The following is a 115343-nucleotide window of genomic DNA, read 5'->3' as shown; positions in this document are numbered from 1 at the left end:
GCCCCTTTGATTTTTATGAAATCGAGCATTTCTCACCTCATCAAGAAAAACCCCCCAAGCTCTGGGGGGCATCTTTTGGAGCGGGCGACGGGTTTCGAACCCGCGACCTTCTGCTTGGCAAGCAGACGCTCTACCGCTGAGCTACGCCCGCAATCTGGTGCGAGAGGTGGGACTTGAACCCACACGAACTCATCGTCCACTGGATTCTAAGTCCAGCGCGTCTGCCAGTTCCGCCACTCTCGCTCTGGTGACCCGCCCGGGACTCGAACCCGGGACCCCCTGATTAAAAGTCAGGTGCTCTTCCGGCTGAGCTAGCGGGTCGTCCAAGCGACAGTGCATTTTGATGATATCATACCGCTTTATATTTTTCAAGTACCAAATCGATGTCTGGGAAGTTTTAACAGTTTCATAAACTCTTCTTCCATTTTCTGTGAATCCAAAAGCAGTTTTTCTCTGATATCTATTGGCTTTTCAATCAATTTTGAGATCGCTATGATTATACTGCCTGTCTCTTCACTGACATACCCTTCGTACTTGGGCAGGTACTTTCTCATGAATCTTGTTGCCTTTGAATTGTTCATGGCAATGAACGGCACTCCAAAATACGCCGAGATAAGACAGCCATGCATTCTTTGAGAAATCACCATCGAAGAAGAAGCTATGGTGCCAATTGGGTCATTGGACAGTTCAAGTTCTGGATATTTTTTCAAAAGATCAATGGAAAGCTTTTCATCCTGCGGACTGAGCGGTGCCAGAACGAATTTTTCAATTCCCATGTATTTGAGAAAATTCAGTATTTCAGAAAGCTCTATTGATGATTTCAAGCAGAAAGCCACCTGGCGTTTTTTCTCAAAACCATTTGGGATCTTTTCAAGCGCCATAACAGCCAGATCTGTCCCCTCGTAGACGTTTTTGCTGAACCTTCTGGCATACCTTGCGCTGACGCCGTCCCTCGGTATGAAAAAAACCTTCCTATGAGAAAGCATGTGCCTGAGGATCTTACTTGAAAACTTTCGCTTGATTGGACCTATGCTGTTAGCAAGCAGTATCACTGGTTTACCGAGCAGTGTCGAGAGTATCACTATCGAAGAATAATAAACAAAACTCCTCAGACTTGTTTGATCCTGAAATATGCCTCCTCCACCGCATATCACATAATCAGAGTGCAGTATGGCATTAAGAATACTTATAGGATCAAACCTGTTGACAGGATGAACATATTTTTGTTTGTAGTCTTTTATTCTGTGTTTTGGGACAAGAAGATACACTCTGTCAAAGCGAGCTTTTCTGAGTAAATCAATGGTTGCCTGGCAGAGCAGTTCATCTCCAAGGTTATCGTATCCGTAGTATCCAAAAACTAAAGCGCTTTTCAAGGAAAAACATCCCTCTCCGAAGAATGATACATTGAGATTATACCAAATGGGAGGATTTTGATGATTCAAAAGATCAATGAAAGGGTTTTTGTTATAGGTGCGGAAGGATCTGCAAATGTCGTTGTGGTTGTACAGCCAAAAGGCGCAATCATTGTAGATACATCGTTGTTCGCAGAAAAATCTCAGAAGATTCGTGAGTTTGTTGAGAACTTGCTCAAGAAAGATATTCTCTTTTTGGTGAACACACATTATCATCCCGATCACACCTTCGGCAATCTTGTTTTCCAGGACAAACAAATAATTTCTTCAAGCCTGACGCGCGAAAAAATGATGCTCATGGACGAACAGTACCTGAAAGACCTACCTTTGTCCGGCAAACTTGTACCGGCTTCAGTCACATTCGAAGACGAATACAGGCAGGATCAGGTACTGATCAAAAGAGTGGGTGGGCATACGCCAGATTCTTCGATAGTGTTCTTCGAACAGGAGAGAATCTTAATAACCGGTGATCTTGTCTTCAACGGTTTTCATGCTGAAATTGTACAGGACAGCGATCTGGAACTGTGGTTGAATGCCCTTGAAGAGCTGAAAAAATACAGGGCTGATCTGATCATACCCGGTCATGGAAATTTCTCCGACAAAAGCTGTTTAGATCTGATGATAAAGTATCTCACAAAAATTCAGCGCCTTGTTGAAGGAACTATTACCTACGCAGAGATATTATCCGACCAGAATTTCTCAAAAAGGGGGTTCCCGGAACTGTTTTCCTGGGGGCTTGAGAATCTGATGGTTCAGCGTGCAAAGTAAAAGTACTTATCAACATCAGCATTTAAAGACATTTTGTTGATCTTCACCTTTATGTATTCGCTTTCATCCTTACTGGTTATCATTAGTTCCTGAATAAAGCCATTTTTTATTTTCATTTTGAAAACAACAGGGTCCTTGGATTTTCCAGCAACAAGAGCAGTCGGGCTTACTGTTACGGTATCACCATCGAAACTGGTTACTACGACCGGCGTTTGTATTATTTTCAAAATATTCTGAAAAAACTCTATGAAATTGGTTATGGGTACCTCTATATTTTCCATGTCCAGATATCCGGGAAATGCGGAATAGAGTCGTTTGGTTCTGGAGATGTATGCAAAAGACAGCTGAGAAATGACAGATGGTTCTTTTATCAATAAATAAAAGTCTTCAAGGTTTCTTATGGCAAGATCGCCGCTGATAGAAGATTCCTGAAACTTTTCCTGGTTTTTTACACGCATCAACAGTTCAAATTCAACGAAAATATCTCTAACACCGGCTATGTTCTCAACAAGATCCAGAACGGGATTTGCGATAACTGTCAGTGCGAAAAACGATATTACAAATACCACTGTTTTTCTCATCAGACGCCGTTCGTCTCCCTTATAGAATATATCCTCTGTTTTGGACTGACTATCTCTGTTATTCTAACACCAAAATTCTCATCGATTACAACAACCTCTCCTCTTGCTATGAGCCTGCCGTTGACCAGTATATCGACCGGTTCGCCGGTGAGCTTGTCAAGTTCTATTAAAGAACCAATATTCATCTCAAGAACCTGTTTTAGAGTCATCTTAGCGCGTCCAAGTTCGACCACAACCTTTAAAGGTACATCTAAGAGCAACTCCAATTTACCTGAAAGCTCCGATGATGGTGTAACTGTGCTCTGCTGCTGACTGAGCTCCTGAAACTGAACTGGCTGTACCTTAACCTTCGCCTCTTCTTTCTTTGGCTTAGCCGGCTCACTTTTTTGAATTTGAGGATGGATGGTTTCGTAGATATCCTTGAAAAACGACAGCGTTGATAGTAAAAACATCGTTGAAGATTTGCCATTTTCAATTTCAACATCATAAGTGACACATGTTAATATCTGCGCCGGGTTGAAAACCAGCTGTGGTTCGGAGCCTTTTTTCAAAAGATTGACCTTCATGTTTGCAATTGATACTTTTTTCTTTGTCTTCTCTGAGAGTGAAGTAGTTGCAGCACCCATCATTTGATTCATAGTCTCTGTTATCGCACTGATTCTCACTTCATCCAGTTCAAAGCTCTCTGGCTCACCTGAACCACCCATCATCATATCGGCTATGCGAGCACCAAGGGACTGTGGGAACAGAAATAGAAGATCACCTTTTACTCCATCGGCAAATTCTATTTCAGCGCTGACCATGTCTTCCTGAATAGATTCGAGCAGATCTTTCAACGCTTTGCTTGATATCTCTTTTAGGGAAAATTTCACTTCTCTGCCAATTACAATTCCAAGCGCCACAACAGACGAATTCATTATCGTATCACATATCTCAATTACTTTCTTTTTATCATCTTCGCTGAGATCCTCACTCAGGTTCTTTAAAAGTTCGTTCAGCTCATCCTGCGTGAGAAAGTCACTGTTCATCTTCTTCCACCTCCGGCTTTAGAATTTTGGTTACTTTCACAGCTCTGTGTCCCTTGAAAGTTCCCGGTTGAGCCATGAACTTTGCCTTTTGCTGTACTTCAACCACTATCTGGTCATCTTTATGCGTTTTCAATCTTATTACATCGCCCACTTCAAGATCCAGTATCTCTTTTACGGTCAACGTGGTTTCACCCAGGATCGCCGACAGAGTCACATTCATTGTTTTGATATTTTGCTTTAAATCCTCAATCATTTTCTCGGAGATTTGTTCGCGTTTTGTGGTAAACCAGCTTCTTGAGGTCAACCTATCCATGAAAGGTTCTGTCAGTGAAGAGGGCCAGCACACGTTCAGAAACCCCTCTGTTTTGCCTATGGTAACAAATAAAGACACCAGGAGTACCATTTCGTTTGGAGGAGCGATCTGCACAAACTGGGGATTGTTTTCAATACTCTCAATACTCGGGACAAAGTGGTAAACTTCACTCCAGGCTTGAGCGAGATTGGTCAGTATGTTGATGATCTCTTTTCTCATTATGGATGTCTCTATATCCGACGGTGTGCGTTTCACGTGCGGAATACCTGGACCACCCAGAATCAGATCCAGTATTGTGTAGAAAACCTCAAGATTCATCTCCATAATTGCATTTCCGACAAATTCAGGTGCAGTGAACACCACTATGAAAGATGGTGTTGGTAGAGACCTTATGAATTCTTCGTATGATATTTGATCTATACTTGCAAGATTGATATTTGTGAAAGTTCGAACTCTTCCGGAAAGATATGTAGAAACAGATCTTGCGAAGTTTTCATGGATCATATCAAAGACTCTGATGTGCTCTTTGGAAAACTTGCTTGGTCTTCTAAAATCGTATGGTTTTACCTTTTTTTCCTCTTCTTTTTTGATCTCTTCTATCGATACTTCACCGGAACTGACTGCCTGCAAAAGCCTATCTATTTCTTCTTGGCTCAGAACATCTGTCACGCCATCACCCCTCATTCAACAGAACTGATGGCTTTGATATAAAGGTAAACTCCAACCACGCCAAGTCTTTCCTTGTCTCCGGTAAAACCTGTAATTTCATTCACCATCGCTCTGATTTGCTTTTTAAGAAGTTCGATGCCGGCGGCTGTGTTCAGTTCAGATTTTTCCTTACTGAGAAAAATGAGCATCAAGCCGTCCATAATTTGATCATTCTTGTTTGCAATTTCTGCCCTGCAGGCATCGCTTGCCACCGTGAAGGTCAGCGAATCGATCACCACTACATCCTTACCACCTTTTAGCATAAAGGTTGTGTAGGTTCCAGGTTGTATGAGAACAGCCTTTATTTCAACAGGAGTTGTTGCCGTTGCGGTTTGGTCTTTTTTTGGAGTCAAATTCGTGCCAAGAATCATTACAGTCGCTATCGTCGCCCCAACAGCGACGACGGCTGGAATGAGAATCATCATCAACAAACCACCAAGATTTCTTTTTTTCTTTTCTTCTTCTTCTGCCATATAATCACCTACTTTGCCTTTTCTCTTTTTATAAGTATATCAATCCTTCTATACTCATTTCTCAACTGCACCAATCGCTTTGAGTACTGACTGCTCAAATCAGCCAGAGTCTGATCGTATGTTTTCTGATCGATTTGACCCTGTTGATACTTCATTGCGGCAAGTTGTTTTTCACTGTCTATATAATTTTGCAGTGCTTCTATCTCTTTTTTTATCGGCCATTCTCCCATACCTATTGGATAGAATCTTTGCTGGTCGTAGAAATACTCTGGATCAAACCTGCCCGATCTGATATCTGCCAATCTTTCTATGGACCTGCGCTTTTTCAGCTCTTCTGTGAAAAACTGTACAACACTCGATGCCCTTGCCGTGCTCAAATGCCAGTTGGATGCGTAGATAGAATCTTCTAAAACAGGTTGATCATCAGTATAGCCATAAATCTGAAGAACATTAGTTGTGTGCTCTATCACAATTGAACCAATTCGCCCCAACAATTCTTTCGCTTCTGTGGTCAATTTCGCCGTACCTGGTGCGAAAAATGCCATGTCCTGCATGATTATAACTGTTCCTTCATCCCTTTCCTGAATGGTTATCTTGCCTTTGTACTCTTCGGCAATCCTTATCAGTTCCTGATACACTCCCCTCTGGGAAGTTATCAGTGGCTCTTCTGAAAGACTTTTTCCACCTGTTAAAACACTTGGAGGCATACCTGTCAAAGCCGATCTTATTCCAACCGCCACCTGTTGAAACTTCCCGGGACTTATGGTAGCCATTGAAAACAGCAAAACGAAAAAAGTCAAAAGCAGGGTCACCATATCGCCGTATGTTGTGAGCCAGCTACCTTTTGGCGCCTCAGGTTGTTTTTTTCTTCTTGGCATTAAGCGGTTGCCTCCCCAGTAGCCGCTTCATAAGCTGCCTTTTCCTGAATGCTCAAGAACGATTTGAGTTTTTCTTCCAGGACTCTTGGGTTTTCTCCTGCTTGAATTGAAAGAACACCCTCTAAAATCATCTGTTTTTGTCTCAAAATTTTGGTGGCTCTGCGTCCTATTTTTTCTCCCATCGGCAAAAATATACTGTTTGAAAGAATGGAGCCATAAAAAGTCGTTATCAATGCAACAGACATACCAGGTCCAAGTGTTTCAGGGTTGTTCAAGGTCTTGAGCATGGCTATCAAACCTATGAGTGTTCCGATCATTCCATAAGCCGGTGCAAAAGCTCCGGCAGAATCCATCAGGGCTTTTTCCGCCGCAAAATCTTCCTCAATCAAATCCATCTCTGTTTCCATCATACTTCTCAAAAGATCTGGATCTGTTCCATCGATCACAAGCTGGACTGCTTTTTTCATGAACGGATCATCTATCTCGTTCAGGTTTTCTTCTAAGGACAGCAACCCTTCACGCCGTGCCTTTTCTGAAAAAGACACGAGTGTTCTGACAAGTCCTATGTTGTCGACCTTTGGTTCCTTAACAGTTGACAGCATGACCTGAATGATCTTAAAACTCTTCTCTTTTGGATGTGAAGCGATGGTGGAAGCCAGTGCTCCACCAACTGTTATGAAAAGCGATGGCAAATTGTAGTAGGTCATCAAAGAAGACTGGTTTGAGATAATTCCAAAAGCGATCATTCCAAATGCCAGACCAATTCCAAGTATTGTCGAAATATCCATCTAATCACCTACCTGCTGATGAGGTAAGTATTTTAGAAGATCAAGCACAGGATATGCCTGCTTTTTGTATTCTATCACCTTTGAAATAACTTCTTCGACTCTTTCCTGAACTATGTACTTTCTGCCGTTGAACAGCGTGATAGTCGTGTCTGGCAATGCTTCAATCGATTCGATCATCTCGGCGTTCAAAACAAATTGCCTACCACGTAAGTGCGTGAGCCATATCATTCAATATCACCTTATCTTCTCAACGCGACAAGTTCACCCAGGATCGTATCTGCCGTTGTTATCACCCTTGCATTCGCCTGAAAGCCACGCTGGGCTATGATCATCTTTGTGAATTCTTCTGCAAGATCAACATTTGACATTTCAAGAGCACCCGGTATCAGTGTACCTCTTCCTCCGCTTCCAGCAGTTCCAATCTGTGCAAGACCGCTGTTTGAAGATACAGTGTACAGAGAATTACCTATGTCTGTAAGACCTGCCGGGTTGTTGAAAACTGCAAGAGCTATCTGACCAAGAATATCTGTCAAGCCGTTACTGAATGTTCCTATGATTTCACCATTTTCGTTTATTGCAAAAGACTGAAGTGTTCCAAGCGCGTTGCCATTTTGATAAGTAAAAGCAGCAGAATTACTTCCAGAAAACTGAGTCAGTGAAGAAAAATCAATTGTCGCAGTAACATTGCTATCACCGCGGTGAGATGCAGAAAAACTGATCGTTCTAAGTTCGGTATTACCAACTGTAAGGCTATTGCCATCCCATGTAATTCCATACATGCCGCTGATTCTTCCAGATTCGTTGAAGTTGATAATTCCACCAACATAATCGTTTGTTCCATCACCGCTCTGGCTGTTTGCATCAAGATATGTTATTGGCTCACCGCTTGCCGTATAAGCTCTCCACACCCAGGCGTTTTTCATATCACCAAATTCACCTATTCTTGTGAACTCCAGATAGACTGAATAGGGATTACCAAGTGAGTCATACATCTGAACTGCTGTTACGTACTTTGGACTTGAATAAGAAAGCACGTTGTAATTTGATGGATTGTCTGATTCATAAAACCTCGCTTCACCGGCTGTTGGAATTGAGATATTTGCACCATCAGCAACGGTGAATTCATCACCAGCTGAAAAAATTATAGTATATTCCTTATCCTTAACAATATCACTATCGCTTATTGTGAAATTTCCACCAGTTACTTGTACACTGCCACTGTAAATCACTTTGCCATTTTCGTCAAGCACAACTGTATAATAATCTCCATCATTTGGAACAGTACCTGATTGTATATCACCTTGCGTGAGCTGACCATCTGCAGTAGCTGTGGCATTTAATGATCTGTAAACTCCAGATTCATCTACATTACCGTACTGGTTCATGACTATGTATCCTATGGCTAAAACATTGTTGTTCTTATCATAAGCTGTCCATGTGTAGCTCTGTTTGGTTGAAAATGGATCTGTCTGTCTGACGAAATCACCGTCGGTTTTTGAAAAGACAAATCTCACAGAATGTTCATTTCCATCTTTATCGGTAACTGTCATTGAGAATGGTGTTGGTCCAACAGAAGAACTGAGATTTCCTCCCATTGCCGCGTTGGTCGTCGCATTTGCGGGCATTGTCATTCCGGCGCTTATTATGATATCTCCAATTGGTCTGTTGGTGTCGACATATCTTGTACCGGTGGCTGGATCCTGTATTGCTCTCCAGCCCTGAACTTTAAAGCCGGTGGAACTCTGTATAAGTGTACCATTTGAGTCAACGGTCAGCGATCCAGCTCGAGTGTAATAGTACTGAGAGCCGTTGCTCAAAACGAAAAACCCATCACCCTGAATGGCAAGATCTGTTTTATTTCCGGTGTTTTCGAAAGAGCCCTGAGACATTATTTTATCAATCGTGGCAAGCTGTGATCCCAGACCAATTTGAATTGCATTCGTACCGCCTATGTTGTTCTGAGGACTTCTCGCGGCTTTTAGAGTTTGAGAAAGCGCCGTTTGAAAGGTGACACGGGACCCTTTAAAACCCACTGTGTTCACATTTGCTATGTTGTTGCCGACAACATCGATCTCGTACTGGAAATTTTTCATTCCAGCAACACCGCTGAACATAGATCGCATCATGTGTTATCACCCTCCTGTAAAATTTCAACGATTGAAGCAAGCGGATATTCTTTGGAGTTTATGTACACATAGATCTGGTTGTTTTTGAATTTCACCGACTCTATCTTTCCGCTTTCCACTCCACCTATCTCTGTTTCACTGCCGTCCGGGTTGATTTTTGAAACAGTATAGCTGTAAGTACCATCCGGCACAGGCAAGCCGCTGTTGTCTCTTGCATCCCATACGTATGCATGTGCTCCCGCATCAAGAGAACCTGAAGTGGCTTCTTTCACCAGATTCCCGTTTGAATCGTAGATACGTACAACCACAGGTGCGGCTTGGTCCAATTCAAAGACTATGCTCTCTGCCGAACCGTTTTTCACGGCTATCTGGTTTGTCTGGACAACGGCGTATTTTCCTATCAACGATGCGGACTGAGCCTGAAGCGCTCCCTTCTGAAGTGCCAGAAAATCCTGTATGGATTGTGTCATGTTCGTTATCTGTTCCAGCGTAGAAAATTGTGTGAGCTGAGCGATGAAATCTTTGTTATCCATCGGATCAAGCGGGTTCTGGTTTTTCAGCTCGGTGATCAACAAAAGCAGAAAAGCCTGTTTGTCCAGTTTATTGCTTGCCGTTCTTTGAGTTGTTGTGTAATTTGAATAAGAATAATCAATCGCGTTGATCATCTTCATTCACCTCCTTTTGCTGTTGCTTTTTCTGTCTTTTTTCATGCTGACTATCCTGTTGTTGATCTTTGCTCAATTGATCTTCTTGTGTTTTCTGCGATATCTTCACTTCTACCTGCTCAACTTTGAAACCAAGTGTGTTCAACCTTGAGATGAGGTCTTTGGAGCTCTTCTCGAGCATTTCTCTGGTTTCATCTGTTGCAACTTTCAGGGTGATCAACAGTTTATCCTGCTGTTTAACAATTTCAATCTCAACCTTTCCAAGATTTGGCGGTGTCAGATCCACTGTTGCCTTCTGCGTTAAGCCATCCTGCATCTGTTTTATCGTTTCAGCGATGGTCTGGATATTGGAACTCTTTTGTTCCTGTTCCACACGCACTATTACAGAATCGATGCTTTTGTCCAGTTGCTGATGGTTCTGCGGTATCTTTTCATTTTCATTTTCGTATGTCTTATGGGCAAGTTTTGTATTCAAAAGCTCTTTAACCTGTTCAGTTTGCTCTAATTTTTCCATCTGCGGCTGCTGAATGATCTGAGCTGTTTCTTTTTTCAGATCTCTTGCTATCTCGAGTTTGAAGTTCTCTATCTTTATCGGCTGAGATGTCTTGAGTTGATCTGGCAGTTCCCTTTTGATCTGCCTGAACTGCGTGAATTCACTGGTGCTGTCTCTAATCTGAACAATCGCATTTTTAACGATGAGCTGAGCTTGCCTGACTGTCACAGACGTCTGAGGCTGGATTGATCGATCTGACTTTTTACTCGATACTACATTTTCAGCAAGTACACCGTGCGAAATGTTCTGTGTTGAAAGGTTTTTCAGTTTCTGGGTGCTTTCAGCCGCTGTCTGAACATTTGAAACAGGATAATCAATGACGCTTTTTATCCCAAGTTGATCGTGAGTTTCAACAGATTTTGTTTGCCCTGATCCTTTATTTTTTTGCTCCTGAACGGGTTTTACATCAACCTGCAAAACGATCTTATCCCATTTGCCATCCACGTTCTTTGCCTGGTTTTCCTGCTGTGTATCGGTTTTTTGCACAGCAGGTTTCACAGGCACATCCTGCACAGATGTGTGCACTTTGTCCTGCAAAAATGCAGTTTCATTCACCTGTTTCTGTGTACTCACAGTTTTTTGTTCTGTGTTTATGGTATTTTGAAAATTCTGGTCAGTCTGGAAATTTTTTTGATTTTTTGCATTTGTGGCCTTTTGTTCTGTGTTCAGGGTATTTTGAAAGTTTTCAATTTGAGTTTTTTGGCTTTGTGTACTGGCAGCTTTTTGTTCTGCTGGTTTTACAATGCCTTTTTGAATATCTTGGGTTTGAACTTTTTGATCCTGCGTGCTCGCAGTCTTTTTTTCTGTCAGTTTTACGGTACTTTGAATATCCTCGTTAGCCTGAGTTTTCTGGTTTTGTGTGTTTATAGTTTTTTGTTCTGTGCTTATGGTATTTTGAAGATTCTGGTCAGTCTGGAAATTTTTTTGATTTTTTGCATTTGTGGTCTTTTGTTCTGTGTTTATGGTATTTTGAAAGTTTTCAACTTGAGTTTTTTGGTTTTGTGTGCTGGCAGCTTTTTGTTCTGCTGGTTTTACAATACCTTTTTGAATATCTTGGGTTTGAACTTTTTGATCCTGCGTGCTCGCAGTCTTTTTTTCTGTCAGTTTTATAGTACTTTGAATATTCTCGTTAGCTTGAATTTTCTGGTTTTGCGTGTTTATGGTCTTTTGTTGTGTGTTTATGGTATTTTGAAGATCCTGGCTGGTTTGAGCGGTGTGTTCAACGACTTTTTTGAGAGTCTGAAAATCTTTTTGATTTTGCATGTTTAGAGAAGGTTTGTCGTTCATTTGATCTGACTTTGTAAGGCTTTGTTGATCTGATTTGACCGTTTGATTTTCCAACAGCTCTTTCTTATCAGAGGTCTGCCTGCTTTCAAAAAGCGACTGAACAGGCAGCTCGAGTTTTTGCGGGTTATTTTTCTGATCTGGCAACTGTACCTTGGCTGAAGTTGGCTGAACGGTGGATTTAGAATCCTTACTGGCTGTCTGGCTGGAATCGTTCACTTTGACAAAATCTGTTATGTTTCCCTGCTGCATCCTGGTCTTGACCAACTGCAGGATGGTCGCAAAAGACACCAAATTTGATGATTTTACCGGCTTTTGTTCTGTGAATTCATCATTGGAGGCTGGTCGAATTGTTATAGGTTCACCCCCTTTAACACCAATTTTTGAAACAGTTCTGGCTTTTGATCTTTCAACTTTTTCAGCAGTTCTTTTGATCTTTCTTCTTTGAGAGCTGAGAGTATCACCATCAAGGAATTTTCATCCAGTGTGAGCGAATCTATCATCTGCAGTATTTGTTCATCCGTGAACTGGTTTAAGAATTCCACTGAAAGGTCTTTGATGATTTTTGCATCGATCAGTGAAGACATCTCGCTTATTAACTGTTTTTGTCTTTCATCCAGTTGTTTTTGTTTTTCTTGCAGATTCTTGATAATTTCCTCAACAGAGGCTATTTTACTCATGACCTGCGCCGCCTTTGCCGGGTTTATCTTTCCAAGCTCAGCCAAAACATCCGCTCTCAGATCAGATGAGAGGTTTGTCAGAGCCGCGGCTATGGAATCAACCGTGTACGCATCGTTAGCCAGAACAGGGGCAATTGCCGCTGGATCAGCACTGGAAATCGTCTCGCTTATTTTTTTGATATCCTCGGGGTTTTGCAACCTCTTCAAATCCATTTCAACCTGAAGCAGTTTATCTTCCCAGCTTTTTCTCATCTGCAAAATCACTTTTCTCTGTTCCTGGAGTAATTTCATCTGTTCATCGGTCTGTGATTTTGCTTTTTTGGCTTCTTCGAGTATTTGCTGTGCTCTCAAAGAAGCTGTTTTTGATATGTCCTGAAAGTACTCCCAGGGTGAGAGTATCTCAAGTGGTTCGTACTTCACGTATTTGTTCACATAAGGAATCCTGGAAAGGAGAAAAGCAAAATAACTTTTCCAATCTTCAATTGGATTTGTGGCAAGACCTTTTATTCTATTGTATTCAAAAACAAAGTAGCCGTACACGAGTACCGTGAAGCTCACGAAAATAGCTATGATAATGACTTTCAAAAAGGCTTTCATTCTGCCTTTCTTTTTTTGCTTTTCCGCCAAATATTACCCTCCTGAGAAAATCTTTCTGCATATCGAGTGAGTACTCCTAAAATGGAAATGGTATAATTACTCAAACGGGGTTGAGTTACTCAAAGGGGGTTGAGTTATGTACTTTTCATTGACGCCAAAGAGCTGTAGGGAAAATCTTTATGATCGTGAAAAAGAACTGTCCAGACTCGTTGAGTACTCAAAAACAGGCAGAATAATTCTCATAACCGGTGTAAGAAGAATAGGTAAGACATCTGTGCTGAAAGTCTTTCTCAACCAGATGAAAGATCAGGGAAACTCAGCAGTTTTCATAGATTGCAGAATCTATGAAAAGATAAACAAATTCGACAGGATTTCTTTTGAGAAAAAACTCATGTCTGAGCTTGAGAATATTCTCCAAAAAAACAAATCGATCTTCAAAGTGCTCACAAAAATAAATCTGAGCGGTGTTGAGCTCAACTTCGAAAAACTCCAGAAAGATCTTTGTTTATCTGATTATCTTGAGCTGATAAACCAGGCAATGAAAAAGAAGAATTCAAAACTGTTCATCGCTTTTGATGAAGCTCAGGTGCTGAGATTTTACGGCAGAGGTGGAAAAGACCTGCTCAATCTAATGGCACACATATACGACAATCTCGAGAATATAATCGTTGTACTGACAGGTTCGGAAGTTGGTGTGTTGCACGATTTTTTGAACTTACAGGATGCGAATTCACCGCTTTTTGGAAGATACGTCCACGAAGTATCACTTGAAAGATTTGAAAGATTTCAATCCATACAGTTTCTTGTTGAAGGATTCAAACAAGTTGGCATAGAACCAGTGATTGAAAAGATCGAAAAAGCTGTTGATTTGCTGGATGGAATCACAGGCTATCTTTCAATGTATGGACATGTAGTCTATACAACCAGAAATTGGGAAAATGCCCTGAGAGAAACGGAGAAATCAGCCATAGAGATGGTTAAAAAAGAGCTTGATTCACTCAGGCTGAGATCTGAAAACTACATATTTGTACTGAAAGCCGTTTGCTCCGGTGCGGAAACTTTCAGTCAGATAAAGGATGTCATCACAGCCCGATTTGGTTCCATAACAGATCAAACGCTCAGCAACATTCTCACTTCGCTTCAAAAAATGGAATTTTTACAGATCAGCTATCAAGAAGGGAAAAAACTCTACAGCATAAGTGATCCGATGATTCAAAGAGCGCTCTTAGATCGGCATTAATTTAAATTTTAAAAGCACCGGTCAAAAACATGTACAGAAGTTTTATACCGCTTTCTGTGTACTCTGGAATTTTTGATGCAAACGACGAATAATAAATCCAGGCAGTCGAAAAGACAAAGCTTATTATGAAAGCAACGACTATGTTAGAAGCACGCGGTTTTTCTCTCAGTGAATTTATGGAATTTGCACCAGAAAACGCACTTATGAGCAGTGCACTTGAAAACAGTGCCGTTGCAATCGATATTCCAAGCACAAACCTTGAAAAAAACGCGATCAGTGAGAACGGAAAGATATACACAAGCCCATTCTCCAAGGCTTTTTTGACAGCCTTTTTCCCGTACTTTTCCTTCAGATCTCTGTTGAATGGCTTCAAAAACCAGATCAAAAACAGCCTGTACGCACCTCCAAAGAAAATGCCCATCGCTGTGCTGAACAGTGCGTTCAGAGCCGTCACATCTTTCAACGGTTTTGAGAAAACCACAAAACCAATCAAGCCAAAACCGACTATTCTGAAAAAAGCCTTCAAAGCTGAAAATTTCAGAATATTCTCGTTCAACAAAACCATCTCCTCAATCCTGCTGAGCTGTCAGCTCTGGACAGCCAAGAGCCCAGACAATCTCGTCTATCTGCTGTCTTGATGTGATTGTGGAAAGATCTGTACCTTTATTTAAAAGCTGAATTCTGAGCACATCATGAACGCCCGCATTGAGAAAAATCGTCGAAGAAACAGCCATCGTGCCGTTTTTCAGGTTGAAAACCTCAAGAAGAGAAACAGAATGAACCAAAAGGAAGTTTTTCGCAAAAATCATCGGTTCAAAATTGAAACTCAACTCTTCACTATCAAGCAGAACAGATTTTTTCACAAGTTCAGAAACCGTCGCTTTTAAATCAAAAGTCTTTGAAAAGTTGCTGAAGTTGTTCTGCAAAAAACTCATAAAACCATTTTTCATCGGTTTTTGGATATACTGCTCAAGTTCCTGAAATGAAAAAGAGTCTTTTGGCTGACCTATAGAAAGATAGCTCAACAGCTCCTGTTTTCTGTAAAGGTCAACCAGAGCCGCAAAAGTCATCAGTTCATCTGTGGACATCTGAAAAGATACAGTTGTTGTTTTCAGATCTGAGCCGCCGTAAAGGTCTATCAACTGACCCCTGACAGCTCTCAGATCGCTGTCTATGGAAAAGACAAAAACACCTTCGCTGTTCTGTGCAAGCACCGTCCTGCCGTCTTTCCAGTAACTGTATTTTTCAACCACCATGTAACCGACCTGCGCCACAAATCTGCAGACTCTTTCGGGCACGGAAATTATTCTCAAAAATTCGTCCATTCCAATGACAAAGCCTTTCTCATCAAGAACACCTTTTTTGATCAGAGATTTTTCTTCATCTCCCTTTAATGGAACATTGATATTTGAAAAAAGTCCTATCTCGTTCTTTTCTTTGAGCATCTTTCCAAGATAGCTGATCTCTTCTAAAGTGAGCCTCATCGAAAACTCCCCTTTCAATCGCCGCTTATCCAGGGTTTTACGTACATTTCAGAAGTGAATGCGGCTGCCGTTTTTGTCCCCTGTAGTTTGATCTCTCTGACTATTTTGCCGCTGACCAATCCAGAAATATCTTTACCAGAAGACGATGTCAGCAAACCAACGTTCTTGCTCGATCCAGTAGGAATCATCAGATTTGACATCTCAGGGTTCCACCATTTGGATTTAAAACTGCTCACATCATCGCCATAGCCTTTTCCACCTATGGTCTTTGCAAAGGCTTCAAAAGAGTTGCTTACACCTGATTCAACGAGCTTTTTGCCAAATCCTTTCCAGCCTTCATCCACTCCGCCGCCGATCGCGGCACCTGCCGTTTTGAACGCCGCTTCTTTCCATGGAGAAGAAAATGGTATGAAATCACTTGCTATATCAGCTCCTGTCTCAATGGCTTTGCCGAATGTTATACCTTTTCCATCTTCGTCCGGCACGAACGCCTTGGCTGCCTTGTAAACAGCTCTCACAGATTTTCCGTATACACCTGTGCAGGCAGCAAGACCGTCGATTGCGTTGTCTGCAATTATCTGAGTACCTTTTGCAACTTTGTACGCACTGTCATACCAGTCAGCGTTATTTTTGAATTTCTGGAAGGCTCCCAGATTTTCATCTATATCTTTTGATATATGCTCTCTTAGATTTTGTCTACTCACACCGTATTTTTTCTCAAGATTTTGTATGTATTTTTCCTTCTCGCTTGGCTCTGATTCTATCCTGGTTGGTTCCATCATCTTTTCTCTTTGTTTTTCTATCCATGCTCTGTCTTTTTCCAGATTTGGAAGAACGATTTTCTCATAAACTTCCCAGTTGAACAGGTTCCCGTCCTCTGTTATCCACTGATCTGTTTCTGGATCGTACGTTACCTCTTTGGTTCTTCCTGTGTGATCAGCAACCACGGTGAGAGTGACCGGTGCAGGCTGTTTTGTCTGTTCCTGTGGCTGTTCCTGCCTGGGTTCAGAAGTTTCTTTTTGAACTTCCTGTTGAGCTTCTTCATAGGTTTGTTCAGGTTCTTGCTGTTCTTCTTCAAATTCCTCTTCTTCAAATTCTTCTTCAACAGGTTCAGAAGCTTCCTGCGAGACAGAAGACGAATCTTTAGCTGCTTCTCTTGCTGCCGCCCTGCGTGCTGCTCCTCTTGCCGCGCGCGTGTAGTCAGCAAACACCTGTGAAACTCCACCCGGTTTTGGTTTTAAAAGCTCCTGCAGTGCATAGCCAATGGCTGCTATCAATGGTGGGAAAAGCAAACCTGTTGCAGCTTGCTCTGCAGAGCCCGGTCCTGGTATGTTTCCAGCGCTTGCAAAATTTTTGCTCATCGCGTTGATGACAAAAGCCGGTAGTTTTTCCAATACTCTGTACCCATCACCGCTGATTACATAGTCATTAATATCAGTTCCAAGGTGCGGATCATATGTCCTCAAATATTTCGCACTGCCTGATATAGTCACACCGGGTGCGAGCCCCGGACGGGTGCTGAAGGTCATCACCACAAGCGCGTTTGCCTCCCCGAATATGAATCTGTTCACGATAGGCATGTTTGTGAAGTTAAACCGCAAAGAAAACCTGCATTTCACAGATTCTTTTGATCTTTCAACTATCTCACATGCCTGAGAAAATGGAAAGACCTGTCCTTCATAGCTCGCACTGATCTTTCTTCCTGTCTGTTCCTGCAAGATGTTCACAACCTCTGCAAGATCTATCTTTCCAACCAGCTCGATGAAATCACCGTGATCTATCAATCCAACTTCAAACAGTTTCACATCGAGTGTTGTCTTTTCAGACGCACCCTTCAGAGTTCTCACCCTTGTGACCTTGAAATTCATCTTGTAAGTCCCCGTGAAATCAAAATACTCGAACGACTTCAGTGCGTATATGGGTCTGCCGTCTCTGTCGTAGTTGATCGCAGATTCATCTGACATTCTCACCGTGTAGGTATCTGGCTTTAAAGCAACCATAGGCTCAAAGAAGATGATCATGTTTTCATCATCCAGCTCTTTGACATAATAAGGACCATAGGATCTGTTGCTCTTATCGTAAATGACGATGAAAGTTTTCGGCAGATCAACTGGCTTTGAGATCAGATCTATCGCCATCTGCTCGATCAGGATACCCTCTTCTATGGTGAACTGTATGGGTTTTTTCTGGCTCTGCGGTATGGTACCAAGTTTTTGAGCTGGTTTATTTTCTAAAAGCGTGCTTTGACCAGCCACGATCGATTCTTCTTCGTCGTTTTGCTTCAAAGAAGATTTGTAAAGCTCAGCATCGATCCCCGTTACAACCACGGCTGGACCAGTGATGGGATCGTGAATCAGAATCGATGGATCTGAAAATTTGATCACATAACTGCCTTTTTTCAAAACGATTTCTGTGTCAGGCTCGAAAATGTATTCACCGCCCTCCATCCTGGCAGTCTGATAAGGTCCAAAGGTTTTTCCTTGACCCTCTATGGTTATTTTCTGGCTCTTTGCATCCTCACATGCAAGGTAGACAGACCTCAGGACAATGTCAGAATCGATGCTGAAACTCACAGAATCCTTTCGCTGTTCAGGTATGACGCGCAGTAAATCGATACCGCCCTCGTGCCTGATCACAAGAATCTGTTTTCCTTCAAAATCCTGCTGGTCTATCAACCAGCTACCGCTTTTGAAGATGACTTTTTCGTACACCTGATTTGCGAAAAAACTGACAGTGATTGTAAAAAAAAGTAATGTGAGTAATTTTTTCAGAAAAATCACCCCTCAGATGTTTCCCACATAATACCAACTGAACAAAACGATCGTTCCAAACACGGTGGAAAGAAAAATCGAAAGACCGGTTTTGCCACCGCTCAACTGTTTGATCGTCCCAATCAGCGCACCTATGGACCACACAGCACCGGTTGCTCCAAAAGCCATCGAAGTTCTCCAGTTGAATAAAAACGAGAAGATCAAGCCAAAGATCGAATAAATGAAAAGACCGCTGTAAGAAAGACAGACCGCACAGATAGTCTGTTTGAAAGTGGATTTTGATCTTGCGATCTTCAGAAAAATCCACAGCAGCACCCCAAAGAACGGTATTATCAATGCTCCATACAAAAACCCCACACCGCCGATCGTGTATGCGAAGTTAAGCGGTTTCTGACCGGTTTTATAAAGATCAAAACCCGTTTGCAAAAAGAACAATCCAAAGCCAAGCCCGCTTATGAGCATCGAGAAAATCAGATTCATTCTGTCAAAATAGTTCTGTAAGAAAGCCGCCGGGTTGAACATCATCGGCAGGATCGAACCAAAAGAGATCTTCTTTTCCATCAAATCACCTACTTCAAAAGCGGTACTTTGCAGTGTTTGCAAAAATCGTCGTGGATATCGTTGAAAGTCCCGCAGGCTACACACAAAATCTGTGAGTCTTTCGATTTGTCGTATTTCTCATAAAGATACAATCCCCTGTGGTGTTTAACAGCATCTCCTATCTGATAATAGTCAAACACGGTGGAATTGTCCCTGAATTTGTGCGTGTAAACCTTTCCATCCTGACGCATCACCTTCAGAACGTACAGGGTGTAGCGATATGTTTTCCTTATTCCTCCGACATTTCGTACCTCCGTCTTCTGATAGGTCTTTTTGTCTATTACCTTTCCTTCCCACGTGGTATCTTTTCTTCTTTTCAGATCCTGCAGTGTTGCTATCATCACAAACATTCCGCCTATCGCAACACCGTAGAGAAGTGAGTATGGAAAGTCTATGGTTTTTGAGACAGATCCATAGACCGAAAAAGCGACCACGGCAACGATCGCCAGTATCAAGGAAAAGATGTAAGACCATTTTCTTGAAGATTTTCTGTACCTGTCGTAAGCCTGATCGCCGATCTTTTCTGAAAAACCAACCATGTTCTGAGTCATTCAGATCCCCCCTTGGTATATGTGAGCGAGTTTTTCTTTAAAGACATCCTTCAAAATCGACAGAGCATGGTTTGAAGTTCTTGTAGATTTGAAATTTCCAATGATGATACTGTTTTTTGTCCTTATCTCTATCTCTCTTATGGGATTACCATAGACATAAACACCGTCTATGTCATCCAGTTCAACAGAAAAGCTCTTGGATTTTTGTTCCAGATTTGTGAACACCACGCTCTTTTCCTTAAAAGATATTCTGTGCAGTTCATTTTTGAAAAAACTCACTTTGAGCATTATGTTAAAACTTTTCGGCATAGTCCCTGTCCTTTCACCCTGTGGTTTTACTGTATACCCGATCGAGCAAAAAAATTCACCTTGATCGAACTGTGTCATTGACAATTTTTGTCATGTCACCGTGACAGAAAATCAAATTTGTGCTATAAAGGTATTGAAGGGGGGGTTAGATGGATTTTGCCAGAAGATTGAGCTTGTTGATGAATGTTCTCAACATCACAAACAACGCGCTCGCAAAGGCACTCTCGGTCGATCCCTCGCTGGTGAGCCGGTGGAGATCAGGCTCAAGAACACCGGCAAAGGACAGTCATTATATAGAGATGATAGCCTCTTACGTGGTTGATCATGCCAAGATGGAACATCAAAAATTGGCTATATGTGAGATCACCGGCTGTGCGCCGCAGTCTCTTGAAAGAGAAGAACTGGTACAGATAGTGACAGGATGGTTATTAGACACGGCGATACCAGACACAAAACTGATCGGAGGATTTTTGAACAAAATATCCCTTTTCAAAACCCTGCCGGGTATGGGCGAGTTAAACGTGCCGATTGAAGGTCAAAAGGTTGATTTTGAGATCTTCTATGCAAACAAAGGAAAACAAATAGGCGTCATGAAATTTCTGTCATTCGCCATGCAATCGAGCAAAATAAGTACACTGCTTTTGTACAGTGATGAAAGTGTAGACTGGTTTCTTTCTGATAGAAACTACGCGCTTCAGCTTGGTGGAACTTTGATTGAGCTCACCAAAAAAGGCTGGAAAATAAACATGGTGCACACGATGAGCAGAGACATCTCTGAAATGCTCGCCGCGATAGATTTCTGGTTGCCGCTGTACATGACCGGTTCTGTCACACCGTACTACAATCCAAAGTACCGCGAGCATTATTTCAGAAGAACACTGTTTGTTATACCACAAACTGCGGCTTTTTTCTGCTCGACTCTGGAGAACTTTCAGCAGACGGTGAATTTCCTTGTAACAGCACAGAATATAGTGGAACTGCTTGAAGAAGAGTACAAACAGTTTCTGGGCACATGCCGTCCCCTGATGAAGATACCGCAGGTTGGTTCACAGGAAATGTTTACGCTCCTTGAAGATTTCGAAGAACAGTCTGCGCCATCTTTTATGATGACAGACGGGCTTCCTTTTGCCACTATGCCCGAAGAAGTTCTTGAAAAGATCTTAACGCGCAACCAAATTCAGTCCGATCAACAAATCATCTCTCACTGGAGAAAAAGATCTGCGTTCTTTCAGAAAAATCTCAAAGAAAATGTGTGTGTTCATATACTTGCATTAACGGATGCTGAACACATCAAAGCCGGGAAGGTGTCCGTTGAAATGCCCGCATCCGATAGAGAATTGTTTTATTCAACAAAAGAGTACATCGAGCATCTTGAATATCTGCTCTATCTCACTGAAAAATACAACAATTACCATCTATGCATCTGCTCAAAAAACATAAACACCAACGTGCATGTTTCTGTGAAAGATCAGATCGGTGTCACTGTTTTCAAAAAAGATCCGCCCGTCAGACTTTTTGCAATCAATCACCCGGATATGACAAATGCCTTTTATTGCTATGCCGAAGATTTTCTGAACAGATTGCCTTGGCAGAACAAAGACAGAGAATTTGTCAAAAGAACGCTCGAAAAACTGATAAAAGAATTGAAAGAGTGATGAAGATGGTTGCTGTTCTTGATCTTGGTTCGAATTCATTTATCGTTCTTGTATACGACAAAGGCAAAACGCTCCTAGAGAAAGTTTATGAAGTAGGCCTCAGATCAATTAAAGATGATGATCAGGCATTTTCCATTGCCGCACATTTTCTTGAAAAGATCAAAAAAGAAATCGACAGTATAGAGACGTACGCCTTTGGTACGGCGGTCTTTCGCCGAAGACCCGAACTGTTTGAAAAACTCATGAACCGTTTTGGATTTAAAGGAAAGATCCTTTCAGAAAAAGAAGAAGCGTATTACACCTATCTGTGCATAGGTCCACAAAAGAGTGAAGATATAACTGTCTTTGATCTTGGCGGTGGAAGTCTGGAAGTTGTAAGAAAAGACTGGTTTGTGAGCCTTGAACTGGGAACACATGTCCTCAATTCCATCTTTGATCTATCTTTACCCAAAGCAAAAGATTTTCAAAAAGCCGTGGAATTTGTGAGTGAAAAATTGCCAGATTTTAAAAACCCGGTGGGAGTAGGTGGTTCTTTTGTGGCTATCGCCGCGTTGAAAGCCGGAAAATGGGACCTTGATCTTTTAGACAACTTCATTTTGAAACTGGAAGATATCAAAATGATCTTTGAAAAAATCAGGATGATGACGGCTGCTCAGTTAGAGAATTTGAAAATCATACCATCTGGAAGGGAAAAAACGATCATCGCAGGTTGTGCTGTGGCAATGTCAATAGCAAAAAAAGGCGATATAAGAGTTTCAACAAAAGGCTTCAGATACACCCTGGCAAGATTGATAGATGAAGGTAAATGGCTCACCTCTGGCGTGCCCGGGGAGATTTGAACTCCCGGCCTCCAGATCCGCAGTCTGGCGCTCTATCCAGCTGAGCTACGGGCACAACCTGGCGGAGAGGGAGGGATTCGAACCCTCGGTGGAGGTAACCCTCCACACTTGCTTAGCAGGCAAGCGCCTTCGACCACTCGGCCACCTCTCCAAACTAATTCTCATTATAATACAACTTGCCCAAAATTCAAGTTTGGTTTTTCAGTTAAAAGAAAATGAAGACCCATCCGCAATTCATTTTAAATGAAGATCCTTTGTGGAATGTACATCAAATCTATGGCTCACAAAAAATAATCCCCGAAGGGCTATTCCTTCGGGGATAGTACGTGAAATTTCTATTTACTCTTAAGGTAAAGATAATATTAATGGTTTAGGATACACTCTAACTTCTGTGGCACTGCCTGTAGTTTTCAAATACACCGCAAAGAAATAACCTTCGTTGTTGATTACCAAAAACGGCAGTGAAAAAGATGTCGGGGTGCTATCTTCAGTCTCACCCTGTGCCACCACCATATAAGTTTTTTGTACAAAATCTGGTTTATTTGTCCAGTTATAGCTAAAATATCTGCTGTTAATTTCACTCAATCCTTTGAGTTCTACACTGGTGAGAGTAGAAGGCCAGATAAAGTTAAAACCAACGCAAAATTCAGCTAAAAAACCTGCTTCGTCAATCACATCAGTATCTGAAGCATCTTCGTCGGGAATGTAGACAAATTGCCTGATCAATTGCACAAGATCTGCTGGAGTTGAAGCTTCACCAGATTCGATGACTTCTAAAACCCGGTTCAGTAAATTTCTTGCCAACTGATCATCGCTTGGTTGAAAGAGCATACAACCTGACAGAGCAAGCAATCCAGCCACCACAAAAACCAAAAGCAATCTCTTCACAGTATCACCCCCTTGTGTTTGAAATATGCTATCACAACTTAAGAAAAATGTCAATTTACCCCTCTGTCATTGTGCCAAACAGTTTGAAAAACATCCGTGGCATAATAGAAAAGGGTGGGATAATGAAAAAACTTCCTGTAGGCATAAACGACTTTAAACAGATCATAGAAGGCAATTACATATACGTAGACAAGACAGAATATCTTTATGAAATGACAACAACAGGCATGTACTATTTTCTATCTCGACCACGAAGATTTGGAAAGAGTCTTACAGTAAGCACTCTGTATTATCTATTTTCAGGACAAAAAGAACTGTTCAAAGACACATGGATATACGACAAATGGGACTGGGAGAAAGAAAAACATCCTGTTATCGTGCTGGATATGAACAGATTGAACACACAGGATATAGAAAGCATGAGAAAAAGACTTGAGATGATTTTGCAGGAACATGCCAGATTCTATGAGGTACAATTACAGGACGACACGATAGATGGCAAATTCGAGCAGTTGATAAAAAAAACCTATGAAAAGACAAACAGAACAGTGGTTTTACTGATAGACGAATACGAAAAGCCGATATTAGATCACATAACAAACAAAAGAAAGATAGAAGAGATGAGAGACGAACTGAGACAGTTTTATGGGAAGATAAAAAGTCTTGGCAGTTGTCTGAGATTTGTATTCATAACAGGCATAACCAAATTCACAAAAATGGGTGTATTCAGCGCTTTGAACAACCTCAGAGACATCTCATTCAGCACCGCTTATTCTCAAATGCTTGGATACACCAACCAGGAAATAGAAAAATACTTCACCGAACACATCGATTCATACCTCAAACAAAACTATTTCACAAAAGAAGAGTTCTTTGAAAAACTCGAAGACTACTACGACGGCTTTTGCTTTGACGGCAAACACAAAGTGTACAACCCATTTGCTGTACTGCTGTTTTTTTCAGAAGGAAGGTTCAAAGAATACTGGAGTGAATCAGGTGCGCCACAGTTTCTGTACGAATATTTCATAGACAAGAAGGTGAAGATACACGAACTGTTATTGGAAAACAGGGTGACAGAACTTGAACTAAGCTCAAGAGAGATAGAAGACACAACACCCAAAGTATTCTTGGTACAGGCTGGATACCTGACTTTCAACAAAGAGATCAAACCCGGTGAATACGAAATAGGCTTTCCAAACATAGACGTATCCAAATCCATAAGCAGGATGGCACTTGAAGTGGAATACCAGATTGAGCAAAGCAGGATAACACAGATATCTCACAGGATAGACGAGCACATAAAAAACCACGACATAGAAGGGCTGATGAGATTACTTCAGAGTGTAATAGGGGGCATAAGCTATCGGACACATGAAAGTATAGAAAAACATCAGGCAGACAGACTGACAATTCTTGAGGCATACTACCAGAGTTTGATATACGCTTTTTTGAGTGCAAGCGGGTATGATGTACAGATAGAACAGGAAGTATCCAGCGGCAGGATAGATCTTGTACTCAAGACAAACGGTACGGTATACATATTCGAATTGAAAGTAGATCAACCTGCAGACAAAGCGATAGAACAGATAAAAGCCAAAAGATATCACCAATCATACAGATACAAAAAATGCTATTTGGTAGGTATAAGCATCTCAAGCAAAGAAAGAAACATAAAAGAATGGAAAGTAGAAGGTGTGTGAAATGAAAAAACTTCCTGTAGGCATAAACGACTTTAAACAGATCATAGAAGGCAATTACATATACGTAGACAAGACAGAGTATCTTTATGAAATGACAACAACAGGCATGTACTATTTTCTATCTCGACCAAGAAGATTTGGAAAGAGTCTTACAGTAAGCACTCTGTATTATCTATTTTCAGGGCAAAAAGAACTGTTCAAAGACACATGGATATACGACAGATGGAATTGGGAGAAAGAAAAACATCCTGTTATCGTGCTGGATATGAACAAAGTAGACAGCACAGATCTTGAGACACTCAGAGAGAGCATACACATGATGTTGTTAGAATACTCTGAAAGATACGGCATAGAATTTCGAACCAGTACGATATCGAACAGGATACAGGAATTGGTGAACGGTATATACTCAAAGGTTTCAAAACCAGTGGTTTTGTTGATAGACGAATACGAAAAGCCGATATTAGATCACATAACAAACAAAAGAAAGATAGAAGAGATGAGAAACGAACTGAGACAGTTTTATGGAAAGATAAAAAGCCTTGGTAGTTGCCTGAGATTTGTGTTCATAACAGGCATAACCAAATTCACAAAAATGGGTGTATTCAGCGCTTTGAACAACCTGGAAGATATCTCTTATTATGAACAATTCTCTCAAATGCTCGGATATACTCAACAAGAAATTGAAAAATACTTCCACCAATACACACAAAATTACCTGAAACAAACCAACATGACAAAAGAAGAATTCTTCGAGAAACTGAAAGACTACTACGACGGCTTTTGCTTTGACGGCAAACACAAAGTGTACAATCCATTTGCTGTACTTTTATTCTACAAAAGCGGAGAATTTGCAGAGCACTGGCATGAAAGTGGAGCACCGCAGTTTCTGTATGACTACTTCATAAACAAAAAAATAGATTTGAACGAAATATTGAAAGATGGGCAGGTAGAAAAAAGCGAACTATCCAAAAGGGAGATAGAAGATACGACAGCAAAGGTTTTTTTAATACAAACTGGATATCTGACCTTTGAAGAAACCATAGAACCAGGCAGGTACAAAATAGATTTTCCGAACATAGATGTGAAAAAATCCATAGGCAGCATGTTGTTAGAGATAAACTACCAGATAAACGAAGAGAAAAAAAGGCAGATAGCATTTGAAGTAGAAAAAGCGATAAAAGAGCAAGACATAGAGAAATTGATAGAGACATTCAAAGCGGTGATATCAGGATTGAGCTACAGAATAACCAATGGGATAGAAAAGAGAGTGAAAGAAGAAAAGATAAAACACTTAGAGATGTACTATCAATCGTTGATATACTGCATACTTGCAGCATTGGGATACAACGTACAGACAGAAGTAGAAGTAGGTGGTGGGAGAATAGACATAATACTTATAACAAACGGTACGGTATACATATTCGAATTGAAAGTAGACCAACCTGCAGACAAAGCGATAGAACAGATAAAAGCCAAAAGATATCACCAATCATACAAATACAAAAAATGCTATTTGGTAGGTATAAGCATCTCAAGCAAAGAAAGAAACATAAAAGAATGGAAATACGAGCAAATTTGAAAAAAGCCTGCTTTTGTACTGCAGCAGCACATTTCGTTTTTTACTTCAATCACATCATCTGTGAACTTTGCCCACAAGGTTGATAAAAACAATTATGAGTGTTATACTCATTAATGCATCATTCCACTTGGGGGCTTTTAATGAAAACGATAATTCTGGCTGGGGGAAGCGGGGAAAGGTTTTGGCCCCTTTCCACACCTCAGACACCAAAACAGTTTTTAAAACTTTTTGGTGAAAAGACATTATTAAGGCAAACCTTTGAAAGGCTCCTGTACAGAGCCCGTCCTGATGATATATACATTGTCACAAATAAGATCTACGAACAGCCTACTTCTTCTGAAGTACCAGAACTTTGTAGAGAAAACATCCTGCTTGAACCGTTAAAGAAAAACACCGCGCCTGCGTGCACTTTTGCAACTCTGCATTTTGATGAAAACGAAACCATCTTCATAGTCCCGGCAGATCATTATATACCGGATGTGGAAACATTCTGGCAGTGCGTTGAACTTGCTCAAAAATTCGTCGAAACGCATGAAGGCATAGTCACCTTTGGAATAGTTCCATCAAGGCCGGAAACAGGCTATGGCTACATAGAAATAGATAAACAGGTGCACGAAAATATCTTTTCTGTGAAAATGTTTCGAGAAAAACCAAATTACGAAACTGCTGTGGAATATGTAAATTCGGGCAAATTCTTCTGGAACAGCGGCATGTTCATGTGGAAAAAAGATTACTTTGTGGCACAGATGAAAAAACACGCACCAGAGATAATCGAGCCATTTTTACAGGAAAAAGACACAGAAACCATCTACCATAAAGTTCCATCCATAAGCATCGATTATGCACTGATGGAAAAAGCAGACAGGATATACACGGTAAAAAGCGACTTCATCTGGTCTGATGTGGGAAACTTCAGATCGCTGAAAGAACTTGGAATAGAAAATTCACCCGGTGCAGTGCTTATAGACAGCAACGCATTTGTACGGACAACAAAACCAACAGTGGTGATTGGACTAAAAGACATAGTCGTTGTGGAATCACAAAATGGAATACTGGTTGCAGACGAAAAACAGCTTGAAAGAATAAAAGAAGGCATGGGAAAGATCAAGTAAAATGGGGGCTGTGCTGTGAAATATCTTGCTGTTTTGGATCTTACAGCAATTTTAATACTCAATCTTTCTTTTTTCAAATGGCATACAGCCGCTGTGTTCACAGCATGCCTTTTTTTATCTTTTTTCGCATTCAGGCTTTACGAAACAGAAAATCTTCAAAGCTACAATGAACAGCTCATAAGAACAACGGTAGGAGCGCTTTTTTCTTTTATATTGGCTCTCATCTTTTATCCTGTATTTGAATTTGATCGCCATAGCTTCATATACAACTTTTTGCTGTGCGTCATTGTGATACCACCCCTCAACACCGTGCTTGGGAAACTAATCATCAAAAAACAGCCCACAAAGACCTTTCTTGTCGTCGGAAGAAAAGAAGAAATAGGACACATTTTAAAAGAAATAGAAGAAAAAACCATGGGAAAATACCGGTTTGTGGAATACATAAACCCATCCATCGAGACGCTGAAGGTGAAAACAAAACAATACAACCACGTTCTTCTTGCAGATCCAAAGCTTCAAGACATTTTAAAAAAAGCAAACATCAGGCAAGTGGAATATTTACCAAACCTTGTGGAAAAAACACTTAAAAGAATTCCCATCGAAGTGATGGAAAAATTTGAAGAATACTACAAAATTGCCTTCAGCCAGATAAACGACGACTCACCCGCAAAAAGAATCGTCGATATAACAGTTTCACTGATTGCCCTTGTAGTTTTTTCTCCAATCATGCTGCTGGTTAGTATAATGATATATCTGGAAGATGGAAGACCCGTGGTGTTCAAACAAAAAAGGGTGGGAAAAGACGGGAAAACATTCACAATGCTGAAATTCAGAAGCATGAGAAAAGCCGACAAAAAAACGCCAAAATTCGCAGACCAGGAGAAAGACAGAATATTGAAAATCGGCAAACTCATAAGACCGTTCAGAATAGACGAAACACTGCAGTTTGTGAATGTTCTAAAAGGCGATATGAGCGTTGTTGGCTCAAGACCAGAGCAGGAAGAGTTCGTCAAAATGTTCAGCGAACAGATACCGTTTTATCATATGAGACACATGGTAAAACCCGGTATCACCGGCTGGGCTCAGCTCATGTACAAGTACTCTTCCACACTGGAAGAAGTGAAGAAAAAACTCAGCTACGATCTGTGGTACGTGAAAAACAGAAACATCTTTCTTGATCTTCGAATCATACTTCAAACACTGGAGGCTGTGTTATGGAGAAGAGGGGCGAAGTGAATATTCTTATTTTGAATAAAATGTACTACCCTGAAATAGGAGGAGTAGAGATCGTAGCAAAAATCATGTCTGAAACGATGGCTTCATTTGAAAAGGTAACAGTGCTAACATTTAATAACAGACGAACACGCGAAACTCACCAAATAAATGGTGTTGAGGTCATTCGACTTCCTATTAGATTTATGAAAAACTCAATAAGACTTTCTGATTACTACAAAAACGAATTCACAAAACAGTCCAAAAATGCGGATGTTATAGTGTTTCATTTCCCCTCAGGCCAGCCAGAACTCTATTTCAACCTTTACAAAAAAACTAAAGCCAAGAAAATATGTTTCTATCACGCTGATGTCGTAGGTTATGGGTTTATCGGATGGTTTTATAACAATTTCATTGTAAAGCGTTTTTTAAATGTCATGGATGAAATAATAGTTACTTCACCCAACATATCTAAAACTTCGAAGATCTTGAAAAGGTATGCGAATAAAATAAAAGTCATTCCTCTTTTTGTTGATACTTCACACTTCTATCCGAGAAATCCAAACAAAAGGGATTACCTTCTTTCATTCTTCAAGGTAAAGGTAAATAAAATTGTGATGTACGTAGGAAGACTTGCTCAATATAAAGGACTAGAATATCTCATCAAAGCAATGAAATCGCTGGACAATTCATACGGTCTGGTACTGATTGGAGAGGGACCTAAAAAAAAGAGACTTGAAAAACTTATTGGAAAACTTGGTTTAGAAGATCGAGTACTTTTCCATAAGCATGTGTCATATGAAGAACTACCAGAATTCTATTCCTCAGCGGATGTTTTTGTCTTACCTTCAATCAGCAGAGCAGAAGCATTCGGCTTGGTAGCCCTGGAAGCGATGGCATGTGGTACACCAATCGTAACAACAGAACTTGGTACAGGGACAAGTTACTACAATATTCATGGAGAAACCGGTATGATTGTTTCACCGAAAGATGAGAAAGCTTTAGCTAGAAGTATAAAAGAGATTTGCTTAAGCAATTGGAAAGAACGAGAAAACTTAATTGTTGAGAGAGCAAAAAAATTCTCAATAGAAAATTTTACAAAATCTATTCGAGAAATATTACGAGGTGATTCATGATGAAAATTCTTCATATAACTTCTAGGATTTCCATGGGTGGGGGATATAAATTTATAAAACTGGTAAAGGAAAAACTACCACACTATCAACATATTTTGGTTGGAAGACCAGGAGAATTGGTCAGTGATGCTCGCAGTTTTTTTGGAGATAAGGCTATTTTCATCCTGCCTGGTTTCTTTTTAGCAGATGCAATTGTAATAAGAAAGATTCTGAAAAAAATTGAGCCAAGCGTCATACACCTCCACGGTAGAGGCGCTGGTTTATATGGAAGATTGCTTTTACCAAAAAAATACTGGAGTAGGACTATTTATACATTACATGGATTCAATACAGAACTTCTTCCCAAAATTATAAGAGCAATATACCTAAATTGGGAAAGATCCGCAATTAAGAAAACGAAAATGTATCATTTTGTTTCTGAAAGTGAAAGAGAATTCTTTCTTAGATTTGTTCAAATAGATAAAAACAAAACAAAAATTATCTACAATTGCATTGAAATGGAAGGCAAAATTGAAAATGATTCTCAAAAACTGCACATAGAAGAAAAAGATGTTGTAAAATTATTATTTGTTGGGAGACTTTCCAAGCAAAAAGGATTGGATATACTATTAAAATCACTTAAAAATATTAGTTATAATTTCATACTTGATATTTACGGAGATGGAAAAGAAAGAAATAATTTAAGAAGAATGGTAAGCGTGTTAAATCTAAATGACAAAGTATGCTTTAAAGGATCGAAAAACTTTTCTGAAATAAATGTAAATAATTATGATGCTTTGGTGGTCCCGTCTCGATTTGAGGGTATGCCTTTTGTGGTTTTAGAAGGGATAAAATATGGGCTACCAATAATCGCTACACCTGCGAGAGGGATAATAGACATTATACCGGATAATTCTTATGGATATCTCTCAAGTTCGTTTACTCCGGAAAGCTTTTTGCATTCCTTGTTGAATTTCTTTGATGATCTTCACAAAAATCCTGAGAAAGTAAATAAAAAACGTTTAAGGGCATATAATCATCTGAAAAGGTTGTTCAATTGTTGTGAAACAGTAAAGCTTATTGATGAAATGTATTCCAAGGTAATACTAGGTGACAAAAGATGAATCTTATTTTATTACTTCCGAAAATTCCCATCTCAGGAAATCAAGGAATTCTAATAGGAGAGATTCTTTTGGCTCTATATATATTGACCCTATTGATTAAAAAAAATGAGGTCATCTTTATTTCCTCTGAGATTGTCATCCTCTTTGTTTTCGTAACATACAATATCCTTATAAGTTCTATGGTTTCTGGATTAGCTGAAAGCGTTTTTCCTGTAAGTGCAATGCTATATTATTTGAGAACTATTCTCTATTTTGTATTAATTGTATGTGCTCAAAGATTCACCAAAGATGATATCAATTTCTTCAAATATTATTTTCTCACTCCGTTTTTCATAGGCAGCTTTGCATCTTTATCCATTATGATCACTAGGTACATCATAGATCCACCGTCAATATCAGAAATATTGTGGGGTTATTCCACTGGATTGAGAAATATACCTATTTGCGGTTATGCACTGTCATTGAATTCTTTCTTATTTTTAAAACCGATTGGTGGTGGAAGTGGAAATTTATTGTGCTCATGGAGTATAGCTGTCTTTATACTCACTCATAATCTCACTTTCAATTCTAATATTAAGAACCTTCGTAAAATTTATCTAGGAGTTTTTGTGGTCTCGCTTATAAATATTATCACATCTTTTTCGAGGGGAGGCACTTTAACGTTTTTAATAACATTACTGTATTATGTTTTAAAGGATTTCCTCATCAAAAAAAAAGGAATCAAATTTTCTATAAAAATATCCTTGATATCAATACTCATAGTTGTATTTATCATAATATTAATGCCAGCAACTGTTTTCGATAGATTATTGAATACTTTTGAGGGAAATTCGCTGGATCCATCCTCCTATGGAAGATTGGTGAACTATAAAACTTTATTCCTAAATATTAAGCCATCGAATCTATTTTTTGGAGTAGGTTTTGATGAGAATATTTCATATAGATTAATTAAAATGGGATTTTCTGAATCCCTATATTTGGATATTTTAAGATCTGCTGGAATAACAGGTCTGCTTTTTTTTATGGTGTTTCTCATCTTAATACTTAAAAATTCTTCACATGACAAATTCAAGAAAAGTTTAGCTGAGTTTTTAATTTTACAGAGTATCATAATGTGGTCTGTAACAGGCGGGGATTTTTTCTCGGCACCTGTGCTTTACTTCGTTTTTTTAACACTTGGGCGTAGTTTGAGAATACATAAGATTAAAGTGGGTGATAAAAGTTGATTATCTACATCTCCACAATTGAGGATCTGCGTAAATCCATAGGTGTTTGCAAAAAAATCTATTCACAAATAAAATGCTTCTCACACTACACCTCTGAAAATGTGAGTCTAATAGCAACTAAAGATGGGAAAATAGTTTGTGAAATTTTAACGAAAGATGGAAATATTTTAAAATCAACTACACTTTGGAGTCTCAACAACATCTTTGAAAAAGCTTTCTATTATAAAAAACTCGTTGATATTTTCCCGAAAATTTGCTTTGGAATTGACAGCAAAGCCAATATTGCCTATCTAAGACAAGGTTTATACGATAAATATTCTCTTAAGTTACTCCAAATTCTCAAGCAAAAGAATTTTAAAATCATCTTGGAAATACCTACATCAACTTTTTTGAAAGAATACATCAGCGATTTTCCCAAAGGGTGGTACAAATTCTTCTTTTTTCAGCTATACCACAAAAAAGTTTATCAGCTTACTGATTTAATAGTCTCTATTGGTGAAATGTCACCTGTTTTGAAAGGGTACGAAAATAAAGTCCTAGTGATAAGTAACGGTATAGACCTATCGCAAGTACCAATGTTAGAGCCTCGAACATTAAATAACACGTTAAATCTAATAAGTGTTGCCAACGTTGCCTACTGGCATGGGTATGATCGAGTAATAAAAGGGCTCGGTGAGTATTACAGGAAAAAACCCGAAAGAAAGGTCTACTTCCAAGTCGTAGGAGATGGACGAGAACTTCCAAAATTGAAAAAACTCGCAGAAAGATTAAGAATAGAAGATTATGTTATATTTCATGGAACAAAGAATGGAGAAGAACTTAACGAATTGTTTGAAAAATCCCATATAGGAATTAGTTCACTTGGAAATCATAGGAAGGGAATGTTCAAGACTTCTGAACTGAAAATCAGAGAGTACTGTGCACGTGGGATTCCCTTCATTTGTTCGAGCCGTGATCCGGACTTTCCAGAAGACTTCGAATACATGTTCAAAATACCTGAAAATGAATCCCCTGTCGATATAGAAGCTGTTTTAAAATGGTACAACAAACTCGTGGCTAAACAACCAGATTATCCTCAAAAGATGAGAAAATATGCAGAAGAATATCTCACATGGGAGATAAAACTAAAGCCATTGATAGAAAGGATAGAAAACAGTTCGTGAATGAGAAAAAATCTAAAAATCACAGAATTCTACGTGGATCTTTCATCTGAAAGAGAAAATAATGTTTTTTGTAATTGGTTTTTATACATTTGCCAACAAGGATTATTTCACCCCCATTGACTTTCTTCAGAAGGTTTGAAAAAAGTTCTGCCTGATTTTTGCTGAATTAGTATTTATCAAGGATAAAGCAAGAAGACTCCATCTTCTACAAGATGGAGATGAATTGCTAACAGTATGGTACAATACTTTCAAGGTGAATAAAAGTAACAGAAAACACAGAGGGCTATATGTATGCAAGAACTATGGGCATGTAATGAATGCAGATATCAACGGAGCAATAAACATACTTGCAAAGGTAGCTGGTGAGTCTGTGGCAAAGCAGATAACCAGTAGTGGGTGTGTGAACCACCCTGTGAGAATAAGGGCAGCTAAATTACTGCCAAACTTCTCACAAAGCCTCTACCTTTTAGGTGGATGGTAGTTCACATCGGCCATGGTGATACCAAAAACCAAAGCCCCCTTAAAAGGGGGCTTTATTCATATTCATTCATATTCACATAGATAATGTTCCAGTTCATCTTCCTCCAAAAGATAGAGCTGAATTTTTCTGTCTTTCAAAAATGTGAATGGGCTTTGCTTGCTCAAAGGTGCGTACTCTCCTTTGAGCATGGACTTCAATTTGTATCTAATTACCCTTTGTAGATGAGCTTCAAAAGAACCTTTTTCAGGCTGCCAGATGTCGTATGCATAGATGAATAAATACTGTATCGTCTGGTATAAATCATTCCACGAATCGATCCTGTAACAGTACTTTTCCCAGAACTCTTTGCAGATCTTTTTCAACAAAGGCTGGTATTTTTCAAAATACTCTTCAAAACAGGAGGGATGACCCTCCCTCCTGTTCAAGCTGCCTGCTTTTTCCATAAAGTCTGGTTTAAGAAATCCACCAGGTTGTCTATCATGAAATCAAGTACATAATTCAGGATGATATCTGGTATAGGCAGCCTTATGTTGAAATCGTTCAGAAAATCAAAAACCATTTTCTTGACTTCTTCCTTCTTCTTTGCTCCATCTTTTGGCCTTTCTACAATAAACACTCCCAAAGACACTATCCTTCCTATGATCTGAAAAGTCTCAAACAGATTCATTCAACCACTTCCTTAAAGTAGATTGAAAAATTCATTGGAATTTGTTTCCACTATTGCAGCTCTGTCTTTTACATAGGTATTTGGCAGTGCTCCAAGGCTTATTAACATATCCATTGCTTCTGAAACCTGCTGACTTGTGAGATCTTCTTTTGGTGATTGAATCGTTATCCTTCTTCTTTTACCTTCAACTTGATCTACAAAATCCAAAAACAACCTTTTCATTTTTCACACCTCCTTACATAACCTGTGTGGTGAGTATCAAATACACTTCCTGAACTGTGTAGTTTGTCAGACTGTCAATGATCTGAGCTATCTGCAATGCCTTTGAAGAATCCACTGTTTCTTCCACATCGATGTTGTTTCTTCGCACGATAGGACGACCTGTCTGTGACAGTTCACCTGTGTTGTAAACAATCCTGAGCTGTTTCACCATAACACCTCCTTGTATTTTTTGGGTACACCCGGGTGTTGATCCCAATATATAGTATACGAACGTATATATCACACGAAAAACCATACCTTTGAACTTCAAAGGGAAAAAACCACTTTTTCAAAATAAACACTTTATTCAAGCCGATCTTGGAACTTAGTTGAATCTAATTAGATGCCATGGCATGATTTTTCTTTATCCATCGCTATTCTGGTGATTGTACCAGTTCAGTTAAAATAAAATGTCGTTGAAAGCAACACCAGAAAGATTGTTTTATCTTGCATTCATGATAGAATCGTGATAGATTGCATTTGATCTGTGGAGGGTGAAAATGAAGGTTTTAATCATCACAAACCTTTTTCCGTTGAAAAAAAATCCATTGTCGGGCGTTTTTGTGGTGAGAAGACTTGAACAGTACCAAAAGTTTGGTGTCGAATACCTTGCCTTATCACCGGGATTTTTGGACAATCTTACCGTGAGATTTATAAAAAGGCTTTTGAAAAGAGAGTTTTCAGAACCGCTGAAAAAATTTCAAAATGTTCAGTTCGAGCTTGTTTTGATCCGCCAAGGTCTTATGAGAACGATTTTTGGCAAACTGTTCGATGGTAGAGGTTACACGAAAGAGTATCTTCACTTAATAGAGAACAGCATTGATGTCTTGCAATTTGATTTGATACACGCTCATGGTATGTACCATATTCCAGCAGGGGAAATAGCATGTCTTTTAGCAGAAAAGTACCACAAACCTTTTGTAGTAACTTTGCATGGCAGTGACGTGAATGTGGTTATGCCAAAAAGAAAGAAAAGATACATCCAGACTCTTGAAAAAGCTTCAAAATGCATTTTTGTGAGCAAAGCCCTTCTTGAAAAAGCAAAGTCTTTTGGATATTCTGGAAAAAACGCGGTTGTGATACCCAACGGGTACGACCCAGACATATTCAAGCCGATGGATAAGGAAGAAGCAAGAAAAAAACTTGGAATATACAAAGAAGGATACAAATACGTTGGCTTTGTTGGAAACTTGATACCAATAAAAAGATCAGACAAACTTTCAGAGATATTCAACTTTATTCATACAGAACTTTCAAAAACATTCTTCATAGTTGTAGGAGATGGACACTTGAGGAAAAAGATAGAAGAAGAAACAAAAGGGCTCGACATAATATTCACAGGAAGGGTGCCGCAGGAAAAGGTGGCTGAGTACATGAACGCAATGGATGTGATGATACTTCCAAGCAGGAAAGAAGGATTTGGAGCTGTTGTAATAGAAGCTCAAGCCTGTGGTACGTGTGTGATTGGAAGCAGTAACGGTGGAATTCCAGAGGCAATTGGTTTTGATGAGTACGTGGTGGAAGAAGGGGAAAACTTTGAAGAAAGGTTTGCAAAAAGAGTGATCGATGTTTTGAAGAATGGCTATGATAGAAACAGATTGATAGAAAGAGCAAAGAATTTCACATGGGAAGAGGTTGTGAAAAGGGAAATAGAAATTTACGGTCAGGTGGGTTGAAATGTGAAACAATACATAAAAGGTTTTCTCTCATTTTCCGCTGGTACATGGATCCGTGCGGTTGTTAGCTTCTTCTCCACGCCTGTAATAAGCTACTTGATCGTTCCAGAAGAATTCGGTAGAGCGGCGATTTTCACTCTTTTTTATAACATCGCTCTGCTTGTCTCTCTAATGGGACTCGATCAAAGTTACGTGAGGTATTATTACCAGGAAGAGAAAAAAAGTGAATTGTTCTGGAGTTGTATGTTTTTACCTTTTGTCCTTGGTGTTTCTGTGTCTTTCATCTTTATTTTCTTTGAATCACCTTTTAATATAGTTCTGTATGGCAAAAACTATCAAGGCATAGGATTTCTTTTTTCCATCTCCTTGATGACAGGTATTCTTCAGCGATTCAATCAGCTCTCTATAAGGATGCAAAAAAGAGGACTTCTTTACTCCCTTCTTGATATTGCAAATTCTCTTGGAAACGTGGGAGGTTCCATTGTCTTTGCTGTGGTAGTATCAAGGAATTTTTATGCTATCGTTTTTGGGCAGGTTACTGGAAACATACTGGCTTTGAGTTTAGGTTTCATTATAGACAGAGAATCGCGAAAACTTTCAAAAGTGAATTTCAAAAACATAGGAGAGCTTCTAAAATATGGTTTTCCTCTTCTTCCAACTTCTCTACTTTTCTGGCTTTTTTCTTCAATAGACAGGATCTCTTTAAGGCAATATTCGAACTTCACAGAAATAGGACTTTACAGTGCGGCTTTTAAGATAGTGTCTGTGATGCAACTTTTTCAGACAGGATTCACTACTTTTTGGGTACCACTCGCTTACGAAAAATTTGAGTCTCAGACGAATTCTAAGGAATTCTTCAAAAAAGCCAATCGAGCAGTAAGTTTTGCTATCTTTGTATTTGGTTTCTTGGTTCTTGCTTTCAAAGATGTGATTTTTCTGCTTTTTGAAAAAAGTTACAGAGACGCTTCTTTCATAGCACCTTTCTTAATTCTTCAACCAGTCATGTACGTTATATCAGAAACTACAGTTCTTGGCATCAACTTCACCAAAAAGACGTACTGGCATATTGTTGTAACCGGCATATCTGCATTTGCCAACTTTGCTGGAAACCAGCTTCTTGTTCCATACTTTGGTGCAAAAGGTGCCGCTGTATCTACAGGACTTTCCTACATTGTGTTTTTCACATTAAGAACATCCATAGCCGAAAAACTCTATCCGGTTGGTTTTGATCTGAAAAAGATCTACATTGGAACTTTGGTGATTTCCACAGTGGCCTTTTTTGGAACTTTTTTGAAAAACATCCCGGTCTTTCTTTCTGTGTGCACCACAGGGATTTTTCTTGTTTTACTCCTCTATAGATCTGAAATAACCCTGTTGAAAAATCAGCTCAAAAGCTTCAAGTGATGAAAGATTCATTTTGAAAACAGTTACCAGGTTATCAAATTTGTCTATTTGCAATCTCTTGAGGGTATCATACACATCTTAAGGCATACTGGAAAAATCGTGGTGTCATCATCGACAGGTTTTGATACCACTAATAGCAGAGATATAATAAATAAGGCTCTGGTGAAAAATTCAATTGGGAGCGTTAGATATGAAGATCCTGGTTATTGGATATATGCATTCAAAACACGATAAAAGAGTTTTCAGAACAGTTCAGGCTTTTTCAAAATGCCATGATGTGCTTTACCAATATCTGGCAAACGAAAAGGAAGATAATTACAAAGATGGTAATATATCATACATTCCCGTTCAGTATGGAAAGATATCCGAAAAAAAGAGCATGTGGGAGTATTTGAAAGAAGCGCTTAGAAGGGTGAATTTTGACAGAAAAATATTACATTTAATTGAGTCTGTCGATTGCGATGTCGTGTATTTCCATCATTTTTTGCCAACTATGCCTGTGAAGGCTTTCAGGTTGGCAAAAAAGCTTCAAAGAACTGTGATATACGATGTTCATGAGTATCATCCTCAGAATTTTCTAAGTTTTTTACCCGGCACGCTGAAAAAACTCAAAGAATACGCTGCGTAGAAGATTTTCAAAAAGCAGATTGAGCTGTCAGATAAGGTGATTTTTGTATCTGAGGAAACAAAAGACGATGTTTTCAGCAAGCTTGGAATTTCAAGACCATCGCTGGTTGTTCCCAACTATGCGAGTTTAAGTGTTTCTTCAAGAGTGAAAAATAAAGAGATAGTACTTGTTGGAAAAACTGTAAGAGGTATATCAAAAGAAAAAGAAATCCTGAGCAAGCTTGCGAACAATGGAATAAAGTTCAGAATAATAGGTATGGATTGTGAAGTGTTCAAAGACATTCCGCATGAATACACAAGTTTTCTGCCGTATGAAAAGATGATGGAAGAACTTTCGAAAGCTTCATTCAGCTTGATATCTTTCAGCACTGTGAATGATGAATCATACAAGAACGATATTTTTTCACTGCCACATAAATACTATGATTCGATCGCTGCTGGAACACCGGTGATAGTGAAGAATACATTTGTTTCAATGGTGAAAGAAGTTCAAAAGTACGGCATTGGAGTGGTGATTGAACCAGACGACGTAGATGGCTCTGTGAAAAAGATACTGGAAGCATTTGAGAACTACGAATATTACCGGCACAATATTGAAAAGTACAAAGAAGATTTCGTCTGGGACAGGAAGAAAGAAGATGTCTTTCTGAATTTCGTTCTTGGAAAGTAGAAAATCTATAAATGATATCTGCATTCTATTTCAGCAGCCACAAAAAAGTCAATTACCTGCCACCATGTCAAAAGTTACAGTAATATTGTCAAAAAGGCAAATTTGACCCTCTGACATATTAGTCGCGGGCTGATCGGTGCGGTTCGCGGCGGGATGGCGACAAATCAATCATTCTACCTCGAAGGTTTTCTACTCTGTATCTTTTCTATAACCTCGACGATCTTTTCGGAGGCGTTTCCGTCTCCGTACACGCCGCAGGGTATTTCAAAGGAGCTTTCTTCCATCACGATTTTGTAAAGGTTGTTTTCATCTGCAAGTCTGTTCCATCCAGCTTCAACGAGTTCTCTCCAACCTGTGTCCGGCATTAAAACGACTGCCCTTTTTCCGGCAAAGTACGCTTCTTTTTGAAGTCCGCCGCTGTCTGTTATGACCTTGTGGCAATTTTTAACAAGACCCATTAAATTCAAATAATCTACTGGCTCGGTTATCACGGCATTTTCTAAATATTCCCACAGTTTGAATTCTTCTATTCTTTTTTTCGTTCTTGGATGTACTGGAAACACTATTTTTATCTGTTCAGATATTTTTTTGAGCTGTTGAAGGATTTTTTCCAGCTTTTCTTTGATGTCAACATTGAAATCCCTGTGCAGAGTGACAAGGATATATTCGCCTTCTTTGAGTTTGAGAGTTTTGTATACATCATATCTGAAAATTTCTTCCATCTGAAGATATAGATCGTACATCACATCACCGACAAAGAAAACACCTTCTGTGATGCCCTCTTTTTGTAAATTTTTTACCGCAAGCTGACTAGGGCAAAAGAGAAGTGGCTGGCTGAGCCAACGTTGAGGTTATAATCTGGTTTTCTTATACCAAGCACTTCGAAAAACACGTCTGACATGTTATAATCATAATGCTGTCCTGAATGGACTAGTATTTCTTCTATGTTATCTTCTTTCAATCTTCTGTGGATTATTGCTTCTTTTATGATCTGCGGTCTTGCACCGACTAATGAAAGTACTCTCAATCCAATCAAGCCTCCTTTTTGTCGTTCTCAACAACTATATTAGCAAATCAATCAAAAACTGATGTGTTGAAAAATCAATGCTCTGTGGTCAAAACAAAAGATCAAAGGGTAGAAAACAGCTCGTGAATCTGCTAAGGTGAAGATAAACATTAATGAGTGTGTGAACCATTCTTTGAAAATAAGGGTAGCATAAGCTACCCGATTTTTCAGCAAATTTGTACCTTTTTAATAGATAATAGTTCACTATTTTGTGTTGTGTTCTATAGATCAAGTTTTTTCAAGCAGTTTTCTTGTGTATTCTATGATGATGTTTATTTTTGATGGGTTTTTACCGCCAGCCTGGGCAAAGTCTGGTCTTCCTCCTCCTCCACCTTCCAGAATCTGAGCGGCGTATTTTGCTATATCCGCTGCTTTGATCTTTTTTGCAATGTCCTGGGTGACGCGCACTATCAAATTGACTTTGTCTTTGTTCACAGAGAACAAAAGTGCTACAAGAGATTTTTCACCAGACACGGCTATGTCTGAAAGATTTCGCAATTCATCAGACCCAACGTCATTAAAGACCGTGTGCAGTAACCTGATATCTTTTATCGTTTCGCTGGGGGCCTGCCTGAGTTGAGAGACGAGTAACTTTGATCTGATCTGTTCCAGTTCTTTTTGCAAATTGTGATTTTTCTCAATAAGAATCTCAATTCTTGAGAGAATTTCATCCTGAGAGGTATCGAGTTTTTCACACAGATTTTTTATCAACTGATCTTTTGCTCTCAGATAATGCAGTGCGTTAAATCCAGTTACAGCTTCTATACGTCTTGTGCCGGCAGAGATCGCGGATTCAGAGATTATTTTGAACAGACCTATGTTTCCGGTATTTTTAACGTGGGTTCCACCACACAATTCTTCACTGAAGCCCGGAACTTTTACGACCCTGACCACATCACCGTATTTCTCGTTGAACAGTGCTATTGCACCTTCAGCCACAGCTTCTTTATAGGATTTTTCCTGTATGACAACGGGAATTGCTTGAAAAATCACGTTGTTGACGAGGTCTTCTATCTTCTCAATTTCATCGTATGTGAGCGGTTGATAATGGGTGAAATCAAATCTGAGCCTGTCTGGGGCTACAAGTGAACCTGATTGTTTTACGTGGTCTCCAAGCACCTTTCTCAAAGCCGAGTGTAATAGATGGGTCGCAGTGTGGTTTCTCGCCGTGGCTTGCCTTTTTTCTCTATCCACTTCAAGTTTAACCTTCACACCCTGATCGAGCTCTCCGCTTTCCGGTCTGATCACATGAGCGATGATCCCTTCGACCGGTATATAAACACCCTCCACAACAGCAGAACCGTTTTCCCAGATAACCCTGCCCGTATCGGCTACCTGTCCGCCTCTTTCAGCGTAAAAGCAGGTTTTGTCAAAAACAACTTCTAATCTGCCGTTTTGTTTTTTTGTATAGACGACGGTGGCTTTGCATTCTAAAGTTTCATATCCAACGAAAGTTGTCTTGATAGTCTTTGACAGTTTTTCATAATCTTCTGAAGATCTGGCAAATTCCACTTCGATTCTCGCACTTCTTGCTTTTTCTCTTTGTAGTTCCATGAGCCTTTCAAATTCTTTCAGATCAACTTCAAGACCGTGTTCTTTTGCAACATCGACTACTATATCTGGTGGAAAACCGTATGTATCGTACAGCTTGAAAACATCTTCTCCCTTAATCGTTCTGTGAGATTTTGCGATGATATCACTGAGCATTTCATTACCCTGAACTATGGTTTTGAAAAATCTTTCTTCTTCAGCCTGTGTGACTTCTAAAATCAACTTTTTTCTTTCGACAATCTCTGGATAAACCTTTCCCATTCTCTCTATGACAGCTTCGTTGATCAAATGAAGGAATGGTTTTTTGGCACCGAGTAATACACCGTGCCTGACAGCCCTTCGAAGTATTCTTCTGAGCACATAACCACGTTCTTCGTTGGATGGAAAAACACCGTCGGCTATCAGGAAAGTGACGGCTCTTGAATGATCAGCAATAACCCTGATAGAGATATCTTTTGAGTTGCTTTCCCTGTATTTCACGTTCAGAACTTCTTCTATGCGTTTTATTATGGGTGTGAACAGATCTGTTTCAAAATTTCCACTCACTTTTTGAACCACAGAAGCGATTCTTTCCAAGCCAGCACCGGTGTCTATGTTCTTTTTTGGAAGGGGGTTGAGATTTCCATTTTCATCCTGGTTGAATTCTGTGAAAACCAGATTCCATATCTCTAAAAAACGCCTGTCAGAGTTGGCTGGTGTACATTCCTGGTCCTGCGGACAGTCGTCCATAACTCCCGTGTCGTAGTGGATCTCTGAACACGGTCCACACGGACCTGTTGGACCTGCAGGCCCCCAAAAGTTTGTATCTTTTCCCATGCGCACTATTTTCTTTTCCGGAACTCCAACCAGATCTTTCCATATTTTAAAAGCTTCCTCATCGTCTTTGTATATAGTCACCCACAGCTTTTCCTCGGGAAGTTTGAGTACCTTTGTAACAAACTCCCATGCCCAGGTGATCGCTTCTTTTTTGAAATAATCCCCAAAAGAGAAATTCCCGAGCATCTCGAAAAAGGTCTGATGTCTTGGTGTTCTTCCAACGTTGTCTATATCATTTGTTCTCAGACACTTCTGGCATGTGGCAACTCGTGTGTAAACTGGTTCGACCTTTCCCCAGAAGATGGGTTTGAAAGGCACCATACCGGCAACGGTGAACAAAAGCTGCGGGTCATTGGGTATTAATGAAGCGCTGGGCAAAACTTTGTGTCCCTTGGACTGGAAAAATTTCAGAAATTCCTGTCTGAGTTCATCGCCAGTCATCCTTCAACCTCCTTAAAGAATACCTGCTGAAAGAAGAAAATAAGTCACTGGAGTTACAAACAAAAGCCCGTCTATTCTATCCAGCATACCACCATGTCCCGGGAGAACATTCCCAGAATCTTTCAAGCTAAAATGCCTTTTCAGCGCAGATTCGAACAGATCTCCAAATGTGTCAAAGACAGCTATGATTAGAGAAAAAATAACAAGAGATCTGAAAGACATCACAGATGCTCCAAAAAGCCGTTCGAAAATTATTTTGTAGACAAAACAAAAAACCATGGATGCTGCAAAACCACCAGCAACGCCTTCAAGACTTTTTGAAGGACTTATACGTTTTGCAATCTTTGTTTTTCCATATTTTATGCCAACAAAATAAGCTCCTGTGTCGTACAGCCACACCGCTGTGAGATTTAACAGGGCATTGGCAGCTCCATATTCAAGGTAGATTGGAAAGAAAAAGGAAAGGCAACCAGCGATGTACAAAAGTGATAAAGCAGAGGCAAGTACGGTGTTGAACACAGTGGAAGTTTCTTTGAGCGTTATGATAAAAACAACTGCGTTGATAACAAAAGCGAGACTGAGTAAAAGAATCCCGTTGCTGGCTTTCATTATTCCGTAAATTATCGTAAATCCAACGCTCAGCGCCACACCAAAATACAAAAAGATCCTCTGCTGGTAATTTTTCACAGTCATGTTCAAAAGTTCATACGATGCGAGTAAAACAACCGCGGCAACCAGTCCAATCAGACTTTTGTAGTTTATGAAACACAGAACGACAAAAGGTGCAACTATCAGAGCGGTTATAACTCTTGTTTTAGTTTCTGACATCACAATCCCCCAAATCTTCGATGACGATTTTCAAAATTTCTGACGGCTTTCAAAAGATCTTCCTTTGAAAAATCTGGCCAGAGAACGTCTGTGAAATACAGCTCACTGTAAGCGATCTGCCACAGCAAAAAGTTACTTATTCTCACCTCTCCAGATGTCCTTATGACAAGGTCTGGATCAGGGACATCAGGAAGATAAAGATAACTTCTTAGTACATTTTCATCGAACTGTTTTACACCGTTTTGAACGGCTCTGTTAACGGCATCGATTATCTCACGACGCCCGCCGTAATTCAACGCCAGTATTGCCTGAATTTTTTGGTTGTCTTTCGTTTTATTTTCAAAATCCCTGCAGACATTCACTATCTGCTCGGGTAGCTGCTCAACAAGTCCGCAGAATCTGATTCTCACTCCCTGCTCCATCATTCTGGTAAATTTCTTGTTGAGCATCTCAACAAGCAGAGAGAACAAATAATTCACTTCTTCCTGCGGTCTTTTCCAGTTTTCTGTTGAAAAAGTATAGAGTGTGACATACTTTATACCGAGTTCGGCACACCATTCTATAATCTTTTCAGCCTTCTGGGCACCTTTTCTATGCCCCTGGACTCTGGGAAGGCCTCTTTTCTGAGCCCACCTTCCATTACCATCCATTATGACCGCAAGGTGTGTCAGGTTCAAACTTCCATTATCTCCTTTTCTTTCTTTTCAAAGAGTTTATCCATCTCCTGTATCTTTTTGTCTGTCAGATCCTGAATCTCTTTTTCAAGTCTCTTTTCATCGTCTTCGGAAATCTTACCATCTTTTTGCATATCTTTGAGATCTTTGAGAACATCCCTTCTGACATTTCTTATTGCTACCTTACCCTGTTCAATGATTTCCTTTGCTTTTTTAACCCACTTCTGTTTTTGCTCGGTGGTCGGAGTTGGGAAAATAAGTCTAATGATATTACCATCGTTCTGTGGAGTCAAGCCTATATCAGAAGTGAAGATTGCCTTTTCAATGGCAGGAAGAACTGATTTGTCCCATGGTTTTATTATCAAAGATCTGTCTTCGGAAATACTCACAGTTGCAAGTTGATTGATCGGTGTTGGGGCACCGTAGTAGTCAACTTTTATTTCCTCAAGAATGGCAGGCGAAGGTCTACCCGTTCTCATCCTTCTGAGTTCTTCACTTATTTTCTCAATAGCCTTGTTCATTCTATCTTCTGCATTTTTCACAAGAGGATGCTTCATCTGGCTCCCTCCCCAGCGAGTTTTTTCATACGTTGTTGATTATATCATGTTTAGTACAGGCGGTATAAGACATGAAAATCTTCTCAAAATTAACCAGCTCCTTTTCTATGCTCTCTATCTCAATCTGGTTCAGCTTGAAATCTTCAATGATTTTGTACAGTTCCTTTGCCGAGGAAAGATTCAGATGAATTTCGATAACATTGCCATCTTTGCTCCATTCTGATAAACCCATTTTTGTGAGCTTTTCCTCGCTCGCTCCATTTGAAAGAATTCTTATCTTATAACCGCGCGCCGTGAAGAGGTCCATCAATTTTCTTTTTTCCTCACAGACGACGATCTTGCCGTTGTTCATTATCGCAACTCTATCGGCTACTGCTTCAACCAGATTCATGTCGTGTGTTGAAAGAAGGATGGTCTTACCCTGATTCTTTAAATCTTTCAAGATCGTGCGAAATTCCACGGCTGAGTTCACATCCAAACCCAGCGTCGGTTCATCCAAAAGAAGTATGTCTGTACCTGCTGCAAGACAGACTGCTATTGCCGCTTTTTGCTGCATACCTCGCGATAATTTGTGCACGATCTCATCTTTCTTTTCACGCAAACCGAGTCTTTCGAGTATTTCGATCGCCTCACTTTTTCTCAATTTCTTTCCTCTGATGCCGGAAAAGTACATCATGTTCTCAACCGGTGTCATTCTCCAGTAGAGATTTCTGTTTCCTTCAAGTACGACGCTGATGTTTTCAAGAGCTTTAGAGCGGTTTTTGAAAACACTGATACCTTTGATCTTTATTTCACCTGAATCGGGGATTATCAATCCACAGATCGATTTTATAATGGTCGTTTTTCCAGCACCGTTTGGACCAAGAAGGGAAAAGATTTCACCAGCTTTGAGCTCGAAAGATACATCATCCACGGCTTTGAATTTTTCTTTTGAACCTCTTTTTGGATAGGTTTTAACCAGGTTTTTGACCGTAATCATCCTATCACCTCAATACTGGCCAAGTGTACCGGCTATCATTGCCCGTTTTTCAAAACCGCGAAAGACCAGTACACCTGCCATCAGATAAATGAAGGCCACCAGCCACAAAACCACATGATCAGAAAGTTGAAACTGGTAAAACCTTATACCCTCTACTGCGAGTTTTTTCATCAAATAGGCTGCCTGTGACATGGGAAGGAACCTGTACCAGAGTTTGGAAAGATCGAACATGGTGAAAGCAAGAGAGCCAAAGGTGACTATTTGAATGAAAGAAGAGATCCTTTTAAAAACAAGCGCAATGCCACCGAGCATCATTCCGATACCAAGAGCACAAACTGTACCGGTGATGAGAAGGTACAGAAGGGTTAAAAAGTCAAAATTCAATCTCCTGCCGGTTGTGTACGCAACAAGGTACATCAAAGGCACGGCAAACAAAACATTGAAAACAAAATCACTTATCATTCGAAAGAGCATCTGGTATTCAAAAGAAATCGGAGAGACAAAGACCTGTTCCAAGGTACCTCTTTGAGCCTCATCGATGATACCCCACGCAACACCCTGAAAAGAAAAGATGAACATCAACCACATGAAATAGCCAACTGTGATCCCTTCGATGGTATTACCGAAATCCACGGTGGAACCACCAATCGCTTTCGCTCCAAAAAAGATCAGGTAAAAAAAGATCAGCACAGTTGCCAGTCCGGAGATGGTGTTGAAGTAGTACCTTTTAAATTCTATCCACGATTTTTTAAAATTTGCAATAAAAGCATTAAACATATTGACACCTCCCACATGTTTTGAAAATATTTTAGAGCTAACTTTAGAAATTGTCAAGTATAAATTACAAAAATTGAGGAAGGTGTCAAAACACGTTACACCGGTCTGGGATCTACGAAAATCGTTTCGTAGTTTGTGTACAGTACAAAGCCGGGAGGGGAACCTTTTGGTTTGTGAACGTTTTTGATAAGTGTGTAATCAACAGGCACTTTTGAGGAGAAACGGGCTTTAGAATGATAAGCAGCCAGGGCTGCGGCATACTTGAGAACATCTTCTGAAACAGGCTTACCCTGGGTTTTTATCACAACATGCGCTCCTGGTATCTGGTGTGCGTGCAACCACAGGTCTTTATCATTTGCCTGCCTTACGAGTCTTTCGTTCTGCCTGTTGTTTTTCCCGATCATTATAACAAAACCCTGATATTCCACCTTTTTGAAATCACTTTCTTTTGGAATCTGCTGTTTTTGCTTTCTTATCATGCCCTGCTGAGCCATTTCCTGTCTGATCTCATCGAGTGTCTCAAGATCATCCGCAGATTCTATTGTGTGCAACAGTTGCTCAAGGTACATTAAAAACTCTCTTGACCGCTCAATTCTTGTTTGCAAAACCCGACCTTTTTCTTTCAATTTTTTGTAAAGATCAAAATAGTGCTGGGAACTCTGCCTGATATTTTTTCCACTTATCAGGGGCACGGAAAAAACCTTTCCTGTACTGTAGTCGAATACGTTTACCACATCGCCTGTCTGGTTCTGATCTGGTGCGTATTTGAGCAGCTCACCGTACTGTAAAAACATATCTGCCTTTTCACACTCTTTCAGTTCGCTTTCTATCGCATCAAGTGTTTTATTCTCTTTTCTCATATATTCTTGAACGATCTTTGCAAGTTCTGTCTTGGTTTGTTTCAAAATCTGGCGCTCAAACAGCTTACTGTAAGCATACTCAACGGCTTTTGAAGCTGATTCAAAAACAACAGCGCTCTGCGAAAAATGCATCAGAGGTATTGCACTCAGTTTATCATCATAAACATAGGTGCGGTTCTTTTGAAAATCGTTGATGATTGAAAAGAAAGCGTGTTTGAGTGAATTTCTTTCAGAAGAGTTCAGATCGCAAACAACTTTATCGTCCAGTTTTGCTCTGAAAAGCAGTTCATTTACCAACAATTTTGAGAAGCCTGCAATTGTTTTTGACACAAATTGGGATATAAGTTGTTTTTCATTGCACGAGTTGAAAAACTCATAAGAGATCTCAAATGGGTCGAGTTTTTGAGCTAAAAGTTCATAAATATGACCTTTTTCAATGGTACGCAAGGCAGTTGAAGAGTATTTAAATGCATCAACCACAGTCTGGTTCTCAACCAGGATCATATTACAGTGTGTGCCGAGAAACTCAACGTACAGTCTGTACAGATGCCTGTCACCGGTTTCATCGATTTTGTCAAATTCAAAAAATACTATTCTGTCAAATCCAACCTGCTCAATTCTTTTGAGCCTGGCATTTCTCAATCTTGCGCGCATCAGCATGACAAAAGTGGATGGATGATGATCTGAAAAGTCCTCTTTTTCGGCTGTGCAGATGTGTGCAAGAGCCGGGTCCAGGCATATTCTCACGACGTGGTTTTGAAAATACAGATAAACCGTCGATCTGCCAAACTGGTATATCTGTCTCAAACTGCTGTCTTTCAGAATCTGTAATTCCTGAACGATCCTTTTTAGAACAAAGCTATCTACCAGCATCACACCAGCCCAATTAGAGATTTCACATGTGCTATTTCCTTGGCGTAAAGATCATCCTGATCCGGGGTCTCTAAAACCCACGGTATGTTCTGTATCTGAGAAAAACTCAGAAAATTGCTAAAGCCCTCGTCTTTGATGAAACCTTTACCGATATTTTCATGCCTGTCAAGTGGTTTACCAAGGGGTGATTTTGAATCATTCAGGTGAATCATTTTTATTCTGAAAATTCCAAAAAGGTCTTCAACTTCATCGAGCAGTTTCTGCACTCCTTCTTTGGTGGTTATATCATAACCGGCATCAAAACCGTGGCATGTGTCATAAGTGACACCTATTCGTTCTGGCTGGGAAACCAGTTCTATTATCTTTGCAAGTTGCTGCATCTTATAACCTATGTTTCCTCCCTTGGGTGAGACATTTTCAAGTAAAAGCGTGACATCTGAAACTGCCTTGAGAAATTCATCGATTGCCCTCACGATTCTGTCTATTCCTTCTTTTTCACCTGCGCCGAGGTGGCTACCCGGATGAATATTCAAATAAGGTATGCCAAGCAACTGGCATATTTTCCCTTCGACGATCAAAAGCTCCACCGATTTTTTCCAGACATCATCCTTGGGGCTTGCGGGATTGATCAGATACCCGCAGTGACAGAAAGCCGCTTCAAGCGGAATCTGATATTTTTTCATCTGAATCTGGAATTCTTCAGCAACTTTTTTCGATGGTAGTGACGCCTTCCATGTCCTTGGACTGTGAGGAAAGATCTGAAAAGTGTTTCCACCAGAATCAACAGTCATCTGTGGGACTTTTTCAAAACCGTATGAAATTGGCATATGCGCACCTATTCTTATCATCTATATCACCAGAAAGATGATAACATATCAGGGGGGAACTGTGATTGCTGTACATTGGTACCAGCGGTTATTACTTTTCTGACTGGATCGGCACTGTATATCCGCAGGGTTTGTCAAAAAGCCAGCTTTTAAAATACTACGCGTCTGTCTGGCAGTTCAATGCGGTCGAGCTGAATTTCACGTATTATACTGTTCCAAATTACAGAACAATAGTGTCGATGCTCAGAAAAACACCGCAGACATTTGTTTTCTGTGTGAAGATACCCGGTTCTGTAACCCATGAAGGATGGAAGAACAACACCATTTTTGAAGAAGATATACAAAAAACACTTTCTGCATTAGAACCGATGATTTCAGAAGGCAGACTCAAAATGCTGCTTGCGCAATTTCCATATACCTTTCAATACTCAAAAGAGAAATTGCAGTACATACAGGAACTGAGAAACAGGATCGATCAGCCAGTGGCAATTGAGTTCAGACACCGCTCCTGGGACAGAGAAGAGGTTTATGACTTTTTGAAAGTTCACGACCTGTCGCTTGTAATAACAGATGAACCTCAGATAAAAGAGCTCTTTCCATACAAACCTATTATGACATCGCAGATTTCCTATTTCAGATTGCACGGTAGAAGTGAAAAATGGTTTTCCTCTGGAGCCGAAAGGTATAACTACGAATATTCCCATGAACAGCTCAAGCAATTTGCAATAGATATCGCTCAATTGATGCAAAAATCAAAGGATTTATTCGTTTTTTTCAACAATTGTTACCAGGGTAAAGCCGTGCAAAATGCCCTGACTCTGCGATCTATCCTTGAAAGCACTTTTTTGAGAACCTGATTTTGCAGATAAAAACATCATCGGCGTGTGTAAAAATACAATACACTCGATTTTTGTTTGAGCTTATTTTTCACATGAATACAAAGAAAGAAAGAAAAATATCAATTTGACATAACTAACTTTGATCTGTATAATTTTTGCAGATTATTTTTCAAAGGAGGTAATCGGATGGACAGAAATGCAGTTTCACAAAAAGTTATCAAAATCGTATCTGAAAAACTTGGAATCGACGAAAAGCAGGTAACCGAATCAAGTAAACTCGTCGATGATCTGAACGCTGATTCGCTGGATCTTGTGGATCTTGTCATGGCTGTGGAAGAAGAGTTTGGTGTAAAGATCGACGATTCCAACCTTGAAAAAATTTCAACGGTAAAGGATGTTGTCGATTACATCATTTCAAATTCATAACCTCGGGGCTTGACGCCCCTTGAGGTTACAAACTTAGTATGTAAAGCTCTCCAGAATCAGAACAGAGAATGCAGACTTCATCCTGCGATATCTGTACCATGTCTATGGCATAGGTTCCTATTTCAATTGTTTGAACAGAACCATCGCTCAAATCATAAACATACACCTGACCGGGCAAATGGTTCAAAAAGATCAGTTTATTTTGAATCTTGAAAACTCTGTGGGCAACATTGGGTAGGGATATTTTTTTCAGAATCTTTCCATCGTAAGATACCATTGTTGCAACAGGATCAATCAGGCTAACAACCACGATGTACTCGTCTGTCAAAAGCATGCTTCTTGCAAAATCTGAAAGATTGACACGCCAGAGCTCTTTGTCATCTTTCAGACACACCACAACCCCATCGGTGTATCCAAGGATGTATGCATAACTGCCTTTTTCAAAATAACACACGGGGTTTCTCAGATTGTCGATTTTAACAGTTTTACTTTTCTTGTCCGGCGTGGTTATCTGGTAGGTTCTTTCGCTGTCAAAATAGTAAAGATAAACGATTTTGCCGTCAAAGACTTCAAAATAAAGCGAAGCCGAATTGAAGGTGTACCTTTCTTCTACTTGTAAAGAAGTACTGTTTATTTCATAAATAGAACTGTCACCAGAGCAGGCAACGTAGATCCTGTTTTTGCTGGATTTAATGGTTGTTGGATACCTGCCAACATCTATCTTTTTTAAAAGCCTGCCAAAGAGCGTGTAAACCATCACCGAGGATTTGTAATAATCTGTGACAAAGATCATACCATCTTTGTGGATCGCATTCACAGGGTAAGATAATCCCATATTTATTTCTGCAATAAACTTACCCTGATTGGTGAGGACCAGAACCGATGCAGGCTGAGATCTCACAAGACATATAATTCCATCGCTGAAGGAGATTCTCGAGTACCCTGAACCCACGTAAATACTTTGGGTTTCAAAGGCATAAACAAAACAAAAGATCTGTAAAAGTATCATCGAACTTGTGATCAGTTTTTTCACATCAACTGTGCCCCCAGAAGAGTAAACAGTGCAAGCACAAGATTGGTCAGAGAAAAGATCTGTACGATTCTTTCCTCTTTCCATCCAAGTAGCTCAAAATGATGGTGAATGGGAGACATTTTGAAAATTCTCTTTTTGAACAGTTTAAAACTGCTCACCTGTAACATAACACTCAAAGCTTCAAAAACAATAACAGGTGCAAAACACACCAGGAAAAGTTCGGTTGAAGTCTCCACAGCTACAGTACCAAGTAAACCACCAAGCGCAAGAGAACCCGTATCGCCCATAAAAACCTTTGCGGGTTTTATGTTGTAGAAAAGAAAAGCCATAACCGCAAAAGAGATGTACAGTATCGAATTCGATTTTCCATTCAAAAAGAGCCAGTATGGCAACGCGGCTGTGAGAAAAACACTGCCAAGAAGACCATCCAAGCCATCTGTCAGGTTTGCAGCATTGCTGAAGCCGACCATGACAATCACAGCAAAAACAGGATAAAGATAACCCAGATCTATTGATTTATGCGAAAACGGTATCAGAACACTTGTTTGATGAGGACCCATGAGAATATAAAGTAAAATCGAGCAGATCAGTTGAAGTGAAAATTTCTGCCATGCGCGTATCCCAAGTGATTTCCTCCATTTTATACCCGCATAATCGTCCAGAAAGCCGATCAAGCCAAAAAGGATGATGCTGAGCATTTGTACTATTTCATTTGACATAAATGCCAAAATGGCAGTCACCGAGACAAAAAGGATGCCACCCATTGTTGGTGTACCGGCTTTATAACCATGAAGATCCGGTCCATCCTCACGAATGAACTTACCAATTCTTTTTACTCTGAGAAATTTGATGAACAGAGGATAGAGTAAAAGACAGATCAGAAAGCTCAAAGATGTATAAATCAAAGTCATCCGTCTCCCTCCAGGTACTTTGCAAGGACATTTTCCATTTGAACTGCTCTTGAGGCTTTAAACAAAACGGCATCCTGTGGCTTGAGGATTTTTCTCAAAAGAGAAACGATTTTATCGATATCATCTGTTCTGAGTATCTCCTTTGAACACTTCATGGCGTCGATTTCGTGGTCAGAATTGTAGACAATCACACCGTCGATGGATTCCAGCATCTCACCAAGTGTCTGGTGGGTTTGGACTGAATATACACCCTGTTCTTTGATAGAGCCAACCACTGCAAATGACCGCTTACCCAGTTTTTTGAGTGCCTGGACCGCTACATTGAAAGACTCAAGGCTTGCATTGTAGCAATCATCGATCACAAAAACATCGTTGTGTTTGAAAACTCTGAATCTGGAATGTACAGCAGAGAAATTCTCTATTAAATCTTTTTTGTATCTGACCTTGATCAGATCGAGGACTGCCAGAACTGCCGCGATGTTGGTCAACTGTCCTGTGTTCCAGATGGATTTAAAGTGGAATCGTACAGTCTCACCCTTTATTTTGTAGGTTGCAATTGTGGAAAGATCATCGTACGAATAATCCACAAACTGGTAATCTCCCTGCCGATATCCGAAAGTGACAAAAGACCTTTGAGAAATTCTTTGAACAATTCTTTCATCGTTGATGACAACAGCAGTACCATCTGGTTTCATATTCTCGATTATCTGGAGCTTACCTTCTAATATCGCCTGTTCACTTCCTGCGACACCGCGATGAGCCGTTCCAACATTAAGTAATACAGAAATATCTGGCTGGGCTATCTGGCACAATCTTGCAATATCACCGTATCTGTTCATTGCCATCTCAAGAACCAGATATCTCTCTCCTTTATAATGATTGATGATAGACAAAGGTAAGCCAATTTCCGTGTTGAAATTGCCCGGATTTGAGAAACAGCATTCAATCGATTGAGAAATCAGTTCTTTTGTTGTTGTCTTGCCGTTTGAACCGGTTATGCCTATTACAAAGGGGTTGTACCTTTGAACCTTTTCACGTGCTGTGTTTATTAGAAAATCCACGGTGCTGTCAACCTTTATCAGCTTTTCCTGAGGTGCATCAACTGCTTTCTCGACAACGGCATACCTTGCACCGCTGGACAATGCGTCCTTAACGTAAAGATGACCATCGGTTTTTTCACCTTTTATTGCGACGAAAATACAGCCCGGTGTGACTTTTCGAGAGTCTATGACAAAACTGTACTGGTCATACATGTCTTTTATCCTCGCTGTATTCTTTCATGATTATCTTTTTGATCTCCTCGGCATCTTTGAACGGTATCTTTTTTTCATCGCTGAATATCTGGTATTCTTCGTGCCCTCTGCCGGCTACTATAACCATGTCTCCTCTATTTGCCAGCGTTAGTGCCGTTTCTATAGCCTCGCGTCTGTCAGGTATGACCAGATAAGGTGATCCTGCGGGCACGCCTTTTTCTACCTCTGAGAGTATCTCCTGTGCATCCTCTCCTCTTGGATCATCGGTTGTTATTATGCTCACATCGGAATATCTGCAAACAACTTCAGCCATCATCGGTCTTTTACCTTTATCTGCCTGACCGCCAGCTCCAAATACCGTTATTATCCTGCCAGATGCCAGTTTTCTGGCAGTTATAAGGGTTTTTTCGAGCGCATCCGGACTGTGTGCAAAATCAACCACGACGTCAATTCCAAGCAAGGCACCCTCTTTGATGAACTGGAATCTTCCATCTACGCCCTCAAAAGTTTTCACCGCTTCTATCACTGATTTTGCATCGTATCCAAGTTCAACAAGACCAGCTATGACAAGTGCAGCGTTATAGGCATTGTGCAATCCGGGAATATTTATCTGGCATTCAAAGGTCCCATGTTTAGATTCAAGCGAAAACTTCGTCCCGTATCTTTGAACATCTATATCAGATATTCGATAATCGCTTTTTGGTGATATTCCGTACACAACTTTTTTCACTTTTTTATTCAAAAGATGCTCATATTCATCGCTTATCAATGCTATACCTGAATCTTTCAAAAGATCAAAAATGTGAAGTTTGGTTCTGGTGTAATCCTCGAAGGTTTGATGAAAATCAAGGTGATCACGTGTGATATTCGTAAGGGCTGCTATGTCAAATCTTATTCCTTCTACTCTTTTCATGGCAAGTGAATGCGATGATACTTCCATTGCAAAATGTGTGCCATCTCTGTCGACTGTGGTTCTCATTGCCTTGAGAATCTCTATGGCACCGGGTGTGGTATTGTCGTGATGAAAACGGCTCTCACCGAGTATGTCGTAATAGACCGTGCCGAGCATGCTGCCGCGACTGCCGAGCGAATTTAAGACGTGATGAAACAAATGTACCGACGTCGTCTTGCCGTTTGTACCTGTCACACCAATGGTGATCAGATTGTTGAAAGGATATCCATAAAAATGTGAAGCCAGTAAAGCCTCGGCAAGTCTGCTATCACTCACGACAGCATGTGGAAAATCAATCTGGATGGGACGTTCAACTACCAGAAAAGAAACACCTTTTTTAATTATCTCTGGTACGATGTCGTGTGAATCAAACCTGCTGCCTTTGTGACAGATGAAAAGATGACCCTTGGCTGCCTGTGTTGATCTGTTTGTCAGTTCAGTTATCTGTAAATCACTCTTTCCATTTAAAGATAAACTCACACAGATGTCATTGACCGCTTTTAAAAGCTCTCGAACGAACATCGTACCACCTCTTTGTCACAGCTATTCTAACACCCCTCATAAATCTTGACAAGGTTTACACTCTGTGATATGCTAAAATTAGCACTCGAATATGGTGAGTGATAAAAATGAAACGGGAAGGGAAAATAAACGAACGGCAGAAGAAGATTCTCTACTGTGTGGTCAGAGAATACATAATTACAAAGAAGCCTGTCAGTTCGGAACGTGTTCTTGAGGCTTCAGATGTTTCGTGCAGCAGTGCGACTGTGAGAAACGATCTTAGAAGGCTTGAATATCTCGGTTATCTGCACCAGCCCCACACTTCTGCTGGTCGGGTACCAACAGATAAGGGCTACAGATTTTACGTGGATGAGACCTTGAGTTTGATAAAAGAATACACCCAGCATTCGGCTTCTATTCATTCAAAATATCCGATGACCTTTGGCGATATGGAAAAAATCCTGACAGGCGCGGCAATAGCTCTGTCGCGCATCACAAAAGGTGCAGTTATTCTTGAAAAGCCGGCTGTGGACAAGTTGAAAATACTCAGAATATCCATAGCACCGATAACCAGGACATACAACGTCGTTTCGCTGATCACCGAACTGGGGCTGGTCAAATTCATACCTTTCAGGACTTTTTACGAAATAGATTATCTCTCCTTAGAAAACATGATGAACGAACTTCTAAGAGGACAAACTATTGAAAACATAGGTGACAGAAAAATTGAAACCGAGGTGGATCAGTATCTTCTGGACCTATCCGAGCATCTGATCAACGCACTGAGAGAGGATTCTTCCAGCAATCTTGTGAAAGTTGGAATTGATACGTTGATAAATGCCGAGTATTTCAATATAGATGAAATAAGAAAACTCTCTAACTTCTTTTCAGATGATATACTTTTGAAAAAGACGCTCCAGAAGATTGAACAACTCCCAGCGGTTTTCATAGGCTCCGAGCACGGTATTCAGGGTTTGGAGAATTTTGCCATCTTCGCAGATGGTTACAAAAAAGAAGAAAAACTCATGGGCAAGGTCATTGTGATAACGTCAAAAGTTGTTAAATACGAAGATATCTTCAACTCGTTGAGATATATGGTAAGTCGGCTCACCGAATATTTCACAGTTGCGACAAGAGAGGAGGGAAAAAGATGAACGACAATGAAAAAAAACCAGTGCAGGAAGACCAGCAGACAGTTGAAAAACTCCAGCAGCAGAACACAGAGCTTTTGGCATATCTGAGAGAACTCAAAGCCCAGTTCGAAAACTACAAAAAAGACTCACTCAGAGAAAGAGAGCAAATCATAAAAAATGCAAATGAATACTTTCTCACAAAGCTCATACCGGTACTGGACGACATGGAGAGGGCTTTCAAAGAAGTAGAACAATCACACTCTTACAAAAACTTTTATAAAGGAATGGAGATGATCTACAAAAAATTGTGGAAAGTGTTGAACGATGAAGGTTTCTTCAAAATAGAAGCCAAAGAAAAATTCGATCCTTTTGAACATGAAGCAGTCGAAAAAGTAGAAACCAATGAACATGAGGAATATTCAGTGATAAAAGTACTGGAAGATGGTTACAAATTCCACAACAAGATAGTCAAACCGGTAAAGGTGAGAGTTGCAATAAAACCAAGAGGTGGAGAAAGTGCCAAGACAGAGTAAAGACTATTACGCAATACTGGGTGTCAGTAAGGATGCATCACAGGAAGACATAAAAAAAGCCTACAAAAAACTCATTAAACAGTGGCATCCAGATTTGCATCCTGAGAATAAAAAAGAAGCAGAGGAAAAGTTCAAAGAAATACAGGAGGCTTACGAAGTACTGAGCGATCCTCAGAAAAAAGCCATGTACGATCGCTTTGGCTATGTTGGAGAAACCGAATTTTCACAGCAAGGCGCCGGGACCACCTTTGAAGATGTCTTCAAAGATTTTGAGAGCTTTTTTGGCAGAGATATTTTCGACATATTCTTTGGTGAACGCGGTGCCGAAGAAAGACAGCAGACTCGCCGAAGATCGGGTGAGGATATCTCAGTCACAGTGGAAATAGATTTTGCCGAATCTCTGACTGGAAAACAGATTCCTATTGAATACGATAGATTTGAAAAATGTGAACACTGCGACGGTCAGGGAGTTGAGCCGGGCAGCGGTTATCAGACCTGTCCGAGATGCCATGGAACAGGCGTCATAAGAGAAGAAAGACGCAGTATCTTCGGCGTTTTTGTCAGCACCAGGACATGTAACACCTGCGGTGGAACCGGCAAGGTGATCAAGGAAAAATGCCACGTTTGTGGTGGAACGGGTAGAGTCAAAAGGCGAATCAGAACAACCGTGAATATACCAGCCGGGGTTTCAGACGGGACAAGATTGAGAATTGATGGAGCTGGCAATGCCGGATACAACGGTGGTCCATACGGAGATCTTTATGTCACAGTACACGTCAAACCAGATAAAAGATTCAGAAGACAGGATGATGATATCTACATAGATATATCAATCGATTACATTCAAGCAATACTGGGAACGACAATAAAACTCGATCTTCCCACCGGCGGTTCAACCATGCTGAGAATACCTGCTGGAACACAACCGGGCAGTATCTTTCGCTTGAAAGGCGAAGGAGCACCATCAGTAAGAACTGGAAGACGCGGTGATCTGTACGTCACAGTCAATGTGAGAATACCAGACAATATAACCTCTGAAGAGGCAAAACTGCTCAAAGAAATCGCAAAAATAAGAGGAACGAATATATAACAAAACTACGCCAAAGTCCACCTGATTTTTAACATTTATTTCCTGGCAGGGTCTTAAAAAGACCCTTTTTCTCTTTTTTTCAACTATTTACAACATTATGAGAACATGATAGAATATAGTGTAAATATTTTGCAAAAGGGGGCGCCTACCGTGAATCGCCAGGAAGTGCTTAATTTTCTTGAAAGCCAGCCCACTATTCAGCAAGCCAAAGCCCTCGCAAAAAAACTCGGTCTGAAGATCAAAAAAAGAATGAAAAAAAACGAAGTTTATAGAGCACTCAGAGAATACGCTTTTAAGTTAGAGGAACAGGAAAAAATCACACAGCCACCCACGGAAAAAATAGATCAAATCCCAAACTCTTATGAATCTGACAGATTGTCACTGCTTGTGGTGAATCCCCATCTTCTGTTCCTTTACTGGGATCTTTCAAAGCAAACGTATGAAAAAATGGCAAAGACAGGCAACGTAGTCGTGAGACTTTACGATGTGACCTATATCCTGTTCGATGGTAAAAACGCACACCGGGTTTTCGAAGCGGGTGTAGATCTTGGAGTATGTCGAAATTATTACTTTCACGTTCCGTGTGCAAATGCCGATTACATAGCTGAAATCGGCTACAAAGCACAGGATACCTTCGTGCCAGTTCTCAGATCAAACCTGTGCAGAACTCCTTCTGACTCGCCAGCCACTACAAACAGGCAGAGATGGTTTGTCAAAGGCAAGAAGCAGGTCGTCACAATTGGAGAAGTATTGATAAAACCGGTTGAGCACATCGGCATTTTCAGTTCAAAGAGTGCTATTTCTGGTGGTGTTGGACTATGACTGGGTATTTTTGTTTGACTCTTCATTCTCATCTTCCATACGTTCATCATCCAGAGCATGAAACTTTTCTTGAAGAGAGATGGTTCTTCGAAGCACTGATAGAAAGCTACATACCTCTTCTGATGGTTTTTGACAGGCTTGAAAAAGACGGCATACCTTTCAAGCTAACCATCTCCCTTACCCCTCCACTGCTTGAGATGACAAAAACAAATGGACTTACAGAAAAATTCATCTCACACATAAACAAATTGATAGAGCTGAGCGATAAAGAGATCTCACATGCCCAGAGCCAGGAAGAAAAGGCTCTGGCTGTTTTCTATAAAGACAGATTCACACAGGTTCTGGAATATTACGAAAATCTCAATTACGATCTTTCAAAAGGTTTTGCAAAATACGCCAATGAAGGTTATTTAGAACTCATCACCTGTAATGCCACTCATGCATTTCTGCCTCTGATGCAGCATCAACCAAATGCCGTTAATGCACAGATCGGCATAGGGGTGCGGGCATTTCAGGAGAGATTGGGTTTTGCACCAAAAGGAATCTGGCTCGCTGAATGCGGTTATTTTCAAGGGCTCGATGAATTTCTAAAAAGACACGGGCTGGAATTCTTTTTTGTTGATTCGCATGGATTGTGGTATGCTGATGAGAAACCAAAATACGGTGTATACAGACCTGTGATGACTCCTTCGGGCGTCTTTGTTTTTGCAAGAGATCCACAGTCAAGCGAGCAGGTGTGGAGTGCAACGACTGGATATCCTGGTGATTACAGATACAGAGAATTCTACAGAGATGTTGGATTTGACAGAGATTTTGATTATATAAAACCTTACATCGACCCAAGCGGTGTGAGAGTCAATACCGGAATAAAATACCACAGAATAACTTCCAAGCAGACACCTCTAAACCAGAAGCAGTTGTACAATCGTCAGGAAGCTCTGAATGCCGCTAAAGAACACGCAATAGACTTTCTCAACAAAAAACTCGATCAGATACAAAAACTGTACGATGTTTTCGGACAACCGCCGGTGATCGTAGCTCCGTTTGATACAGAACTGTTCGGACACTGGTGGTTTGAAGGTCCAGAATTCATCGAATACTTCTTCAGAGAAGCCGCCAAAAACAAGTCTCTAAGAGTGGCAACGGCTTTAGACATTCTGGAGAAATTTGATACATTCCAGATACTCACACCAGCCACTTCTTCATGGGGATCTGGTGGTTACAACGAGACCTGGCTGAATGGACACAATGACTGGATATACCTGCACATGAATGAACTCCATGACCGCATGACAAAACTGGCAAGGCAGTATGAAAATGAAACCGATCCACTGAAAATCAGAGTACTGAACCAGATGCTCAGAGAACTTTTGCTTTTACAATCCAGTGATTGGGCATTCATTTTAACCACAAGAACCAGCGTCGAATATGCTGTTAACAGAATCAAAACGCATGTGAAAAGGTTTTTAGATCTTGAGAATCAGTTTATGAGCAATAATATAGATGAGCAGTATCTTGAAAAAATTGAAAAAATGGACGCCATTTTTCCGTGGCTCGATTACCGAATGTATCTGGATGAAAAACTTCGAGAGGAGGGATAAAGTGTCTACCAAATACTATGAGATCAGGTGGCACTCAAGAGCAGGACAAGGTGCAAAAAGTGCTTCTCAGTTGCTTGCCGAAGCTGTTCTGGACATGGGTAAATATGCTCAGGCTTTTCCTGAATACGGTGCTGAGAGATCAGGAGCTCCAATGAAAGCCTTCAACAGAATCAGTGATCAGAGAATAACAATCCATTCCGCAGTTGAGAAGCCAAATGTTGTTGTAGTCATAGATGACACACTTCTTTCTGCGAGCGTTGTCGAGGGTCTGGACGAAAAAGGTGTGTTAATAGTCAACACAACTCATCCAATTGAATACATCAGAAAAAAGACGGGATTCAACGGAAAGATATGCACTATAAGAGCAACGGATATCGCCCTTGAAGAGATCAAAAGAGGTATACCCAATACCGTGATACTTGGAACCATCGCCAAGGTTACAGGGCTGATTACACTCGAAGCGGCTGAACAGAAAATCCGCGGAATGTTTGAAAAGAAGCTTTCCGCAGATATGCTTCAAGCAAATATCAGGGCTTTGAGGAGAGGCTATGAGGAGGTGAGCTGCAGTGGCTGAGCTCAAGAAATGGAACGAGATTCCAATCGGTGGAATCATAACGGAACCGGGTACTGCTCGCAAGTACAGAACAGGTGACTGGCGTGTAAAAAGACCGGTTTACGATAGATCCAAATGTATAGATTGTATGATGTGCTGGTTTTACTGTCCGGATCAGGCAATCATGCAGGAGAATTCTGTGATGAAAGGCATCAATTACTTTTATTGCAAAGGTTGCGGCATCTGTGCGAATGTCTGTCCGAAAAAAGCCATTGAAATGAAACCCGAGACTGAATTTGTACACAAGGAGGAATGAATATGATTAAAACTCATAAAGAAGCAATCACGGGTGCACAGGCAGCCGCATACGCTATGAAACAGATTGAACCGGATGTTGTGGCTGCTTATCCAATCACTCCGCAGACACCAATAGTTGAATACTTTGCAAAATACGTTGCTGATGGTGTAGTGAGAACAGAGATGATACCCGTTGAAAGTGAGCACAGTGCCATGAGTGCTGTTGTTGGTGCGGCGGCTGCGGGCGCAAGAGCGATGACTGCGACAAGCGCAAACGGACTGGCTCTCATGCATGAAATCGTGTACATTGCCGCTTCTATGAGACTGCCAGTGGTAATGCCCGTTGTCAATAGAGCACTGAGCGGTCCAATAAACATCCACTGCGACCACAGTGACACGATGGCAGAAAGAGATTCTGGATGGATACAGCTGTTCTGCGAAGATGCTCAGGAAGTTTACGATCTGACAATCATGGCAGTCAGGCTTGCGGAGCATGAACAGGTAAGACTCCCTGTCATGGTGAATCAGGATGGGTTCATAATTTCCCATGGTGTTGAACCTGTTGAACTGTTACCCGATGAAGTTGTAAAGAATTTTGTGGGTGAACTCAAACCATTGTACCCGTTGCTCGATACAGAACATCCCGTCACATACGGTCCTCTTGATCTGTATGATTATTACTTTGAACACAAGCGACAGCAGATTGAAGCGATGAAGAACGTGTTCAAGATCTTTCCAGGTATAGCCGAGGAATTTTACAAAATAACCGGCAGAAAATACAATTTCGTGGAACCATACAAAATGGATGATGCACAGTACGTCATGGTTGCTCTGGGTTCAACAAATGGAACGATCAAATACGTCGTTGACCAGTTGAGAGAAGAAGGTAAAAAAGTGGGCTTGCTGAAAATATGGATGTTCAGACCATTCCCCAAAGCCGAGATTCAGCGACTTTTAACTGGAAGAAGAGCAGTTGTCGTGCTGGACAGGTCAGCTTCATTTGGAGCTGAGGCACCACTTTATGAAGCAATAAAGTCTTCTCTCTATGAAGCTGCATCAAGACCTTTACTTGGATCTTTTGTCTATGGCCTTGGCGGAAGAGACATAAACCCGGAACATATAAGATTTGCATTTGAAAAAGCCATGAGACATGAACTTGTTGCGGACCAGGAACTGTACCTTGGTCTTAGAGAATGAGGAGGTGCATTGTATGCCGTTGACCATGAAGAAACTTGCAGAAGTTTTCACCGATAAAGAAACTGGACTAACACAGGGTCACAGGATGTGCCCGGGCTGTGGTGCACCAATAACAGTGAAGCTGGCTTTGATGACTGCGAAAACCCTTGGCTATGAACCTGTTATTGGTTTTGCAACCGGCTGTATGGAAGTTTCTTCGACAATATACCCATTTACTTCCTGGAGTGTCCCATATATACACAACGCATTTGAAAATGTGGCAGCAACAATAAGTGGTGTTGAAACTGCGTATAGAGCTTTGAAAAAAGCGGGAAAAATACCCTCTGATAAAAAATACGCATTCTTTGCCTTCGGTGGTGATGGTGGCACATACGATATAGGTCTTCAATCGCTTTCAGGTGCTGTGGAAAGAGGTCACAAATTCATTTACATTCTCTACGACAACGAAGGGTACATGAACACGGGAAATCAGAGATCCGGTTCAACACCCCCGGGTGCAGATACGACAACCGCCCCTGTCGGGAAAAAGATCCCCGGAAAGGTTCAGTTGAAGAAGAATATAGTCGAGATAATCGCAGGACATGAATATGTCTATGCTGCAACAGTGACCATTAGTGAGCCAATGGATTTCATGAGCAAGATCGAAAAAGCCCTATCTTTTGAAGGTCCCTCTTTCATTGCCGCTCTCAGTCCTTGTGTGAGATACTGGAGGGTTCCTGAAGATCAAACGGTGGATATCACAAAACTCGCCGTTCAGACCAAATACTGGCCCCTGTATGAAGTGGACCGTGGAGTCTACAGAATAACAAGAAAACCAAATACTTTTAAGCCCGTTTCTGAGTTTATAAAGGCACAGGAAAGATTCAGATTGATGCTGCAAAGACCGGATGCTCAGGAAATAATCAATGAAATTCAACAGTACGTAGACAGACGCTGGGAAAGGCTGCTTGCTCTTGAGAATGCAACAAAGGACAAACCAATAAGATAGATGTGCGCCAATCTGGAGGTAGACAGATGCGCGCCTTGATAATTGTGGATTTACAGAATGATTTTGTCCAGCAAAACGGTGCTCTTTATTTTGCGGGCGCAGAAAAGGTAATCGCGCCTGCGATTGATCTGGCAAAAAAGGCAATTGAAAATTCCTGGATAATAATCACAACACAGGACTGGCACGATTTCGATGATGCCGAGTTTGCCTTGTGGCAAAGACATTGTGTTAAAAATACCCCGGGCGCAGAAATCGTTGAACCCCTGAAAACACAGCTTGAGAACTATGAAAAACATTTTTCGATTCATAAAACCAGATACAGTGCCTTTTACGGTACGAATCTGGACGAGTTAATCGGCAGATTTTCAATAAGCGAAGTTGATGTATGCGGTGTTGTCACTCATATATGTGTTCTTTTCACAGTTGAGGAATTGAGAAACAGGGGAATAAAGGTGAGAGTGCATGAAAAAGCCACCGCGTCGTACGATTCACAGTTACACAGATGTGCTATCAGGTTGATGAAAGACGTTCTCGGTGCCGAGGTGGTCCAATGAGAAAAAAGAGGCTGGACCCAAAAGTATTCAAGGTACCAATAGACCGCATACGAAACAATTATTACTCTGACATCTATTTCACAAGATACGTTGAGGTGCTGAAAAAAGATAATAGACACCCGCAGGTTTTGTACCAATTTTTTCCAAGAAAAGATTGTGTGGTGGTTGGTTTAGATGAAGCACTTGCAATACTCAGATTTGCAACCGGATATTACCGCGATGAAGAAAAGGCAAAGGAAATTTTTAGACAAACCCTGATGCTCGACAAAGCAATACAGGCTGCATCGGTGGACATGAAAACCGATCTTGTCCTGGATTATACAAAAAAGAAATGGGAATTGAGAATGAAACTGAACGATCTGTGGGTGGATAAATGGGAAGAAATAGAAGTAAAGGCTCTGTACGATGGTGAAGAAGCAAAAGAATGGGAACCAATAATGACCATAGAGGGTGATCCAACGTATTTTGGTTATCTTGAAACAATCCTGTTGGGTGTCATAGCACGTGCAACGAGTACTGCGACGGCTGTCAAAAATGTTGTAAAAGCGGCAAACGGTAAGCCTGTTCTCTATTTCAGCGCGAGATTTGACCATTATTGGGTCCAGACGACCGATGGTTACGCTGCTCTGTGTGCCGGTGCGTTTGGCGTCTCAACTGATGCAAATGCAGATTACTGGGGTGCAGAATCGATGGGAACAATGCCCCACGCGCTGATAGCAGCTTATGACGGTAGCACCGAAGCCGCTGCTATTGCCTTTGACAAACACATGCCGGCGAGTGTGAATCGCATTATTCTGGTGGACTGGGACAATGATGTCATCGGGACAACTTTTAAAGTGATTAAGGCATTCTATGAAGAACAGACTGGAAAACCCTTTGTTCTTGGTGTAACAGATCCCGCTCCCATTATAGGAGAAGGAAAGGGAAAGATCTGGGGTGTTCGCTTCGATACATCTGGAAATCTCAGGGATGTTTCCGTTGTTCCCAGAGATGAATCTTCACTTGGAGTTTGCCCTGAACTGGTCTGGCGTGCAAGACAGGAATTCGATAAAGTCGGCTTAAAAGGTTTAAAAATAGTTGTATCCGGTGGTTTTGATGCCGATAGGATAGCGCTTTTTGAAAAACTAAAGGTGCCGGTTGATGTCTACGCAGTTGGTTCAAAATTGCTCAGGCATAAAGTTGATATAACTGCAGACATCGTCGAAGTGAATAAAAAGCCCTGCGCAAAAGTTGGCAGGTCCAAACAGGATCTTTCAAGGCTTGAGATTGTTCCAAAAAGATATTGGGAGGAGGTGTGAATAGCTATGGAAAAAGGAACCTGGACTGTGAAAACCGGATTCGCAGATATGTTTAAAGGCGGAGTCATAATGGACGTGACGACCGCGGAACAGGCAAAAATTGCAGAAGAAGCCGGTGCGGTAGCTGTTATGGCGCTTGAACGTGTCCCGGCTGATATAAGAAAAGCCGGTGGAGTGGCGCGCATGGCAAGCATCGCCAAAATAAAAGAAATAATGGAAGCTGTTTCGATACCCGTCATGGCAAAGGTGAGAATCGGTCACATTGCAGAAGCCAGAATCTTGGAGGCACTCGGGGTAGATTTCATAGACGAATCCGAGGTGCTCACTCCAGCAGACGATAGATTTCACATCAACAAGCACGAATTCAAAGTACCATTTGTTTGCGGTGCACGGGACCTTGGAGAAGCACTCAGAAGAATCGCCGAAGGTGCTGCGATGATTAGAACCAAAGGTGAGGCTGGAACGGGTAATGTCGTAGAAGCCGTAAAGCACATGAGAAGGGTCATGGACGACATAAGAAAAGTTACGACGATGCTCGACGATGAACTTGTTGCATACGCCAAAGAAATAGGAGCACCCGTTGAGCTTGTGAGAGAGGTTAAAAGGCTTGGAAGACTGCCCGTTGTGAATTTCGCAGCCGGCGGAGTTGCTACACCTGCAGATGCCGCTTTGATGATGATGCTCGGTGCCGATGGAGTTTTTGTGGGATCTGGAATCTTCAAATCAAAAGATCCCGCAAAGATGGCAAGGGCAATAGTCATGGCAGTTACTTACTGGAACGATCCAGAGATGCTCTTAAAAGTATCCGAAGATATAGGAGAACCTATGCCGGGACTTGAGGTTGAATCACTTGAAGTCCGCATGCAGGAGAGAGGATGGTAAAATTGGTTGTTGGAGTTCTTGGATTGCAGGGGGACTTTAGAGAACATCTGTGGGCTTTGCAGAAACTTCATGCCGAGGCAATAATTGTCAAGACCGTCGATGATTTAAAAAGGGTCAGAGGACTTATAATACCCGGTGGTGAGTCAACAACAATTGGTAGACTTGCGAGAATAACCGGCATAGCAGATGAGCTCAAAAAGAGAGTTTTAGAGGGTATGCCTGTTTATGGTACCTGTGCCGGCATGATCCTTCTGGCAAAAAAGATAGCAAATTATCCTGATCAGTACAGTTTTGGATTGATGGACATCACCGTAGAGAGAAATGCTTACGGCAGGCAGGTTGAAAGCTTCGAAGTCTATTTGGACATCAAGTCAATAGGAGACGGGTTCAAAGCAATTTTCATCAGAGCACCAAAGATCGTTGAATGGGGTGAAAAAGTAGAAGTTCTGGCAAGTTACGAAGGTTCTCCGGTGCTCGTCCAGCAGGAAAATTTACTGGCAGGTTCCTTCCATCCTGAACTGGGGAATGATCTGCGCGTACACGAATATTTTTTGAGAATGGCGGGCGTGAAGTATGCGGGTGTATATTGATCTTTCTGATGAGGAAACCAAGCAAAATATTCTTCAGGCAGTCAGTATGTGCTGTGGCTTGGCTGTGGCTGACGAAAAAGATGCGGATCTTTTCGTTGGTGAAAAAGTACACCCACTGATTGATACCGTGATTGTGAGTAAATCCATACCCGAAGATTTGAATCAAATCATCGATGTCCTTCTACCAGGACAATCTCTTGACTATTATCTGATGAAATTCAAACTTTTGTACTGCTATGTTATCACTCATTGCAGTGTTGAATCATTCCTGGATGAAGAGATCTACAAATCGCAGAGGTACAACCTGCCACTTTCCATCGCCATGGTGAGGTTGGTGAATGAAAATGAACTTGCCGTCAGAGCTATATACAACAGCGCAAAAAGACAGGCAAGGGTTTCTGACAAGATCTTTCTTTATGACAAAAATACCCTGATAGCCCTTCTGCCATACACGCAGATAGACGGTGCAAGAATTTTTGTCGCAAGATTGTTGAGACATTCAAGAAGAATAAAAATCCCAAAACATTCTCCACAGATTGTATCGGCAATCTGTCAGATAACACCTCAGATAGCCGATTCTTCAGAATTGATATTGAAACTCGAAGATGCACTTTTAGATGCAATGAAAAAAGCACAGCAAATTACGGTGGTAGAATAAAAAGGGCGGTTGAAAAGCCGCCCTTTTAGATTCCAAGTTCTTTAAAGATTCTTTCCACAAGCTCCCTGCCGACTTTTTCCTGTGCCTCGTATGTGGAAGCACCTATATGTGGTGTGGCAACTACGTTTGGAAGCTGAAGCAACTTTTTTCTGAGCTCATCTTGGGGTGGTTCAACTTCAAAGACATCGAGTGCAGCCGCGTAAATTTTTCCGCTGACAAGTGCTTCATACAGTGCTTCTTCGTCGATTACTCCTCCACGGGATGCATTCACTATTATTACACCTTTTTTCATTTTTTCGATAGTTTTGCGGTTTATCATGTGCTTTGTCTGCTCAGTCATTGGAACATGCAAAGTTATGAAATCAGATGATCTGTAAAGTTCATCCAGATCGACCATTTTCACATTTTCAAAACTCGACACCAAGGGATCATACGCTATTACTTTCATTCCAAAGGCTAAAGCCCTTTTGGCGACCTCTTTGCCTATCATTCCAAGACCTATGATACCCAAGGTCTTTGCAAAGAGTTCGTGCCCTTCGAGTTCCTTTTTGGTCCACAATCCGTCTTTCAAATCTTTCGTTCCTCTTGCGATGTGCCTTGCCGCACTTATCATTAAACCGAATGTGAGTTCTGCGACAGATACTGCGCTTGCACCGGGTGTATTCAACACCTTCACGCCTTTTTCCTTTGCGGCATTCACATCTATGTTGTCCAGACCTACGCCAGCTCTTCCGATGATCTTGAGTTTCACACCCATGTCGATGATTTCTTTAGTCACCTTTGTTGCACTTCTGACTATCAACACCTCGATCTGCGGCATCAAATTCAACAGCTTGTCTTTCTCAAGATGTTCGCTGGTGACATCGAGCTGAGCCTTGGACTTGAGTAAATTCAACGCCTCTTGATCCAATGGATCATTCACATGAACTCTTATCATCCAGCAACCCCCTCACGGTGAAATACTTCCATTGCAGCCTTTACACCTTCACCGAATTTAACAGGATAACCAAGTTCATGCAGTGTAAATTCCAGCGCAGATATGGCAGTAATTGTATCAAAGATCGAAACATAACCAAGATGGGCTATTCTGAAAATCGTGTTCGTTATGTGTCCCTGCCCGCCTGCTATTGTAACTCCATATTTGTCGCGCATGATCTTTGTTATCTTCTTACCTTCTATGCCTTGTGGAACCTTCACAGCTGTACAGACATTTCCTGGTCTTTTCGAGAACAGCTCAAGCCCAAGTGCTTTTACTGCCGCCCTTGTAGCTTCACCAAGTACTCTGTGTCTGTTCCAGATATTTTCTATACCTTCTTCTTTGAGCATCTTCACACTTTGATTGAGCATGTATATCATATTGACAGCCGGTGTCCATGGATTATCTGGATAGTTCTTGTCGTAATATCTGAGATCGTAATAGTATTTTGGACATTTGTTCTGCTCAACCAGTGCCCAGGCTTTCTTGCTCAAAGTGATGAATCCAAGACCGGGTGGCATCATAATACCTTTCTGCGAACCGCTTACAACTACATCGACACCCCACTCGTCCATCTTCAAAGGTTCGGCAAGTAAGCCACTCACTTCATCGGTTACGAGAATGCGATCTGTGTTTCTCGTGAGCTCTGCTATGGCTTTCAAGTCAATGACCGTTCCAGTGGATGTCTCACTGTGCGTTGTGAAAATGACTTTTGCTTCAGGATGCTTTTTCATCGCTGCTTCTATTTGTTCTGGAGTGACTGCCTCGCCCCATTCGAGTGCTATCTCGACTACCTCGATGCCAAATGCCTGACAGATCTCCTTCCATCTTTCTCCGAATTTTCCAGCGACGACCACTATTGCCTTTTCACCGGGATTGACCAGATTGGTCACCGCAGCCTCCATTGCTCCTGTCCCGGACGAGACAAAGACATAAACCCTGTTAGATGTCTGGAAAAGGTACTTGGTTTCTTCCAGAGTTTTCTGGATTATATCGATGAACTGCGGTGTGCGATGATGAATGGTCTCTTTTGCTCCCGCAAGCAACACATCTATTGGTACGGGAGTTGGACCCGGTGCCATAATGTAGTTTTTCTTCAGCATAAAAACACCTCCCTGAATTTTTCCGATTGTAGTTTACCACGACAGTCAGCAAGAATAAAAAGACTTTGATGTGTAAAAACTTGCATGCAAAAATTTGCTCTATGCAATGTTTTGCACAAAATAAAAAAGTTCTTCTAAAGAGCAAAAGCGTTATGTTGTTTGTTTGGCACGAATTTGATATAAATATGTTGGGGTGATTTGATGAAAAGCTCGCAATACCAATTTTCAAAACTTGCAGGCAAACTCAAATCGTCGATGATACGAGAACTGCTCAAGTATGCAAATGTCCCGGGCGCTATTTCCTTTGGCGGTGGTACCCCAGACCCGGAAACCTTTCCAAGACATGAACTTGCCCAGATCGCTTCAGAAATCGTCGAAAAAGAGTACAGATACACACTCCAATACTCCGTAACCGAAGGTGATCCAGAGCTTTTAAAACAGATATTGATTTTGTTGAAAAGGGTCTATGGAATAGACAATCTTTCTACAGAAAATATTCTCATAACAGTCGGATCACAACAGGCACTGGAGCTTGTCGGAAAAGTTTTACTCGATCCCGGTGACTATGTGCTTGTCGGAGATCCAGAATACCTGGGTGCATTGAGTGCTTTTAGAATGAGAGATCCACAGTTTTTGGTTGTCAAATTCGAAGATGATGGACCGGATATAAATATGATTGAGCAGAAAATAAAAGATCTGGAACAATCTGGCCAGATAAGATATCTAAAATTCATATACTTAGTCTCAAACTTTCAAAATCCATCGGGAATCACAACCAGTCTCGAAAAAAGAAAAGCCATCGTCCAGATCGCTGAGAAATACGATCTATTGATAGTCGAGGATGATCCATACGGCGTGCTGAGATTTAAAGGTGAATTTGTTCCTTCACTGATGAAGATTGGTGGAATCGAAAGAGTGATACTTTTAAATACTTTCAGCAAAATTCTATGCCCCGGCTTGAGAATTGGTATGGTTGTAGCCGAAAAGTCAATCATCAGAAAACTGGTACTTGCAAAGCAGGGTAGTGATCTGTGTAGCCCATCTTTGACGATGAGACTTGCTGCAAGATATCTTGAAAGATACGACATACTTGAACAGATAAAGCCGGCGATTGACCTGTACAGACAGAAAAAGGATGCAATGGTAAAAGCACTCGAGGAAAACTTTGCTGATCTTTCAGGAGCGAAATGGACCAATCCGGATGGTGGACTTTTCGTCTGGTTCACACTGCCAGAACAATATGACACGATGGAAATGTTCAAATTCGCAGAACAAAACAAAGTTTTCTACATACCAGGTGAGGCTTTCAGACCGTACGATCAACCTTCTTCTTCGATGAGAATGTCCTTCTGCCTGCCACCGATAGAAGACATCTACGAGGGTGTAAAAAGGTTGAAAGACGCTTTTGACAAATACAGGGCTTTTAAGGGGTTGTGACATGATGCACAGGATTTTGGTGATAAACCCTGGATCGACTTCGACAAAAATAGCCGTATATGAAGATGAGAAATGCGTGCTTTCTGAAAAAGTCGAGCACAGCGTTGATGATCTGGATAAACATCCAGATTTGATGGATCAGCTCGAGTTTAGAAAAAATAATATAATCAGCTTTCTTGAAAAACATGGATTTAAAAAATCTGATTTTTCAGCCATTGCAGCGCGTGGAGGAATATTACCACCAGTTGAAAGTGGCACTTACATTGTTGACGAAAGGATGGTTCACTACCTGAAATATTCATCTCCAGTCAAGCACGTTTCAAACCTTGCGGCAGTGATAGCGTACGAACTTGCCGATGGAAAAATACCTGTTTATATAACAGATCCGGTTTCCGTTGATGAAATGATTCCAGAAGCGAGATTTTCAGGAATACCTGAGATAGAAAGGAAGAGTTTACTGCACGCTCTGAACATCAAAGCCGTCTGTAGAAAAGTGGCTTTTGAGCTCAACAAAAAATACGAAGAATTAAACCTGGTTGCAGTGCACCTTGGCGGTGGAATCTCTGTCGCAGCCATAAAGAAGGGCAGGATCATCGATGTGAACAACGCAAACGATGAAGGTCCATTCAGTCCTGAAAGAACAGGTGAACTGCCGGTAGGTGATGTGGCAAGGATGTGTTTTTCGGGAAAATACAAAAAAGACGAGCTCAAAAAGAAATTCATTGGAAAAGGAGGACTCGTTGCCTATTTTGGAACAAACGACCTGAGAGAAATACTAAAGATGGCGCAGACAGATAAAAAAGCAGATCTGGTTGTTCAGGCAATGGCTTATCAAATAGCGAAAGAAATTGGTGGCATGTGTGCTGTTCTATGCGGTAATGTGGATGCGATAGTTCTCACCGGTGGAATGTCACACAGTACCGATTTCGTGAACAGGATAAAAAGCTACGTGTACAAATTCGCTCCCATCTTTGTTGTACCAGGTGAATTTGAAATGGAAGCACTCGCATCAGGTGCCTTGAGAATTCTCAAGGGCGAAGAAACTCCAAAGATATGGGGTGGTCTAAGTGAGTAGACTGGCTAAACTCGTTGAAGAATCAAAGGGAAAGAGAAAAAGACTGATCGTAGCTGCGGCAAATGATGATGTTGTGCTGAGTGCTGTAAAGTTAGCGGTCGAATATCAAATAATCCTTCCTGTGTTGGTCGGTCCGCAATCGGATATCAGAAAGCTTTCAAAGGAAGTTGGACTGGATCTATCATTCTGCGAGTTGATAGATGTTCCAAAAGATCAGTCAGTTGTCAAAGCAGTTGAGCTGGCTTCAAAAAATGGAGATTTACTCATGAAAGGTGCTGTAAAAACTGCAGATCTAATGAAAACAGTACTTCAAGAAGAATACAATCTCAGAACTGGAACGACAATTACAATGGTGAGTGTTTTCGATATACCGTCTTATCATAAACTCCTTGCCATAACCGATGCTGGTATGATCATCGCGCCAACTCTTGATCAGAAAGTGGATATGATAAACAGCAGTGTGAAGATAATGAAAAAGCTCGGTGTTGAAAAACCAAAAGTCGCCGTTCTCGGTGCAGTGGAAGTCCCGAATGCAAAGATGCCAGCAACTATTGATGCCGCTGTGCTCAGCAAAATGAACGACAGAGATCAAATAAAAGACTGCATCATCGATGGACCATTTGCCTTGGACAATGCGATCTCATCTGAGGCTGCAAAGCACAAAGGAATAGAGAGCCCTGTAGCTGGCGATGCAGATATTCTAATCATGCCAGATATAGAAGCGGGTAACATCTTTTACAAAGCAATGGTTTTCCTTGCCGGTGCGAAGGTTGCTTCTGTCATCCTTGGTGCGAAACTGCCAGTGGTTTTGACTTCAAGGGCAGATTCAGACGAAACTAAATTGTATTCGATAGCCCTTGCGGCTACACTCGCATGAGAGGATGAGAAAATTGTACAGAATTCTGGTGATAAACCCCGGTTCGACATCAACGAAATTTGCGATTTTTGAAGATGAAGAAATGGTTTTTTCGCAAACACTCAGACATGGCGTGGAAGAGTTGTCGCCTTACAAAAACATATTCGATCAGTATGAATTTAGAAAGTCAGTCATTCTCAAATCAATTGAAGAGAATGGTTATCCAGTGAACAGTTTTTCTGCAATAGTCGGCAGGGGAGGATTATTAAGACCAATACCCAGTGGCACTTACGAAGTGGACGAGACAATGCTCGAAGAACTCAAAGATGCAAAATATGGTGAACATGCATCTAATCTGGGAGCCATTATCGCTTACGAACTTGCCAAGCTTGCCAATGTAAAGGCTTACATAGTGGATCCGGTGGTTGTCGATGAAATGGATGACGTAGCGAGAATCTCCGGACACCCTGAAATTTCAAGAAAATCGATCTTTCACGCACTTAATCAAAAAGCTGCCGCAAGAAGAGCCGCATCTGAGATCGGTAAAGCTTATGAAGACACAAATCTGATAGTTGTGCACATGGGTGGCGGAATTTCAATCGGTGCTCATTCAAAAGGAAAAGTCATAGATGTCAACAATGCCTTGGACGGTGATGGACCGTTTACTCCTGAGCGCAGTGGAACTTTACCTCTGACACAGTTGATAGACCTTTGTTTTTCGGGAAAGTACACCAAAGAGTGGGTGCTGAAAAGAATAAAGGGCAACGGTGGATTGGTCGCATACCTTGGGACAAACAGTGCAATCGAAGTTCAAAAGAGGATAGACAACAACGATAAATACGCCGAACTCGTGTACAGGGCAATGGCGTATCAAATAGCAAAATGGATTGGAAAAACAGCAGCCGCTCTGCGTGGAGATGTCGACGCAATAGTTTTAACTGGCGGTCTTGCTTATGACAGTAGATACATGGTCAAATGGCTCAAAGAATATGTTTCTTTCATCGCACCGATTATCGTGTATCCCGGCGGAGACGAAGAAAAAGCACTTGCTCTTGGAGTTCTTAGAGTTCTGAGAGGTCAGGAAAAACATAAATCTTACCGTGAAGAGGCGGAAAGATGGCAAAAAACCACGTGTTTGTAGGTCTTTATGGAAGTGGAAAAACTGAACTGGCAATAAACTACGCCATTAAATTGAGAAAAGATTTTCAAAAGGTTGCCATAGCAGATGTGGATATAGTTTCGCCGTACTTCAGAATAAGAAATTTTCAGCATGTGCTTGAATCTCACAACATAGTCGTCATAACAGCACCAGAAAAATTGATGAACGCAGATTTGCCAATCATTACCGCGTCGGTGGCTGGATACCTTGACAATCCAGAATACAGAGTTGTACTGGATGTCGGTGGTGATGAACGCGGTGTAGTTGTACTCGGATATCTCAAAGAACACCTTGTTGATGCAAGTGTGTACCTGGTTGTGAACACAAAAAGACCGTTCAGCCAGACTGCAGAGCAGATCACACAAATTGCAAAAACTTTTGAAAATCGATGTGGTGTGAAAATCGACTTTCTGGTGAACAACACAAACCTTGGATCCAAAACCGATCCAAAGATCATCGACGAAGGTGAAAAAATTTTACAAAAAGCGTCAGAAATGCTGGCAAAGCCTGTCGCTTTCACGGTGGTTGATAACTCGATTGATTACAATGGAAGATTTGATATTCTGCACATAGAAAGATTTGTAAAGGCTAAGGAGGAGTCATCTTGAGAAAAGCATATATACAGATTGATGCTGAAAGGTGTAAAGGATGTGGGCTGTGCATAAATGCCTGTCCACAGAAGATAATAAGATTTTCAGACAAATTCAATTCAAAGGGATATCATCCCGCAGAACAGTACGACCCAGATGAGAAATGTACCGGTTGCGGCTTTTGCTACATGATGTGTCCTGACACCTGTATAACTGTTTTTAAAGCCGCACAACCTGTGAGGTGATGAGAATGAAAAAAGTCATGATGAAAGGCGTCGAAGCAATAGGAGAAGCCGCTATAAAAGCTGGATGCCGTAATTACTTTGGCTATCCAATTACACCGCAGAGTGAATTGACAGAATACATGGCTCGCCGTCTGCCGGAAGTTGGTGGCAGTTTTCTACAAGCAGAGAGTGAAGTGGCAGCCGTTAACATGATATATGGTGCTTCAAGTGTTGGAAAGCGCGTTATGACCTCTACATCATCTCCTGGTTTCAGTTTGATGCAGGAAGGTGTTTCTTACATCGCGTGTGCTCAACTGCCTGCTGTTTTTGTGAATGTGGTTCGTGGAGGACCCGGTCTGGGCGATATCCAGCCATCCCAGGGAGATTACTTTCAGGCGACAAAAGGCGGCGGGCACGGTGATTACAGATTGATTGTCCTTTCGCCTTCAACTGTTCAGGAAGCTGTAGAACTCACAACACTTGCCTTTGATCTGGCTGATAAATACAGAAATCCCGTGCTGATCTTTGCGGATGGCTTGCTCGGGCAGATGATGGAACCAGTCGCTTTTGAAGAAAAAGAAGCAACCTACGACAACAGCAGCTGGGCACTAACCGGTGCAGAGAACAGACCACCCAGGCAGGTAACCTCATTCAACATAGACCCGTACGGTCTTGAAAAAATGAACATAGAACTGCAAAAAAAATACCGACAGATAGAGGAAAAAGAAGTTCGATACGAACAATTTCAGACACAGGATGCAGATATCTTAATCGTTGCACATGGAACGGTTGGAAGAATCGCAAAAAGTGTTGTAAAAATGGCAAGAGAAGAGGGTCTAAAAGTCGGTTTGTTCAGACCAATCACCTTATACCCATATCCCTACGATGCACTGGCAAAAGCTGCAGAAAAAACATCCATGGTTATGACCGTTGAAATGAGTTCAGGTCAGATGCTTGAGGATGTCAAACTCGCGATTTGTGGAAAAGTCAGGATAGAGTTTTATGGAAGAATGGCAGGAGTTGTTCCAACACCAGAGGAAATTTTCACTCACCTGAAAAGTCTAATTTAGGGGGCAATGAAAATGGAGTTCAAAACAATCTATAAAATGCCTGATTCTTTGAGTAAAAAACCTTTTACATACTGCCCTGGATGTCATCATGGAATTGTGCACAGATTGATTGCAGAAGTAATAGACGAGCTTGGAATAAGAGAAAAAACAATAATAGTCGCGCCTGTGGGTTGTTCGGTTTTCGCTTATGAGTTTTTCAACCTCGATGGGACAGTCGCTCCACATGGAAGAGCTACAGCGGTAGCAACGGGTATGAAACGCGCAAGACCTGATCTTGTGGTTTTCACATACCAGGGTGATGGCGATCTGGCGGCGATCGGAACAGCAGAAACAATTCACACGGCAAACAGAGGAGAGAGAGTAACAACGATATTCATAAACAACGCGATATACGGCATGACAGGTGGACAGATGGCTCCCACAACTCTACTCGGTATGAAAACCACAACCTCTCCATACGGCAGATCACCGGAAAAAGAAGGCTATCCCGTGCACATATGCGAGATATTGAAGGAACTCAAAGGAGTTGCTTTCTTGGCACGGACAAAAGTAACTACACCAAAAGATGTTCTGACAACAAAGAAATACATCAAGAAGGCTTTCTTAGCCCAGACGAGAAATCTGGGTTATGGGCTTGTTGAAGTTTTGTCAACCTGTCCAACAAACTGGGGTATGCCTCCTATTAAAGCCATGCAGTGGCTTGAGCAGAATATGGTGGCAGAATATCCTCTTGGTGTCTTTGTGGATAAGGTTGGTGAGGACAAATGACACACAGTATAATTTTTGCCGGTTTTGGCGGACAGGGAGTTATGTTGATGGGTCAGGTCCTTGCCCAGGCGGGTATGAATGAAAACAAGTATGTGACGTGGTTCCCATCCTATGGTCCTGAGATGCGTGGAGGAACTGCAAACTGCACGGTGGTTGTGAGTGAAGAGCCTGTAGCCTCACCTGTTATTGAGTTACCAACAGAAGTTGTTGCGATGAACATACCTTCACTTTTGAAATTCGAACCGAAAGTCAAAAAAGACGGTTATCTGTTCATCAATGTCTCGGTCGTGGACAGAAAACCTCAAAGATCCGATATCAAAGTGTATGAGATACCTGCAAATGACATTGCAGAAAAACTTGGAAATCCCAAGGTTGCGAATATGGTGATGCTCGGCAGCTTTGTTCAGATAACAAAATGCGTGAGCATAGATTCTCTGATTGAAGCCATGAAATATAAACTTTCATCCAGAAGTTCTGAGATCATCGATATTAATATCAAAGCCATCTATGAAGGTGTAAAACACGTAGGCGGATGAGATAGACCCACCCATTGGCCGGAGCTCAAGCTCCGGCATTTTTTAAAGTTCACAACAATTTTGAGAGTTTTTCATAACAGATCTGCGCAATCTTCTTCGCATCCATTTTCCAGTACTGCTCGTTGAAAAGTTCTACACTGATCACTTTACTATATCCAATTTTTCTCAGTGTTCTGATAAAATCACTCAGCGGCAGTATCCCATCTGTCGGCATGACTCTGTCTGAATCTTGAACTTCTTCTTTGATCTCTAAAAGATCGTTGATGTGCACTATGAATATATCCTCAGGGTCTGTTTGCTCCAAATCTTCAAGGGTTGATCCACCGGCAAAAAAGTGACAGGTATCGATCACAAGACCCACATTCTTACGATCCAAGGCTTTGATTATTTCCCTTGCTGTGTTCAGCTTGTTAACAGAACAGTTCTTAAACCCGAGAAATTCAAAAGCAAGCCTGATCTGATAGCGATCTGCCAATTTTGAAAACTCTTTCAGAGCGTTGATAGTTTCCCTTTTCACCTCACTCTCCGGCAGTTTTTCTTCAATAAAACCCGGAACAACGATCAAAATCCCGGCTTTTACATCCTGGGCAAGTGCGCAGAGCATCTCACATTCCTGGAGTTTTTCTTTGAAGTCTTTGCAAAAAGTAGCCTGTTCAAGTGAATTGATCGTATAGGGCTCGATGCCGTATTTCACAAATTCTCTGGCAATATCTTCTACACTGTGGTGTTTTATAGCATCGAATAACTTTGTTTTCCAGATCTCAAGTACATCAAATCCTGCATCACTTGCCCAAACAATATCGCTGAAAAGATCATGCTTCATGGATGTAGCGCCATTGAACCCCTTCAGCATAAACTCACCCCCACTCAGATCTTGGATCAAATATTATCACAACTCAAAGAACTTTTCGAATATAATTTTGATGGGAGGAATGTATTTGAGAATAGTCTTTCTTGGCACATCGGCAGCTATCTCAACGTCTAATAGAGACAACACATCGCTTCTTGTGAACGATTTTCTCATAGATTGTCCGGGTAATGTGTTTGGAAAGATGAGAAAAATTGGGTATGATCCTTTAAAACTCCAGAGCATAATAATAACCCACGGACATGTGGATCACATTTACGGTTTACCTTCGTTAATTGAGATGCTCAGGCTTTCAGGAAGAAAAAACCCGATAAAGATTTATGTTGGTGAGTACTTTTACGAACTGGCAAGAACCTATCTTCAAATGCATGACCTTTTACATCAAAACAACGGTTTTGAAATTGAGCTAAAAGCTGTCAAATATGAAAATCACATCTTGATTGAAAACTCAAAGATATCCGTTGAGGTATTCCCTGTAAAGCACTCTGTCCCCAACTTTGGTCTGAAAATCAAATCTCATAAATCAACAGCAGTTTATACAAGCGATACTGAGCCATGTGAAAACCTCGTTCATCTGTTTATGAACGCGGATCTTTTGATACACGAGTCGACCTGCAGTTATCTGTATTCAAAAAGAACAGAGGGTCACACATGTGCTGAAGATGCCGCAAGACTCGCACAGCTATCAAATGTAAAGGTGCTTTGTCTTGTTCACGTAGGTCCAGAGATAGACAACAATGAAACACAGTTGATTAGCGAGCTGAAACAGTATTTTCTCGGTGAGATTTTAATACCAAAGGATCTTGATAGAATAATACTATAGGAGGGGAAAACATGACAAAGTTCAGCTACAAAAACGTCTTTTTGCTCGGCTTTGGTTTTTTTGGAATAAGTGTTCTTTGGCCCCTTTACAACGCTTATGTTCCAATTTTTCTGAAAGATTTTGCTTTGTCCTCCTTCGTAATAGGCATAGTTATGACCATCGACAATATTTTTGCGATCGTGATGCTTCCATACATTGGTACACTCAGTGATCAAACACGTACAAGATTGGGCAGAAGAAAACCATACATCCTGGTCGGTGCACCTTTGGGCGCTCTGTTTTTCTGCCTAATACCACTTATGCGTGATATGAAATCTCTTTCGCTTATGATGACAGTGATCATTCTGATGAACTTTTCAATGGCTCTTTTTAGATCTCCTGTTATAGCACTGATGCCAGACATAACTCCTTCAAAGTACAGAAGCCAGGCGAATGGAATCATCAACTTCATGGGTGGGTTTGGCGCATTGCTGGCTTATTTCGCCGGAAAACCGCTTTATGATGCAAATTATTCCTACCCATTTTTTGTCGGTGGCGCATTAATGCTTTTAGCAAACATCCTCGTCATTTTATTCATAAGAGAACCAAAAGAATACACCATATCTCAGGACGGACTAAATGTTTTTGAGACCGTGAAAAAAGGAAACAGAGAGCTCATCTACAATCTAAAAGAGGCATTTTTCTCAAAAGAGAAGAGTTTACTGTTCATTTTGCTGTCTATACTATTCTGGTTCATAGGATTCAATGCACTGGAAACTTTCTTCACAAGCTATGCCAAGTTTTACCTGGGCATATCTGAGAGTACCGGTGCTCTTGTTCTTGGGGTATTTTCTTTGACTTTCATGTTGTTTTCAATACCGGCAGGTATGATTGGCTCTAAGATTTCAAGAAAAAAAGCCATAAGCATAGGACTGCTCACACTGATATCATGTCTTTTGATAGTTCTCATATTGTCAGCTATCTTTCAGAACAAATCCATTCTACTCTCGATGTTCTTCGTGCTGTTTGCAATCAGCGGCATCGGCTGGGCACTGGTAAATGTCAATTCACTGCCAATGGTTGTGGACATGACAAAAGCAGAAAAAACCGGTGGATACACCGGTTTGTATTACTTTTTCTCGATGGCTGCAAATATATTCGCACCGCCTTTAGCGGGCATCTTCATCGACACAGTTGGATACCCATCTTTGATGGTCTTTTCGATAGTCTTTATTGTTCTGTCGTTTTTAACAATGAGATTCGTCAAAAGAGGTGAAGCACAGGAAAACTAAGCGAAAGAGCCAGAAAAGCAACATCACTATCAAATAAACAAAATCAATAAACAAAGAAACTGCCTTTACGGGCTATTATTTGTACTTGCTGGTTTATCTCAAATGCCTCTTCACTGTTTATGAAAAGTACTTCTTCTATGTCCTGTACCCTGATTTCATAACGATACTTGGAACCAAGATACAGCTTTCCAATCACAGTACCTTCCAGTCTAAGGTCATCTTCATTCATGACAATATGTTGCTGAACTGGAAGAACCTTCGCTTCTTCGGCTCTTATGACGACATGTGTCACATCCTGTTTAGATTGGAACTTCAGATTGCCAATCTTTACAACACCTTCTGCTGAAGGTTTGACTCTGAGCATGCTGTTCACACCTATGAAATCAGCAACAAAGAGATCAACAGGGTTCTCATACACCTGCTGCGGTGTACCGATTTGAAGTACTTTCCCGTTATGCATTATGGCTATCTTGTCAGCTATACTTATAGCCTCTTCCTGATCGTGAGTAACATACAGTGTGGGTATTTTCAATTTTTTTTGCAGGGTTTTCAATTCAAACCTTATTCTCATCCTGATTTTGGCATCAAGATTGGATAAAGGTTCATCCAGTAACAATACATCTGGCTGTACAACGATTGCCCTTGCCAGAGCCACACGTTGTTGCTGACCACCGGAAAGCTGGTTTGGCTTTCTTTCAGCCAGTGGTTTTATATCCAGAAAGTCCAGCGCCCATTCGACTTTTTCCTGTATTGTTTTCTTGTCGTATTTTCTTATTTTCAAACCATAAGCCACATTTTCAAAAACTGTCATATGGGGCCACAAAGCGTAGTTTTGAAAAAACATTGCCACATTTCTTCTTTCTGGAGGAAGGTTTGTAATATCTTTTGATTTCACGAATATTTTTCCAGAATCTAATTGAACAAAACCTGCTATTGACCTCAAAAGTGTGGTTTTTCCAGAACCACTTGGACCTATAACAGCAAGTAACTCTGCATCCTCTATTTCAATGTCCACGTTATCGAGGGCTTTAACTTGACCATAAGACTTGCACAGGTTTTGTGCTCGCAGAATCACCATTATTTCAACCCCCTAAACCGGAAATGTACTCAGCTTTCAAGAATTTTTCAATGAGCACCATGAAGACTAAAGAAGGTACCATCAGAATAATTGCAATCACACTGGCTATTTGAAGGTTATACCCCATGCTCGAGGTGTACATTAGAACGGGAGCCGTTTGAATAAATGGTGCCCCTATGAAAAATGCTGCCGTGAACTCACCCATTGACCAGAGAAAAACATAAATCGCTCCAGCAATTATACCTGGGATTGCAATTGGAAAAGTTACAGTCCAGAAAGTCTTGAATCTGCTTGCTCCAAGATTCTGTGCAACCTGTTCAAGTTCTACAGGTATAGATTTGAAAGTTGCAGTTATTATCCACAGTGAGAAAACCAACGATGCCATCGTATGTGCAAGTATGATTCCCCAAATGTTTCCCCTTAATCCCATTCGTCCAAATATACTTGCAAGATTTATAAAAACAGGTAGCTGTGGAAAAGCTTGAGGCATCAAGAATAACAACAGAAGAATTCTTTCAAAAGGCAAACTGTATCTCGCAAAACCGTATGCTGCCGGGATCGCAAGCAAGATAGAAAAAGCTACTGTCAATAGGGCAATCGTAACGCTCAGAGTCAGTGAATTTAAAACCCTTCCCTGCCTGAAAACCTCAAGCCAATATCTCAAAGTAAATTGCTGAGGGAGTGGACTTGGCCAGTACCAGGTTCTTGCAAAACTCCATATGAAAATTCCCACAAGTGGGCCTATCATTATCAAGAGCATGAATATGACAAAGATTACCTTCAACGTCATTCGCCAGATGGAAAATCTCATCCCTTTATACCCCCTCGTTCCGCAGCCATGAATCTCAGATAATACACAGCAAGGACGACAACTATTAAGTACGAGATAACACCCAGGGCATTCGCAACACCCCAGTCGTTGAAGAAATTGATTCTGAACATCATATCAACAGTTATCATGTTGGGGGTATTCGGACCGATCATAACAGGTATAGTTAAGCTGCTTATGGTTCTCACAAAGGTCAGTATGGCTGCCACCATTATGGATGGTCTACACATGGGTATTATCACTGTGAAAACAACTTTTGCCCTGCAAGCTCCGAGATTTCTGGCAGCATCAATGTAAGAATTGTCAAGAGCTCTGAAAGCGCCAAGAACTATTAAAGCTGCGTAAGGGGTCATCACCCATACAAAAGTCCACAAAAGTCCTATCCAGCTTCTTGAAAAGCCCGGTAATTCATTTATTTTAAGGATTCTTGTCAGAAGGGTATTCAACGTACCGTGCGGTGCCAGGAAAATCCTCATTGCGTGACCAACAATCAAAAACGGTATGAACAAAGGCAATCTGTACATCACATCCAAAAATCTCCATTCTTTGAAACGCAAGTAACTTGCTAAAAGAATACTCAAAGCAAGAACAACCACGACTGTCCCGGTTGTCATAGCAACAGAATAAACAATGTCACGTGAATATATTTCAAAAGCCTTTTCATAGTTTGCCCAACTCAACTGTCCGTCTTTTATAAAACTCGTCCAGATGGCACGAATCAAAGGATAAACGTACAAAAAAACTAGGATCAAAAAAGCTGGTAGAACCAACAAAAAACCTATCAGTCGATTCTTAAATTCCATTTTCATAGATCTCACCCACAAAAGGCAGAGCCTGATGGCTCTGCCTATTACTTTTCAACCCATTTTTCATAGGCTTCTTGCATGTCTTGCTTATAAGGAAGCAAAGGCATTGGTTTTGCATATTTGAGTAATTCTTCCTGTTTAACATCTTTGTAGATTCTGTCGAGTACATCCTTAGCAAGATATGGTGTTACAAAATCATCACCTATCGCTGGATACCAGTTGAATCTTTCAACGATATACTTAGCCTGCATCTTCGGTGACGAAACAAATTCAATGAGTTTTAGCGCATAATCTGCATTTGCAGCCTTTGTTGGTATGGCAAAATGCATTGGCTGACCTGGCATGCCGGGTTCTAACAAAACTATTCTGATATTCGGATCCATTCTACCTTCGCGCATCCAGGTATAGAACATATCAACCCAAACAGGTCCCATCCAGATTTCTCCACGATTGAGTGCATCAAGTGTTCCTGCATTTCCAGCTGTCATAGTAACGTACTTGTTGAATTCCTTGAGTTCTGCGTATATCTGGGGCCAATCTTCTTCGTATTTTTTGTCGTATGGACCATTGATCAGGATGTCTGTGTTTTTCGATTTCCAGTAAACCCAGCCGAAGACAAATGAAACACCCGACATACCGCCTTTGATACCGTTGTATCCAAATTTACCCGGGTTCTTTTTGACCCACTCGACCAGCTCAGCATACGATTTTGGTGGGGTTTTGACAAACTTTGGGTTGTAGGCTATTGCAGTTTGGCTGTGAAACATCGGCATAACATAACCATCTACATTAACTCCAAGAGCCATTTCATCTGTATTCCTTATAGCGAGCCTTTTTGCCGTGAGAAAATCGGTGTATTGTCTTATCAAACCTTTCTCAATAGCCCATACTGCGCCTGTTTCATGAATCACAACAACATCTACTGTCCATTTGTCTTTGCCAGAATCTTTTTCAAGCTGCAATTGCTGAATGATTTGTTGAGATCCCGCATCACCTGGTCCAGTGCCTACAACCTTGATTTTCACATTAGGATAGAGTTTTTCAAACTCAGGAGCTATCTCATACTGGAAGAAATCAACCATGTTCTGATCTCCAGCGACCATCATTGTCAGAGTAACCTTAACAGGAATGTCTGATTGAGCAAGAGCGAGAATCGATACCAGGGCAATCATCAAAACCAGAAGTAACCTTCTCATAAAACCACCTCCATGGATGGATATAGCAGTCGATTATTAAACCATTTAAAAACTCTCTAAATACTTTTTCACGGTTCTGTAGGCGATCTTTGCTGATTCCTCGGCACCATCTGGCAGAGGCAGACATTCTACCGAGATATAACCGCTGTACTTTATTTGGTGTAAAACCTCAAAAGTTGACTTGAAATCATAGTGTCCCGTTCCCGGTGCCCATCTGTTGTTATCTGCCACATGAAAATGGTAGAGTTTCTTTGACACTGAAAGAATACTCTCTTCTATTCTCGCTTCTTCTATGTTCATGTGAAAGGTATCGGCGAGTATACCTACGTTTACTCTGTTGATCATCTCAACAACTTCATGAGTTTGATGTAATGTATTTAGAAAATCTATTTCATATCTGTTCAGAGGCTCTATCACAAGAGATACGTTTCTGGATAAAGCATAATCAGCGAGAAATCTCATCTGTTCGACGAATAAATCGATTACTTTTTCAAGTGGCCTTTGTTTTCTGTTTCCCCTTATAAATCCTATGATCACCTTGCAAGAGAATATCGAGGCAAAGTCTATGTGACTTTTCAATCTTTCCACAGTGCGTTTTCTGACATTTTCATCTGGATCGATCAGGTTCAACCCTTCTGCTAAAAATGCCTGACCTGTACCGACCGCAGCGACCTCTACTTTGAGTTCACGAGTCACTTTTTCTATTTCATTTTCGTCAACTTTGGATGGATCCCGAACAGCTATCTCAACCCCGTCGTATCCTATATTCTTTGCCATCTGGATACCTCTTACAAGATCTCCCTTGAAAGCCAAGGAATTAAAAGCGGCATCAGATGTACTTATGACAAGAGCTGTCTTCAACCAGCTCACCCCCGTTCAAGCATTTCATAGACCTTCTGCAGAGCATCTTTCCCCGTCTGAAAGTAAAATTTTGCGGCTTTTTTCAATTCATCACTTGCTTTGCCAACGGCTATACCAATACCAGATGTTTTTATCATCTGAAAATCATTCATGCTGTCTCCCATTGCAATCACTTCATCTAAGGTTATTTTCAACAATTCACAGAGTTTTTTCAAAGCACTGCCTTTGTTTATGGATCTGGGCAGTATCTCAAGCAGATCATCCTCTGATCTGACGACATCGGCTTGCTGCTCAAAAAACTCTGGCAGTTCTATTTCAAGTTTGCTCAAATTGTATGGATAGCTTGCAAAAACAATTTTGGTGATGTTGAGATTCTCGACAAATCTCAAATCGTCTACTGATCTATAGGTCAGGGCATCTCTTATCAGATAAGTAGCTGCATTTGGTCCGACATTGTACATGTAGACCTCTTCGTTTACGAAGAACGCAGCCGTGAGATTTCTATTTGAATTAATTACCTTCAGTGCCAGTTCGACAGCTTTCTTTGACAAAAAATACTGCACTATGTATTTGTTTTGAACTGGATCGTAGATTCTTGCACCGTTGAAGAGTATCACAGGTGTGGTCAGGTTGAGCTTTTCTATGTAATCTTTCGCGGCAGACAAAGCCCGACCCGTGGCAATCGAAAACAGAACACCGAGGTTTTCTATCTTTTTTACAAGTTCAAAGACTTCATGTGAAATGGAATGATCTTTTTCTAAAAGAGTACCATCTAAATCAGAGATGAGAAGCTTCATTCATACCTCACCACCGACAGAGTCATGGGATCGAAATCCAGTCCAACTGTCTCGTTGTAATCTGGAAGGTTTAAAGACAGTGGATTTTGAACCTCGACAGACAAGATTCCATAATCTGTCCTGACTTCGAAAAACGCACTTGCACCTGTGTATATTCTTGTTATAACAACACCATCAACAATACCTTCCTTGGGTTTTACGAACCTGCCTCCTTCCGGTCTCAGAACAAGGTATACCTTTTCATTTACGTTATATTGAACATCTTCTCTCACATTCACCTCTATCTGTGCATTGTTCAAAGTTCGGATCTTACATTTGCCCTGTGAGCAGTTAAGAACAGTTGCCTCAAGAAAGTTTGCCTTTCCTATGAAATTTGCAACGAATTTGTTTGCAGGATATCTGTAAATCATCTGAGGAGAATCCCTTTGCATGATGATCCCATCTTTCATGACAATGATTACATCAGACAGAGTCATCGCTTCAAGCTGATCATGAGTGACATAGATGCTCGTTATACCAAGAGTCGACTGAAGCTTTTTCAACTCTATTCTCATCTGTTCTCTGAGTTTGGCATCGAGATTCGAAAGAGGTTCATCTAAGAGCAAAACCTTCGGTTGAACCACAAGTGCACGAGCAAGTGCAACACGCTGCTGCTGACCTCCGGAAAGCTGACTTGGGTAACGTTTTTCAAGTCCACTCAATCCAACTACAGAAAGCATCTGTAAAACTCTATTTTTGATCTCTCTGTGATCCAGCTTTCTGTTTTTCAACCCGTAAGCGACGTTTTCAAAAACGTTCATGTGTGGGAACAGGGCATAACTTTGAAAAACCATCGCTGTGGGTCTTTTGTTTGGTGGAAGATCATTCACCCTTGTTCCATCTATCAAAACATCACCTTTAGTGGCTATTTCAAATCCACCTATGAGCCGCAGGGTCGTCGTTTTACCGCACCCGGATGGACCAAGAAGGGTCACCAATTGACCTTTTTCAACTCCAAAACTCACATTGTTCACTGCTCTTATAAGAGAACCAGAACTCGAGTCTTTGAACTCTTTAACCAGATTTTTTACCTCAACATAGTACTCTGTCATGACATTGCCCTCCTGATCTTTGTCTGATAAGAAAGGTTGATAGTCACAAATCTCAAAAAGAACATGGCTAATACGACAATACCTATAAGAACGTAACTGAGTGCGGCAGCCTGTGAAAGGTCACTGTTGCCAACCGCTCCAAGTATTCTCACGGTTATCAAATTCCATTTGCCAGAGACAACGAATATAACAGCACTGATTGCCGTCATACTCCTGACAAAAGCTGTGAACAGAGCGTTGAAGAAAGCTGGCATCAAAAGCGGTAAGGTGATCTTCCAGAAGGTTCTGTTACTGCTGCTGCCAAGATCCATAGAAGCCTCTTCTATGGAACGGTCAATTTGATAGAGAGCCGCAACACCGTTTTGTACACCTACGGGCAATTCCCTGAAGATAAAAACCAGTATGATAATCAAAGCAGTTCCAGTCAGAACAAATGGTCTTTGGTTGAACGCAAGCAGATAACCTATACCAACAACCGTACCAGGTACCGCAAAAGTCAGCAAAGAAAGAGCTTCCATAATCCTTCTGCCAGGGAACTGTTTTCTTGCAACAAGATAAGAAATCATGATACCGAGAATTCCACACAGAGGTGTCGCAATGCACGCCAGTATCAGAGTATCTTTGATATAATTCCAATTGTATGTGAATGCGAATTTATAATTATCCAGAGTGAGTTTGTGATTAACACCCCAGAGTTTTGTGAAAGATCCAAATAGCACTGTGCCGTAAAACAAAAAGATCGCAGACACAAGAACCGCACAGATGAGCATAAAAATCATTTTCACGTATATATTCGGTTCAAGCACTTTGACCACAGAGGGTTTGCCCGTAACAGTAACGTATGACTTTTTTGAAAGCCAGTACCTTTGAACAAAAAAGGCTATCAATGTTGGTATCAGTAACAAAATCGCCAGCCCAGACCCGTATGAAATTCTGTAAGAGCCCGTTATCTCAAGATAAGCAGATACGCTCAGAACGTGATACCTTCCACCCAGAATCAGGGGAGTCCCAAAATCTGCCATAGATTGGGAAAAAACCAACAACCATGCGGATAAAACACCCGGCATTGATAATGGGAAAGTGACACGCCAGAAGGTACGCCATTTACCCGATCCAAGGCTTAAAGACGCTTCTTCAAGATCTGAACTTATTGAAATCAGTATCGCTTCCAATGTCATAAACGCTGTTGGAAAATAAGCAAGGGTTTCAACTATTACAAGACCCCAGAAACCATAGATTTCAAATGGCGGTGTGCCATTGAAGAAATTTTTCGTGATGATCCCATTTCTTCCAAACAAAAGGATTGCTGCAAGTGCAATTACAAAAGGCGGTGATATTATTGGAAAGGTGGCAACGGTCCTGAAAAACCCCTTGATCGGTATATTCACCTTCGCAATTGCATAAGCAAATATATACCCTACAAGAACACTTATAAAAGCGACAACTACTCCAAGCTTCAGAGTATTCACTATAGGTGTTACAAAGTATCTTTTGCTGAAGAGATTTTTATAAACATCAAAACCATACATTCCGCTTTTTATCTCAAAGCTCTTCAATCCAACCATCAGTATCGGATAGACAACAAAAACAATCAAAAGCACCCAGACAAAAATGATCAGCGCAAACAAAACAGGTTCATTTATAAGCCTTTTTATCTGTTTGAACCAGTTCATTCAACCCCCCCAACAAGGGCGTGGCTATGTACCACGCCCAATTTTTACATACCGTACTCGATTTCTTCTTTCCACCTTTCGATGAGTCTGTCTTTATTTTCACCGAAGTATTCAAAATCCATAGGTACGACGTTGACATCTTCCATTTTCACAGCACCGGGAGCTACTTTTGCTTGCGGGTTGATCGGTATTCTGTTCCACTGAACCATTAAACTCTGAGCATCGACAGACAGCATCCAGTCTATGAATTTTGCGGCAAGGTCCGGTTCGGGAGCACCTTTTATCATTGACATTGCACCGATTTCATAACCGGTTGGCTCTTTCGGGAAGGTAAGAACTACCGGATAACCTTTTGCTATACCTTTGGTGATGATGTCGTGTGCGAAGGCTATTCCAACTGTTATTTCACCCAACCCCGCCTGGGTAACACATGCGGATCCAGAGGTATTGTAGTGATGAATCTGCTTGTGCAGTTGCTTCCAGTAATCAAAGGCTTTGTCTTCTCCCATTATTGCAACCAGTGCAGCGAGCACAGTATAAGCTGTGCCGGAAGTGTATGGATAGGCAAGAGAGATTCTTCCTTTGAACTGTGGTTTGAGAAGATCATACCAGGAAGTAGGCGGTTCAACACCAAGTTGTTTGAGCTGTTCCGTGTTGCTAACAAAACCTATTGCTCCGAAATACAGACCCACCCAGTAACCATCTGGATCTTTAAAAGCCGCCGGCACATTTTCCACCGCCTGGGATCTGTAAGGTGCCAGAAGCCCTTTCTTTTTTGCAGCAATCTGGTCCAGTGCAGGTCCACCAAACCAGACACTTGCCTGTGGGTTCTTTGATTCAGCTTCTACTCTTGCTAAAAGCTCTCCTGAGGACATCCTCACGACCTGTACTTTAATACCAGTCGCTTTTTCAAACGCATTCACATAAATTGGCCATTCGTTCTCATCCAGTGCCGTGTAGATGTGTAGAACCTGATCTTTTGCAAAAATAACCACAGCAGCGATCAAAATAGCCACCAGCACAAAGAGTTTTTTCATTTCAAACACCTCCTCAATTAGCCCCTGTAGGGACCGGGATATTGCATTTTTTCTGAAGTTATCTTTGCGGCTAAAGTAACGGCTTTATGCAGATCTTCTAAGGCTGTTACAAAAACTGCAAGGCAGGTATCTCCTCTTCCAGTTCTTCCTTCAATCTTATATGGAAGAAATGTCGCGTGATAGAATTTTTCTCCGTCAAAGGCACAGACACCTTCTCTGTAAGTTGCAAGAACTATCTTTACACCCATTCTGTGAATTTGCTCACATGCCTTTTTGAGATCTCTTTCGCCCGTGAGTATGAAAGCTTCGTTGCTGTCTACCTTTAAGACGTCGAAAAATTTGAGATATCTGGTCTTCTCAGACCAGTCCTGATACCTCAACTGTCCATCTTCGGCAACGTTTCTGAGAAATCCCTGAGCATCACCTATCAACATCTCTGTCTTATCTCTCAGCACAGTTATAAGTTCTTCGGGGATCTCTCCATGCCACAGAGCACTCAAAACGATCTTTTCACATGATAAATCTTCGATATCTTCTTTTTCAAATCTTCTTGCTAAATAAAGAATTCGGCTGATTCTATCGTCTGGATTTTCAGTGGGATAGAAGTTTTCAATAGTCGTTGTGGTCTCACTCTCAAGAAAGAAGACTTGAACTTTTGCTTTTACCATCTCATCATATAGGGGGCGATCCTTGTACGCGCATTTTGTTATAACTTTGCAATTAGCACCAGCCCTCTGCGCCGCAATGCTTCCGTAGAACACCCCACCTCCTGGTACCACGACAGTTTTATCTGGCGTTTTGTTTATGTCTTTTGCGACATGACCGATGAATAGAATATTCATCATCATCACCTTTCTACCTGACTCCCGCAGCCGCTGCAATGACATCCATTATGTACTGTGGGGTCACGTCTTTTTTGAGATAGTCTCCTATTTTCTCGCCTCTTTCAAGCAGAACCAGTCTGTCGGCAACCTCATAGACATGGTAGATATTGTGAGTTATAAAAATCACAGATATGCCCCTTTTCTTGGCTTCGAGTATGTGCTCCAAAACCTTTCTCGTCTCACCAACAGACAGCGCTGCTGTTGGCTCATCCAGTATCAGAAGTTTTGCCCCAAAGTGTATGGCTCTCGCTATTGCAACAGCCTGTCTTTCACCACCAGACATGAAAGCCACTGTTTCATCTGGATTTCTCACAGATATACCTATATCTTTCAGAGCGTCCATTGCTATTTTTCTCATCTTTTTTCGCTGAATCCAGGAAAAAGGGCCTATCTTTTTGACCATTTCTCTGCCAAGAAAGAAATTTCTCCACAAAGGCATGAGATTGACAAGTGCAAGATCCTGATAAACTGTTTCTATACCAAGATGCCTTGACTGCCACGGTGATTTGAAATTGACTCTACTGCCTTCAAAGTAAATCTCTCCCTCGTCGGGCTGATAATAACCAACGAGGATCTTTATCAGAGTGGATTTACCAGCACCGTTGTCACCAAGAAGTCCCACTATTTCATTCTTTGAAACAGAAAAGTCCACTCCTTTGAGAGCCTGCACTTTGCCAAAGGATTTCTTTATGCCCTTCATCTGTACGAGTAAATCTCTCATCCTGCTACCTTCTTTCGGATTTTTGCGTTTATGACTGCTGCAACTATCAGGATGATTCCTATGAAAGCTCTGTACCAGTAAGCGGGAGCTCCAGCAAGTACAAGCCCATTTCGAACCATGCTTATCATCGTTGCACCAATCAGTGCACCTAAGATACTGCCATATCCTCCTGTCAGTAGAGTTCCTCCCATAACAGCCGATGCGATGGCTTCCAGTTCCAGCTCCTGACCAAGCGTGGGATCTACTATCTTAAAACGTGCAAAGGTGGTTAATCCGGCAAAGCCGGCTAAAAGACTGCTTATCATGAAGTTGGTTATCTTAACCCTTTCAGAGGGTACACCAAGAGCTTTTGCGGCTCCAAGATTTCCACCAGTTGCAAAAGTCCAGTTACCATACCGCGTTCTTTCAAGAACAAACCAGAAAATGAATGTCAGAAATACAAACCAGATTGCCGAATATCTCAAACCACCAATCACCCGTCCACCAAGATAATCCAGCATCCTTATGCGTCTTGCTAAAATTATGGGAAAACCTCCTGTCACTGCGAGCAATATTCCGCGCCAGAACATCATCATGCCAAGAGTAGTTATAAAAGAAGGTATACCCGTTCTTAAAGTAACAAAACCATTTATCAACCCAATACCAGCCGCTATGGATAACCCAGTCAGCAGGGCGAGATATTCATTCACTCTGTGGTTCACCATTATCGCGAATACCATCGGGACAACCGCAAAAACTGCTCCAACGGACAAGTCAAACTCACCGCTTATCATGAGCATGCATACACCGACGGCTATGATGCCAAGCTCTGCAGCCATTGTGAGGGTGTTCAACAGATTGTCGACACTGGCGAATCTGCTGGAAAGAAAAGAAAAAATAACAAAAAACACCGCAATTCCCACAACAGCCCCAAATTCTTTTATTCTCAAAAAAGCCTGAAAATCTCTTTTCTGATCCAAAACCATTCCCCCTTTGGGGCAAGAGGGGTGGAGAATCCACCCCTCTGTTTTATCATCGATAACCAAGCTGTACTGTCTCTTCCACGATGTCTACATTGCTCTTGTCAACAATCGACGGTCCGGTGAGAATATCTTCGTGCGGGATCAAACCAAATTCTTTGTACAGGTACAGAAAAACTATTGGCAGATAACCCTGCAGATACTGCTGCTGATCGATTGTAAAGACGACAACGCCTCTTTTGATGGCATCGGTTATCTTCGTTGTTAGATCAATAGCACCTATCTTGACCTTGCCAGAGAGATTTTCTTCTTCAACAAGCTGTATCGCAGGATGTGCACCAAGAGGTCCGAGTGTGAATATAGCATTCGTATCTGGATATTTTGTCAGATAACTTTTGAGCAAAGTCAAAGCCTTTGTTGGATCTGTCGTGATATCGAGTTTTTCTACAGGTATCTTCTTTTCGGCCAGTACATCTGTAATACCTTTTGCCCTTGCTTCAAGTCCAGCATGACCTGGTTCATGAATTGCTATGACAGCCCGTTTGGGTGTGAATTCCTGAAGCATTCTCCTTGCAGCGTAAACACCGGCTAAGTATTCATTCATACCTACATAGCACAGATATGGGATCTTTTCTTCGGCAGGTCTGTCGTCTGGAACGTTGATTGCAACTACAGGTATACCCATTTGGATTGCTTTTCTGAGCGGCTCGTCCAGAGCAACTGGATTTGTGATTGTAACAACAAGTCCATCCGGTTTCTTGACTATTGCAGAATTCACAAGATCGATGAATTCTTTGAGAGAGAATTTCTCCGGACCGAGATATACAGCATCGACCCCAAATTTGGCTGCCGCATCTTTGACACCTTTCATGACAACTCCCCAGAATGGATCAGCCGGACCTCCATGTGATACGACATAGAATGTGTAACCAAAAGCAGCGACAAATGCCATAACAACCAGTAAAAGCGTTGCCAGTTTCCTCACATATATCCCCCCTAATATGAAGGCGCTCGCGGCGCCTTCATAATCACCACATATTCCCCAAACTGTATATACTCCTCCAGCCTGGTTCAAAAGGTTTTTTCAACACGGCATCCAGTTCCTCTTTGGGTCTCTGAGACAGTTCATTGGCTGGTGGGAGTTTACCTGCCGGATAATTGGTCATGATATCGTTGACGAGCTTTTCCAGATAATCAAGTAGTGCTTCTACTCCTTCTTTAGCTTTATCCGCACTTGCTTTGGTTGCCTTTCCCACAACCCCCTCTGGATATGCCGCGACCTCGATCGGTCCTCCACCGACATGTCCGTACCACGCGATCGCCCTGTGCAGTAAATTACCAGCCTTGTCAATATGACCCTCTGGCATATAACCACGAGGAGTTGTGTCAACAGCCCATTCCTGGTGGCAGAACTCTGGAAACAGAGCAAGACTCCAAGATGTCTCGACTTCATCGGCGTGGATGAAATTCGTCTCGTACGGTCCACCGTCTTTTTTGAGTTTGAACTTATCCTGAATGGCGTGATACCAGTTCACGTTGAAAATCATCGCCGGGACCTGGAAAATCTTTGCAAATTTGTGTATTGCGACTGGTATGACAAATTCCTGACCGTGGCCATTCAACAAAATCTGTTTTCTGAATCCCGCGTTCCAGAAACCAGCGATAATACTGACAAGAAGATCTATGAATGCCTCGTCTTTTACTGGAACTGTTCCTGGCATGCCTATGTGGTGGTATGGATGAAAGCCGTACCAGACTGGCTCTGCAACAGTACAACCTGTTTTGAGAGCCACCTGTTCTGCCATCCTCGTTATCAAAAATGTATCTTCCCCGGTTGGTGCGTTCGGACCGTGATTTTCAGTACTTCCAACGGGAATGATTATCAAATCGCATTTTTTAACCCTTTCCTCGATTTCTTTCATCGTCATGGTTTGATAATAAACACCAGATGGTTTTTCCATGTGTCCTTCTTTTGGTGGTATCTGCCATTTTGACATTTCTACCCCTCCAATCTCACGTGTGCCTGACCGCTCTCAACAGCTCTGTAGCAAGCATCAATGATCTTTATGACTTTCACCCCATCACTCACATTGACAGGTGGAATCTTGTGTTCTTTGAGGCAGTCGATGAAAAGTCTGTTTTCGGTTATGTATCCCCATTTTTCTTTGAAATCCACCTTGGTAAAATCATGACTCTCAACTTCTTTCCCTAAACCCTTGCAGAAATGCACTCTTTCCATTTCTTCATTTGTCAGCATTACATGTTCACCGTACACTTCTACTCTTTCGAACGGAATCATCCAGCTTGCATGGGCACAGGATGTGAAAGTGCCAATGATTCCATTTTTCATCTTCATGGCTATTGACCAGTCATCGATATCTGGATAAACGCTCTTTTTACCCAAAACGTACATTTCCTCGACATCTCCAAAGAGCCAGCGAGCCATATCGAAAAGATGTAGTGTGCTTTCAAAGAGAAATCCCCCTGTGTAAGATCTGTCTGAGGTCCATGGCGGGTTGAGCAGTTCTCCTCTGTTCATTTTTATCTGGAATGAATATGGTTTTACAACCCCATTTTCTATCTTCTCTTTCATGAAAGTGTACACGTGTGCAAATCTCCTGTTGTGACCAACCTGAAAGACCGCACCTGTTTCTTTCACCTTTTTTTCCAGCGCCAAGGCATCGTTCAAGGAAATAGTCATTGGCTTTTCACAGAACACATTTAAACCAATTTCCAGTGCATTCATTGCGTATTCAAAGTGTGTCCTGTTCGGCGAAGTGATGTATACAGCATTCACACCCTCATCTTTCATCTGCTTCAAATTTTCAAAAACCTTTGCTTTGAATCTCTCTGCAACTGACTTTGCTCTATTTTTATCAACATCCATTACTCCAGTGATTTCAACATCTTTGAATGTCGAGAGTATCTCAAGGTGCACCTGTCCTATGAAACCACTTCCAACCACTCCGATTTTGACCTTTTCCATAAAACCACCTCAAGGATTGAGCATCGTTACTTTGACAAGTTCTTTGTCGGTTTGCAATTTCTTTATGTAATCAGGTATCTCCTCAAGCTTCACAGTTTTGGAGATAATCTTGGTCATATCCATTCCTGCCGCCATAAGACTTATGACCCTGGGGAAATTTCCGTGTCCAGAATGACCTTGAGAACCGACTATCTGGGCGCGCCTTACCTGGAAAATCTCACCAGTCACGGGAATCTTCGCGTCTGCCCTTGCTACTATCACAACTGTGGCATTCACACCCCTCGCCCTCCAGATGGTTTCCTCGATATCTTTCCAGACGATTTGAGGCAGTCCCGTGGCTTCCAAGTAAATCTTCGCTCCCATGCCGTTCGTACTGTCAAGAACAGCATCAACGAAATTTTCTTTGGTTGGGTCTATTACTACATCTGCTCCCAGTTCTTTTGCGAGTTTTCTTCTTGTTTCCGATGGTTCTGAAAGTATTACCTTGGCGCCACCGGCTCTTTTTAGTACCGCAACAGCTGCAAGCCCTATGGGTCCTCCTCCAAGAACAACAACGTTGTCCCCCGGTCTTATTCCTCCTCCTCTTTCGATAACGGCATTGTAAGCAACAGAGGTAGGTTCAACAAGGCTACCTGCTAAAAACAGTTTGTCGCCACTGTAATTGCTTTCAAGTTCTCTCAAACTCCACAGATATTTTGCATCGGATATCACATATCTTGCAAAAGCACCATCGATGTCAAAACCAATTTCATGCAGGTTTTCACAGTGGTTTGGATAACCATCAGCGCATGGCCTGCAGTGGCCGCACCAGAACATTTCTTCAGAAGTTACCGGCTCACCGGGCTCGAATCTTTTGTTCGTTCTTCTGTTTATAGCTTCCTTTCCTGCATCAACAACAATTCCTGAAAATTCATGACCAAGTGTCACCGGAAATCCGGTTAAACCCGGATAGAGCATATAACCATCCCGATCTGCCTGTGCCATGTGAACATCACTTCCACAGATTCCACAGGCTTTCACCTGAATCAATACTTCTGTCGGCTTTTTGATCACAGGTTCTGAAACTTCCTCGACAACAACCTGTGGATAACGCCAGACTTTACTACCAAGCCAGCAAACCTTTCCCTCAACATCTTTTGGACCAAGCTTGAACCCCGGTCTTGGATCCCACTTAGCATGCAATCTTACGGCTTTCATTTTCATCCCTCCCACCTTTCCATCATAAGTCTACCTACAATTAACACAGTTGACAAATTTGAAAATCGGCGTTCAAAAGGTTTTATGATGTTTTATCATTTTCTTGCTCTTTCTTTTTTGTGTTTTCTCATTCTTTCATGTGGTTTTGTATAATTTCGAATTTGACTTTCGTAATTCAAGCTGATAGGATTCAAATGGATGGATGATTTTGTTCACTGAAGAGAGAAGAAATGTGATTCTCGACCTTTTACGAAAAAAAGGAAAAGTAACTGTCAATGAACTGACCAAACAACTAAAAGTGAGCAGTGTAACAATAAGAAAAGATCTCGATTTTTTAGAGGCAAATGGTTCGATAGTCAGAACCCATGGAGGAGCAATCTTGCCGGATCACTCACGCTCTGAATGGAATTTTCTCAAGAAAATACACCAGCGAGAAAATGAAAAGAAAAGAATAGCAAAGAAAATCGTTTCTCTGATTGAAGATGGTGATACAGTCATACTCGACAGCAGCAGTACCAATTACTATGTCACCTTCGAACTGAGAAAATCAGATCTGTCGATGATAACCGTTGTCACCAACAACGTGTTCATAGCGAGCAAGCTCATAGAACTTGGCATTGAAGTGCTCGTCCTCGGTGGTGTTGTCAGGGAAAACAGTCTGTCTCTTGTGGGACCGTGGGCTTTGAGGTTTTTAGAAGAAATCAGCGTTGATAAAGCGTTTCTTGGTACAACAGGTTTTTCAGTTGAAAAAGGGTTCATGACGCCGAGTGTTGTCGAAGCAGACGTAAAAAAGGCAATGATAAGAAGTGCTTCGAAAGTGTACATCGTGACAGACTCGACAAAATTCAACCGGAATGCTTTTGCTTCATTCGCTCTACCAGAGGACATAGATGGAGTGATAACAGATGAAAACATACCGAAAGAATTCGAAGCATTCCTTCTTGAGAAAGGTGTTCAGGTTTACAAAGTATGAAGGGAGATGAAAATCTTGAGAAGACATGCTGAATCTATTCTCAAAGAATTTAAGAGATTAACAGAAAACAAATTCGAGATCTATACCGATTCAGTTCACCAGATGGATTCTTCTGTTTTCTTCATGTGCAGAGGAAAAGATAAAAAACAACTCGTGGTAGCCGGTAAAAAAGGTATATGTGAAAAATTCCAAGCAAACAAAATCGGTGAGATAGAAAATCTCGATGTGATACTCTGCGAGCTTTCAGACAAAAACTGCGGTGTAATCAGAGAACTGCTTGATCTCAACCCAAAAAGATGCAGTAAGAAAACTTCATTCGGTTTTGGCGACAGGCTTGGAATAGCCACACCTGCACATGCCACTGCTGCAAAAAACCATGATATCTTCCCGATTTTTGCCCAGCAATCTGTGAGAGAACTCTCAAGAACTGAAAGAACCTTCAAAAGCGTTCTTAACAGTGCCATTTGGGGTGTATTTGAGAGCGGATATACCAAAGACTTTGGTGCCGATGCAGATCATGTTAAACAGATCGAAGATCTTATGAACGCGGCGCACGAAGGATACAGTATGTACACATTGGATCCATCAGACCACGTGAAAGACATAAGTAAAATGAGCCAGAAACAGGTTGCCGAGTTTTACCAGTCTCACCCGAAACGAAGGGAAATCGAAGCAAAATATGTGAACAAAACTTTCAACCTATCAAAACAAAAACTCATCATGGACGAAGAGAGCTTTTTAAAGATCTTTGTCACCTACATCGATGTGATAGAACACGTTGTCAGGTGCTACGATGCACTCAGAAGTGTAAAAAAAGACTTCGACCTTGAAGTTTCAATCGATGAAACATCAACACCGACGACTCCATTGGCTCACATATTCATCGTACAGGAACTGAGAAGAAGAGGTGTGGATTTTCAAACCCTTGCTCCAAGGTTTGTCGGGCAGTGGCAAAAAGGCATAGATTACGTGGGTGATCTTTCGGATCTTGAGAAAGAAATAGAAATTCACAGTGAAATTGCCAGAGTTTTATCTGGTTACAAACTTTCATTGCACTCAGGAAGCGATAAATTCAGCGTGTATCCGATTTTTGCACGTTACACCGAAGGCAATTTACACATCAAAACCGCAGGAACAAGCTATTTGCAGGCAATCAAAGTGATAGCCGTGAAAGATGCTTCCCTTTACAGACAGATACACAAATACGCCCTTACGCGCTTTGAAGCAGATAGAGCATCATATCACGTGACAACTGATCTGGATAAAATACCTGATGTCGACAAAATGAGCGACGCAGATCTTGTGAAACTGTTGCAAATGCCAGATGCCCGCCAGTTAATTCACATAACATACGGTTCTATTCTCACGGCAAAGGAATCGGGAAATTATCTTTTCAAAGACCGCATCTTCAGGATACTCTTTGATAACGAAAAATTGCACTATGAATTTGTCAAAAATCACATGCAAAAACATCTTGACAAACTGAGCGAAAGGGGTGTTCAGGATGAATGAAGCTTACAAATTGTTCAGTCTGGATGGAAAAGTCGTGGTGATAACAGGTGGTGCAGGCATTCTTGGTTCTGCAATAGGCAGGGGTTTAGCAAGGTTTGGTGCGAGGATCGCTGTCTGCGACATCAAAAATTTTGATAACGTTGCCGGACAGATGCAGCAGGATGGTTTTGTCGCCAAAGGTTATTACATGGATGTTCTGAATATCGAGAGCATCAGAAAAGTCTGCGATGAAATCTTAAAAGATTTTGGTAAGGTAGATGTTTTGCTCAATGCTGCAGGAGGAAACATGCCACAGGCAACGACATCAGCCGAGCTGAGCTTTTTTGATCTGCCATTAGACGCTCTGCAAAAAGTGGTTGCACTGAATTTGTTCGGTGGAGCTATCCTTCCATCTCAGGTATTTGGTAAACTCATGGCAAAAAGAGAAGAAGGCGGCTCAATAATAAACATTTCTTCGATGGCTGCTTTCAGACCATTGACGCGCACGATAGGGTATTCTGCGGCAAAGGCTGCTGTGAGCAATTTCACACAGTGGCTTGCCGTTCACCTTGCTATGGAATACAACAAAAATCTCAGAGTCAATGCCATCGCACCGGGATTTTTCCTGACACAGCAAAACAGGTATCTGCTGCTCGACGAACAGGGCAATCTCACACCAAGAGGGAAGGCGATAATAGATCACACACCTATGGGCAGATTTGGTGACCCGGATGATCTCATCGGCGTATGTGTATGGCTCTGTTCAGAAGCTTCAAAATTTGTAACTGGCGCAGTCATACCGATAGATGGCGGTTTCAATGCATACTCTGGAGTATGAAGAGGGTGTGGAAATGGAATTTATTGAGAATCTTTCAGGTGGACTTTCTGAAAAAAAACTATCTGAACTTGTTGAAAAAATTTTGCCAGACAGAAAACTTGAAAAAGTACTTTTGATACACCCAGATTACACGCGTCAGGATTTTTCAGACAAACTGGTCCCACTGCTGTTTGAAAAGCTCAAAAAAAGAGGATTGAAGACCTTTCACACTCTGAATGCAAGTGGAACACACCGGGCGATGAGTGAAAAAGAGATTAGGAAAAAACTCGGGCTTTACCAGGAAGAATTTACCTTTTTTAACCACGAGTACGCTAACCCAGATGCACTCACAACCGTTGGGCTGTTGAGCAAAGAGTTCGTGAGCGAAAAGACCATGGGTGATCTTGAAGAACCATTACCGGTGACGCTGAACAAACTGTTCTTTGAAAAGTACGATTTGATAATCGTTCTGAGCGGAACCTCACCCCATGAATCTACAGGCTTTTCCGGTGGTTTAAAATCCATAGTACCGGGTATCGCTGGACCGGATGTGGTGGGTTTATTCCACTGGGCAGCCGTGCTGATAGGCATCCCAAGAATCATAGGTTCTGTGGACAATCCGGCAAGAGACGTCATCAACCAAGCCTGCAAAATTGCCTTTGAAAAAGTCAGATCACCAGTTCTATTTTTGAACATGGTGTATGAAGAAACAGACGACGGGATACTCGCAAAGGGACTTTACGCAGACTTTGACTTTGAGGGGTCTTTGAGAGCTTACAAACAGGCAGTGAGAGCAAGCCAGCAGATTCACATAATTTATCTGAAAAAACCCGTGAAAGTGGCGGTGCAGGTAATTGGAGAAAACTACGACGAAATATGGACAGCAGGGAAAGGTTCATACAAACTCCAAAAACCCGGCGTTCTTGCACCGAATGGAGAAATCATAATCTATGCACCACACATAAAAATCTTTCATTCAAATGCACAGATGGACAGATCTATACGTGAGATTGGATATCACTGCAAGGGTTATGTCAAGGAATTTTTGAAAAAACATCCAAAATTTGATCTCAACGTGGCAGCACATGTGATAAATGTCAGAGGTGACGGCACCTTTGATGCCTCAACAGGAAAGGAAGAATTCGCTTTCACCGTGACCCTTGCAACCTCTATACCAAAAAAAGAATGCGAAGCAGTCGGCTTAGCCTACCGTGATCCAAAATCTATAAGAAAAGAAGATTTCAAATCAGACGACTGCCTCTGGATCGAACATGGTGGAAAATTTCTGTACGATCTGAAGAGGGAGGCATGAATGTGAAAAACGTTGTTATTGCTCAATCGGGAGGTCCAACTTCTGTCATAAACAACAGCTTGCGCGGTGCGATCGAAACCTTTATGGAAAGCGGTAAAGTTGGAAAAATCTACGGTGCAAAGATGGGTATACTGGGAGTTTTGAATGAAGAACTCATAGACATAACTGCACAGGACCCAAAGCAGATAAGACTGCTTGAAAAAACGCCATCGGCAGGGGTTATAGGAAGCTGCCGCTACAAAATCAAATCACAGGAAGATCTTGAAAGAATAGTTGAGGTTTTCAAAGCTCATAATGTTGGTTATTTTCTCTACTGCGGTGGAGAAGATTCAATGGATACAGCAAACAAAGTGAGCCTGCTCGCCCGCGAAAAAGGACTTGAAGTGATCTGCGTTGGTATCCCGAAAACCATAGACAACGACCTTGGTGGAAAGCTCCAGGAAGATGGTACTTTCGCTATATGCGACCACGATCCTGGCTATGGAAGCGTGGCAAGAAACACAGCCATAAATGTGCTCGAAGCGAACGAAGAAAACAAAGCAAGCTACACATCTGATCCAGTTTTGGTGATAGGTGTCATGGGTAGAAAAATGGGTTTCATCACGGCTTCCGCCAGGCTCGCCGACCCCGAAAGACAACTGCCACTTTTGATAATACTCCCCGAAGCGCTTTCACAGGATGACTACAGATCAAACCTCGAATACATCACCGAGAAAGTCAATGAAATGCTGAAAATCCACAAAAGATGCATTGTGATAATAGGTGAAGGTGTGAATGTCGGAGATCTGGGAATACTCAAAGACAGTTTTGGACATGCGCAGTTCAGTGCCGCTGAAAAAAGTGCAGAACAGGTCCTTGCAAACTATCTGAACGGTCTTGACAGGAAGGATGAAAAAGGCAGGGCAAGAAGCAGATTGGTCGTCCCGGGCATAGCAAGATACGAAAAGCCAGGAACGAGGCAGAGAAGGGAAATCGCCTATGTCTCCGAGGTGGATTTGAAAGAAGCCTATGAAGTTGGTGCCTTTGCCGCAAAACTCGCTTTGAATGGCGAGACAGGCTATATGGCAACGATCATCAGAACCAAAGCAGAAAAATACCAGGTTCAATACTCAAAAGTACCGTTGAATGTCGTAGCCAATAGCGCAAGAGAATTTCCAAGAGAGTGGATCAGTGAAAACAAAGTCGATGTAACAGATGACTTTGTAAAATGGGCAATGCCCTTAATAGGTGGACCATTACCGGAATTTGCCCGTTTCAAAGAAATACTCGCACCAAAACTGTGTCCACCTTACACTCCCGCGGGCTTAAGACATCAAGGAGCGTGAAGACCAATGTATACCAGATTGACGCACAAGGAGCTGAAAGAAAAACCCAAAGAACAGCTTTTGAATTTCAAAAGAACCAAGAAATTTCTCATCGCAATTGACACGGATGGATGCGTCACAGACAACATGAACGGCAAACAGATTCTGATCTTTCACCCGCATTTTATGGAATTCTATAATCTGTGGGAAATCGAATCTTACTACAGGGAAATAGCAGAGTACTACAACCTGTTTTCAGAACACAGAGGATGCAACAGATTCATCGCAATCCAGCTCATTCTCCATGCTCTTTATGAAAGAAACGACGTACAGCAGATTGTAAAGCAAAAGAACATAAAACTTCCAGATTTAAAAATCGTTGAAGATTTCATAGAGTACGCCAGAAAAAACAACTTAGGGCTTGGAAACCAGACCTTGGAAAAATACATAAATGAAGAAAAACCGAAAGCCTTTGGTCTGTACAAACTGCTCGGCTGGAGCGAAGCGGTTAACAGAACCTTTCCACACATTTCTGCGCAGATACCTCCGTTTGACGGCGTGGAACAGGCAGTGAAGCTGATGGCACAGCATGCAGACATCATAGTTGTCTCACAGACACCGTACGATGATCTTGCAGATTATTGGGAAAAGTACAACCTTTCTCAATACATATCACTCATAGCAGGACAGGAGATGGGTACAAAAGCCCAGCACATAGAGCTCGCTAAAAAGGTCGGAGGTTATAAGGATGACGAGGTTCTCATGATAGGTGATGCGATAGGAGATTTGAAAGCCGTCAAATCCAACAATGGGCTATTTTACCCGATCATACCCGGTGAGGAAGAAAAATCCTGGCATGAATTTGAAACAGCATTTGAAAAATTTATCAAAAACGAATATGTTGGAAAATTTGAACAGGATCTTGTGGAAAAATTCAACAGAATACTTTCACAAAAAGAACCCTGGAATCAACCAGATTACGATCACATCGAACATTACAGAAAATACCAGAATTTGAGGATACAACTGTACAAAAGATTCAATCCAGATGGAAGATTGCTTGTAATTTAGCCGTTTGGGCAACAGGTCAGATCCATGCTTGTAAAAAAAACTGCCCCCTTGCGGGGGCAGTCATCTAAATTTTTGGATCAACTAACCTACCCATGAAAAGGATTAAATCGTTTGTTTTATCGTATATAAAGAAAATAAAAGGTTTATCTGCTTTGAATACCTTTGACATACTCAGCCCTTTACCCACAATTATAACGGCTGTTGCCGCAGCCGCTTCTGTACCTTCTTCGTTCACCTCTATGAACGACTGATGAATCACATCGTGGATCTTGAGCGTGCGTGTACCGTCCATTTTTGAAAAGTCCGCCGCTGCATCTGTAAAAGCATCAACCATTTTCATACTCATAAGCGGTTCCTTCAGATATGTTCTGTACTCTATTTTGAACTTTGGAAGATAAATATCCACTTCTTCTTGCTTAAAGTTTTTTATCCATCCTTTTAAAAGGTCCAAAGAAAGATCTTTCTCTAACTGGTCTAAGCTCTTTTTTGGAAGTACAATTATCATCGAGATCTTTTCTCCAGCGTAGGGTAATTCAAGAACCTGAGCTGACTGATCTTCTGTGTAGTTAGTTGTAGTATTTTTGAACATCATGTCCACTTCAACGCTTTTGTCTTTGGTGATATAAAACGGTGCTTTTCGAGTCAAAGAAGGATCAAATGGTTTAAGCCACATTCCTTTGAAATATATGGCATTTACCAGAATGAGCCTTGTTAGTTGGTCTATATCATCTGGCTGGATGATCTCTTTGATCTTGCCATTTGTTTTTTCCTCGACCCATTTGTTGATCTGCTGCCTTGCTTTTTCTGTTTCTCTCTTAAAATCCACGTAGTTCAATCCAGCTTGGTAGTATTTCTGCACCTGCTCGAGAAATTCTTTTAGGAAGATGTAATCCTCTTGAGCCCACAGAGAATTGGCAACAGCCAGCTTGTAATTGTCATTCGGCTGGTTTAAAGATTCAATCAACTGTGAAAAACCAGTGTGCAGTGACTCATCATCAAGATCAAAGTAAAGAGTTTTTTTCATCTGTAAAGCAGTGTTACCATTCGCACCGATATAGGTCATTGCCAGAGCCGAACTGATACTGAAAGGAGAAATGAACATATTTCCAGGTTTTTTCACCAGCATCTTGTAAAGATCAATTCCAAAAAGATTGCTTGAATTGGCAACCGAGCCAAAACCTACAACTGCAATAAGACCAGTTATACACACCAGCAGGAAAAATCTATTCATTTTCACCGCCTCCCGACTCAATGTAAAATATTATATCCTATTTTTTCAAATGCAACAGCGGGAGACCTGAAAAATTAGACCTATGCCAATATACGAAGACAGATCTGTCCGGCACAAGCTTGTCCAGTATATATAATACGGAAAACAAAAATCACCGATCATGAAAAAATGCCGTTTTCATGGTATTTTGAGACAACTTTTCAAAGAAAATACTTTGATAAAGCCCCCTGTGGAACTTATTTGAGACTAACTCAACTTGATTCTTTCTGCAGTACGAATTTGCGCATGGATTCTTTTGCCAGTCTGTCAACCAGGTTGTTATATTCATCATCTTTATGAGCTTCTACCTTGCGAAACCTCGGCTTAACTTTTTTGGTGAGCTCCTGCAACTGTCTTACAAAACTATACATAGACGGCGGAGATTTTCTATATCCAAAAGCAAGAAACGGCAGTTCATTGTAATCGTGAACAATCACAGGATTTTCAATACCGTTCTTTTTGCAGTATTCAAGTGATTTTATCACCGCTATTATCTCTGCTATCGTTGAGCTTCCTCTTTTCAAAACAAATGCATCTGAGAACTGCTGAACCGTGTGATCTTCCACGACGCAAAAGGCATACCCCAGAACATTGGTCTGATTTGAATAAGAACCATCTGTGTAGATGGTCATTCATCCCCCTCCTTGCGTTTGTCTTCTTTTTTCAATTCCTTTTGATCCACTTTCTCGATGATCCCGCCGCACTTGTCGCAAACAAGCTGTTTCCCAGACAGCTCAGCCGCAGAATAATAAATCTGCCCGCAGTTTTTGCACCTGTAGTAAAAGATCATCACCCCCAAATCATGCTGTCATTTTGTTCTCTGTGACATTGCTGTTGGATAGTTTTGAGCACAAGTTCATTATCTGGACCAGCAGAATGTCTGATTGTTTCAACAGATCCATTCCCCTGTACTGTAAATTATAAAGGTCTTCAAAAAGCTGGCTTGCATATTCTTCCGAATTTTGTTCGACCATCTTTATTCTCTCTTGAAGAATTTTGAGCATCAAGTCCATTGACTGACCTGCGTTTTGAATAGATTCGGCATACATGCCAAGCAACTTAAAAAACTCACCCATTGTAAATTTTCCTCCTTTCATTTGAGTTTCACTTAAATCTTCAAGCACCTCCTTGATGTCTTCTTCAACATTTTCGATCTTCAGAGCTTTTCCAGGCTCAACCACCTCCATAAGTTGAGATAATTCCTCCACAGTATGCTTGGCAATCAGCTGATAGCCACTTAAAGCTGCGTTGGCAAAGCCAAAGCATTCGACTATCAGATTTCTTTTTAACAGAGTATCTTTAATCGAAAGCCATCCTTCGAAGATTACAAGGTATTTTTCTTGAACGATTTCTATCTGCTCTATCTTCGCAGTTACTCTGTATCTGTCTGGTGTGAAAGGTTCAAAAAAGTTAAGTGTGATTTTCCATGCTGGAGCACGATATTTGTCTATCATCTGTAGATCATTGAAAAGTCTTGCAAAATCATTGTCGTGAAGCCATACAAGTTCTTCGTATGTTAATTTGTCGACTTTCTTCAAGGTCTCACCTTCAAGAACACCACAAATTTCTTGATGATTCCAAGGCAATCTTCCAGTGCTTTCTCGTAGCTGTCGAATTCTTTGACCTCTGTGAAAACCATTGATTTACCCACGATTTTTATTGGCTCACCCATGAACTCCTGTGAAAGAGCTTGCATTTTTTCTTCCAGTTTTTTATTCTCGAAGAGTACTTCTCTATGTATAACGACATCTGATTCATTTTCATCTAAAGTAGTATTTGATTCATCTATAAAAGCATTTGAATCATCCTCTACAACTGGAGAGTCTTCCTGTGACTTAGGGTTTCCTAACTGCAGTAAAAGTCTAAATGGCGTCAATGTAACCTCAACTGGCCTAAGTGACCATCGACTGTCGTTTTTAATCAGTTCCCAGTTTATCTCTTCGTCCAAGATTGCAGGCACTCCTTCGTATTCCCATTTCAACAGCCATTTTTCACCTTTCTGCTCAATCTCAAAGGTAGCGGCATCTCCTCCAAGCGGATAAAGGTGTATGCTTTTAGTTCTCGTACTTTCTGTAACCTTTTTTGCCGTCTCGTAGATCAGTTTTGAAGCTGACATCATGTCCAGGTTTCTTTTTTCCTCAACCACTTTGTAGTCATCAGAATCATTCTCCTTTTTGAATAGAATCACAAAAGACTTGTGGTCAACAATGTTGGAAATGATTCTGAATTTGCAGTCCCCACCTTCAATTCGCATTTCAACGTCATAGTACTCTTCCATAACCCTTCACCTCCCAATGATAAATTGATCCAGTTTGAAATAATTTTCTGACAGTTTCACCTTAGAAAGAAAAAGGCGGTTTTTCAACCGCCACAAGATCTGTAAAGCCTTATCTATTTGATGCTCTTTCATGATTTTCCAAATTATATAAGGCAGTGAACTTGTGCCACTACTTTTTAGAACTTAGCCTAAAGTAAAACCACGCACAACTGTGCTTGATAAATGACAGTTTTTCACTTGACAAGGAGGTCAAAGAGTATAATGGAGCAGAAAAAATAGGTAAGGCTGGAAAGGAGGGGGCAAATGAAAAGATACTGGCGAATCTTTTTCTGGGCGGCAATTATCGCGGGAATTTCCACCATTGTCCCTGCACCGGCAAGCAAAGTTTCTTTGCTGGGATACCGTGCCCACTGTTCATTCACTCCTGTGAGCACGATCATATGCTTTGTAGCAGCGTGGTTTTTTAGACGGCGGGAAAAGAAAAAGGTAGATTGACCTCCTCCCAATTTCCTAAATGGGATAGGATTCCCATTAAGGAGATTAGGCTTCCCGCTTCAACATGGTGTGACTTACCAGAATATAGGGATTGCCCCTAAATATCTTGGCAGTGGTCTCCCACTCCACGGGCTTTAATTCGGACCGGTCCAGCCCTAATGCTTTTAACATATTACTACTTTTATTATACACATTCATCACCAGAATAACTTAAGCCATTCATCACAATCCCATAAATGGAATGTGCTTTCTGGCTTGTTTTTTTGTAAGATTTGAAACAATCACAAACAAAAGGCGGTTTTGCAACCGCCTTCAAAACAAAATGATGGTTTTTTAAGACCATTTACTATCAGTTACCTTTTTTAAACCTGCCATAACCATAATTTGTTTTCGAACCTATTCCATAACTGCTTATCATATCAACAAAGCTCGTTTTTATCTTTGAACTGAGCTCTGAAGATATTCTATCTATTGAGATCACAGTGAACCTAAATACGCCTTCCGTCAACGTTAAGTAAACCACAGGAACAGGATTATACCAGTCATTTGGTATTTCTCCATCCATATAGTATCTTTGAAAATGGTTGTTCACTACATCCAGCCCAAATTTTAGCCCTGATGTAGGAAAAGCATCCAGAAAAAGAACACTTCCACAAACATTTTCCGGATCTTGGCTTATATCTTGTCCAAAAATGGTCTTATACTCCTCTTTACTGAAGATTTCTTTCTCAAAACAATAATGTGAAAAACATCCTTTGAGAGCAGAAGATGGAATTATTGGAACCCCGTAGTTTCTGGAAAAGGTCATTCCAACTTCAAGTATGCTTGGAGAGCCACTACCAACAAGTAATCTGCTATCAAGCTCAAGTTCAATATCGAATATCACCCTGTCCTTGAGTTTTTCTTTTAGATAATCCCTTTGCTCTTTCATATAAGGCATTACTTCTCCTGTATATGTTTTTCTTATTTTTTCAACTTTTTGAAGTATTTTAGCTGTGATTTTCTCTCTATCGCCATCTTCCAGATAATCTCTAAACAACATGAAAGTGTATTTATCCCAATAAAGACTGAAATTCTTGCTGTCTGGAGGATTAGAACTCATGGTCAGTCACCACCTAAGAGTATCTCAGAATATCTTTTTAACCATTTTATGCAATCTAAAGCCGCTATTTGAATCTGTAAGTATTTTTCCTGAGTTATACTGCCATTTATGATTTCATTCATAGAAAACTTATCTGAACCGATTTTGATTCTTATAAGTTGTTCAAGATGATCAACAACTTCTTGAGGTCCTTTCTTCTTGGTGAATAATATTGCACCAAGCAGACCATTTTGTACTACAAGGCTTCCAAGTCCTCTGACAGTTCGAAGATATTCTTCCTTTTTATCATCACGTATCGAAACTATAAGCTCTACTGCTTTTTTTGCAACTTCAATCATAAATCCACCACCTTCAGGCTTACCAGACCCTTACCCAGGGTTTCTTTTCCACCTATTGAAATCACTTTATTTTTTAAAACTTCTTCAAGTGATTTCAGCTCGTTCTCTTTCGAATATACTGTTTCTCTTGCTGTGAAATACATAATTGTATCTTGCGGTAGATACTCTTCATACCAAAGAGCACCTGTTTCGACTATTCCTTTTTCGTGGTTTATTCTCACTCTTGGTATCACATTAGTCATTGTTTCCACAATTTGTGAGAACACTTTGTCATTAACCAGCACAATATCCTTTCTGAGTTTATCTTTTATGTACCTTATATCGCTGACTTTTTCGCTGATTTTTTCAGCGAACTCGGACAACCAGTCACATTTTTTAGCAGTTAATTTTATATCTTCAAGCCAAACATGAAATTGATTGTACTGATCGTCCGACACAAAAGCTTCAGAATCACTTATATGTGTTTTTTCTATAGATTCAATCAAGAGACCTCGAGACGGAAAATTTTTCAAAAACCTGATGAGCACGAGTGGACAGCTAACCCAGACAAAGAGTCTTTCAGGATTTCTAACTGGAAAGAGAAGTATTTTGGCTTCAGAAAAAGCAACAGCTCCTGGCTTTGTTTCTTGTCTTTCGTCTGGTTCACTACCAAAGATTTTTTCTTTGTTCAGCTTACCATCATTTATATTTGCTCTCAGAGCACCTTTGACGCCCTGAATGATCGGGAATCTTGTCGTTCTTTCTCTCTGGATGGGAAGATCTACAACCCCGATATCCATTCCCTTGCCTGCGTGAAGCTCGGTTTCAGCATGCATTAAAAACACTTTACTCTCCATCGCTTTTCCCCCTTTCTAACTCTTAAAAGGTATATACACAAATCGTCCAAAACCAAACTGGTTGTAAAAGCTCTGTTTTATTATGTTTTCATCGTCTTCAGGAATTTTTTCAAGATAATACACCGTTCCAGGGCTTACAGCTTGACAAATTGGTTTCGGCTTTCCTGAAGCATAATCCCAGCCAGATATCGCTATTTTTTTGCCAGCTGCTATGGCTTTGATTTTCACCTCGCCAAATCTACCTTCCTTCGGCACGATACCATTATCATAGATTGCTGGTGTTATTAGTTCTATCGCAATTTCTTTACTCTCTATTCTTTTAAATATATTGTGCGAAAACGATTCGATCTTTAAACTGCACCATCTTTGCTTTGAACCGAGAAAAACTCCATCTATTTTGGAGAGTTCCTCAACAGTTTTCTGACTGTCTGTGAGCATGAAAAAACCACCGTCTTTGAATCTGTAGAATGCCATAGTATAAATCATGCCTTCCTGTGCTTTTTTCTGCGATTTTTCCAGAGCAACACCCAGCTTAGACTCGATTTCAAAATTTTCAGGATTGCAGAGGACAAAACTTTCTCCTGACTGAAGCTTTATAAGTTCCCGTGCTTCTATGTATTTTTCTTCAGCTTCCTGGACATTATCATACTCAGGTATCCAGGCTAGTCCTAACTTTAAATCATCTAATTCTACTTCTGTGTCAAAGTACCGCATTATTTTATAAACTGAACCATGCTTATAAACATTCTTGGGAGCAGGAAAGTAATGTTTTTTTTCACCATGTTGCTCTGAATAAAGAAAAGGTCCAAAGAGTCTTATCATTCCCGGATCATTTTCATCGCCTATTTTCTCAATAAGATCCCGTGAAAGATCTACTTTCTGGTGGTAATTCAGTTTTACACCATACTTTTTTAGCAGTGCCGTTCTGACAGCTCCGTAAAATGGAAAGGGGGAAGGAAAAACTGATTTTACCGTATCTCCTGGATTGAATCTGCGGTTTTCTCTGAAAGCCAGCCAATCTTCTGGTTGAAAGTAGACAGCATATAATTCATTCATGCTTTTTCACCCCTCTTTGTGAACCGAACAGCCAGCAATAAATCAATGGCTCTGCTTAGATAGTTCACTTTTCCGCCAGATAGGGTAGCCATGAATTTCTTTATTTGCAATGTTAATTGCTTGAACTCATCTGATCCTTTATTCTTAGCATCAGATTTCTTCATAATGTAATCGATCAGATCTTCAAGATGTTCATCCTTCAGTATTTGCAGATCTTCTGGACGGAACTTGTAAAGACTCCTACTGGATAATCCGACCTTTTCTGATTTTTCGTTTATATCAATAGCTGTGGATATCACGTCTATATCATCCACATCCCACTTTGAACCGATTTCCGCAACTTGCCCTGAGCGACGCACAATGTATATTCCAAACGCATTTCTTGAAAGTTTTTCTTTTGCGTAATGTTCAGCATTTCTCGCAAGTTGTATACCAATTCTCAGTGGACTTTTGTGATGAATTATAGCTATACCAGCACTCATAGAAACGCTCTTCCCCATCATAATCGTATAAGGCTTACCGTTTACAAAAAGCATTTCATCTTTGAACTCATATTCGGTATTCTCTATTTTTAATCTCTCGTGCCAAATTCCGCTGTACATTTTTCGTAATTTATTAGCACACTCCAGAACCTTATCTGCTGGTAGTATGGCAAGGACATCATCTCCACCGGCATATATGAGCATTCCTTTGTATTCTTCTTCAACAACATGTCTGACAAAACAAGAAAATATTCCAAGCGTCCTTGAAATAGCTTTATGATACGATGGGGTGACAAAACAATGGCGCAGATCTTGGTCTATAACAATCTGGGTTAAACTCTCTCTTACCTTCGAATGAATAACATTTTCAGCCATTGGTGCCTTGTCACCAGAAATCCACTTACCCATGTTATCTCCATCCATCATGAGTATTGCAATATACTTATTTCTATCGAAATTTTCGTTTTGCTTTGCAATCTCTTCAGTTGATTCGTATCTTATATCTTCTATGCCAAGAATTTTTTTCAGCACCCTTTTGGTAGCATTCAATGTTCCAAGTAAATCTCTGTTTTCTTCGTCTTTTTGTTTATCGATTACTTCCACGCACGCTCTTACGTAATCACCGAAATCATCGGCGTTTCTTTGATTATTGAGTTGTGCATCACTCATATAACCCTTGAAATATCTAATAATCTTTATGGCATTCATCTTAGAAATAAGCATTTTGTATATGTATTTGTAAAATGTCCCGGCATTAGAAGAGTACCCCCCATATTTCGAAATCTTATCAATCAGATCCTTGTACAATTTGAAATCTGGGCTCTGTGAGATATGTATCATGGTTTCTTGCAAAACTGTTTGATCATTTACCAGATTAACCTGGGTAGCATTTATAGTTGGAAAAAGGTCAATTTGCCTTTCAAATTCCTGTTTGTTTATCTGATATTTCTGAAGTTCTCTCAGGGCATTTTCCGCTATTTTTCTCCATTCTTGCTTGATCCTGTCTTTGCAAACCTTTATAATCTCGTGAGATCTATTAGATGGTAAAATGGCAAGCACGACATTTGGCAGTGAAGCAATTTTTTCATGCATCTGGGGAATGGGACTTTGGTTCAAGAGTTTTACCTGGAGTTTTTCAAGGGTTTTATAAACAAATCTGTTTCCTCTTAGGTATGGGTATATTACTGAATCAAAACCAAGTTCACAACCTATGTGTTCGATAGCTTGATAGATCAAATAGGACAGTAAATAACTTCCAGCCCACAGATCAACAGTTTTTCTTGCCTGAGAAATTATTTCCTGCACAGGACCTATGGAAATCATTACCAAAGAAGCATTAACCTGCTGGCTTTCAATGCAGGATCTTATTGCGGCGGTTGAATCGACATGATCAATTATGGAATGATTTGGAATTCTTGTATCAGCAGGCAGGAATTGTGAGATATCCATGATATTTGGAAGTTCCCACCAGAGCGCGTGATAAAACTTTACGTCATCTTTGTTTTGACTTCGCAATTTCATGATATCGTTCATCAGTTTTTCCACATATTTTTGTTGATCTATGCTTGAGTAATTTATTTTTAATTTGCTTGCAGAAAGTGGGTGGATAAAATACGCCAGCTCGCTTAGACTAACTCTGATCTGTGGACCAAAACGTTCAAATGGAATAGGAAATCTGTCAAAAGCACTAGCAACTTTGTCTTCTTCACTGCCTCCCTGCGTTTTTTCTATACCGATACTCTTACAGATTTCTTCAACCAGATCTTCGTGCGATTTTATATCAAAAACTTTGGTTAAAGGATCATGTAAAAGCGCCGAAATTTTTTTCTGCCAAAAAGTCATCTGCGTCAATGGTTTCTACCCCCCTTTTCATTTTTCTTAATTTTCTCATCCAATTCATCAAAAGTAGTTGTTAGTTTTGCTTTAAAATCACTCGAGATATCATAAATCAGTTGTTCATCACTGGTAAGCTTACTTTTGAGCAGCAATCCATAAGCCGCCCAGTGTTGACCGGATTTGTTTATGATAATTTTCAAAGGAGAAGGTTTTCTGCCCCTGTCGTTTTCTTCCCCTGGAACTTTTGGGTAAAATGTTATTTTTTCAACTCTGGATTTCAATTTTTGATATTGTAAAGGCATACCAAGGATAGCTGGAGAAATCTCTACTTCCTTCAAGCGTCCTTCAAGACACTCAATCAGATCTTTAACGGCATCGCGGTTTGAATTTTCTTTCTGATTGATTTTCTGATTCATTTTTCTGAGACTGTATTTGAGCTGTCTGTACCAGCCCCTGTTGCTTCTACTTAAGTAATAAAGCCTTGACATAACTTCGGACCATTCTGTCCCTGTTTCTAAAAGACCGTAAAATTCAAACGCGCCTTCTGCCAGGCTCGGAAATTCAGGAACAGAACTTTTACCAAGTACAATCAATTTGTCTTTATCATTTTCATTTATGTAATCAATTAAAGCCTTTTCTGCTTGTTTGATCAATTCTTCTATTTTTTCCTTACTTACATATTCCCCTCTGTGAAAATCTTTGTCATTTATTATCTCAAACTGCCCAAAACCTTTTGTTGTCTTTGCACCAAAACCAGATAACACAGAAACTATTTTTAATATGGAATAAATGACATTCCATGTGTACTCGTCCTTTGTAAGAAAAACCAGTTCAAACATGCTTTGCGGCTTCAAACATTCACAAACAAAATTATCTCGTTGATTTCTTGACAAAAGGTATGTTCCATAGAGTGGATACAGAAGATCTTTCTTGTTAGTAAGTTGAGGATTTATGTTAAACCTCAACTTTTGTTTATTATTTCTGTCAAATGTTATTTCTATTTTGCCAATTGGAACTGTATCCTTTCGAGAGTATTTGACAATCAAACAAAATTCAGCCTTCTGATTTTGCGATCCAAAGATCATCGATTCTAAAAATTTCAAACCCTTATAATTTTCTTTTTTATAAATCTTCTCAAGTTCTTTTCGCCTGTCTTCATTTTTGATGTTATCAAAGTTTAATTTGTAAATATCAATTACTCTTGGTGCTATTGCGCGAAACCAGGAATGTAAAACGCCTTTGACACTCTGTGGTCTGAGTTCAAAAGAATAAATTTTGTATACCGGAGATTGATTCTCGGAAAAATCCATACTCTTTGATATGATTGGTGTTACCACTTTGCATTCAACCTGTTTACTTATCACACCTATCACACCCCCTTATTTTCCTGAAACCTTCACAAAAATTCATTCCATTCTCAATAATACTGATCCAGCCAATTGAGATTTTCTGACATAATCCACATACCCCTCAGCCAAAAAGTCATCAAAGGAAGCAGGCAGACTGAATTATCTACAGGTTTTTTGGAAAGGGAATCATTTTGATTTCGGTTATAAAAAGTGAATTTTTCTGCGACTCGATACGCGTCCGACGTTTTCGAGCTAACCGAAATCGAATGCGCACGTTTTACGATACGAATAAAACCATTACGTGATAATAAAACTTACATAAAATTTACATAATAAATTCGTAAAACATGCGCCCCTTCCAAATTTGTGCAGGCGTATATATAGATTTGCCTGCTTCCCAAGTTTTTCCACAAAAACCCTCGAGAAAAATTCTCTTTTAATAAATGAAATTAAAATGTTTCCATCTCTTTCAGAGAGTATCTTCATTCGGACATTGAAAAACTCCTCGGGAGGGAACTAACTCCCGAGGAGATTCGTTTCCATCTCTTTCAGAGAGTATCTTCATTCGGACATATTGGAGAATTTGAAGTTTCAATAAGCAAAAGTAGTTGGTTTCCATCTCTTTCAGAGAGTATCTTCATTCGGACAAAAGATACTCGACGAATACGCGAACGTAGCGCAATTCGTTGAGTTTCCATCTCTTTCAGAGAGTATCTTCATTCGGACAGGTATACAGGTTTTTCAAAGAACAAGAAATAAAGAAAAGTTTCCATCTCTTTCAGAGAGTATCTTCATTCGGACCGAATATCCGCAGAGCCCTGAGGACCGCGGAGGCTGTTGCGTTTCCATCTCTTTCAGAGAGTATCTTCATTCGGACAAGTATTAGAATTA

The 115343-nt window shown here is 40.9% G+C and carries 117 protein-coding genes, 5 tRNA genes, 1 pseudogene and 1 CRISPR repeat array (1 of these 124 running past the window's edge); of the genes and pseudogenes, 51 read left to right on the top strand and 72 right to left on the bottom strand.

Annotated features, from left to right (window positions below; translation table 11 throughout):
* The 5 genes from uvrA to AC4E92_RS04905 all read right to left on the bottom strand — a co-directional run.
* Nucleotides 1-29, bottom strand: partial view of an excinuclease ABC subunit UvrA gene (gene uvrA / locus AC4E92_RS04925; RefSeq protein ID WP_490239478.1) — the 5' portion only. It extends 2755 nt beyond the left edge of the window; 29 of the gene's 2784 nt are visible here — the first part of the coding sequence; it begins with the start codon at nt 27-29; its stop codon lies beyond the left edge, outside the window.
* 47 nt (nt 30-76) lie between these two features.
* Nucleotides 77-151 (bottom strand) — tRNA-Gly (locus AC4E92_RS04920).
* A 4-nt stretch (nt 152-155) separates the two neighbouring features.
* Nucleotides 156-243, bottom strand: a tRNA-Leu gene (locus tag AC4E92_RS04915).
* Between the two features lie 2 nt (nt 244-245).
* Nucleotides 246-321 (bottom strand) — tRNA-Lys (locus tag AC4E92_RS04910).
* Between the two features lie 47 nt (nt 322-368).
* Entirely contained in the window at nt 369-1373 is a 1005-nt protein-coding gene (locus tag AC4E92_RS04905) for a polysaccharide pyruvyl transferase family protein (RefSeq protein ID WP_490239477.1), read from the bottom strand.
* 60 nt (nt 1374-1433) lie between these two features.
* Here AC4E92_RS04905 and AC4E92_RS04900 point away from each other — a divergent pair, with 60 nt between their 5' ends.
* Entirely contained in the window at nt 1434-2180 is a 747-nt protein-coding gene (locus AC4E92_RS04900) for an MBL fold metallo-hydrolase (RefSeq protein ID WP_490239476.1), read from the top strand.
* Here the strand turns inward: AC4E92_RS04900 and AC4E92_RS04895 are convergent.
* From AC4E92_RS04895 to AC4E92_RS04845, 11 genes are all read right to left on the bottom strand, one after another.
* Nucleotides 2165-2761: a hypothetical protein gene (locus AC4E92_RS04895; RefSeq protein WP_490239475.1), complete on the bottom strand. Its 597-nt coding sequence runs from the start codon at nt 2759-2761 to the stop codon at nt 2165-2167. The two genes, AC4E92_RS04900 and AC4E92_RS04895, sit on opposite strands and share 16 nt — an antisense overlap.
* On the bottom strand, nt 2761-3789 hold the full coding sequence (gene fliN, locus AC4E92_RS04890; RefSeq protein ID WP_490239474.1) for a flagellar motor switch protein FliN: 1029 nt from the start codon (nt 3787-3789) through the stop codon (nt 2761-2763). Before fliN ends, AC4E92_RS04895 begins: the two co-directional genes overlap by 1 nt.
* The gene (gene fliM, locus AC4E92_RS04885; RefSeq protein WP_490239473.1) at nt 3779-4771 is read right to left on the bottom strand and encodes a flagellar motor switch protein FliM; all 993 of its coding nucleotides are present in this window, start codon (nt 4769-4771) and stop codon (nt 3779-3781) included. Before fliM ends, fliN begins: the two co-directional genes overlap by 11 nt.
* Nucleotides 4772-4782: 11 nt before the next feature.
* Nucleotides 4783-5283, bottom strand: coding sequence for a flagellar basal body-associated FliL family protein (locus tag AC4E92_RS04880; protein ID WP_490239472.1), 501 nt, complete (start codon nt 5281-5283; stop codon nt 4783-4785).
* Nucleotides 5284-5291: 8 nt separating this feature from the next.
* On the bottom strand, nt 5292-6161 hold the full coding sequence (locus AC4E92_RS04875) for a flagellar motor protein MotB (protein ID WP_490239471.1): 870 nt from the start codon (nt 6159-6161) through the stop codon (nt 5292-5294).
* Nucleotides 6161-6949 carry a motility protein A gene (locus tag AC4E92_RS04870; RefSeq protein WP_490239470.1) on the bottom strand — a complete coding sequence of 263 codons (789 nt, stop codon included), beginning with the start codon at nt 6947-6949 and terminating at the stop codon, nt 6161-6163. The genes AC4E92_RS04875 and AC4E92_RS04870 overlap by 1 nt, the downstream gene beginning before the upstream one ends.
* Nucleotides 6950-7177 (bottom strand): flagellar FlbD family protein, encoded by a 228-nt coding sequence (locus tag AC4E92_RS04865; RefSeq protein WP_490239469.1) that lies wholly within the window; start codon nt 7175-7177, stop codon nt 6950-6952.
* Between the two features lie 11 nt (nt 7178-7188).
* Nucleotides 7189-9075 (bottom strand): flagellar hook protein FlgE, encoded by a 1887-nt coding sequence (locus AC4E92_RS04860; protein ID WP_490239468.1) that lies wholly within the window; start codon nt 9073-9075, stop codon nt 7189-7191.
* Nucleotides 9072-9740: a flagellar hook assembly protein FlgD gene (locus tag AC4E92_RS04855; protein WP_490239467.1), complete on the bottom strand. Its 669-nt coding sequence runs from the start codon at nt 9738-9740 to the stop codon at nt 9072-9074. The genes AC4E92_RS04860 and AC4E92_RS04855 overlap by 4 nt, the downstream gene beginning before the upstream one ends.
* On the bottom strand, nt 9724-11868 hold the full coding sequence (locus AC4E92_RS04850; protein WP_490239532.1) for a flagellar hook-length control protein FliK: 2145 nt from the start codon (nt 11866-11868) through the stop codon (nt 9724-9726). Before AC4E92_RS04850 ends, AC4E92_RS04855 begins: the two co-directional genes overlap by 17 nt.
* Before the next feature lie 62 nt (nt 11869-11930).
* Nucleotides 11931-12884, bottom strand: a complete 954-nt coding sequence (locus tag AC4E92_RS04845; RefSeq protein WP_490239466.1) for a hypothetical protein — start codon at nt 12882-12884, stop codon at nt 11931-11933.
* A 106-nt stretch (nt 12885-12990) separates the two neighbouring features.
* Between AC4E92_RS04845 and AC4E92_RS04840 the strand changes: the two genes are divergently transcribed.
* Nucleotides 12991-14094 (top strand): AAA family ATPase, encoded by a 1104-nt coding sequence (locus AC4E92_RS04840; RefSeq protein ID WP_490239465.1) that lies wholly within the window; start codon nt 12991-12993, stop codon nt 14092-14094.
* Between the two features lies 1 nt (nt 14095).
* Here AC4E92_RS04840 and AC4E92_RS04835 read toward each other — a convergent pair whose 3' ends face one another.
* The 6 genes from AC4E92_RS04835 to AC4E92_RS04810 are packed head-to-tail and all read right to left on the bottom strand — an operon-like array spanning nt 14096 to nt 19809.
* Nucleotides 14096-14650, bottom strand: coding sequence for a hypothetical protein (locus tag AC4E92_RS04835; RefSeq protein WP_490239464.1), 555 nt, complete (start codon nt 14648-14650; stop codon nt 14096-14098).
* Between the two features lie 13 nt (nt 14651-14663).
* Nucleotides 14664-15578, bottom strand: a complete 915-nt coding sequence (locus AC4E92_RS04830) for a hypothetical protein (RefSeq protein WP_490239463.1) — start codon at nt 15576-15578, stop codon at nt 14664-14666.
* A gap of 14 nt (nt 15579-15592) precedes the next feature.
* Entirely contained in the window at nt 15593-18358 is a 2766-nt protein-coding gene (locus AC4E92_RS04825) for a hypothetical protein (protein WP_490239462.1), read from the bottom strand.
* A gap of 3 nt (nt 18359-18361) precedes the next feature.
* Nucleotides 18362-18910, bottom strand: a complete 549-nt coding sequence (locus AC4E92_RS04820; protein WP_490239461.1) for a YIP1 family protein — start codon at nt 18908-18910, stop codon at nt 18362-18364.
* A gap of 8 nt (nt 18911-18918) precedes the next feature.
* A complete protein-coding gene (locus AC4E92_RS04815) occupies nt 18919-19500 on the bottom strand; it encodes a hypothetical protein (RefSeq protein WP_490239460.1) in 582 nt (193 codons plus the stop codon).
* A complete protein-coding gene (locus AC4E92_RS04810) occupies nt 19501-19809 on the bottom strand; it encodes a hypothetical protein (protein ID WP_490239459.1) in 309 nt (102 codons plus the stop codon).
* 149 nt (nt 19810-19958) lie between these two features.
* Between AC4E92_RS04810 and AC4E92_RS04805 the strand changes: the two genes are divergently transcribed.
* Nucleotides 19959-21464, top strand: coding sequence for a hypothetical protein (locus tag AC4E92_RS04805; RefSeq protein ID WP_490239458.1), 1506 nt, complete (start codon nt 19959-19961; stop codon nt 21462-21464).
* Nucleotides 21465-21469: 5 nt separating this feature from the next.
* Entirely contained in the window at nt 21470-22303 is an 834-nt protein-coding gene (locus AC4E92_RS04800; protein ID WP_490239457.1) for a Ppx/GppA phosphatase family protein, read from the top strand.
* Here the strand turns inward: AC4E92_RS04800 and AC4E92_RS04795 are convergent.
* From AC4E92_RS04795 to AC4E92_RS04785, 3 genes are all read right to left on the bottom strand, one after another.
* Nucleotides 22282-22358: transfer RNA gene (locus AC4E92_RS04795), tRNA-Arg, on the bottom strand. The two genes, AC4E92_RS04800 and AC4E92_RS04795, sit on opposite strands and share 22 nt — an antisense overlap.
* Before the next feature lie 4 nt (nt 22359-22362).
* Nucleotides 22363-22454: transfer RNA gene (locus AC4E92_RS04790), tRNA-Ser, on the bottom strand.
* 194 nt (nt 22455-22648) lie between these two features.
* A complete protein-coding gene (locus tag AC4E92_RS04785) occupies nt 22649-23191 on the bottom strand; it encodes a hypothetical protein (protein WP_490239456.1) in 543 nt (180 codons plus the stop codon).
* Between the two features lie 122 nt (nt 23192-23313).
* Here AC4E92_RS04785 and AC4E92_RS04780 point away from each other — a divergent pair, with 122 nt between their 5' ends.
* The 9 genes from AC4E92_RS04780 to AC4E92_RS04740 all read left to right on the top strand — a co-directional run bounded on the left by AC4E92_RS04780 (nt 23314) and on the right by AC4E92_RS04740 (nt 33906).
* A complete protein-coding gene (locus tag AC4E92_RS04780) occupies nt 23314-24891 on the top strand; it encodes an ATP-binding protein (RefSeq protein ID WP_490239455.1) in 1578 nt (525 codons plus the stop codon).
* A 1-nt stretch (nt 24892) separates the two neighbouring features.
* Entirely contained in the window at nt 24893-26473 is a 1581-nt protein-coding gene (locus tag AC4E92_RS04775) for an ATP-binding protein (protein WP_490239454.1), read from the top strand.
* A 140-nt stretch (nt 26474-26613) separates the two neighbouring features.
* On the top strand, nt 26614-27585 hold the full coding sequence (locus AC4E92_RS04770; RefSeq protein WP_490239453.1) for a mannose-1-phosphate guanylyltransferase: 972 nt from the start codon (nt 26614-26616) through the stop codon (nt 27583-27585).
* Nucleotides 27586-27600: 15 nt separating this feature from the next.
* Entirely contained in the window at nt 27601-28821 is a 1221-nt protein-coding gene (locus AC4E92_RS04765; RefSeq protein WP_490239452.1) for a sugar transferase, read from the top strand.
* Nucleotides 28800-29933, top strand: a complete 1134-nt coding sequence (locus tag AC4E92_RS04760) for a glycosyltransferase (protein WP_490239451.1) — start codon at nt 28800-28802, stop codon at nt 29931-29933. Before AC4E92_RS04765 ends, AC4E92_RS04760 begins: the two co-directional genes overlap by 22 nt.
* Nucleotides 29933-31036, top strand: coding sequence for a glycosyltransferase family 4 protein (locus AC4E92_RS04755; protein ID WP_490239450.1), 1104 nt, complete (start codon nt 29933-29935; stop codon nt 31034-31036). Before AC4E92_RS04760 ends, AC4E92_RS04755 begins: the two co-directional genes overlap by 1 nt.
* Nucleotides 31033-32262 carry an O-antigen ligase family protein gene (locus AC4E92_RS04750; RefSeq protein WP_490239449.1) on the top strand — a complete coding sequence of 410 codons (1230 nt, stop codon included), beginning with the start codon at nt 31033-31035 and terminating at the stop codon, nt 32260-32262. The genes AC4E92_RS04755 and AC4E92_RS04750 overlap by 4 nt, the downstream gene beginning before the upstream one ends.
* A complete protein-coding gene (locus AC4E92_RS04745) occupies nt 32259-33425 on the top strand; it encodes a glycosyltransferase (protein ID WP_490239448.1) in 1167 nt (388 codons plus the stop codon). Before AC4E92_RS04750 ends, AC4E92_RS04745 begins: the two co-directional genes overlap by 4 nt.
* Before the next feature lie 223 nt (nt 33426-33648).
* A complete protein-coding gene (locus AC4E92_RS04740; protein WP_490239447.1) occupies nt 33649-33906 on the top strand; it encodes a zinc ribbon domain-containing protein in 258 nt (85 codons plus the stop codon).
* A gap of 62 nt (nt 33907-33968) precedes the next feature.
* On the opposite strand, the gene AC4E92_RS04735 is transcribed toward AC4E92_RS04740, so the two are convergent.
* The 4 genes from AC4E92_RS04735 to AC4E92_RS04720 are packed head-to-tail and all read right to left on the bottom strand — an operon-like array spanning nt 33969 to nt 35003.
* Nucleotides 33969-34331, bottom strand: a complete 363-nt coding sequence (locus AC4E92_RS04735) for a sigma factor (protein ID WP_490239446.1) — start codon at nt 34329-34331, stop codon at nt 33969-33971.
* Nucleotides 34328-34573 carry a hypothetical protein gene (locus tag AC4E92_RS04730; protein WP_490239445.1) on the bottom strand — a complete coding sequence of 82 codons (246 nt, stop codon included), beginning with the start codon at nt 34571-34573 and terminating at the stop codon, nt 34328-34330. The genes AC4E92_RS04735 and AC4E92_RS04730 overlap by 4 nt, the downstream gene beginning before the upstream one ends.
* A gap of 12 nt (nt 34574-34585) precedes the next feature.
* Nucleotides 34586-34795 carry a DUF2922 domain-containing protein gene (locus AC4E92_RS04725; protein WP_490239444.1) on the bottom strand — a complete coding sequence of 70 codons (210 nt, stop codon included), beginning with the start codon at nt 34793-34795 and terminating at the stop codon, nt 34586-34588.
* Nucleotides 34796-34808: 13 nt separating this feature from the next.
* Nucleotides 34809-35003 (bottom strand): DUF1659 domain-containing protein, encoded by a 195-nt coding sequence (locus AC4E92_RS04720; protein WP_490239443.1) that lies wholly within the window; start codon nt 35001-35003, stop codon nt 34809-34811.
* Nucleotides 35004-35334: 331 nt separating this feature from the next.
* On the opposite strand from AC4E92_RS04720, the gene AC4E92_RS04715 reads away from it, so the two are divergent.
* From AC4E92_RS04715 to AC4E92_RS04700, 4 genes are all read left to right on the top strand, one after another.
* The gene (locus tag AC4E92_RS04715) at nt 35335-36510 is read left to right on the top strand and encodes a glycosyltransferase family 4 protein (protein WP_490239442.1); all 1176 of its coding nucleotides are present in this window, start codon (nt 35335-35337) and stop codon (nt 36508-36510) included.
* A gap of 3 nt (nt 36511-36513) precedes the next feature.
* Nucleotides 36514-37914 carry a lipopolysaccharide biosynthesis protein gene (locus AC4E92_RS04710; RefSeq protein WP_490239441.1) on the top strand — a complete coding sequence of 467 codons (1401 nt, stop codon included), beginning with the start codon at nt 36514-36516 and terminating at the stop codon, nt 37912-37914.
* Between the two features lie 190 nt (nt 37915-38104).
* Nucleotides 38105-38542 carry a hypothetical protein gene (locus AC4E92_RS04705; RefSeq protein ID WP_490239440.1) on the top strand — a complete coding sequence of 146 codons (438 nt, stop codon included), beginning with the start codon at nt 38105-38107 and terminating at the stop codon, nt 38540-38542.
* A 36-nt stretch (nt 38543-38578) separates the two neighbouring features.
* Nucleotides 38579-39211 carry a glycosyltransferase gene (locus AC4E92_RS04700; RefSeq protein ID WP_490239439.1) on the top strand — a complete coding sequence of 211 codons (633 nt, stop codon included), beginning with the start codon at nt 38579-38581 and terminating at the stop codon, nt 39209-39211.
* Nucleotides 39212-39384: 173 nt separating this feature from the next.
* On the opposite strand, the pseudogene AC4E92_RS04695 reads toward AC4E92_RS04700, so the two are convergent.
* The 9 genes and pseudogenes from AC4E92_RS04695 to AC4E92_RS04655 form a co-directional block, all read right to left on the bottom strand.
* Nucleotides 39385-40238 (bottom strand): annotated as a pseudogene (locus AC4E92_RS04695) (UDP-N-acetyl glucosamine 2-epimerase).
* A 267-nt stretch (nt 40239-40505) separates the two neighbouring features.
* Nucleotides 40506-43085, bottom strand: a complete 2580-nt coding sequence (alaS, locus tag AC4E92_RS04690; protein ID WP_490239438.1) for an alanine--tRNA ligase — start codon at nt 43083-43085, stop codon at nt 40506-40508.
* A 12-nt stretch (nt 43086-43097) separates the two neighbouring features.
* Nucleotides 43098-43913, bottom strand: a complete 816-nt coding sequence (locus AC4E92_RS04685) for a phosphatidate cytidylyltransferase (protein ID WP_490239437.1) — start codon at nt 43911-43913, stop codon at nt 43098-43100.
* Nucleotides 43913-44563, bottom strand: a complete 651-nt coding sequence (uppS, locus tag AC4E92_RS04680; RefSeq protein WP_490239531.1) for a polyprenyl diphosphate synthase — start codon at nt 44561-44563, stop codon at nt 43913-43915. The genes AC4E92_RS04685 and uppS overlap by 1 nt, the downstream gene beginning before the upstream one ends.
* A gap of 23 nt (nt 44564-44586) precedes the next feature.
* Nucleotides 44587-45144, bottom strand: coding sequence for a ribosome recycling factor (gene frr, locus AC4E92_RS04675; RefSeq protein ID WP_490239436.1), 558 nt, complete (start codon nt 45142-45144; stop codon nt 44587-44589).
* A 25-nt stretch (nt 45145-45169) separates the two neighbouring features.
* Nucleotides 45170-46123, bottom strand: coding sequence for an ABC transporter ATP-binding protein (locus AC4E92_RS04670; protein WP_490239435.1), 954 nt, complete (start codon nt 46121-46123; stop codon nt 45170-45172).
* A 9-nt stretch (nt 46124-46132) separates the two neighbouring features.
* On the bottom strand, nt 46133-46900 hold the full coding sequence (locus tag AC4E92_RS04665; RefSeq protein ID WP_490239434.1) for an ABC transporter permease: 768 nt from the start codon (nt 46898-46900) through the stop codon (nt 46133-46135).
* 95 nt (nt 46901-46995) lie between these two features.
* Nucleotides 46996-48633, bottom strand: coding sequence for an Rqc2 family fibronectin-binding protein (locus tag AC4E92_RS04660; RefSeq protein ID WP_490239433.1), 1638 nt, complete (start codon nt 48631-48633; stop codon nt 46996-46998).
* Nucleotides 48633-49481 (bottom strand): deoxyribonuclease IV, encoded by an 849-nt coding sequence (locus AC4E92_RS04655; RefSeq protein WP_490239432.1) that lies wholly within the window; start codon nt 49479-49481, stop codon nt 48633-48635. Before AC4E92_RS04655 ends, AC4E92_RS04660 begins: the two co-directional genes overlap by 1 nt.
* A 44-nt stretch (nt 49482-49525) precedes the next feature.
* On the opposite strand from AC4E92_RS04655, the gene AC4E92_RS04650 reads away from it, so the two are divergent.
* Nucleotides 49526-50317, top strand: a complete 792-nt coding sequence (locus AC4E92_RS04650; protein ID WP_490239431.1) for a DUF72 domain-containing protein — start codon at nt 49526-49528, stop codon at nt 50315-50317.
* Between the two features lie 168 nt (nt 50318-50485).
* A complete protein-coding gene (gene acpP / locus AC4E92_RS04645; RefSeq protein WP_490239430.1) occupies nt 50486-50725 on the top strand; it encodes an acyl carrier protein in 240 nt (79 codons plus the stop codon).
* A gap of 25 nt (nt 50726-50750) precedes the next feature.
* On the opposite strand, the gene AC4E92_RS04640 is transcribed toward acpP, so the two are convergent.
* Genes AC4E92_RS04640 through AC4E92_RS04625 form a run of 4 tightly spaced genes read right to left on the bottom strand, consistent with a single transcriptional unit; the run spans nt 50751 to nt 55396 of the window.
* A complete protein-coding gene (locus tag AC4E92_RS04640) occupies nt 50751-51758 on the bottom strand; it encodes a YncE family protein (RefSeq protein WP_490239429.1) in 1008 nt (335 codons plus the stop codon).
* Complete coding sequence (mraY, locus tag AC4E92_RS04635; protein WP_490239428.1) at nt 51755-52669, bottom strand: phospho-N-acetylmuramoyl-pentapeptide-transferase; 915 nt, start codon at nt 52667-52669, stop codon at nt 51755-51757. Before mraY ends, AC4E92_RS04640 begins: the two co-directional genes overlap by 4 nt.
* Nucleotides 52666-53922: a UDP-N-acetylmuramoyl-tripeptide--D-alanyl-D-alanine ligase gene (locus AC4E92_RS04630; RefSeq protein WP_490239427.1), complete on the bottom strand. Its 1257-nt coding sequence runs from the start codon at nt 53920-53922 to the stop codon at nt 52666-52668. The genes mraY and AC4E92_RS04630 overlap by 4 nt, the downstream gene beginning before the upstream one ends.
* Entirely contained in the window at nt 53915-55396 is a 1482-nt protein-coding gene (locus AC4E92_RS04625; RefSeq protein WP_490239426.1) for a UDP-N-acetylmuramoyl-L-alanyl-D-glutamate--2,6-diaminopimelate ligase, read from the bottom strand. Before AC4E92_RS04625 ends, AC4E92_RS04630 begins: the two co-directional genes overlap by 8 nt.
* Nucleotides 55397-55503: 107 nt before the next feature.
* Here AC4E92_RS04625 and hrcA point away from each other — a divergent pair, with 107 nt between their 5' ends.
* The 14 genes from hrcA to AC4E92_RS04555 all read left to right on the top strand — a co-directional run bounded on the left by hrcA (nt 55504) and on the right by AC4E92_RS04555 (nt 67571).
* The gene (gene hrcA / locus AC4E92_RS04620) at nt 55504-56529 is read left to right on the top strand and encodes a heat-inducible transcriptional repressor HrcA (RefSeq protein WP_490239425.1); all 1026 of its coding nucleotides are present in this window, start codon (nt 55504-55506) and stop codon (nt 56527-56529) included.
* Nucleotides 56526-57041, top strand: a complete 516-nt coding sequence (locus tag AC4E92_RS04615) for a nucleotide exchange factor GrpE (RefSeq protein ID WP_490239424.1) — start codon at nt 56526-56528, stop codon at nt 57039-57041. The genes hrcA and AC4E92_RS04615 overlap by 4 nt, the downstream gene beginning before the upstream one ends.
* On the top strand, nt 57025-58131 hold the full coding sequence (dnaJ, locus tag AC4E92_RS04610; RefSeq protein WP_490239423.1) for a molecular chaperone DnaJ: 1107 nt from the start codon (nt 57025-57027) through the stop codon (nt 58129-58131). Before AC4E92_RS04615 ends, dnaJ begins: the two co-directional genes overlap by 17 nt.
* A gap of 150 nt (nt 58132-58281) precedes the next feature.
* On the top strand, nt 58282-58953 hold the full coding sequence (locus AC4E92_RS04605) for a DUF4912 domain-containing protein (protein WP_490239422.1): 672 nt from the start codon (nt 58282-58284) through the stop codon (nt 58951-58953).
* Nucleotides 58950-60554, top strand: coding sequence for a glycoside hydrolase family 57 protein (locus AC4E92_RS04600; RefSeq protein ID WP_490239421.1), 1605 nt, complete (start codon nt 58950-58952; stop codon nt 60552-60554). Before AC4E92_RS04605 ends, AC4E92_RS04600 begins: the two co-directional genes overlap by 4 nt.
* Before the next feature lies 1 nt (nt 60555).
* Entirely contained in the window at nt 60556-61128 is a 573-nt protein-coding gene (locus tag AC4E92_RS04595; protein WP_490239420.1) for a 2-oxoacid:acceptor oxidoreductase subunit gamma family protein, read from the top strand.
* The gene (gene porD, locus AC4E92_RS04590) at nt 61121-61423 is read left to right on the top strand and encodes a pyruvate synthase subunit PorD (protein WP_490239419.1); all 303 of its coding nucleotides are present in this window, start codon (nt 61121-61123) and stop codon (nt 61421-61423) included. Before AC4E92_RS04595 ends, porD begins: the two co-directional genes overlap by 8 nt.
* A 2-nt stretch (nt 61424-61425) precedes the next feature.
* A complete protein-coding gene (gene porA / locus AC4E92_RS04585; RefSeq protein ID WP_490239418.1) occupies nt 61426-62601 on the top strand; it encodes a pyruvate synthase subunit PorA in 1176 nt (391 codons plus the stop codon).
* A gap of 13 nt (nt 62602-62614) precedes the next feature.
* On the top strand, nt 62615-63589 hold the full coding sequence (locus tag AC4E92_RS04580) for a thiamine pyrophosphate-dependent enzyme (RefSeq protein ID WP_490239417.1): 975 nt from the start codon (nt 62615-62617) through the stop codon (nt 63587-63589).
* 26 nt (nt 63590-63615) lie between these two features.
* Complete coding sequence (locus tag AC4E92_RS04575; protein ID WP_490239416.1) at nt 63616-64143, top strand: cysteine hydrolase family protein; 528 nt, start codon at nt 63616-63618, stop codon at nt 64141-64143.
* Complete coding sequence (locus AC4E92_RS04570; protein WP_490239415.1) at nt 64140-65441, top strand: nicotinate phosphoribosyltransferase; 1302 nt, start codon at nt 64140-64142, stop codon at nt 65439-65441. Before AC4E92_RS04575 ends, AC4E92_RS04570 begins: the two co-directional genes overlap by 4 nt.
* 6 nt (nt 65442-65447) lie before the next feature.
* Complete coding sequence (gene pdxS / locus AC4E92_RS04565) at nt 65448-66323, top strand: pyridoxal 5'-phosphate synthase lyase subunit PdxS (protein WP_490239414.1); 876 nt, start codon at nt 65448-65450, stop codon at nt 66321-66323.
* Nucleotides 66324-66325: 2 nt separating this feature from the next.
* Nucleotides 66326-66913 carry a pyridoxal 5'-phosphate synthase glutaminase subunit PdxT gene (gene pdxT / locus AC4E92_RS04560; protein WP_490239530.1) on the top strand — a complete coding sequence of 196 codons (588 nt, stop codon included), beginning with the start codon at nt 66326-66328 and terminating at the stop codon, nt 66911-66913.
* Nucleotides 66897-67571 (top strand): hypothetical protein, encoded by a 675-nt coding sequence (locus AC4E92_RS04555; protein WP_490239413.1) that lies wholly within the window; start codon nt 66897-66899, stop codon nt 67569-67571. The genes pdxT and AC4E92_RS04555 overlap by 17 nt, the downstream gene beginning before the upstream one ends.
* Before the next feature lie 25 nt (nt 67572-67596).
* On the opposite strand, the gene AC4E92_RS04550 is transcribed toward AC4E92_RS04555, so the two are convergent.
* Both AC4E92_RS04550 and AC4E92_RS04545 read right to left on the bottom strand, forming a co-directional pair.
* Complete coding sequence (locus AC4E92_RS04550) at nt 67597-68508, bottom strand: D-2-hydroxyacid dehydrogenase (protein ID WP_490239412.1); 912 nt, start codon at nt 68506-68508, stop codon at nt 67597-67599.
* Nucleotides 68505-69650 carry a pyridoxal-phosphate-dependent aminotransferase family protein gene (locus tag AC4E92_RS04545; RefSeq protein WP_490239411.1) on the bottom strand — a complete coding sequence of 382 codons (1146 nt, stop codon included), beginning with the start codon at nt 69648-69650 and terminating at the stop codon, nt 68505-68507. The genes AC4E92_RS04550 and AC4E92_RS04545 overlap by 4 nt, the downstream gene beginning before the upstream one ends.
* Before the next feature lie 201 nt (nt 69651-69851).
* Here AC4E92_RS04545 and AC4E92_RS04540 point away from each other — a divergent pair, with 201 nt between their 5' ends.
* Genes AC4E92_RS04540 through AC4E92_RS04500 form a run of 9 tightly spaced genes read left to right on the top strand, consistent with a single transcriptional unit; the run spans nt 69852 to nt 77365 of the window.
* On the top strand, nt 69852-71087 hold the full coding sequence (locus AC4E92_RS04540) for an aminotransferase-like domain-containing protein (protein ID WP_490239410.1): 1236 nt from the start codon (nt 69852-69854) through the stop codon (nt 71085-71087).
* 4 nt (nt 71088-71091) lie between these two features.
* Entirely contained in the window at nt 71092-72162 is a 1071-nt protein-coding gene (buk, locus tag AC4E92_RS04535) for a butyrate kinase (protein WP_490239409.1), read from the top strand.
* On the top strand, nt 72155-73039 hold the full coding sequence (locus AC4E92_RS04530; protein ID WP_490239408.1) for a bifunctional enoyl-CoA hydratase/phosphate acetyltransferase: 885 nt from the start codon (nt 72155-72157) through the stop codon (nt 73037-73039). The genes buk (AC4E92_RS04535) and AC4E92_RS04530 overlap by 8 nt, the downstream gene beginning before the upstream one ends.
* A gap of 13 nt (nt 73040-73052) precedes the next feature.
* Nucleotides 73053-74159: a butyrate kinase gene (buk, locus tag AC4E92_RS04525; protein WP_490239407.1), complete on the top strand. Its 1107-nt coding sequence runs from the start codon at nt 73053-73055 to the stop codon at nt 74157-74159.
* A complete protein-coding gene (locus AC4E92_RS04520; RefSeq protein WP_490239406.1) occupies nt 74135-74785 on the top strand; it encodes a cobalamin biosynthesis protein CobQ in 651 nt (216 codons plus the stop codon). Before buk (AC4E92_RS04525) ends, AC4E92_RS04520 begins: the two co-directional genes overlap by 25 nt.
* Nucleotides 74782-75012, top strand: a complete 231-nt coding sequence (locus tag AC4E92_RS04515; RefSeq protein ID WP_490239405.1) for a 4Fe-4S dicluster domain-containing protein — start codon at nt 74782-74784, stop codon at nt 75010-75012. Before AC4E92_RS04520 ends, AC4E92_RS04515 begins: the two co-directional genes overlap by 4 nt.
* A gap of 5 nt (nt 75013-75017) precedes the next feature.
* Nucleotides 75018-76061, top strand: a complete 1044-nt coding sequence (locus AC4E92_RS04510) for a 3-methyl-2-oxobutanoate dehydrogenase subunit VorB (RefSeq protein ID WP_490239404.1) — start codon at nt 75018-75020, stop codon at nt 76059-76061.
* 12 nt (nt 76062-76073) lie between these two features.
* Nucleotides 76074-76829, top strand: a complete 756-nt coding sequence (locus AC4E92_RS04505) for a thiamine pyrophosphate-dependent enzyme (protein WP_490239403.1) — start codon at nt 76074-76076, stop codon at nt 76827-76829.
* Nucleotides 76826-77365 carry a 2-oxoacid:ferredoxin oxidoreductase subunit gamma family protein gene (locus tag AC4E92_RS04500; protein ID WP_490239402.1) on the top strand — a complete coding sequence of 180 codons (540 nt, stop codon included), beginning with the start codon at nt 76826-76828 and terminating at the stop codon, nt 77363-77365. The genes AC4E92_RS04505 and AC4E92_RS04500 overlap by 4 nt, the downstream gene beginning before the upstream one ends.
* Before the next feature lie 49 nt (nt 77366-77414).
* Here the strand turns inward: AC4E92_RS04500 and AC4E92_RS04495 are convergent, their stop codons facing one another.
* A complete protein-coding gene (locus AC4E92_RS04495; RefSeq protein WP_490239401.1) occupies nt 77415-78218 on the bottom strand; it encodes a sugar phosphate isomerase/epimerase family protein in 804 nt (267 codons plus the stop codon).
* Between the two features lie 85 nt (nt 78219-78303).
* Here AC4E92_RS04495 and AC4E92_RS04490 point away from each other — a divergent pair, with 85 nt between their 5' ends.
* Nucleotides 78304-79056 (top strand): MBL fold metallo-hydrolase, encoded by a 753-nt coding sequence (locus AC4E92_RS04490; RefSeq protein ID WP_490239400.1) that lies wholly within the window; start codon nt 78304-78306, stop codon nt 79054-79056.
* Nucleotides 79057-79067: 11 nt separating this feature from the next.
* Nucleotides 79068-80327 carry an SLC45 family MFS transporter gene (locus tag AC4E92_RS04485; protein ID WP_490239399.1) on the top strand — a complete coding sequence of 420 codons (1260 nt, stop codon included), beginning with the start codon at nt 79068-79070 and terminating at the stop codon, nt 80325-80327.
* A 43-nt stretch (nt 80328-80370) separates the two neighbouring features.
* Here the strand turns inward: AC4E92_RS04485 and AC4E92_RS04480 are convergent, their stop codons facing one another.
* Genes AC4E92_RS04480 through iolM form a run of 16 tightly spaced genes read right to left on the bottom strand, consistent with a single transcriptional unit; the run spans nt 80371 to nt 96442 of the window.
* Nucleotides 80371-81405, bottom strand: a complete 1035-nt coding sequence (locus AC4E92_RS04480; RefSeq protein ID WP_490239398.1) for an ABC transporter ATP-binding protein — start codon at nt 81403-81405, stop codon at nt 80371-80373.
* 4 nt (nt 81406-81409) lie between these two features.
* Nucleotides 81410-82216, bottom strand: a complete 807-nt coding sequence (locus AC4E92_RS04475; RefSeq protein ID WP_490239397.1) for an ABC transporter permease — start codon at nt 82214-82216, stop codon at nt 81410-81412.
* On the bottom strand, nt 82213-83043 hold the full coding sequence (locus AC4E92_RS04470; protein ID WP_490239396.1) for an ABC transporter permease: 831 nt from the start codon (nt 83041-83043) through the stop codon (nt 82213-82215). Before AC4E92_RS04470 ends, AC4E92_RS04475 begins: the two co-directional genes overlap by 4 nt.
* A 41-nt stretch (nt 83044-83084) precedes the next feature.
* Nucleotides 83085-84236, bottom strand: a complete 1152-nt coding sequence (locus AC4E92_RS04465; RefSeq protein ID WP_490239395.1) for an extracellular solute-binding protein — start codon at nt 84234-84236, stop codon at nt 83085-83087.
* A gap of 45 nt (nt 84237-84281) precedes the next feature.
* The gene (iolO, locus tag AC4E92_RS04460) at nt 84282-85097 is read right to left on the bottom strand and encodes a 5-keto-L-gluconate epimerase (RefSeq protein WP_490239394.1); all 816 of its coding nucleotides are present in this window, start codon (nt 85095-85097) and stop codon (nt 84282-84284) included.
* Nucleotides 85098-85102: 5 nt separating this feature from the next.
* The gene (locus AC4E92_RS04455; RefSeq protein WP_490239393.1) at nt 85103-85894 is read right to left on the bottom strand and encodes a Cof-type HAD-IIB family hydrolase; all 792 of its coding nucleotides are present in this window, start codon (nt 85892-85894) and stop codon (nt 85103-85105) included.
* Nucleotides 85891-86985 (bottom strand): ABC transporter ATP-binding protein, encoded by a 1095-nt coding sequence (locus tag AC4E92_RS04450; RefSeq protein WP_490239392.1) that lies wholly within the window; start codon nt 86983-86985, stop codon nt 85891-85893. Before AC4E92_RS04450 ends, AC4E92_RS04455 begins: the two co-directional genes overlap by 4 nt.
* Complete coding sequence (locus tag AC4E92_RS04445) at nt 86982-88658, bottom strand: ABC transporter permease (RefSeq protein WP_490239391.1); 1677 nt, start codon at nt 88656-88658, stop codon at nt 86982-86984. Before AC4E92_RS04445 ends, AC4E92_RS04450 begins: the two co-directional genes overlap by 4 nt.
* 44 nt (nt 88659-88702) lie before the next feature.
* Nucleotides 88703-89695: an ABC transporter substrate-binding protein gene (locus AC4E92_RS04440; protein ID WP_490239390.1), complete on the bottom strand. Its 993-nt coding sequence runs from the start codon at nt 89693-89695 to the stop codon at nt 88703-88705.
* A gap of 17 nt (nt 89696-89712) precedes the next feature.
* Complete coding sequence (locus AC4E92_RS04435; RefSeq protein ID WP_490239389.1) at nt 89713-90546, bottom strand: carbohydrate kinase family protein; 834 nt, start codon at nt 90544-90546, stop codon at nt 89713-89715.
* A 4-nt stretch (nt 90547-90550) separates the two neighbouring features.
* Nucleotides 90551-91300 carry an ATP-binding cassette domain-containing protein gene (locus AC4E92_RS04430; protein WP_490239388.1) on the bottom strand — a complete coding sequence of 250 codons (750 nt, stop codon included), beginning with the start codon at nt 91298-91300 and terminating at the stop codon, nt 90551-90553.
* Nucleotides 91297-92265, bottom strand: coding sequence for an ABC transporter permease (locus tag AC4E92_RS04425; protein WP_490239387.1), 969 nt, complete (start codon nt 92263-92265; stop codon nt 91297-91299). Before AC4E92_RS04425 ends, AC4E92_RS04430 begins: the two co-directional genes overlap by 4 nt.
* Nucleotides 92266-92311: 46 nt before the next feature.
* Nucleotides 92312-93244 (bottom strand): sugar ABC transporter substrate-binding protein, encoded by a 933-nt coding sequence (locus AC4E92_RS04420; RefSeq protein WP_490239386.1) that lies wholly within the window; start codon nt 93242-93244, stop codon nt 92312-92314.
* 43 nt (nt 93245-93287) lie between these two features.
* Complete coding sequence (gene iolN / locus AC4E92_RS04415; protein WP_490239385.1) at nt 93288-94256, bottom strand: 3-dehydro-scyllo-inosose hydrolase; 969 nt, start codon at nt 94254-94256, stop codon at nt 93288-93290.
* A gap of 2 nt (nt 94257-94258) precedes the next feature.
* On the bottom strand, nt 94259-95245 hold the full coding sequence (locus tag AC4E92_RS04410) for a Gfo/Idh/MocA family protein (RefSeq protein ID WP_490239384.1): 987 nt from the start codon (nt 95243-95245) through the stop codon (nt 94259-94261).
* 9 nt (nt 95246-95254) lie between these two features.
* Entirely contained in the window at nt 95255-96442 is a 1188-nt protein-coding gene (iolM, locus tag AC4E92_RS04405; RefSeq protein WP_490239383.1) for a scyllo-inosose 3-dehydrogenase, read from the bottom strand.
* Between the two features lie 208 nt (nt 96443-96650).
* Between iolM and AC4E92_RS04400 the strand changes: the two genes are divergently transcribed.
* The 6 genes from AC4E92_RS04400 to AC4E92_RS04375 are packed head-to-tail and all read left to right on the top strand — an operon-like array spanning nt 96651 to nt 103410.
* The gene (locus AC4E92_RS04400) at nt 96651-97415 is read left to right on the top strand and encodes a DeoR/GlpR family DNA-binding transcription regulator (RefSeq protein ID WP_490239382.1); all 765 of its coding nucleotides are present in this window, start codon (nt 96651-96653) and stop codon (nt 97413-97415) included.
* Nucleotides 97416-97430: 15 nt separating this feature from the next.
* On the top strand, nt 97431-98927 hold the full coding sequence (locus AC4E92_RS04395; protein WP_490239381.1) for a tagaturonate epimerase family protein: 1497 nt from the start codon (nt 97431-97433) through the stop codon (nt 98925-98927).
* Nucleotides 98920-99744 (top strand): SDR family oxidoreductase, encoded by an 825-nt coding sequence (locus AC4E92_RS04390; protein WP_490239380.1) that lies wholly within the window; start codon nt 98920-98922, stop codon nt 99742-99744. Before AC4E92_RS04395 ends, AC4E92_RS04390 begins: the two co-directional genes overlap by 8 nt.
* A gap of 13 nt (nt 99745-99757) precedes the next feature.
* A complete protein-coding gene (locus AC4E92_RS04385; protein ID WP_490239379.1) occupies nt 99758-101035 on the top strand; it encodes a lactate racemase domain-containing protein in 1278 nt (425 codons plus the stop codon).
* Nucleotides 101036-101037: 2 nt separating this feature from the next.
* Nucleotides 101038-102360, top strand: coding sequence for a diphosphate--fructose-6-phosphate 1-phosphotransferase (locus AC4E92_RS04380; protein ID WP_490239378.1), 1323 nt, complete (start codon nt 101038-101040; stop codon nt 102358-102360).
* A gap of 6 nt (nt 102361-102366) precedes the next feature.
* The gene (locus AC4E92_RS04375) at nt 102367-103410 is read left to right on the top strand and encodes an HAD family hydrolase (protein WP_490239377.1); all 1044 of its coding nucleotides are present in this window, start codon (nt 102367-102369) and stop codon (nt 103408-103410) included.
* A gap of 64 nt (nt 103411-103474) precedes the next feature.
* Here the strand turns inward: AC4E92_RS04375 and AC4E92_RS04370 are convergent, their stop codons facing one another.
* The 5 genes from AC4E92_RS04370 to AC4E92_RS04350 form a co-directional block, all read right to left on the bottom strand.
* Nucleotides 103475-104641: a serpin family protein gene (locus AC4E92_RS04370; protein WP_490239376.1), complete on the bottom strand. Its 1167-nt coding sequence runs from the start codon at nt 104639-104641 to the stop codon at nt 103475-103477.
* 251 nt (nt 104642-104892) lie between these two features.
* A complete protein-coding gene (locus AC4E92_RS04365) occupies nt 104893-105312 on the bottom strand; it encodes a ribonuclease H family protein (protein WP_490239375.1) in 420 nt (139 codons plus the stop codon).
* Nucleotides 105309-105470 carry a hypothetical protein gene (locus AC4E92_RS04360; RefSeq protein ID WP_490239374.1) on the bottom strand — a complete coding sequence of 54 codons (162 nt, stop codon included), beginning with the start codon at nt 105468-105470 and terminating at the stop codon, nt 105309-105311. The genes AC4E92_RS04365 and AC4E92_RS04360 overlap by 4 nt, the downstream gene beginning before the upstream one ends.
* 10 nt (nt 105471-105480) lie before the next feature.
* Nucleotides 105481-106218, bottom strand: a complete 738-nt coding sequence (locus AC4E92_RS04355; RefSeq protein WP_490239373.1) for a hypothetical protein — start codon at nt 106216-106218, stop codon at nt 105481-105483.
* On the bottom strand, nt 106215-106958 hold the full coding sequence (locus AC4E92_RS04350) for a hypothetical protein (RefSeq protein ID WP_490239372.1): 744 nt from the start codon (nt 106956-106958) through the stop codon (nt 106215-106217). The genes AC4E92_RS04355 and AC4E92_RS04350 overlap by 4 nt, the downstream gene beginning before the upstream one ends.
* Nucleotides 106959-107261: 303 nt before the next feature.
* Between AC4E92_RS04350 and AC4E92_RS04345 the strand changes: the two genes are divergently transcribed.
* Entirely contained in the window at nt 107262-107453 is a 192-nt protein-coding gene (locus AC4E92_RS04345; protein ID WP_490239371.1) for a hypothetical protein, read from the top strand.
* Between the two features lie 349 nt (nt 107454-107802).
* Here AC4E92_RS04345 and cmr6 read toward each other — a convergent pair whose 3' ends face one another.
* The 6 genes from cmr6 to cmr1 are packed head-to-tail and all read right to left on the bottom strand — an operon-like array spanning nt 107803 to nt 114467.
* Entirely contained in the window at nt 107803-108555 is a 753-nt protein-coding gene (cmr6, locus tag AC4E92_RS04340; RefSeq protein ID WP_490239370.1) for a type III-B CRISPR module RAMP protein Cmr6, read from the bottom strand.
* 2 nt (nt 108556-108557) lie between these two features.
* Entirely contained in the window at nt 108558-108893 is a 336-nt protein-coding gene (cmr5, locus tag AC4E92_RS04335) for a type III-B CRISPR module-associated protein Cmr5 (RefSeq protein WP_490239369.1), read from the bottom strand.
* Nucleotides 108890-109729, bottom strand: coding sequence for a type III-B CRISPR module RAMP protein Cmr4 (gene cmr4, locus AC4E92_RS04330; RefSeq protein WP_490239368.1), 840 nt, complete (start codon nt 109727-109729; stop codon nt 108890-108892). The genes cmr5 and cmr4 overlap by 4 nt, the downstream gene beginning before the upstream one ends.
* A 15-nt stretch (nt 109730-109744) precedes the next feature.
* Entirely contained in the window at nt 109745-110785 is a 1041-nt protein-coding gene (cmr3, locus tag AC4E92_RS04325; protein ID WP_490239367.1) for a type III-B CRISPR module-associated protein Cmr3, read from the bottom strand.
* Nucleotides 110782-113109, bottom strand: a complete 2328-nt coding sequence (cas10, locus tag AC4E92_RS04320) for a type III-B CRISPR-associated protein Cas10/Cmr2 (RefSeq protein WP_490239529.1) — start codon at nt 113107-113109, stop codon at nt 110782-110784. Before cas10 ends, cmr3 begins: the two co-directional genes overlap by 4 nt.
* Before the next feature lie 5 nt (nt 113110-113114).
* Nucleotides 113115-114467 (bottom strand): type III-B CRISPR module RAMP protein Cmr1, encoded by a 1353-nt coding sequence (gene cmr1, locus AC4E92_RS04315; protein WP_490239366.1) that lies wholly within the window; start codon nt 114465-114467, stop codon nt 113115-113117.
* Between the two features lie 441 nt (nt 114468-114908).
* Nucleotides 114909-115330: direct repeats of the CRISPR family, unit length 37 nt; unit sequence GTTTCCATCTCTTTCAGAGAGTATCTTCATTCGGACA.
* Nucleotides 115331-115343 lie beyond the last annotated feature (13 nt).

The sequence above is a fragment of the Pseudothermotoga sp. genome (assembly GCF_031962025.1).
In the GTDB taxonomy this organism is placed as follows: domain Bacteria; phylum Thermotogota; class Thermotogae; order Thermotogales; family DSM-5069; genus Pseudothermotoga_B.
This window is presented reverse-complemented; position numbering and strand designations above follow the sequence as displayed.

Excerpts from the sequence above, each read along its gene's own strand:
- iolM (WP_490239383.1), bottom strand. The coding sequence starts at position 96,442 with ATGAAAGCCGTAAGATTGCATGCTAAGTGGGATCCAAGACCGGGGTTC.
- cmr3 (WP_490239367.1), bottom strand. The coding sequence starts at position 110,785 with ATGAATGAATTATATGCTGTCTACTTTCAACCAGAAGATTGGCTGGCT.
- AC4E92_RS04760 (WP_490239451.1), top strand. The coding sequence starts at position 28,800 with ATGGAGAAGAGGGGCGAAGTGAATATTCTTATTTTGAATAAAATGTAC.
- AC4E92_RS04600 (WP_490239421.1), top strand. The coding sequence starts at position 58,950 with ATGACTGGGTATTTTTGTTTGACTCTTCATTCTCATCTTCCATACGTT.
- AC4E92_RS04510 (WP_490239404.1), top strand. The coding sequence starts at position 75,018 with ATGAAAAAAGTCATGATGAAAGGCGTCGAAGCAATAGGAGAAGCCGCT.
- AC4E92_RS04445 (WP_490239391.1), bottom strand. The coding sequence starts at position 88,658 with ATGAACTGGTTCAAACAGATAAAAAGGCTTATAAATGAACCTGTTTTG.
- AC4E92_RS04430 (WP_490239388.1), bottom strand. The coding sequence starts at position 91,300 with ATGAGAGATTTACTCGTACAGATGAAGGGCATAAAGAAATCCTTTGGC.
- AC4E92_RS04810 (WP_490239459.1), bottom strand. The coding sequence starts at position 19,809 with ATGCCGAAAAGTTTTAACATAATGCTCAAAGTGAGTTTTTTCAAAAAT.
- AC4E92_RS04875 (WP_490239471.1), bottom strand. The coding sequence starts at position 6,161 with ATGCCAAGAAGAAAAAAACAACCTGAGGCGCCAAAAGGTAGCTGGCTC.
- AC4E92_RS04425 (WP_490239387.1), bottom strand. The coding sequence starts at position 92,265 with ATGGTTTTGGATCAGAAAAGAGATTTTCAGGCTTTTTTGAGAATAAAA.
- uppS (WP_490239531.1), bottom strand. The coding sequence starts at position 44,563 with ATGGATGGTAATGGAAGGTGGGCTCAGAAAAGAGGCCTTCCCAGAGTC.
- AC4E92_RS04770 (WP_490239453.1), top strand. The coding sequence starts at position 26,614 with ATGAAAACGATAATTCTGGCTGGGGGAAGCGGGGAAAGGTTTTGGCCC.
- mraY (WP_490239428.1), bottom strand. The coding sequence starts at position 52,669 with ATGACTTTGATTTATACATCTTTGAGCTTTCTGATCTGTCTTTTACTC.
- fliN (WP_490239474.1), bottom strand. The coding sequence starts at position 3,789 with ATGAACAGTGACTTTCTCACGCAGGATGAGCTGAACGAACTTTTAAAG.
- AC4E92_RS04580 (WP_490239417.1), top strand. The coding sequence starts at position 62,615 with ATGCCGTTGACCATGAAGAAACTTGCAGAAGTTTTCACCGATAAAGAA.
- AC4E92_RS04570 (WP_490239415.1), top strand. The coding sequence starts at position 64,140 with ATGAGAAAAAAGAGGCTGGACCCAAAAGTATTCAAGGTACCAATAGAC.
- AC4E92_RS04665 (WP_490239434.1), bottom strand. The coding sequence starts at position 46,900 with ATGTTTAATGCTTTTATTGCAAATTTTAAAAAATCGTGGATAGAATTT.
- AC4E92_RS04440 (WP_490239390.1), bottom strand. The coding sequence starts at position 89,695 with ATGAAAAAACTCTTTGTGCTGGTGGCTATTTTGATCGCTGCTGTGGTT.
- AC4E92_RS04830 (WP_490239463.1), bottom strand. The coding sequence starts at position 15,578 with ATGAGGCTCACTTTAGAAGAGATCAGCTATCTTGGAAAGATGCTCAAA.
- AC4E92_RS04465 (WP_490239395.1), bottom strand. The coding sequence starts at position 84,236 with ATGAGAAGGTTACTTCTGGTTTTGATGATTGCCCTGGTATCGATTCTC.
- AC4E92_RS04775 (WP_490239454.1), top strand. The coding sequence starts at position 24,893 with ATGAAAAAACTTCCTGTAGGCATAAACGACTTTAAACAGATCATAGAA.
- AC4E92_RS04385 (WP_490239379.1), top strand. The coding sequence starts at position 99,758 with ATGGAATTTATTGAGAATCTTTCAGGTGGACTTTCTGAAAAAAAACTA.
- AC4E92_RS04630 (WP_490239427.1), bottom strand. The coding sequence starts at position 53,922 with ATGTATGACCAGTACAGTTTTGTCATAGACTCTCGAAAAGTCACACCG.
- AC4E92_RS04815 (WP_490239460.1), bottom strand. The coding sequence starts at position 19,500 with ATGACTCAGAACATGGTTGGTTTTTCAGAAAAGATCGGCGATCAGGCT.
- AC4E92_RS04475 (WP_490239397.1), bottom strand. The coding sequence starts at position 82,216 with ATGAGATTTTCCATCTGGCGAATGACGTTGAAGGTAATCTTTGTCATA.
- buk (WP_490239409.1), top strand. The coding sequence starts at position 71,092 with ATGCACAGGATTTTGGTGATAAACCCTGGATCGACTTCGACAAAAATA.
- AC4E92_RS04895 (WP_490239475.1), bottom strand. The coding sequence starts at position 2,761 with ATGAGAAAAACAGTGGTATTTGTAATATCGTTTTTCGCACTGACAGTT.
- AC4E92_RS04455 (WP_490239393.1), bottom strand. The coding sequence starts at position 85,894 with ATGAAGCTTCTCATCTCTGATTTAGATGGTACTCTTTTAGAAAAAGAT.
- AC4E92_RS04390 (WP_490239380.1), top strand. The coding sequence starts at position 98,920 with ATGAATGAAGCTTACAAATTGTTCAGTCTGGATGGAAAAGTCGTGGTG.
- AC4E92_RS04660 (WP_490239433.1), bottom strand. The coding sequence starts at position 48,633 with ATGCTGGTAGATAGCTTTGTTCTAAAAAGGATCGTTCAGGAATTACAG.
- cmr6 (WP_490239370.1), bottom strand. The coding sequence starts at position 108,555 with ATGAGTTCTAATCCTCCAGACAGCAAGAATTTCAGTCTTTATTGGGAT.
- cmr4 (WP_490239368.1), bottom strand. The coding sequence starts at position 109,729 with ATGGAGAGTAAAGTGTTTTTAATGCATGCTGAAACCGAGCTTCACGCA.
- AC4E92_RS04865 (WP_490239469.1), bottom strand. The coding sequence starts at position 7,177 with ATGATATGGCTCACGCACTTACGTGGTAGGCAATTTGTTTTGAACGCC.
- AC4E92_RS04820 (WP_490239461.1), bottom strand. The coding sequence starts at position 18,910 with ATGGAAAAGAAGATCTCTTTTGGTTCGATCCTGCCGATGATGTTCAAC.
- AC4E92_RS04730 (WP_490239445.1), bottom strand. The coding sequence starts at position 34,573 with ATGAATCTGTTTGAGACTTTTCAGATCATAGGAAGGATAGTGTCTTTG.
- AC4E92_RS04685 (WP_490239437.1), bottom strand. The coding sequence starts at position 43,913 with ATGTCAGAAACTAAAACAAGAGTTATAACCGCTCTGATAGTTGCACCT.
- AC4E92_RS04780 (WP_490239455.1), top strand. The coding sequence starts at position 23,314 with ATGAAAAAACTTCCTGTAGGCATAAACGACTTTAAACAGATCATAGAA.
- AC4E92_RS04670 (WP_490239435.1), bottom strand. The coding sequence starts at position 46,123 with ATGATTACGGTCAAAAACCTGGTTAAAACCTATCCAAAAAGAGGTTCA.
- alaS (WP_490239438.1), bottom strand. The coding sequence starts at position 43,085 with ATGACTGGCGATGAACTCAGACAGGAATTTCTGAAATTTTTCCAGTCC.
- AC4E92_RS04485 (WP_490239399.1), top strand. The coding sequence starts at position 79,068 with ATGACAAAGTTCAGCTACAAAAACGTCTTTTTGCTCGGCTTTGGTTTT.
- AC4E92_RS04505 (WP_490239403.1), top strand. The coding sequence starts at position 76,074 with ATGGAGTTCAAAACAATCTATAAAATGCCTGATTCTTTGAGTAAAAAA.
- AC4E92_RS04520 (WP_490239406.1), top strand. The coding sequence starts at position 74,135 with ATGGCAAAAAACCACGTGTTTGTAGGTCTTTATGGAAGTGGAAAAACT.
- AC4E92_RS04615 (WP_490239424.1), top strand. The coding sequence starts at position 56,526 with ATGAACGACAATGAAAAAAAACCAGTGCAGGAAGACCAGCAGACAGTT.
- cmr5 (WP_490239369.1), bottom strand. The coding sequence starts at position 108,893 with ATGATTGAAGTTGCAAAAAAAGCAGTAGAGCTTATAGTTTCGATACGT.
- iolN (WP_490239385.1), bottom strand. The coding sequence starts at position 94,256 with ATGTCAAAATGGCAGATACCACCAAAAGAAGGACACATGGAAAAACCA.
- acpP (WP_490239430.1), top strand. The coding sequence starts at position 50,486 with ATGGACAGAAATGCAGTTTCACAAAAAGTTATCAAAATCGTATCTGAA.
- AC4E92_RS04860 (WP_490239468.1), bottom strand. The coding sequence starts at position 9,075 with ATGATGCGATCTATGTTCAGCGGTGTTGCTGGAATGAAAAATTTCCAG.
- AC4E92_RS04480 (WP_490239398.1), bottom strand. The coding sequence starts at position 81,405 with ATGGTGATTCTGCGAGCACAAAACCTGTGCAAGTCTTATGGTCAAGTT.
- AC4E92_RS04805 (WP_490239458.1), top strand. The coding sequence starts at position 19,959 with ATGGATTTTGCCAGAAGATTGAGCTTGTTGATGAATGTTCTCAACATC.
- AC4E92_RS04345 (WP_490239371.1), top strand. The coding sequence starts at position 107,262 with ATGAAAAGATACTGGCGAATCTTTTTCTGGGCGGCAATTATCGCGGGA.
- AC4E92_RS04900 (WP_490239476.1), top strand. The coding sequence starts at position 1,434 with ATGATTCAAAAGATCAATGAAAGGGTTTTTGTTATAGGTGCGGAAGGA.
- AC4E92_RS04370 (WP_490239376.1), bottom strand. The coding sequence starts at position 104,641 with ATGAATAGATTTTTCCTGCTGGTGTGTATAACTGGTCTTATTGCAGTT.
- cas10 (WP_490239529.1), bottom strand. The coding sequence starts at position 113,109 with ATGACTTTTTGGCAGAAAAAAATTTCGGCGCTTTTACATGATCCTTTA.
- AC4E92_RS04625 (WP_490239426.1), bottom strand. The coding sequence starts at position 55,396 with ATGTTCGTTCGAGAGCTTTTAAAAGCGGTCAATGACATCTGTGTGAGT.
- AC4E92_RS04540 (WP_490239410.1), top strand. The coding sequence starts at position 69,852 with ATGAAAAGCTCGCAATACCAATTTTCAAAACTTGCAGGCAAACTCAAA.
- AC4E92_RS04495 (WP_490239401.1), bottom strand. The coding sequence starts at position 78,218 with ATGCTGAAGGGGTTCAATGGCGCTACATCCATGAAGCATGATCTTTTC.
- AC4E92_RS04350 (WP_490239372.1), bottom strand. The coding sequence starts at position 106,958 with ATGGAAGAGTACTATGACGTTGAAATGCGAATTGAAGGTGGGGACTGC.
- AC4E92_RS04545 (WP_490239411.1), bottom strand. The coding sequence starts at position 69,650 with ATGCTGAAGAAAAACTACATTATGGCACCGGGTCCAACTCCCGTACCA.
- AC4E92_RS04470 (WP_490239396.1), bottom strand. The coding sequence starts at position 83,043 with ATGAAAATGGAATTTAAGAATCGACTGATAGGTTTTTTGTTGGTTCTA.
- AC4E92_RS04555 (WP_490239413.1), top strand. The coding sequence starts at position 66,897 with ATGCGGGTGTATATTGATCTTTCTGATGAGGAAACCAAGCAAAATATT.
- AC4E92_RS04410 (WP_490239384.1), bottom strand. The coding sequence starts at position 95,245 with ATGGAAAAGGTCAAAATCGGAGTGGTTGGAAGTGGTTTCATAGGACAG.
- pdxS (WP_490239414.1), top strand. The coding sequence starts at position 65,448 with ATGGAAAAAGGAACCTGGACTGTGAAAACCGGATTCGCAGATATGTTT.
- AC4E92_RS04550 (WP_490239412.1), bottom strand. The coding sequence starts at position 68,508 with ATGATAAGAGTTCATGTGAATGATCCATTGGATCAAGAGGCGTTGAAT.
- AC4E92_RS04655 (WP_490239432.1), bottom strand. The coding sequence starts at position 49,481 with ATGATAAGAATAGGTGCGCATATGCCAATTTCATACGGTTTTGAAAAA.
- AC4E92_RS04755 (WP_490239450.1), top strand. The coding sequence starts at position 29,933 with ATGAAAATTCTTCATATAACTTCTAGGATTTCCATGGGTGGGGGATAT.
- AC4E92_RS04365 (WP_490239375.1), bottom strand. The coding sequence starts at position 105,312 with ATGACCATCTACACAGATGGTTCTTATTCAAATCAGACCAATGTTCTG.
- AC4E92_RS04750 (WP_490239449.1), top strand. The coding sequence starts at position 31,033 with ATGAATCTTATTTTATTACTTCCGAAAATTCCCATCTCAGGAAATCAA.
- AC4E92_RS04840 (WP_490239465.1), top strand. The coding sequence starts at position 12,991 with ATGTACTTTTCATTGACGCCAAAGAGCTGTAGGGAAAATCTTTATGAT.
- AC4E92_RS04715 (WP_490239442.1), top strand. The coding sequence starts at position 35,335 with ATGAAGGTTTTAATCATCACAAACCTTTTTCCGTTGAAAAAAAATCCA.
- porA (WP_490239418.1), top strand. The coding sequence starts at position 61,426 with ATGATTAAAACTCATAAAGAAGCAATCACGGGTGCACAGGCAGCCGCA.
- AC4E92_RS04500 (WP_490239402.1), top strand. The coding sequence starts at position 76,826 with ATGACACACAGTATAATTTTTGCCGGTTTTGGCGGACAGGGAGTTATG.
- AC4E92_RS04375 (WP_490239377.1), top strand. The coding sequence starts at position 102,367 with ATGTATACCAGATTGACGCACAAGGAGCTGAAAGAAAAACCCAAAGAA.
- AC4E92_RS04855 (WP_490239467.1), bottom strand. The coding sequence starts at position 9,740 with ATGATCAACGCGATTGATTATTCTTATTCAAATTACACAACAACTCAA.
- AC4E92_RS04870 (WP_490239470.1), bottom strand. The coding sequence starts at position 6,949 with ATGGATATTTCGACAATACTTGGAATTGGTCTGGCATTTGGAATGATC.
- AC4E92_RS04450 (WP_490239392.1), bottom strand. The coding sequence starts at position 86,985 with ATGACAGAGTACTATGTTGAGGTAAAAAATCTGGTTAAAGAGTTCAAA.
- AC4E92_RS04725 (WP_490239444.1), bottom strand. The coding sequence starts at position 34,795 with ATGAAAAGGTTGTTTTTGGATTTTGTAGATCAAGTTGAAGGTAAAAGA.
- AC4E92_RS04360 (WP_490239374.1), bottom strand. The coding sequence starts at position 105,470 with ATGATCTTTTACTACAGGTGCAAAAACTGCGGGCAGATTTATTATTCT.
- AC4E92_RS04705 (WP_490239440.1), top strand. The coding sequence starts at position 38,105 with ATGAAGATCCTGGTTATTGGATATATGCATTCAAAACACGATAAAAGA.
- hrcA (WP_490239425.1), top strand. The coding sequence starts at position 55,504 with ATGAAACGGGAAGGGAAAATAAACGAACGGCAGAAGAAGATTCTCTAC.
- AC4E92_RS04575 (WP_490239416.1), top strand. The coding sequence starts at position 63,616 with ATGCGCGCCTTGATAATTGTGGATTTACAGAATGATTTTGTCCAGCAA.
- AC4E92_RS04800 (WP_490239457.1), top strand. The coding sequence starts at position 21,470 with ATGGTTGCTGTTCTTGATCTTGGTTCGAATTCATTTATCGTTCTTGTA.
- frr (WP_490239436.1), bottom strand. The coding sequence starts at position 45,144 with ATGAAGCATCCTCTTGTGAAAAATGCAGAAGATAGAATGAACAAGGCT.
- AC4E92_RS04880 (WP_490239472.1), bottom strand. The coding sequence starts at position 5,283 with ATGGCAGAAGAAGAAGAAAAGAAAAAAAGAAATCTTGGTGGTTTGTTG.